At 46.1% G+C, this 115343-nt stretch carries 114 protein-coding genes and 5 riboswitches (2 of these 119 only partly in view); of the genes, 90 read left to right on the plus strand and 24 right to left on the minus strand.

Translation table 11 applies throughout. The features are described from left to right. On the minus strand, positions 1 to 331 hold the 5' portion of the coding sequence (locus tag M662_RS03570) for a DUF4247 domain-containing protein (protein ID WP_026578693.1). It extends 218 nt beyond the left edge of the window; only the first 331 of its 549 coding nucleotides appear in the window; its start codon is at positions 329 to 331; the stop codon falls past the left edge of the window. 17 nt (positions 332 to 348) lie between these two features. Beyond that, entirely contained in the window at positions 349 to 984 is a 636-nt protein-coding gene (locus M662_RS03575; protein WP_008633925.1) for a hypothetical protein, read from the minus strand. Between the two features lie 202 nt (positions 985 to 1186). Then, a riboswitch (SAM riboswitch) is annotated at positions 1187 to 1296 on the plus strand. Between the two features lie 89 nt (positions 1297 to 1385). On the opposite strand from M662_RS03575, the gene mmuP reads away from it, so the two are divergent. The 10 genes from mmuP to M662_RS03625 all read left to right on the plus strand — a co-directional run bounded on the left by mmuP (position 1386) and on the right by M662_RS03625 (position 13462). Then, a complete protein-coding gene (gene mmuP, locus M662_RS03580; protein ID WP_008633923.1) occupies positions 1386 to 2792 on the plus strand; it encodes an S-methylmethionine permease in 1407 nt (468 codons plus the stop codon). Continuing rightward, the gene (gene mmuM / locus M662_RS03585; RefSeq protein ID WP_035388635.1) at positions 2758 to 3708 is read left to right on the plus strand and encodes a homocysteine S-methyltransferase; all 951 of its coding nucleotides are present in this window, start codon (positions 2758 to 2760) and stop codon (positions 3706 to 3708) included. Before mmuP ends, mmuM begins: the two co-directional genes overlap by 35 nt. Before the next feature lie 186 nt (positions 3709 to 3894). Beyond that, on the plus strand, positions 3895 to 4545 hold the full coding sequence (locus tag M662_RS03590; protein ID WP_026578691.1) for a GntR family transcriptional regulator: 651 nt from the start codon (positions 3895 to 3897) through the stop codon (positions 4543 to 4545). A 19-nt stretch (positions 4546 to 4564) separates the two neighbouring features. Continuing rightward, entirely contained in the window at positions 4565 to 5923 is a 1359-nt protein-coding gene (gene gabT / locus M662_RS03595; protein ID WP_008633920.1) for a 4-aminobutyrate--2-oxoglutarate transaminase, read from the plus strand. 18 nt (positions 5924 to 5941) lie between these two features. Further along, positions 5942 to 7333 (plus strand): APC family permease, encoded by a 1392-nt coding sequence (locus M662_RS03600; protein ID WP_026578690.1) that lies wholly within the window; start codon positions 5942 to 5944, stop codon positions 7331 to 7333. 57 nt (positions 7334 to 7390) lie between these two features. Beyond that, positions 7391 to 8761 (plus strand): NAD-dependent succinate-semialdehyde dehydrogenase, encoded by a 1371-nt coding sequence (locus tag M662_RS03605; protein ID WP_051348989.1) that lies wholly within the window; start codon positions 7391 to 7393, stop codon positions 8759 to 8761. A gap of 162 nt (positions 8762 to 8923) precedes the next feature. Continuing rightward, positions 8924 to 9352, plus strand: a complete 429-nt coding sequence (locus M662_RS03610) for a MarR family winged helix-turn-helix transcriptional regulator (RefSeq protein ID WP_008633915.1) — start codon at positions 8924 to 8926, stop codon at positions 9350 to 9352. 160 nt (positions 9353 to 9512) lie between these two features. Then, positions 9513 to 9953, plus strand: coding sequence for a MarR family winged helix-turn-helix transcriptional regulator (locus tag M662_RS03615; protein ID WP_026578688.1), 441 nt, complete (start codon positions 9513 to 9515; stop codon positions 9951 to 9953). A 25-nt stretch (positions 9954 to 9978) separates the two neighbouring features. Then, positions 9979 to 12207: a YhgE/Pip domain-containing protein gene (locus tag M662_RS03620; RefSeq protein WP_026578687.1), complete on the plus strand. Its 2229-nt coding sequence runs from the start codon at positions 9979 to 9981 to the stop codon at positions 12205 to 12207. A 154-nt stretch (positions 12208 to 12361) separates the two neighbouring features. Next, complete coding sequence (locus M662_RS03625; RefSeq protein ID WP_026578686.1) at positions 12362 to 13462, plus strand: NADH:flavin oxidoreductase; 1101 nt, start codon at positions 12362 to 12364, stop codon at positions 13460 to 13462. 81 nt (positions 13463 to 13543) lie between these two features. Here M662_RS03625 and M662_RS03630 read toward each other — a convergent pair whose 3' ends face one another. Both M662_RS03630 and M662_RS03635 read right to left on the minus strand, forming a co-directional pair. Then, positions 13544 to 14017 carry a hypothetical protein gene (locus M662_RS03630; RefSeq protein ID WP_026578685.1) on the minus strand — a complete coding sequence of 158 codons (474 nt, stop codon included), beginning with the start codon at positions 14015 to 14017 and terminating at the stop codon, positions 13544 to 13546. Beyond that, positions 14017 to 14208: a helix-turn-helix transcriptional regulator gene (locus M662_RS03635; protein ID WP_008633898.1), complete on the minus strand. Its 192-nt coding sequence runs from the start codon at positions 14206 to 14208 to the stop codon at positions 14017 to 14019. Before M662_RS03635 ends, M662_RS03630 begins: the two co-directional genes overlap by 1 nt. Positions 14209 to 14326: 118 nt before the next feature. On the opposite strand from M662_RS03635, the gene M662_RS03640 reads away from it, so the two are divergent. The 16 genes from M662_RS03640 to M662_RS03715 all read left to right on the plus strand — a co-directional run bounded on the left by M662_RS03640 (position 14327) and on the right by M662_RS03715 (position 29283). Continuing rightward, positions 14327 to 15166 (plus strand): MerR family transcriptional regulator, encoded by an 840-nt coding sequence (locus M662_RS03640; protein ID WP_026578684.1) that lies wholly within the window; start codon positions 14327 to 14329, stop codon positions 15164 to 15166. Between the two features lie 56 nt (positions 15167 to 15222). Beyond that, entirely contained in the window at positions 15223 to 16566 is a 1344-nt protein-coding gene (locus tag M662_RS03645; protein WP_026578683.1) for an MATE family efflux transporter, read from the plus strand. 95 nt (positions 16567 to 16661) lie between these two features. Then, the gene (locus M662_RS03650) at positions 16662 to 16961 is read left to right on the plus strand and encodes a hypothetical protein (protein WP_026578682.1); all 300 of its coding nucleotides are present in this window, start codon (positions 16662 to 16664) and stop codon (positions 16959 to 16961) included. A gap of 96 nt (positions 16962 to 17057) precedes the next feature. Then, positions 17058 to 17591 (plus strand): GNAT family N-acetyltransferase, encoded by a 534-nt coding sequence (locus tag M662_RS03655; protein ID WP_026578681.1) that lies wholly within the window; start codon positions 17058 to 17060, stop codon positions 17589 to 17591. A 186-nt stretch (positions 17592 to 17777) separates the two neighbouring features. After that, a complete protein-coding gene (locus tag M662_RS03660; RefSeq protein WP_008633884.1) occupies positions 17778 to 18323 on the plus strand; it encodes a cob(I)yrinic acid a,c-diamide adenosyltransferase in 546 nt (181 codons plus the stop codon). After that, the gene (locus M662_RS03665) at positions 18323 to 19678 is read left to right on the plus strand and encodes a cobyrinic acid a,c-diamide synthase CobB (RefSeq protein WP_035388632.1); all 1356 of its coding nucleotides are present in this window, start codon (positions 18323 to 18325) and stop codon (positions 19676 to 19678) included. Before M662_RS03660 ends, M662_RS03665 begins: the two co-directional genes overlap by 1 nt. Then, positions 19675 to 21150: a cobyric acid synthase gene (locus M662_RS03670; protein WP_026578679.1), complete on the plus strand. Its 1476-nt coding sequence runs from the start codon at positions 19675 to 19677 to the stop codon at positions 21148 to 21150. Before M662_RS03665 ends, M662_RS03670 begins: the two co-directional genes overlap by 4 nt. Positions 21151 to 21233: 83 nt before the next feature. Then, positions 21234 to 21407: riboswitch (cobalamin riboswitch) on the plus strand. 144 nt (positions 21408 to 21551) lie between these two features. Beyond that, positions 21552 to 22535, plus strand: coding sequence for an ABC transporter substrate-binding protein (locus tag M662_RS03675; protein ID WP_026578678.1), 984 nt, complete (start codon positions 21552 to 21554; stop codon positions 22533 to 22535). Next, positions 22498 to 23568, plus strand: a complete 1071-nt coding sequence (locus M662_RS03680) for a FecCD family ABC transporter permease (protein WP_008633876.1) — start codon at positions 22498 to 22500, stop codon at positions 23566 to 23568. The genes M662_RS03675 and M662_RS03680 overlap by 38 nt, the downstream gene beginning before the upstream one ends. Further along, positions 23565 to 25016, plus strand: a complete 1452-nt coding sequence (locus tag M662_RS03685) for an adenosylcobinamide amidohydrolase (protein WP_026578677.1) — start codon at positions 23565 to 23567, stop codon at positions 25014 to 25016. The genes M662_RS03680 and M662_RS03685 overlap by 4 nt, the downstream gene beginning before the upstream one ends. After that, positions 25016 to 25975, plus strand: coding sequence for an adenosylcobinamide-phosphate synthase CbiB (cbiB, locus tag M662_RS03690; protein ID WP_026578676.1), 960 nt, complete (start codon positions 25016 to 25018; stop codon positions 25973 to 25975). The genes M662_RS03685 and cbiB overlap by 1 nt, the downstream gene beginning before the upstream one ends. Before the next feature lie 18 nt (positions 25976 to 25993). Then, a complete protein-coding gene (gene cobD / locus M662_RS03695) occupies positions 25994 to 27061 on the plus strand; it encodes a threonine-phosphate decarboxylase CobD (RefSeq protein WP_026578675.1) in 1068 nt (355 codons plus the stop codon). Then, positions 27046 to 27585 (plus strand): bifunctional adenosylcobinamide kinase/adenosylcobinamide-phosphate guanylyltransferase, encoded by a 540-nt coding sequence (locus tag M662_RS03700; RefSeq protein ID WP_026578674.1) that lies wholly within the window; start codon positions 27046 to 27048, stop codon positions 27583 to 27585. Before cobD ends, M662_RS03700 begins: the two co-directional genes overlap by 16 nt. Then, positions 27582 to 28349: an adenosylcobinamide-GDP ribazoletransferase gene (locus M662_RS03705; RefSeq protein WP_008633860.1), complete on the plus strand. Its 768-nt coding sequence runs from the start codon at positions 27582 to 27584 to the stop codon at positions 28347 to 28349. Before M662_RS03700 ends, M662_RS03705 begins: the two co-directional genes overlap by 4 nt. Continuing rightward, positions 28301 to 28939: a histidine phosphatase family protein gene (locus M662_RS03710; RefSeq protein ID WP_008633858.1), complete on the plus strand. Its 639-nt coding sequence runs from the start codon at positions 28301 to 28303 to the stop codon at positions 28937 to 28939. Before M662_RS03705 ends, M662_RS03710 begins: the two co-directional genes overlap by 49 nt. Next, positions 28870 to 29283 carry a bifunctional adenosylcobinamide kinase/adenosylcobinamide-phosphate guanylyltransferase gene (locus tag M662_RS03715; RefSeq protein WP_026578673.1) on the plus strand — a complete coding sequence of 138 codons (414 nt, stop codon included), beginning with the start codon at positions 28870 to 28872 and terminating at the stop codon, positions 29281 to 29283. The genes M662_RS03710 and M662_RS03715 overlap by 70 nt, the downstream gene beginning before the upstream one ends. Before the next feature lie 161 nt (positions 29284 to 29444). Here the strand turns inward: M662_RS03715 and brnQ are convergent, their stop codons facing one another. After that, positions 29445 to 30809, minus strand: coding sequence for a branched-chain amino acid transport system II carrier protein (brnQ, locus tag M662_RS03720; protein WP_035388630.1), 1365 nt, complete (start codon positions 30807 to 30809; stop codon positions 29445 to 29447). A gap of 331 nt (positions 30810 to 31140) precedes the next feature. Here brnQ and M662_RS03725 point away from each other — a divergent pair, with 331 nt between their 5' ends. From M662_RS03725 to M662_RS03795, 15 genes are all read left to right on the plus strand, one after another. Next, positions 31141 to 31338 carry a cold-shock protein gene (locus M662_RS03725; protein WP_008633850.1) on the plus strand — a complete coding sequence of 66 codons (198 nt, stop codon included), beginning with the start codon at positions 31141 to 31143 and terminating at the stop codon, positions 31336 to 31338. A 238-nt stretch (positions 31339 to 31576) separates the two neighbouring features. Then, positions 31577 to 32626: a LacI family DNA-binding transcriptional regulator gene (locus M662_RS03730; RefSeq protein WP_026578672.1), complete on the plus strand. Its 1050-nt coding sequence runs from the start codon at positions 31577 to 31579 to the stop codon at positions 32624 to 32626. Between the two features lie 219 nt (positions 32627 to 32845). Then, positions 32846 to 34099, plus strand: a complete 1254-nt coding sequence (locus M662_RS03735; RefSeq protein ID WP_026578671.1) for an ABC transporter substrate-binding protein — start codon at positions 32846 to 32848, stop codon at positions 34097 to 34099. 56 nt (positions 34100 to 34155) lie between these two features. Next, positions 34156 to 35100 (plus strand): carbohydrate ABC transporter permease, encoded by a 945-nt coding sequence (locus M662_RS03740; protein WP_026578670.1) that lies wholly within the window; start codon positions 34156 to 34158, stop codon positions 35098 to 35100. Continuing rightward, positions 35097 to 35927, plus strand: a complete 831-nt coding sequence (locus M662_RS03745; protein WP_026578669.1) for a carbohydrate ABC transporter permease — start codon at positions 35097 to 35099, stop codon at positions 35925 to 35927. The genes M662_RS03740 and M662_RS03745 overlap by 4 nt, the downstream gene beginning before the upstream one ends. 26 nt (positions 35928 to 35953) lie before the next feature. Continuing rightward, positions 35954 to 37273 carry an alpha-glucosidase/alpha-galactosidase gene (locus M662_RS03750; RefSeq protein ID WP_026578668.1) on the plus strand — a complete coding sequence of 440 codons (1320 nt, stop codon included), beginning with the start codon at positions 35954 to 35956 and terminating at the stop codon, positions 37271 to 37273. A 110-nt stretch (positions 37274 to 37383) separates the two neighbouring features. Then, positions 37384 to 37818: a YkvA family protein gene (locus tag M662_RS03755; RefSeq protein WP_008633841.1), complete on the plus strand. Its 435-nt coding sequence runs from the start codon at positions 37384 to 37386 to the stop codon at positions 37816 to 37818. Between the two features lie 68 nt (positions 37819 to 37886). After that, positions 37887 to 40079 carry a Z1 domain-containing protein gene (locus tag M662_RS03760; RefSeq protein WP_035388628.1) on the plus strand — a complete coding sequence of 731 codons (2193 nt, stop codon included), beginning with the start codon at positions 37887 to 37889 and terminating at the stop codon, positions 40077 to 40079. 163 nt (positions 40080 to 40242) lie between these two features. Next, complete coding sequence (locus tag M662_RS03765; RefSeq protein WP_026578666.1) at positions 40243 to 42666, plus strand: bifunctional diguanylate cyclase/phosphodiesterase; 2424 nt, start codon at positions 40243 to 40245, stop codon at positions 42664 to 42666. A gap of 288 nt (positions 42667 to 42954) precedes the next feature. Further along, positions 42955 to 43605, plus strand: coding sequence for a response regulator (locus tag M662_RS03770; RefSeq protein WP_008633834.1), 651 nt, complete (start codon positions 42955 to 42957; stop codon positions 43603 to 43605). Positions 43606 to 43769: 164 nt separating this feature from the next. After that, on the plus strand, positions 43770 to 44522 hold the full coding sequence (locus M662_RS03775) for a hypothetical protein (RefSeq protein WP_026578665.1): 753 nt from the start codon (positions 43770 to 43772) through the stop codon (positions 44520 to 44522). After that, positions 44519 to 45085: a signal peptidase I SipW gene (gene sipW / locus M662_RS03780; protein ID WP_008633823.1), complete on the plus strand. Its 567-nt coding sequence runs from the start codon at positions 44519 to 44521 to the stop codon at positions 45083 to 45085. Before M662_RS03775 ends, sipW begins: the two co-directional genes overlap by 4 nt. 54 nt (positions 45086 to 45139) lie before the next feature. Further along, a complete protein-coding gene (locus M662_RS03785) occupies positions 45140 to 45736 on the plus strand; it encodes a CalY family protein (protein ID WP_008633821.1) in 597 nt (198 codons plus the stop codon). A gap of 43 nt (positions 45737 to 45779) precedes the next feature. After that, entirely contained in the window at positions 45780 to 47438 is a 1659-nt protein-coding gene (locus M662_RS03790) for a M4 family metallopeptidase (protein WP_008633819.1), read from the plus strand. Between the two features lie 233 nt (positions 47439 to 47671). Then, positions 47672 to 48424, plus strand: a complete 753-nt coding sequence (locus M662_RS03795) for a SurA N-terminal domain-containing protein (RefSeq protein WP_008633817.1) — start codon at positions 47672 to 47674, stop codon at positions 48422 to 48424. A gap of 51 nt (positions 48425 to 48475) precedes the next feature. Here M662_RS03795 and M662_RS03800 read toward each other — a convergent pair whose 3' ends face one another. After that, on the minus strand, positions 48476 to 50185 hold the full coding sequence (locus M662_RS03800) for an ABC transporter ATP-binding protein (RefSeq protein ID WP_026578663.1): 1710 nt from the start codon (positions 50183 to 50185) through the stop codon (positions 48476 to 48478). A gap of 184 nt (positions 50186 to 50369) precedes the next feature. Between M662_RS03800 and M662_RS03805 the strand changes: the two genes are divergently transcribed. The 11 genes from M662_RS03805 to M662_RS19730 all read left to right on the plus strand — a co-directional run bounded on the left by M662_RS03805 (position 50370) and on the right by M662_RS19730 (position 60652). After that, complete coding sequence (locus M662_RS03805; protein WP_026578662.1) at positions 50370 to 51260, plus strand: helix-turn-helix transcriptional regulator; 891 nt, start codon at positions 50370 to 50372, stop codon at positions 51258 to 51260. A 325-nt stretch (positions 51261 to 51585) separates the two neighbouring features. Next, positions 51586 to 52467, plus strand: coding sequence for a PhzF family phenazine biosynthesis protein (locus M662_RS03810; RefSeq protein ID WP_051348983.1), 882 nt, complete (start codon positions 51586 to 51588; stop codon positions 52465 to 52467). A 160-nt stretch (positions 52468 to 52627) separates the two neighbouring features. After that, a complete protein-coding gene (locus M662_RS03815) occupies positions 52628 to 53335 on the plus strand; it encodes a MerR family transcriptional regulator (protein ID WP_026578661.1) in 708 nt (235 codons plus the stop codon). A gap of 23 nt (positions 53336 to 53358) precedes the next feature. After that, positions 53359 to 53465: riboswitch (guanidine-I (ykkC/yxkD leader) on the plus strand. A 64-nt stretch (positions 53466 to 53529) separates the two neighbouring features. Beyond that, on the plus strand, positions 53530 to 53859 hold the full coding sequence (locus M662_RS03820; RefSeq protein ID WP_008638140.1) for a DMT family transporter: 330 nt from the start codon (positions 53530 to 53532) through the stop codon (positions 53857 to 53859). Continuing rightward, on the plus strand, positions 53859 to 54173 hold the full coding sequence (locus tag M662_RS03825) for a DMT family transporter (RefSeq protein ID WP_008638139.1): 315 nt from the start codon (positions 53859 to 53861) through the stop codon (positions 54171 to 54173). Before M662_RS03820 ends, M662_RS03825 begins: the two co-directional genes overlap by 1 nt. Positions 54174 to 54301: 128 nt before the next feature. Next, positions 54302 to 55417: an endonuclease gene (locus M662_RS03830; protein ID WP_008638138.1), complete on the plus strand. Its 1116-nt coding sequence runs from the start codon at positions 54302 to 54304 to the stop codon at positions 55415 to 55417. Between the two features lie 128 nt (positions 55418 to 55545). After that, positions 55546 to 56757: a Bcr/CflA family efflux MFS transporter gene (locus M662_RS03835; protein ID WP_008638137.1), complete on the plus strand. Its 1212-nt coding sequence runs from the start codon at positions 55546 to 55548 to the stop codon at positions 56755 to 56757. A 56-nt stretch (positions 56758 to 56813) separates the two neighbouring features. After that, positions 56814 to 57551, plus strand: coding sequence for a DUF3784 domain-containing protein (locus M662_RS03840; protein ID WP_008638136.1), 738 nt, complete (start codon positions 56814 to 56816; stop codon positions 57549 to 57551). A 102-nt stretch (positions 57552 to 57653) separates the two neighbouring features. After that, positions 57654 to 58874 carry a hemolysin family protein gene (locus M662_RS03845; protein WP_008638135.1) on the plus strand — a complete coding sequence of 407 codons (1221 nt, stop codon included), beginning with the start codon at positions 57654 to 57656 and terminating at the stop codon, positions 58872 to 58874. Positions 58875 to 59015: 141 nt separating this feature from the next. Then, positions 59016 to 59174, plus strand: coding sequence for a hypothetical protein (locus tag M662_RS03850; RefSeq protein WP_162129275.1), 159 nt, complete (start codon positions 59016 to 59018; stop codon positions 59172 to 59174). 875 nt (positions 59175 to 60049) lie between these two features. Next, positions 60050 to 60652, plus strand: a complete 603-nt coding sequence (locus M662_RS19730; RefSeq protein ID WP_442858829.1) for a methyl-accepting chemotaxis protein — start codon at positions 60050 to 60052, stop codon at positions 60650 to 60652. Positions 60653 to 60702: 50 nt separating this feature from the next. Here the strand turns inward: M662_RS19730 and M662_RS03860 are convergent, their stop codons facing one another. The 3 genes from M662_RS03860 to M662_RS03870 form a co-directional block, all read right to left on the minus strand. Then, positions 60703 to 62334, minus strand: coding sequence for a DUF2207 domain-containing protein (locus M662_RS03860; RefSeq protein ID WP_026578660.1), 1632 nt, complete (start codon positions 62332 to 62334; stop codon positions 60703 to 60705). Between the two features lie 115 nt (positions 62335 to 62449). Then, a complete protein-coding gene (locus M662_RS03865) occupies positions 62450 to 62713 on the minus strand; it encodes a hypothetical protein (protein ID WP_026578659.1) in 264 nt (87 codons plus the stop codon). A gap of 164 nt (positions 62714 to 62877) precedes the next feature. Then, entirely contained in the window at positions 62878 to 63723 is an 846-nt protein-coding gene (locus M662_RS03870; RefSeq protein WP_026578658.1) for a CAP domain-containing protein, read from the minus strand. Between the two features lie 511 nt (positions 63724 to 64234). Here M662_RS03870 and M662_RS03875 point away from each other — a divergent pair. From M662_RS03875 to M662_RS03935, 13 genes are all read left to right on the plus strand, one after another. Beyond that, entirely contained in the window at positions 64235 to 64612 is a 378-nt protein-coding gene (locus M662_RS03875) for a GntR family transcriptional regulator (protein ID WP_008639824.1), read from the plus strand. Further along, positions 64609 to 65526 (plus strand): ATP-binding cassette domain-containing protein, encoded by a 918-nt coding sequence (locus M662_RS03880; protein ID WP_026578657.1) that lies wholly within the window; start codon positions 64609 to 64611, stop codon positions 65524 to 65526. Before M662_RS03875 ends, M662_RS03880 begins: the two co-directional genes overlap by 4 nt. Continuing rightward, a complete protein-coding gene (locus tag M662_RS03885; RefSeq protein ID WP_026578656.1) occupies positions 65498 to 66250 on the plus strand; it encodes a hypothetical protein in 753 nt (250 codons plus the stop codon). The genes M662_RS03880 and M662_RS03885 overlap by 29 nt, the downstream gene beginning before the upstream one ends. Next, a complete protein-coding gene (locus M662_RS03890; RefSeq protein ID WP_026578655.1) occupies positions 66247 to 66921 on the plus strand; it encodes a hypothetical protein in 675 nt (224 codons plus the stop codon). The genes M662_RS03885 and M662_RS03890 overlap by 4 nt, the downstream gene beginning before the upstream one ends. Positions 66922 to 67105: 184 nt before the next feature. Next, positions 67106 to 67927, plus strand: a complete 822-nt coding sequence (locus M662_RS03895; protein WP_008639828.1) for an ABC transporter permease — start codon at positions 67106 to 67108, stop codon at positions 67925 to 67927. 23 nt (positions 67928 to 67950) lie between these two features. Continuing rightward, positions 67951 to 68724, plus strand: a complete 774-nt coding sequence (locus M662_RS03900) for an ABC transporter ATP-binding protein (protein WP_035388660.1) — start codon at positions 67951 to 67953, stop codon at positions 68722 to 68724. 17 nt (positions 68725 to 68741) lie between these two features. After that, the gene (locus M662_RS03905; RefSeq protein ID WP_026578653.1) at positions 68742 to 69818 is read left to right on the plus strand and encodes an ABC transporter substrate-binding protein; all 1077 of its coding nucleotides are present in this window, start codon (positions 68742 to 68744) and stop codon (positions 69816 to 69818) included. 68 nt (positions 69819 to 69886) lie between these two features. Continuing rightward, a riboswitch (SAM riboswitch) is annotated at positions 69887 to 69991 on the plus strand. A 117-nt stretch (positions 69992 to 70108) separates the two neighbouring features. Continuing rightward, complete coding sequence (locus M662_RS03910) at positions 70109 to 71428, plus strand: Na+/H+ antiporter NhaC family protein (protein ID WP_008639831.1); 1320 nt, start codon at positions 70109 to 70111, stop codon at positions 71426 to 71428. A gap of 462 nt (positions 71429 to 71890) precedes the next feature. Next, positions 71891 to 73993: a glycoside hydrolase family 3 protein gene (locus tag M662_RS03915; protein WP_026578652.1), complete on the plus strand. Its 2103-nt coding sequence runs from the start codon at positions 71891 to 71893 to the stop codon at positions 73991 to 73993. 21 nt (positions 73994 to 74014) lie between these two features. After that, a complete protein-coding gene (locus M662_RS03920; RefSeq protein ID WP_026578651.1) occupies positions 74015 to 75292 on the plus strand; it encodes an exo-beta-N-acetylmuramidase NamZ family protein in 1278 nt (425 codons plus the stop codon). A 139-nt stretch (positions 75293 to 75431) separates the two neighbouring features. Beyond that, positions 75432 to 77069 carry an SLC13 family permease gene (locus tag M662_RS03925; protein ID WP_026578650.1) on the plus strand — a complete coding sequence of 546 codons (1638 nt, stop codon included), beginning with the start codon at positions 75432 to 75434 and terminating at the stop codon, positions 77067 to 77069. 16 nt (positions 77070 to 77085) lie between these two features. Next, entirely contained in the window at positions 77086 to 78291 is a 1206-nt protein-coding gene (locus M662_RS03930; RefSeq protein WP_026578649.1) for an MFS transporter, read from the plus strand. 31 nt (positions 78292 to 78322) lie between these two features. Continuing rightward, positions 78323 to 78646, plus strand: a complete 324-nt coding sequence (locus tag M662_RS03935) for a CHY zinc finger protein (RefSeq protein WP_008636710.1) — start codon at positions 78323 to 78325, stop codon at positions 78644 to 78646. 22 nt (positions 78647 to 78668) lie between these two features. Here M662_RS03935 and M662_RS03940 read toward each other — a convergent pair whose 3' ends face one another. The 3 genes from M662_RS03940 to M662_RS03950 form a co-directional block, all read right to left on the minus strand. After that, positions 78669 to 79199 (minus strand): YceI family protein, encoded by a 531-nt coding sequence (locus M662_RS03940; protein ID WP_008636706.1) that lies wholly within the window; start codon positions 79197 to 79199, stop codon positions 78669 to 78671. A gap of 150 nt (positions 79200 to 79349) precedes the next feature. Beyond that, a complete protein-coding gene (locus M662_RS03945; protein ID WP_008636705.1) occupies positions 79350 to 79652 on the minus strand; it encodes a MerR family transcriptional regulator in 303 nt (100 codons plus the stop codon). A gap of 28 nt (positions 79653 to 79680) precedes the next feature. Further along, positions 79681 to 79836 (minus strand): Fur-regulated basic protein FbpA, encoded by a 156-nt coding sequence (locus M662_RS03950; protein WP_008636704.1) that lies wholly within the window; start codon positions 79834 to 79836, stop codon positions 79681 to 79683. A 333-nt stretch (positions 79837 to 80169) separates the two neighbouring features. Here M662_RS03950 and M662_RS03955 point away from each other — a divergent pair, with 333 nt between their 5' ends. From M662_RS03955 to M662_RS03965, 3 genes are all read left to right on the plus strand, one after another. Continuing rightward, positions 80170 to 81234, plus strand: coding sequence for an AI-2E family transporter (locus tag M662_RS03955; protein ID WP_026578648.1), 1065 nt, complete (start codon positions 80170 to 80172; stop codon positions 81232 to 81234). A 175-nt stretch (positions 81235 to 81409) separates the two neighbouring features. Beyond that, entirely contained in the window at positions 81410 to 82798 is a 1389-nt protein-coding gene (locus M662_RS03960) for a YjiH family protein (protein WP_026578647.1), read from the plus strand. A 376-nt stretch (positions 82799 to 83174) separates the two neighbouring features. Beyond that, positions 83175 to 83609, plus strand: a complete 435-nt coding sequence (locus M662_RS03965) for a GNAT family N-acetyltransferase (RefSeq protein ID WP_008636701.1) — start codon at positions 83175 to 83177, stop codon at positions 83607 to 83609. A gap of 45 nt (positions 83610 to 83654) precedes the next feature. Here M662_RS03965 and M662_RS03970 read toward each other — a convergent pair whose 3' ends face one another. The 4 genes from M662_RS03970 to M662_RS03985 all read right to left on the minus strand — a co-directional run bounded on the left by M662_RS03970 (position 83655) and on the right by M662_RS03985 (position 86943). Continuing rightward, complete coding sequence (locus M662_RS03970; protein ID WP_008636700.1) at positions 83655 to 84473, minus strand: STAS domain-containing protein; 819 nt, start codon at positions 84471 to 84473, stop codon at positions 83655 to 83657. A gap of 109 nt (positions 84474 to 84582) precedes the next feature. Beyond that, on the minus strand, positions 84583 to 85323 hold the full coding sequence (locus M662_RS03975) for a spore coat protein (RefSeq protein ID WP_081694944.1): 741 nt from the start codon (positions 85321 to 85323) through the stop codon (positions 84583 to 84585). A gap of 106 nt (positions 85324 to 85429) precedes the next feature. Further along, on the minus strand, positions 85430 to 85885 hold the full coding sequence (locus M662_RS03980) for a hypothetical protein (protein ID WP_008636694.1): 456 nt from the start codon (positions 85883 to 85885) through the stop codon (positions 85430 to 85432). 212 nt (positions 85886 to 86097) lie between these two features. Then, a complete protein-coding gene (locus tag M662_RS03985; protein WP_008636693.1) occupies positions 86098 to 86943 on the minus strand; it encodes a DUF1206 domain-containing protein in 846 nt (281 codons plus the stop codon). Positions 86944 to 87070: 127 nt separating this feature from the next. On the opposite strand from M662_RS03985, the gene M662_RS03990 reads away from it, so the two are divergent. Continuing rightward, positions 87071 to 87301, plus strand: a complete 231-nt coding sequence (locus M662_RS03990) for an excisionase family DNA-binding protein (protein WP_008636692.1) — start codon at positions 87071 to 87073, stop codon at positions 87299 to 87301. A gap of 103 nt (positions 87302 to 87404) precedes the next feature. On the opposite strand, the gene M662_RS03995 is transcribed toward M662_RS03990, so the two are convergent. Continuing rightward, a complete protein-coding gene (locus tag M662_RS03995; RefSeq protein WP_026578646.1) occupies positions 87405 to 87785 on the minus strand; it encodes a RidA family protein in 381 nt (126 codons plus the stop codon). A gap of 190 nt (positions 87786 to 87975) precedes the next feature. Between M662_RS03995 and M662_RS04000 the strand changes: the two genes are divergently transcribed. The 3 genes from M662_RS04000 (at position 87976) to M662_RS04010 (ending at position 91104) form a co-directional block, all read left to right on the plus strand. Then, on the plus strand, positions 87976 to 88149 hold the full coding sequence (locus M662_RS04000; RefSeq protein ID WP_008636690.1) for an aspartyl-phosphate phosphatase Spo0E family protein: 174 nt from the start codon (positions 87976 to 87978) through the stop codon (positions 88147 to 88149). Positions 88150 to 88509: 360 nt separating this feature from the next. Next, positions 88510 to 89955 carry a carbon starvation CstA family protein gene (locus M662_RS04005; RefSeq protein WP_008636688.1) on the plus strand — a complete coding sequence of 482 codons (1446 nt, stop codon included), beginning with the start codon at positions 88510 to 88512 and terminating at the stop codon, positions 89953 to 89955. 210 nt (positions 89956 to 90165) lie between these two features. Continuing rightward, entirely contained in the window at positions 90166 to 91104 is a 939-nt protein-coding gene (locus tag M662_RS04010; RefSeq protein WP_008636686.1) for an ATP-grasp domain-containing protein, read from the plus strand. Between the two features lie 46 nt (positions 91105 to 91150). Here M662_RS04010 and M662_RS04015 read toward each other — a convergent pair whose 3' ends face one another. Continuing rightward, positions 91151 to 92206, minus strand: coding sequence for an NAD(P)/FAD-dependent oxidoreductase (locus M662_RS04015; protein WP_026578645.1), 1056 nt, complete (start codon positions 92204 to 92206; stop codon positions 91151 to 91153). A 247-nt stretch (positions 92207 to 92453) separates the two neighbouring features. Between M662_RS04015 and M662_RS04020 the strand changes: the two genes are divergently transcribed. The 3 genes from M662_RS04020 (at position 92454) to M662_RS04030 (ending at position 95883) form a co-directional block, all read left to right on the plus strand. Continuing rightward, positions 92454 to 93521: a C45 family autoproteolytic acyltransferase/hydrolase gene (locus M662_RS04020; protein WP_026578644.1), complete on the plus strand. Its 1068-nt coding sequence runs from the start codon at positions 92454 to 92456 to the stop codon at positions 93519 to 93521. A 53-nt stretch (positions 93522 to 93574) separates the two neighbouring features. Further along, the gene (gene fabI / locus M662_RS04025) at positions 93575 to 94354 is read left to right on the plus strand and encodes an enoyl-ACP reductase FabI (protein WP_008636680.1); all 780 of its coding nucleotides are present in this window, start codon (positions 93575 to 93577) and stop codon (positions 94352 to 94354) included. Positions 94355 to 94506: 152 nt separating this feature from the next. Then, a complete protein-coding gene (locus tag M662_RS04030) occupies positions 94507 to 95883 on the plus strand; it encodes a Glu/Leu/Phe/Val family dehydrogenase (protein WP_008636677.1) in 1377 nt (458 codons plus the stop codon). An 83-nt stretch (positions 95884 to 95966) separates the two neighbouring features. Here the strand turns inward: M662_RS04030 and ppc are convergent, their stop codons facing one another. Next, a complete protein-coding gene (gene ppc / locus M662_RS04035; RefSeq protein WP_442858830.1) occupies positions 95967 to 98657 on the minus strand; it encodes a phosphoenolpyruvate carboxylase in 2691 nt (896 codons plus the stop codon). Positions 98658 to 99075: 418 nt separating this feature from the next. On the opposite strand from ppc, the gene M662_RS04040 reads away from it, so the two are divergent. Continuing rightward, on the plus strand, positions 99076 to 100566 hold the full coding sequence (locus tag M662_RS04040; RefSeq protein ID WP_008636660.1) for a Na+/H+ antiporter NhaC family protein: 1491 nt from the start codon (positions 99076 to 99078) through the stop codon (positions 100564 to 100566). Between the two features lie 35 nt (positions 100567 to 100601). On the opposite strand, the gene M662_RS04045 is transcribed toward M662_RS04040, so the two are convergent. Further along, the gene (locus M662_RS04045; protein ID WP_008636659.1) at positions 100602 to 101090 is read right to left on the minus strand and encodes a DinB family protein; all 489 of its coding nucleotides are present in this window, start codon (positions 101088 to 101090) and stop codon (positions 100602 to 100604) included. 164 nt (positions 101091 to 101254) lie between these two features. Here M662_RS04045 and M662_RS04050 point away from each other — a divergent pair, with 164 nt between their 5' ends. The 3 genes from M662_RS04050 (at position 101255) to eutH (ending at position 103998) form a co-directional block, all read left to right on the plus strand. Beyond that, on the plus strand, positions 101255 to 101950 hold the full coding sequence (locus M662_RS04050) for an AIM24 family protein (protein WP_008636658.1): 696 nt from the start codon (positions 101255 to 101257) through the stop codon (positions 101948 to 101950). 134 nt (positions 101951 to 102084) lie between these two features. Next, a riboswitch (SAM riboswitch) is annotated at positions 102085 to 102205 on the plus strand. Positions 102206 to 102322: 117 nt separating this feature from the next. Further along, the gene (msrA, locus tag M662_RS04055; protein ID WP_008636656.1) at positions 102323 to 102796 is read left to right on the plus strand and encodes a peptide-methionine (S)-S-oxide reductase MsrA; all 474 of its coding nucleotides are present in this window, start codon (positions 102323 to 102325) and stop codon (positions 102794 to 102796) included. A gap of 62 nt (positions 102797 to 102858) precedes the next feature. After that, positions 102859 to 103998 (plus strand): ethanolamine utilization protein EutH, encoded by a 1140-nt coding sequence (gene eutH, locus M662_RS04060; RefSeq protein WP_008636653.1) that lies wholly within the window; start codon positions 102859 to 102861, stop codon positions 103996 to 103998. Between the two features lie 39 nt (positions 103999 to 104037). Here the strand turns inward: eutH and M662_RS04065 are convergent, their stop codons facing one another. Both M662_RS04065 and M662_RS04070 read right to left on the minus strand, forming a co-directional pair. Further along, positions 104038 to 104298 (minus strand): DUF4190 domain-containing protein, encoded by a 261-nt coding sequence (locus M662_RS04065; RefSeq protein WP_162129276.1) that lies wholly within the window; start codon positions 104296 to 104298, stop codon positions 104038 to 104040. 66 nt (positions 104299 to 104364) lie between these two features. After that, positions 104365 to 104889: a ribonuclease H-like YkuK family protein gene (locus tag M662_RS04070; RefSeq protein WP_008636648.1), complete on the minus strand. Its 525-nt coding sequence runs from the start codon at positions 104887 to 104889 to the stop codon at positions 104365 to 104367. Positions 104890 to 105081: 192 nt separating this feature from the next. Here M662_RS04070 and M662_RS04075 point away from each other — a divergent pair, with 192 nt between their 5' ends. From M662_RS04075 to M662_RS04100, 6 genes are all read left to right on the plus strand, one after another. Beyond that, positions 105082 to 105741, plus strand: coding sequence for a kinase (locus M662_RS04075; protein WP_064503513.1), 660 nt, complete (start codon positions 105082 to 105084; stop codon positions 105739 to 105741). 413 nt (positions 105742 to 106154) lie between these two features. Then, complete coding sequence (locus tag M662_RS04080; RefSeq protein WP_008636631.1) at positions 106155 to 106763, plus strand: DUF421 domain-containing protein; 609 nt, start codon at positions 106155 to 106157, stop codon at positions 106761 to 106763. A 54-nt stretch (positions 106764 to 106817) separates the two neighbouring features. After that, positions 106818 to 107156 (plus strand): thioredoxin family protein, encoded by a 339-nt coding sequence (locus M662_RS04085; RefSeq protein WP_328700172.1) that lies wholly within the window; start codon positions 106818 to 106820, stop codon positions 107154 to 107156. Between the two features lie 315 nt (positions 107157 to 107471). Beyond that, positions 107472 to 108314, plus strand: a complete 843-nt coding sequence (gene proC / locus M662_RS04090; protein WP_008636626.1) for a pyrroline-5-carboxylate reductase — start codon at positions 107472 to 107474, stop codon at positions 108312 to 108314. Between the two features lie 42 nt (positions 108315 to 108356). Further along, positions 108357 to 109484 carry a glutamate 5-kinase gene (gene proB / locus M662_RS04095; RefSeq protein ID WP_026578642.1) on the plus strand — a complete coding sequence of 376 codons (1128 nt, stop codon included), beginning with the start codon at positions 108357 to 108359 and terminating at the stop codon, positions 109482 to 109484. A 20-nt stretch (positions 109485 to 109504) separates the two neighbouring features. After that, positions 109505 to 110767, plus strand: coding sequence for a glutamate-5-semialdehyde dehydrogenase (locus M662_RS04100; RefSeq protein WP_026578641.1), 1263 nt, complete (start codon positions 109505 to 109507; stop codon positions 110765 to 110767). 54 nt (positions 110768 to 110821) lie between these two features. Here M662_RS04100 and M662_RS04105 read toward each other — a convergent pair whose 3' ends face one another. After that, positions 110822 to 111655, minus strand: a complete 834-nt coding sequence (locus M662_RS04105; protein ID WP_008632892.1) for an STAS domain-containing protein — start codon at positions 111653 to 111655, stop codon at positions 110822 to 110824. 164 nt (positions 111656 to 111819) lie between these two features. On the opposite strand from M662_RS04105, the gene M662_RS04110 reads away from it, so the two are divergent. Next, positions 111820 to 112278, plus strand: coding sequence for a DinB family protein (locus M662_RS04110; protein ID WP_026578640.1), 459 nt, complete (start codon positions 111820 to 111822; stop codon positions 112276 to 112278). A 47-nt stretch (positions 112279 to 112325) separates the two neighbouring features. Here M662_RS04110 and M662_RS04115 read toward each other — a convergent pair whose 3' ends face one another. Next, positions 112326 to 112847, minus strand: a complete 522-nt coding sequence (locus tag M662_RS04115) for a CotY/CotZ family spore coat protein (RefSeq protein WP_008632890.1) — start codon at positions 112845 to 112847, stop codon at positions 112326 to 112328. Between the two features lie 388 nt (positions 112848 to 113235). Here M662_RS04115 and M662_RS04120 point away from each other — a divergent pair, with 388 nt between their 5' ends. The 4 genes in view from M662_RS04120 to M662_RS04135 are tightly spaced (at most 22 nt apart) and all read left to right on the plus strand, a layout consistent with a single transcriptional unit that may run on beyond the window. After that, positions 113236 to 114015: an SDR family oxidoreductase gene (locus tag M662_RS04120; RefSeq protein WP_008632887.1), complete on the plus strand. Its 780-nt coding sequence runs from the start codon at positions 113236 to 113238 to the stop codon at positions 114013 to 114015. Positions 114016 to 114037: 22 nt separating this feature from the next. Continuing rightward, positions 114038 to 114904: a 3-hydroxyacyl-CoA dehydrogenase family protein gene (locus M662_RS04125; RefSeq protein WP_026578639.1), complete on the plus strand. Its 867-nt coding sequence runs from the start codon at positions 114038 to 114040 to the stop codon at positions 114902 to 114904. A gap of 11 nt (positions 114905 to 114915) precedes the next feature. Then, positions 114916 to 115317, plus strand: coding sequence for an acyl-CoA thioesterase (locus M662_RS04130; RefSeq protein WP_008632883.1), 402 nt, complete (start codon positions 114916 to 114918; stop codon positions 115315 to 115317). Positions 115318 to 115332: 15 nt separating this feature from the next. Then, positions 115333 to 115343, plus strand: the beginning of a protein-coding gene (locus tag M662_RS04135) for a phosphotransferase family protein (RefSeq protein WP_026578638.1). Its footprint extends 1045 nt past the window's final position; the window shows 11 of its 1056 coding nt (coding positions 1–11); it begins with the start codon at positions 115333 to 115335; its stop codon lies off the right edge, out of view.

A 115343-nucleotide genomic window follows, 5' to 3' on the forward strand; every position in this document is an offset into this window, starting at 1 on the left:
TGTTCCGGACGAATTCTTTATCCGATACTTCGATGATGGTATCTTCTTCTTTCTGGGTGTCCTGATAGACCTGCACGAGGTAATCGTCGTAGAGCATTAAATCACGACCGTCTTTGGAGGCTTTATGTACGGCCTCTTCAGAGTCGGTGATGCCGGCCGCCACTTTCTCCGGCTTCTGATCATAAGCGCGGAAGATTTCCGATTTGTTGCCCACATCATCGTATACGATATCCTCCATTGGGTATTGATCCCCGACTGCATCCACTACGTTGGAGCATGCCGTCAAACACAGCAGGCCGAGCAGAATAACCGGGATGGATTTGAGTTTCATACTCTTCATCTCCTGTTTTATTCATTTTCTAGAGGGCGTAGCATTAAGGAATTCAAGCGCCAGTGTGTTTCCTTCATACTGGACTGCCAATGTGGAGGGTAGTCTCCCTGCACCTCGAAGCGATCGGTATATGTCCGGTCTTCATCATCCGTGATGACCCGTTCCAATTCGAAGGAGAAGGTTACCCACACATCATATTGGAAGGTCGCCCATTCCACCCCGTGATCGGTTTCGGTGCTGAGCGGGCTCACCGGCTGTTCATCCAAATAAGATTGAAATTGCTTGTTCCGTACGGTGTAATGGACATCTGTGATGTGCTCCGGATCGACTTCTTTGTTCATATAAACGTCACGAAGAGCGGTTTCATAAACCCGTTCATACAAAAAATAGGCATCCAAAGCACCCCAATTTTGATTGTCGATCTCGTTTAACGCAGCTATCGTATGAGTGAGAAAAGCAACTTCAGTAGGCTCATAGTCTTCATCTGTGATGTAGGTATCCATTGATACAGTCAGGTTGTCGGGTTTCTCTGAATCTCCTTCTCCATAGACATCAATTTCTCCCGGCATGAACATACCAATGAGCACGAGCAGTGCGAATATGGAGCCGATGACGATTCCTGATATTTTTAGTATTTTTATGAAGGTTTTCATTGTCTATCACCTCCTCAGAAAGGGAACGGAACGTGAGTGTTAAGGCAATTTCATCCATTTTAACCACTCTCATTATACGTTCCTATGAATCTAGAAACAACAAAATTCGAGGATATTCGGAACATTCAAGTTGCAGCGTAAGAATAAAATTCAGCGTTGACATTTTTTATTTGCGTTGTTAGAGTATTTAAAAAATACATATTTCTTATCCAGAGAGGTGGAGGGACTGGCCCTTTGAAGCCTCAGCAACAGGTCTGAATGCAGACACTGTGCTAATTCCAGCGGGTGTTGAATAACCCTGATAGATAGGAGCTTCCTTTTATTTGTCGGTAAACGCACCCGCTCCAGGGTGCGTTTTTTTATGTATTTTTAGATGAAGAGAAAGTGGAGGGGAAGAGAAAATGGAACAGAACTTCAAAAGAGAAATGAAAACACGCCACCTTGTGATGCTGTCACTCGGTGGAGTCATCGGAACCGGGCTGTTCCTCAGTTCCGGATACACCATCCAGCAGGCAGGACCATTCGGGACGGTGCTTGCCTATTTGATTGGTGCGTTGGTCGTTTACTTAGTGATGCTCTGTCTTGGTGAGTTGTCTGTACATATGCCGGAGACTGGTGCGTTTCACAGTTATGCCGCGAAGTATATCGGTCCGGGAACGGGGTTTACGGTTGCCTGGCTTTACTGGCTCACCTGGACAGTGGCGCTGGGATCGGAATTCACAGCTGCCGGACTGATGATGCAGCGGTGGTTCCCGGATATAAGTGTATGGATATGGAGCGCTTTATTCGCGATTTTGATCTTCGGATTGAATGCATTCACCGTGAAGTTTTTTGCAGAATCAGAGTTTTGGTTTTCTTCTGTCAAAGTCATCGCTATTTTTCTATTTATTCTACTTGGTCTGGCTGGAATTTTCGGTATTGTGCCGCTTGCAGATTCTGAACCAGCTCCGTTCTTTTCTAATTTCACAGAAGCCGGTTTGTTTCCGAATGGGGCTTTCGCCATCTTAATGACGATGCTGGCGGTCAACTTCGCATTCTCCGGTACAGAGTTGATCGGTATTGCGGCGGGAGAAACGGTCGATCCCGCGAAAACAATCCCGAAAGCCATCCGGACGACGCTCGTACGGCTCATTCTTTTCTTTGTAGGAACAATTATTGTGCTTTCCGCGCTGCTTCCGAGTTCGGAAGCCGGAGTCATTGAGAGTCCTTTCGTTGCCGTTTTGGAAAGAGTCGGTGTTCCATTTGCCGCAGATATCATGAACTTTGTCATCATCACGGCTATTTTGTCTGCAGCGAATTCAGGGTTATATGCCTCCTCCCGTATGCTGTGGTCTCTCGCGGATCGGAAGACGATCTCTCCGAAATTCGCGAAAATGACGAAGAAAGGCATTCCGCTGAACGCCATCTTATTCAGCATGCTTGGTGGGGGACTGGCTCTGTTGTCCAGCATCATTGCGCCCGATACCGTCTATATCGTGCTGGTATCGATTTCAGGACTTGCAGTCGTTATCGTATGGATGAGCATCAGTCTTGCTCAATTTAATTTCCGGCGGGCTTATGTGAAAGCTGGGAACAAGGTGGAGGACCTGGGATACCGGGCGCCGCTTTATCCATTGGTGCCGATCGCATCGTTCCTGCTCTGTCTTGCCGCCTGCATCGGAATCGCCTTTGATCCGACACAGCGGATCGCCCTGTATTGTGGAATTCCATTCATCATCCTTTGTTATGCAGGGTATTATCTGTCACAATCCAAGAAGAAACGGAGAGTAGAACATGTCGAACAAAATCAACAAGCGCAATCCTATTAAACAACTATTGGAAACAAAAAAAACGATTATTCTCGATGGGGCGTTGGCGACAGAATTGGAGACATACGGCTTCGACCTTGATGATCCACTTTGGTCCGCCCGTGTGCTGCTTGAGAATCCGGATGCTATCCGTAAGGTTCATGCCGATTATTTCCGTAATGGTGCGGATATTGCCATCACCGCTAGTTATCAAGCAACCATTGATGGGTTTAAGCAGCGGGGGATCGACGAAGATAAGGCGCGCACATTAATTAAAGATACCGTTCGCCTGGCACAGGAAGCACGCTCGGATGTCTGGAGGGAAGCGGATGACAGAGCTTATCCTGTCGTTGCAGGTTCGGTTGGCCCTTATGGCGCCTACCTTGCTGACGGCTCAGAATATATCGGGAACTATGGTGTCACGGATGAGCAGCTGAAAGAATTTCACCGTCCCAGAATAGAAGCGCTCATCGAAGCGGGTGCCGACGTGCTTGCCTTTGAAACGATTCCTTCCCTCCAGGAGGCGAAAGTACTGACGGAATTATTGGGCGAGTATCCGGGCGCCAGTGCGTGGCTTTCCTTTTCCTTGAAGAATGGCAGCCAAATCAGCGATGGAACGGAATGGAGACGTTGTATAGATGTGATCGAAGGGAGGGAGCAGGTGGTAGCAGTCGGAGTGAACTGTGCTCCGATTCCTGATGCGACAGAGGCAGTCGGCCATATCCGCGCTCTTACAGATAAGCCGATTATTTTATACCCGAATTCGGGAGAAACATACGATCCCGACACGAATGACTGGTACGGAGAACGTTCCTGTCAACGTTTCGATGAGCAGTCCGATCGGTGGGTGGAAGCCGGGGCAACGATCATAGGAGGCTGTTGTCGTACGACTCCTGATCATATTCAATCGCTGGCAAGGCGCTGGCAGAATAGGTAAAAAGAGAAAGGCCTTTCTGATTGGGAAGGTCTTTTTTTATGTGTAAAAAGCCCTAGACAAGCAGATGAATTTTTATGCAATAATCACTAAATTCAGAAAATTATGTGGAAACTTTGTGAATTTTAAGATAACATGTTGTTAGAAGTAAATTGTATACAATCTTCGAATACAATGGTGGGATGCAAAATGAGTAGTAGTGAAGAGAGAGCATATGAAAAGGTGAAACGTGCCATTATGCTGAAACGGCTTGTTCCGGGACAGCGAATTACGGAAGATTGGGTAAGTAAAGAGTTAAATATGAGCAGAACTCCGATAAGAGCTGCTTTCAAGCGATTGGAAAGTGAGAAATTGATAGAACTGGTTCCCAATAAGGGGGCGATTGTTTACAAACCGTCCAACAAAGAGCTTCGGGACGTTTTTGAACTGAGAATTGTTTTAGAAACTTATGCAGCGAGACTTGCGGTTCCTAAGCTGGATGATGCTCATCTGGAACAGCTTGAAATTCTACTTTCCGATGAACTGGAAACCTACAAGTCCAAGAATTTCGAGGAATTCCTTCGGGTCAATGGTTTGATCCATACGTTCTTATCCGAGGTATCCGGCAATGAATTCCTTCTACAGGAAGTCGACAAGTTGAATCAGTGGTCGGACTGTTATTTAATCCTCCGAGATGAATTTTACTCGACACCAATGAATGAGGTTAAATCGATTCCCGAACATCGGGTGATATTCGAACATTTGCAGGAGAGGGATTCTGAAGCAGCGGAGACAGCAATTCGTAACCATTTGCTCTCGACACTGAGTGATTTGTCTGAACGAACATCGGTTTTCTATTAATTAAAAGGAGTGGTTAAACATGTCTAAGCACGTATCTATCCAAACAAACATCCCAGGTCCAAAAGCGAGCGAGCTGCTGGAACGCCGTCATCAAGTAATTCCTGATTCAGTAAGCTACGGCATTCCAACATTTGCACAGAAAGCGGAAGGAGCCAAAATCACGGATGTGGACGGTAATACATTCATCGACTTTGCAGGTGCGATCGGTACGATCAACGTCGGCCACTGTCACCCGAAAGTAAAAGAGGCACTCCATGATCAAATTGAAAAATTCATTCATACCGGATTCAATGTAATGATGTATGAACCGTACGTCGCTCTTGCTGAAAAATTGACACAGCTTGCTCCTGGATCTCATAAGAAGAAGGTGCTTTTGCAGAACAGTGGTGCAGAAGCTGTAGAAAATGCCGTTAAGATTGCTCGGAAATATACTGGCAGACAAGCCATCGTCACATTTGCCAATGCGTTCCACGGGCGTACGCTGATGACGATGTCCATGACGAGCAAAGTAAAGCCGTATAAATATGAATTCGGTCCATTCGCACCGGAAGTGTACAAGGCTCCTTTCCCGTACAGTTACCGCCGTCCTGAGGGAATGTCAGAAGAGGCTTATATCGATTTCATGATCGAACAGTTCCATGATTTCTTCCTGAAAGAAGTCGCACCGGAAACAATCGCTGCTGTATTTATGGAACCTGTCCAGGGAGAAGGCGGCTTTATCGTACCGGCGAAGCGTTTCGTCCATGCGGTCAAGCAGCTTTGTGAGGAGCACGGTATTTTGTTCGTAGCAGATGAGATCCAGACGGGATTCGGAAGAACGGGCAGTTATTTTGCTTCTGAGCATTTTGGTATTACTCCGGACTTGATCACGGTTTCGAAATCATTGGGTGCCGGTATGCCGATCAGTGGAGTCATTGGACGTCAGGAAGTCATGGATGCTGCCGGTCCGGGAGAACTTGGAGGTACGTACAGTGGTAACCCGGTTGCCTGTCAAGCAGCCCTTGCGGCGATTGATGTCATTGAAGAAGAGGGCTTGAACGAGCGTGCTGTCGAAATTGGTGCAACGGTTAAAGACAGGTTCACCAAGCTTGCAGAAGAATTTGACTGCATCGGTGATATCCGCGGTCTTGGAGCTATGGTGGCTGTAGAGATTGTCAAAGACCGTACGTCGAAAACACCGGATAAAGCACTTGCGTCTGAAATTATTTCAAAAGCTCAACACAGCGGTTTGCTGGTACTTGGTGCAGGAGTCTATGGAAATGTCGTCCGCTTCCTGATGCCGCTCGTCATTACGAATGAAGAATTGAACGAAGGGTTGGATATCCTGCGTGACGCAATGGAGTCCGTGTTGGAAAAGAAGACGGAATTTTCGGTATAAAAAAAGGGGGGATGCTTAATGGAAGATAAGAAATTAAAGAAGGTATTATCGTCCTTTGATCTGTTGTTTCTGGCTCTCGGTGCGATGCTCGGCTGGGGATGGGTCGTTCTTTCAGGTACGTGGATCACGTCGGCAGGTTCGGTAGGGGCGGTCATTGCCTTTATCATTGGTGGATTCCTGGTCATCTGTGTCGGCTTGAATTATGCGGAATTAGCTTCGGCGATGCCTAAAGTAGGCGGCGAGCACGAATACGTCCACAGGGCACTTGGCAAGAAAGCATCGTTCGTTGCTTCGTGGGCAATTACGCTCGGATATATTTCGGTAGCGACTTTTGAAGCAGTTGCACTACCGACCGTTATCGACTACCTGCTTCCTGACTACCAGGCCGGCTATCTATGGACGATTGCCGGTTGGGACGTGCACCTGAACTGGGTACTCATCGGTTCACTAGGAGCCGTCATTATCACAGCAATCAACTTTATAGGTCTAAAGCAGGCAGCGGTTCTGCAGACGGTGTTTACCTTAATGATTGTTGCTGTCGGACTTGTGCTGATTTTCGGATCCGCTGCCTACGGAGAACCTTCCAACCTTTCGCCTTTATTTGAAGGTGGAGCGGGTGGCATTATGACTGTGCTCGTCATGGTTCCTTTCTTATTTGTCGGTTTTGATGTCATTCCTCAAGTAGCAGAAGAAGCGAACCTCCCCAGACGGAAAATCGGTTCCTTCCTTATTATATCTGTCATTGCAGCCATTGTATTTTATTTGGCGATCGCACTCGGTGTAGGCCTTGCGCTGAGTCCGGAAGAACTTGCCGTTTCAGAACTTGCTTCTGCCGATTCTATGGCAGCTTTGTTCGGATCTGAACGTTTCGCCCAAATCTTGATTCTCGGTGGTGTAGCAGGTATTGTCACGAGCTGGAACTCCTTTGTCATCGGCGGCAGCCGGGTTCTTTATGCGATGGCTGAATCAGGAATGATACCACAATGGTTCGGCAAACTGCACCCTAAATATAAAACACCTTCCAACGCCGTTCTGTTCATCGGTATTCTATCTGCGCTTGCTCCACTCCTTGGGCGATCTGCCCTGGTCTGGATTGTCGATGCCGGTGGCCTTGGCATTGTTGTCGCCTACTTCCTTGTCGCTATGTCCTTTATTCTATTAAGGAAGAAAGAACCGAAAATGGAGCGTCCGTTCCGCGCTGGTAAATCTCCGGTGTTCGGGTATTTAGCTTTAATACTTAGTCTTGGTTTCATCGTCTTGTACCTGCCTGGAATGCCTGCTGCTCTTATCTGGCCGTATGAGTGGATCATGGTCGGCGGCTGGGCGCTTATCGGTGCGTACTTCTTCATTCAGATGAATCGTGGGACTTACGAAAAGAAAAATGCTACTATTCAGAAGAAAGCACTTTAGAAAGGGGTATTCCAGTTGAATCTTATTGTGAACGGGAAAGAATGGACCTCAGAGAAGATGATAGAAGTAACGAATCCTTACACACTGGAAGTGATCGATCACGTTCCGGATGCGGGAGAGAAAGAAGCGCAGGAGGCGGTGGATGCCGCCCATGCTGCTTTTCTTAAATGGAAGAAGACGACCGCCTATGAGCGTGCTGAATTTTTGATGCGCTGGCATCAACTGATAGAAGCTCATAAAGAAGAGTTAGCGGAAATCATGACGAAAGAGCAGGGAAAGCCGCTGAAGGAAGCAGCCGGTGAAATCGGTTATGCGAACAGCTTCCTTGCCTGGTATGCAGAAGAAGGGAAGCGTATCTACGGTGAAACGATTCCCGCTTCGAGCAGGGACAAGCGCATTCTTGTCCAAAAACAGCCTGTCGGAGTCATGGCAGCCATTACACCATGGAACTTCCCGGCAGCTATGATTACAAGAAAAGTGGCGCCGGCAATCGCTGCAGGCTGTACCGTCCTGATCAAACCGGCAGAGCAGACGCCTCTGACTGCGATTCGTCTGGTGGAGCTGGCTCAGGAAGCGGGAGCGCCGGAAGGAATTATTAATATCCTTACAGGAGATGCTGCAACCATCAGCGATGTATGGTTATCTGATTCCCGCGTACGTAAACTTTCTTTCACAGGCTCGACAGAGGTTGGAAAGCTCTTGATGCGTAAGTCGGCGGATACGATGAAGCGTATCTCACTGGAGCTCGGCGGTCAGGCTCCATTCGTCGTTCTTGCGGATGCGGATCTGGATAAGGCAGTGGAAGGCGCAGTGGCATCAAAATTCAGAAATGCTGGACAAACTTGTGTCTGTTCCAACCGTTTCTATGTGCATGAATCTGTATTGGATGAATTTACAGAGAAATTGAAAACCGCTGTTGAGCAGCTGAATGTGGGAGATGGCCTCGACCCTGATACGGACATCGGTCCGCTTATTGATAAAGACGGTTTTGATAAGGTCAATAAGCACATCCAGAATGCTCTGGATAATGGAGCAACGCTTGTAACAGGCGGATCTTCGCAATCGGATAAGGGGTATTTCGTTGAACCGACCGTGCTTGTTCATACGACGGATGACATGATCTGTATGAAGGAGGAAACGTTCGGGCCTGTGCTTCCGATCGCTTCTTTCTCTGATGAAGAAGATGCGATTCGCCGTGCAAACGAGTCTCCATTCGGTTTGGCCGGATATCTGTACACAGAGAATTTCTCCAAAGCGATGCGTCTTTCTGAGGAATTGGACTATGGTATTGTCGGGTTAAATGATGGACTTCCATCTACGGCTCAAGCACCGTTCGGCGGATTTAAGGAAAGCGGACTCGGTCGAGAAGGCGGTCACTTCGGTATTGAAGAATACTTAGAAACGAAATATATCTCTATCGGACTATGATAAAAAGCCGTCCCTGCTAAGGGGCGGTTTTATCATTTGCGGGTTTTATTTTTTTCTTCGGCTGTTATCCAATTAATACCTTTGACAATGGAATTCTTTCTGCCTATAATTATGTTTTTGAAAAATAACGTCCACCGTACGTGAGAAAGGTAAAAAGCCCCCATGAAACGTAGCTTTCAGAACCACATCAGTATAAAACTCCATCAAACCGATTTAAAATTGACAAGCTTCATAAAAGCGAAGCTCGCCCCTTACAACCTGGCGCCGGAGCAGAATTTGATCATGATGCTTCTTTGGGAGGAAGACGGGTTGACCCAGAATCAGATCGCCAATTACTTAGGTAAGGATAAGGCTAACATTGCCAGAATGGCCTCCAGTCTGGAGAAGAAAGGCTATATTGAACGATGCTTTCGGATTGACGACATGCGTTCTCTGGAGCTGCACTTGACGGAAAGCGGGCGGATGCTTGAAGCGAAAGTCACAGCAGTTACCGATGAAATTAACGAGGTTGTCAATCAGACGATGACAGAAGCAGAGATGAATGAACTGGACAGGCTCCTCCTCAAGATGCAGCAGAGCATAGACGAGTGAGGAAGCAGCTTCTTTTCGAAGGAACGGCCATCCGGTCGTTTTTTTTTGCATAAAAATAGTTGGATCAGTGGACGATAAAATCATTGACGTAAATAGTTCATGGGTGTAAACTATTTTTTTAGTTTATAGGTGTGAACTATTTTATGGAGGGAGTACACACATGCCTGATTCGAGGAAAGTCATCGACTTATTCATAGAAGTGTATTTCGGTGCGAGTGAACATTTGAGAAAGCTGGAGGAGAGCGGACCTTTGAAGAATGTATCCTCCCAACAACTGCAAACGTTAAAAATCATCAAAGTGGAAGCGGCTCTTACGCCAGGGAGGCTGAGCAACATACAAGGTGTCCATAAAAGTGCGATCTCGAACCGGATAAAGAAGTTGATGGAGAAGGAACTGATTCAATGGAGTGAAACGAAGGAAGATAAGCGCTCCAAACTCGTACAACTTACGAAAAAAGGGGAAGAGATTGTAGACCGTGCAGATGAACTGATTTATGACAGCTTTTCGTTTCTTTTTGAGGGGGTGAAGGATGAAGACGTCACCACTTTCATCCATTTGTTCGAGCATGTCAAAAAGAAGTTAAAAGAGCGGGAAGAATAACGGAAATGAGAATAGGAGCATCCTTATGAAGAACATATGGCGCATTTTCAGCCGAGATTGGAAAAATATATCGAAGAACTGGGTCGCGATGATCCTGATCGGCGGCTTAATCGTTCTACCGTCTTTATATGCCTGGTTTAACATTAAAGCATCCTGGGACCCATACAGCCAGACGGACCAGCTGCCTGTCGGAATCGTCAATGAGGATACCGGAGCTACTGTCCGGGATACCGATATTGACGTTGGTCAGGAAGTAGTGGATAACCTGAAGGATAACGACAGCATGGACTGGCATTTTGATGACAGAGAAGAGGCGATGGACAGTCTGGAGTACGGCGATTATTATGCGGTTATCGTCATCCCCGAGAATTTCTCTGAGAAGCTTGGAACGGTTATCAGTGACAGCCCTGAGAAATCGGAAGTCGAATATTACGTCAATGAGAAAGTAAACGCCATCGCACCGAAAATTACGGAAAAAGGTGCCAGCGTCATCGTCGAAGAAGTGAAAAGTAATTTTATATCGGAAGTGAACGGCACGATTGCAGAGCTGTTCAACGATTTAGGAGTAGAGCTTGAGAAGGACCTTCCGGATATTGAACGCTTTGAAGAATATGTGTTTAAACTGGAAGAGAATTTACCGGAAATCCATGATATGATCAGCAGTTCCTATGAAGATTCGAAGAGTGCGGTGGACGTCATTAATGACGTGCAGGCTCTGCTTCCGGAAGCCACGAAAGTGACGAAAGACGGTATTTCCACCATTGATGAAACGACAGGATTCATAGATGATGCAGAGGCACGACTAAATGAACTGGCACCACAAGTACAAGAGGATCTCGAAGCTGCCCAGCAGACAGCAGAGGATGTAAATGCGTTTCTTACTGATGTGCGCTCCATTGATTTTGATTTGGATACGGTCAACGCCATCAAGGATCGAATCGGTGAACAGACGGATGCATCCGTGGAACGTCTGAATGAGGTAGAGCAGCTTCTGAAGCAAGTGAAAGCTCAGCAGGAGGAGCAGCAGCAAAATGCCGAGGCGGACTCCGGGGACAATTCAGAAGATGGAGAAGAACAGCCTCCTGCTCCACAGGTTTCCACAGAAACAATCGATCAGGCGCTTGCCACAATAGAAACGATTCGTGGAGACTTGGAGACGGTCCAGGCGGACAGCGGCAAGATCGAACAGCAGCTGGGTGAGAAGCAGGAAGAAATCGATGCTGTGCTTGCCGACCTGCAGGAGAAATCCCAAAATACCGCGGACCGGATTGATGCTTTTGTGAAAGAATATAATGATTCGATTGAACCGAAAGTATTGTCGGAAATAGATAAGGCGAAGAATACGCTTGCTAATGCGAGAAGTATTCTGGCTGACGCCCAATCGACTATTCCGGAGATTGAAAAAATACTGAACAGTACCGAAGGAAACATTGCCGAAGGTCAGGATATCCTTGAATATATGCTGAATGAGTATCCTTACGTCAACGACAAAGTGAATGAAATGGCGGATCGAATCCGTGATATTCAAGGGGAAACGGACATTAATGAGATCATCGAGCTTCTGAAAAATGATCCGGAGGCCGAACAGAGCTTTTTCGAGGAGCCGGTCGTATTGAGTAAGAACGCCTTGTTCCCGATTGCCAACTACGGTACGGGGATGACGCCTTTCTATACCGTGTTGTCCTTGTGGGTCGGAGCATTGCTGTTGGTATCCTTGTTATCGACGGATCCTCATCACGGCGAAGAATACCGAAAGTACCAGCAGTACTTTGGGAAGCTTGCTACCTTTGTGAGCATCGGATTTCTGCAGACGCTTGTCGTAACGCTTGGTAACATTTACATCCTGAATGTAGATATAGCTGCAGAGCTTCCGTTCATCTTGTTTGGATTCGCAACGAGTTTTGTCTTTATGACCATTGTGTTTACACTGGTATCCGTTCTTGGGGACGTTGGGAAAGCAGCAGCGATCGTATGTCTCGTTCTGCAGATTGCAGGTTCAGGCGGGACGTATCCAGTCGCCTTACTTCCGGAATTCTTCCAGAATATCCATCCGTTTCTTCCGTTTTCCTACGCGATCGACCTGATGAGGGAAGCGGTAGGCGGTATCGTACCAGCCCGGGTGAAGACAGACTTTATCTTTCTGTCTATCTTCGGCGCAGCATTCCTGCTTATCGGTACGTTCCTGAAAGGGCCGCTCCATAAGCGTACGCGGAGTCTGATGAAGAAATCACGGGAATCAGGATTGTTCCATTAAAGAGATAACCACAATAGGAAGAAAAAGACGGATGATCTGAAACGGGTCTTCCGTCTTTTTTGATGCATGGGGGGTGGAAGGCAAACAGATGATTTTTCATTTCCATCCGCATTTGCGAGAATAGAAGATGCAACAGGAAAAGGAGGAAACGACATTGAGTAATACGAATGTATCTGTTAAACCTTTATTCGAAACTTTCCATAGTGACAAAATACAATTAAAAAACCGCACGGTGATGGCGCCGATGACGCGCGGCTTCTCCCCGGGAGGCATTCCTGGCGAAGACGTGGCTGCCTATTACCGCCGCCGCGCTGAAGGGGATGTTGGTCTTATCATCACCGAAGGAGTCGGAATCAATCATCCGTCTTCTGTTTCCGGTGACAGCATCCCGCTCTTCCACGGAGACGCGTTGGACGGCTGGGCTAAAGTCGTAAAAGAAGTGCATGAAGCGGGAGGGAAAATTGCTCCACAGCTGTGGCACGTCGGAATGACACGAAAACCTGGAGAACTGCCGAACAAAGAAGCCGCACCAATCGGACCGTCTGGTTTGACCCTTGATGGGGTGCAAGTATCCGAACCGCTTACGGTCGAAGAAATCGAGGGGCTGGTTCAGTCATACGCGCAGGCTGCTGCCGATGCGAAGCGTATCGGTTTTGATGCCATCGAGCTTCACGGAGCACATGGATACTTGATCGACCAATTCTTCTATGAGCATACGAACAAGCGCACCGACCGTTACGGTGGTGATTTGGTCGGCCGTACGCAATTTGCAGTCGAAGTCATTGAGGCATGCCGTAAAGCCGTCGGCCCGGATTTCCCTATTATCTTCCGTTTCAGTCAGTGGAAAATGAATGACTATCAAGCAAAACTTGCAGCAACGTCAGAGGAATTAAATCAATTCCTTCAGCCGCTTTCTGACGCTGGAGTCGACATCTTCCACTGCTCTACCCGTCGATTCTGGGAACCGGAATTTGAAGGCTCTGAAATGAACCTTGCCGGATGGACGAAGAAACTGACCGGAAAACCTGCTATTTCTGTCGGTTCTGTCGGATTGGACGGAACATTTACAAGTTTTCAGGCGGCAAATACGACGAGTCTGGACGGTCTCATTGAAAAACTGGACCAGGACGAATTCGATTTGATTGCCATCGGTCGTTCTCTGCTTCAAGATCCGGAATGGGTTAAGAAAGTAGAGGAAGGCAGAGTAAATGATCTGCTTCCATTTGATAAAGACGCGTTAACGAAGTTATATTAATAGCGGAAAGAGGACTCCTGCAAAAGGAGTCCTCTTTTTTTGTTTTTGGGAGAGGGGCTTTGGAGTTGCTGTGAACCTGATTCAGTCATCAAGCAGGTCTTTATTTTTATTATAGGACCGTTTAAGAGAGATGTAGTCAAAGAGCAGATAGAACAGGAAGCCGAGGAAGACGGGACCGGCTATGTCGAGAATTTCCATGCCCGTAGACGGTATTCCATTGTTGATCAAAAGCACGATCATGAATATGGCCGCGAAGAAAAGGGCTCTTTTCCTATTCAGGCGGCGTTGTGCACGATAGGTTTTCTCTTCAGAGATGTCGGTATGCTCTATCCCTTTAAATACATAACGAAAATAGGTGTATGCCATCACGAATACAGGAGTAAGCAGGACGGAAATTTCATTAAAAGATTGGGAATTCCACCATATGTTGTTCATAAGTGTAAGTGGCAGAAGGAGAAGTACAGTCAAAAAAGCCGCTTCTGCCATAAAGTAAACGATTTGTGAACGTTTGTATTCATCCTTCGGTAAGAAATAGTTGAGAAATGACTGGACCATTATGATTCCTCCCAGAATAAATCATCTAATGTTTTATCAAGTTCTTTGGCAATCGCGATACAGAGCTGAAGGCTGGGGTTATAGGTGCCTTTCTCAATCAGGCCGATTGTCTGTCTTGTCGCTTGGACACGTTTGGCAAGCTGGGCTTGAGTCAAATCCTTTTCTAGACGTGCCAGTTTGATTTTGTTCACTTTCGTATCACCCAATCATGTTAAATATATATTGCTTATGTAAATTATATATTACATTCAGCAATTGATTTCTGCAAGGGTATAAGGAATAATAAAAGAAAAAATGGATGGGATGTTTATGAGAAGAAAGTTCCGTATAGGAGAGATTGCCGGCCTCTTCCAGTTACCTGCATCAACGCTGCGTTATTACGATGAAATCGGCATTTTCAAGCCGAAATACACGGATGACTCAAGCAGATATCGTTATTATACCGTCGATCAGTTTCCGGTATTGGATACCATCATCTTTATGAAAAAGAATGGATTTACTATGAAGGATATTCAGGAGCAGCTGAAAGAGAGGACTCCTGAAAATACGAAAGAACGGTTGGAGCGGAAGCTGGATGAAGTGAGAATGGAAAAGCTGCGGCTATCGATAGTAGAAGAAAAGATTAAGAATAAAATTTCGACCATAGAACAGGGCCTTACATTAATGTCGCAGCCCTCTATGACCTATCAATGGTTTCCTGAACGGCCCGTTTCCTATATATATAATGATGAGCCGATTGATTTGAAGGAGGCTTCCGACGACATCTACGTGAAAGATTTGGAATATCATTCCTTGTCAGGGATCATGTATGACGGATTCTTCACGGGGGACTTCGGCACGATTGCAGATATGGATAGTCTGGATGGTGAGGGACCGGTAAAGTATCGCTCAGTCTTTGAACTCCTGCACAAGGATAAGGAAAAACCGGAGTCATCCTTTTTAGCAGAAGGGATGTATGCGTGTTATCCCCATAAAGGGAAGTATGAAGCAATAAAGCAAAGTTATCGGTTTATGTTGGAGCAGCTGAAAATAGAAGGCTGTGAAATAATAGGAAACGCTGTGGAAATCAGCCTGCTTGATGAATCGGTGATCCGCAATGAGAAGGATTATATGACATGGATCCAAATACCTGTCCGTAAAAATGATTGACCTTGAAGTAACTTGAAGGTTTATACTTTCTCTTGTAAACAGATACGGGAGGAACCATGATGACAAATACACACAGCATTTTGCAGCATCAACCAGTAAAAAAAGTATTCTTCCAGTATTTCTTTCCCTCTTTGTTCGGAATGATGCTGATGTCCATCAATATCCTGATCGACGGAATTTTCGTCGGTAACGGGGTCGGTGCGGAAGGTCTTGCCGGCGTCAATTTAGCCATGCCGGTTTTCTCGCTTATTTTTTCCATTGCTTTATGGATCGGTATCGGTGGCGGAACGCTGTATTCCATCCGGATCGGGGAACGTCAGATGGAACAGGCGCGGAGTGTTTTTTCCCTGTCTCTTATAACGACGATCCTCATCCTTGCTCTCATCGGTACGGTCGGATATTTTCAAGTGGAAGCGGCAGCCCGAATGTTAGGGGCGAACGCAGAGACGCTCTCACATACAGTGGAGTACTTACAGGTCCTTTTCTCCCTTGGGTGGCTTATTGCCCTGCAGCAGCTGCTTAGTATATTCGTTAGAAACGATGGAGGCCCTGTGCTTTCGATGGTTGCACTTGGGATAACAGCAGTCACCAATATCGGTTTGAATTATTATATGATTTTCATATTGGGTCTGGGCGTGTTTGGTGCTGCCTTGGCCACCATTCTTGCGAGTGTTCTCGGTATTTTTGTTTTACTCATCCATTTCTTTCGCAGTGACACAAAACTCCGACCTTTTGCTTTCCAGTGGAGCTGGTCTGGTCTGGGTGCGATTTTCTCGATCGGATTTCCAAGCTTCCTTGCAGAGGCGGGGGCGCTTGTCTTTGTTGCAGCGTATAACCTGGCAATCGTAAGCATGCTCGGAACGGATGGAGTCGCCGCTTTCTCCGTTATCAATTATTTGCACGGCTTCATGTTCCTGTCGTTCTTCGGAATCGAATCGGCGCTTCAACCGATGATCAGTTATTATCACGGCGCTAAAGAGAGAGGCCGGATTCGGGAGAGTGTGAAGATTGGGGAGGTTACTGCTTTGGTAATGGGCGTCGTACTGCTTGTTGTCGGACTTCTCGCAGCGCCGCTTCTCGTATCGTTGTTCGGTCTTGAGTCTCAACACGTCCGCTCGCTCGCCGTAGACGGGATTCGATTGTTCTTTATTGCTTATTTATTCCTTGGCTTCAACTTTGTTTATATGACCTATTTTCAATCGATCGGACAGATCCGCTCTTCCACCATCATCATTCTGCTCAGAAGCTTTGTACTTCTGCTTCTGTTCTTATGGATTCTGCCGCTGTTCCTCGGGCCAGCCGGCGTTTGGCTGTCTTTGCCGATGGCGGAGATGGTTGTTGCATTCTTGTTGGTTATTTATGTGAGAAGACGCGTAGTAAATCACATAGGCGGTGCTTAAACAGGTTGATCGTCTTGGGTAATATTTACAAATTTAATTCTAGGATATATGATGAAACTCGGAATCTATCGATAAGAGAATAGAGGAGAGTGACTATGAGAAAGCGTATAGTGATTCTGACTGTTTTCGCTGCTTTATTGGTATTCGCCGGATGTAATGTTTTCGGGCCTTACAATCTTTACTATGAATGGAATGAAGAAGGGGTTCTGGCGGATTACTTGGAAGAAAGCGATCAGTTTCAATCAGAAGACATTGATTCTATTAACTACTTAGGATCGGACACGTTCGAGATTACGACCGGAGACGAAGGTTATATCGTGAAACGGGTTTACACCTCCATGATGAATGGACATTGGGACGTGTTTCAAGCGTCCGGATCTGAAGCCGATTTCTAATACGAACGTAGAACAAGAGTTAGGGAAGGGGGAAACGATGCGCAGAGAACCGACGTTTCTAAAGGAGTAGAACAGAAGCGAAGGGAGAGAAAGAGATTGATAGAAGAATGGTACACCGAACGATTACATCTGCGTCCATGTAAAGAAGCAGATGCGCCGTACCTATTCGCTGTATGGTCCGATCCGGAGGTTGCGGAATTTATGAATATCGAACCATTCTCCAGCCGGGATCAAGCCGTCCGTATGATCGCTTTTATGAATGCACTGGCTGAAAAGGGAGAAGCCATTCGTTATTCCCTCGAGACTAAAAACGCAGGACGTATCATCGGGTCCTGTGGTTATAATGCGGTGAACGATAGTGCCGGAACAGTAGAAATCGGGTATGAGATCGCCAAGGCTTACTGGCGGCAGGGCTATGGTACAGAAGTAGTTTCCACTCTTGTAGATCATGCGTTTCATCGCTGGGGGATGGAGCAGGTGGAAGCCAAAGTACATCCTCAGAATGAACCATCGACCCGCTTGTTGGAGAAGCTTGGCTTTATCTTTTCAGGCACATTATGGGAGGAAGATGAAGCCACTGGCGGGAAGGAAGAAATGCTTCGTTACGTTAAAAGGAAGTTCCATGACTGAGCAGAAATAAAAAGCAGGCCGGCGGCCTGCTTTTTTGTTGAAAAAAATTGTTCAGCCTTGAATCCCGCTCTGTCCATCATTTTCGTGTGAAAGAAAAGGGCGCCTGCTTTTTTTAATGTCGTTCCTTTGCTATGATCATAGAGATTCTGTGTGATTATTCAGAAAAAATAAAAAGGAGTGAATGACATGGCAAGAGCAAAACGGAAAGGATTGACTCTGGTTTACACCGGAGATGGAAAAGGAAAGACAACAGCTGCCGTCGGACTGACGGTGAGAGCGGTCGGGCAGGGAATGAACGTAAAAATCCTCCAATTCATCAAATCGAAGAAACGGAGCTATGGAGAAATGAAGGCGCTTGAGAAGCTGGGTGTGGAAATGGTGCAGCTCGGAGAGGGGTTCACCTGGCTGAAAACTCCGGATGTACATAGGGAAGCGTTGAAGTCCGGGTGGGCGGAAGCGAAACAAACTGTCATGTCCGGCGAGTATGACGTGGTCGTCCTTGATGAAATAAACAATGCCCTGGCGATCGACACATTCCCGGTCGATGATGTACTGCCATTGGAGGAAGTGCAGGAGCTGATCCGCCATAAACCGGAGCACGTTCATCTTGTCCTTACAGGGAGAAGTGCCAAGGAGGAAATTAAGGAGCTGGCCGATCTTGTTTCCAATGTGCACGTCGAGAAGCATTACTACGATGAAGGAGTGCCGGCGGTGCGCGGCATTGAATATTGATGAGAAAACGCTTGGTGATAGCCGGCGCAGCCAGCGGTGCCGGTAAAACGACGATTACACTCGGGTTAATGGCGGCATGGAAGCAGCAGGGATGGAACGTACAGGGATTCAAGTGCGGACCGGATTATATCGATCCCAGTCTTCATAAAGCGGTAACGGGGCGGCCGGCGCGGAACCTGGATAGTTGGATGCTTCCGGATGACGTGTTGGCGGAAGTGTTTCAAAAAGGAAGTGACACGGCAGATATCTCGATTGTCGAAGGAGTCATGGGACTGTACGACGGTAAGTACGCGACATCCAATCAAGGGTCGACCGCGGAAATCAGTCAGAAAATTGATGCACCTATCATTCTTGTCGTTGACTGCAGTAAGATGGCAAGAAGCGCCGCAGCCATCGTGAAAGGATACCAGTTATTTGATGACACGACGGACATTGCCGGTGTCATTGCAAGCAAAGTCGGAAGCGAAGGGCACTATCGGATTATCAAAGAAGCGGTAGAGCAGGCGTGTGGCATCCCGGTGTGCGGGTATCTGCCTCGAATGGAAGATTTAGAGATGCCGGAACGACACCTTGGGTTGATCCCAGCCATTGAAAGGGGAGAGCTTGATGACCTTTTTAACAAGATGGGAAGAGCCGTCATGGAAACCGTAGATATGGAGCGACTGCTGCAGATAAGTGAGAGTAAGCCTTGGATGGAGGTTCCCCCTTCGCCGTTATTTCAACAGCAGGCTTCTTCTTCTCTTAAGATAGCGATTGCGGAGGATAAGGCGTTCAACTTCTATTACCCGGAAAATCTCGAACTTTTGGAGGCGCGCGGTGTAGAAGTGCTTCGTTTTTCTCCGTTAGCTGGAGAGAAAATTCCTAAAGTGGCGGACGGCGTTTATCTGGGCGGCGGCTTTCCTGAACTTTATGCCGAACGACTCTCGGAACAGAAAGACATGAGAAAAGCGTTCCTGGCTCGCGTCGAAGAAGGGCTTCCTGTCCTAGCGGAATGTGGGGGATTCATGTTTTTAACAAAGGCCATCGACGGACATGCCATGGTTGGGGCTATTTCCGGGGACATGCATATGCAGGAAAAGCTGGCTGCTGTCGGATACAGGGAAATCCATGGAGGACCCGGGAATTTTCTTCTTCCTGAAGGGGAAACTGCAAGAGGTCACGAGTTCCACTATTCTGTATATCGCCCGGATGAGGAGCATACGCCGGCCTACTTCGTTAAAGGAACATTCGGAGAAGGGACAGAAGGAGTCATTCATAAGAATATTGTCGCCGGGTACACGCATATACACTTTGCATCGAACCCATCCGTTGTGGATGCTTTCCTGAATAAATGCAGGGAGGTTCGCAATTCATGAAGGCCGTACCAATTATGATCCAGGGCACACACTCAGATGCGGGGAAAAGTATGATGGTTACGGCTTTGTGCAGGATTTTTGCACGAAAAGGATATGCTGTCGCCCCGTTCAAGTCGCAGAATATGGCGCTCAACTCCTATATCACTATAGATGGCAGAGAAATCGGACGCGCGCAGGGGGTGCAGGCGGAAGCAGCCGGTGTCGAGGCAGAGACGATGATGAACCCTGTATTGATCAAGCCGACGAAGGATGATGAATCCCAAATTGTCGTCCATGGGAAGCCGCTCCGGAATATGAAAGCATCCGAGTACCGGAAGGAATATTACGAGACTGCCAAACAGGTAATACGAGAAGCTTATCAATCTTTAGCCGGTCGTTTTGAAAGAATCGTAATCGAAGGTGCCGGAAGCCCGGCAGAAGTGAATTTAAACGACCGTGAACTTGTCAATATGAGTATCGCAAGAATGGCGGATGCTCCGGTCATCCTTGTAGGGGATATCGACAGAGGAGGCGTATTTGCAAGCCTTGTCGGAACCCTGCAGCTGCTTGATCCGGTTGATAGAAAGAGAGTGTGCGGTGTAATCATCAATAAATTCCGCGGAGATGTGTCTCTGCTTCAGCCCGGTTTGGATTGGTTTGAAGCGTATGCAGGTATCCCGGTTCTGGGTGTCGTTCCGTTCATGGAAGATGCTGCGATGGATGCGGAAGATTCCTTAAGTCTCAATCAATACAGCCGTTTCCCCGACGATGCCAAGGATTTGGATATCGCTGTCATTCATCTTCCGCGCATTTCTAATTTTACAGACATCGATCCGTTTCGGTTTGAAACGGACTGCCACGTACGGCTTGTTCAGAAGCCGGAAGAATTGGGAAAACCCGATTTGATCATTCTTCCCGGAACGAAAAATACGCTGGAAGACTGTCAGTTCATGAAGGAGCTGGGGTTGGACCACGCTGTCAGAAGGCTTCACCTTCAAGGAACCATCATCTTCGGGATTTGCGGCGGCTATCAAATGATGGGGGAGAAGATCCATGATCCTCAAAAAGTAGAATCTGAAGCCATCGAAGTGGAAGGGATCGGGATTTTTCCACTAAAGACGACAATGCTTACAGAGAAACGGACGGTTCGCTCAAGCATGAAGGTTCATTTCTCGGGAGAAGAGCTGGATATTCAAGGCTATGAAGTCCATATGGGCCGGACGGAGCGGACGGGGGATGTCGATTCCTTCCTTGATGGTTCCGTAAGCGACGGAGCATATGGGACGTATTTTCACGGTGTGTTCCATAACGACAAGTTCCGCCATCTGTTTCTCAACCAGCTCAGGAAACGAAAAGGATTGCAGGAGGCGGAAGCGCACGTGTTGTATGAACAACTCCGGTTGGAAGCTTATGATCGTTTAGCAGCGCACGTCACAGGTTTTTTAGACGTAGATAGACTGGAAGACATAATGGAGCAGTACCAGCGTAGATAGGAGCAGAAGCAGGGCCCCTATGAAGGTTATGACAAGATTTACTTTTTTCCGACGGGATTCTATAATAGAATCATCACAAAAATTCGAATATTCCGCGATCAGGTCCTACATGCTGTAGGTGAAAAGGGAAATCGGTGTAAATCCGATGCGGTCCCGCCACTGTAACGTTGAGGAAAGCTGCGTGCCACTGTTTGTACGGGAAGGGCAGCTTGACGATGAAACGGAGCCAGGAGACCTGCCTGACGTGTTCGAGAAGAGACTTTCGGGTTAAAGGTCTGCTTCGAACGAGCGTGATGTGTGCGTTTATTTATCAGCGTGTATCATTCCGCCTCCTTCGACGACCGCCTTTTTCTTAGAGAATGGCGTTTTTTTGTGAGCAAAAATAGGGAGGGGAAAGATACATGAAAAGAACACACTGGTTCATGCCGTTTGTTATGGGTATGCTTCTGATGTTTGCTGTCGGTTGCAGTGATGATTCCAATGAAACGGAGCAGGGCGCAGATGCTGGTGCGGAGGAAACGACTGATCAGCAGGGAAATTCTGCCGAATTCCCGGTCACGGTCACAGACGGAAGTGGAGAGGAAGTTACCATCGAAGAGGAGCCGGAGACGATCGTATCCTTAATACCGAGCAACACAGAAATTACATTTGCGCTCGGTCAGGGCGATAAGTTGATTGGTGTCGATACATACAGCAACTATCCGGAGGAAGCAAATGATATAGAAAAAATTGGAGCTCAGGAAATGGATGTGGAGAAGATTTTATCTTTAGATCCGGATCTTGCGCTGGTGACAGATTTCCACCAGGAGAATAATCGCGATATTCTAGATAAATTCGAAGAATCCGGTATCGACGTTGTTGTTGTCGACAGTGCGGAGTCTTTTGATGCTGTATATGACCATATCGAACTGCTTGGTGATGTGGAAGGGGCATCCGAAGAAGCGGATGAGCTTGTAGGCGACATGCAGTCCAGCTTGGAAAAGATCAAAGAGAAGGCAGAAGCTGTCGAGGAAAAGAAACGGGTTTGGGTGGAGGTCGCTCCTAGTCCTGATATTTATACAACCGGTACAGGAACCTTCATGAATGAGATGCTGGAGGCGATCCATGCCGAAAATACGGCTGCCGACCAGGAAGGTTGGGTGAAGATGACGGAAGAGGAAGCCGTCCAGAAGAATCCTGATGTCATCATCACCACTTACGGCTACTATGTCGATAATCCTGAGGAGCAGGTGCTTGACCGAGCGGGATGGGCGGAAGTTCCTGCCGTGAAGCAGGAACAGGTCTTCGATGTGAATAACGATACGGTGACGCGTCCGGGACCGCGTTTGATCGATGGAGTAGAGACGCTTGGAAAGCTCATTTATCCAGAAGTATTTACTGAATAAGATCGGGTGGATGTACATCTTGTTGGGAGGGTTCGTACTTGGTGCGACCCTTCTTGGCGTTTTAAACAGCAGTGTCGATTTCCCGATCCCGGTTGTCCTCGATCTTCTGCTTAATAAAACGCTCGGGATTACTTTGCGGGAAGAGACAGTCGAGAAATCCACCGAACTGATCATTTGGGAAATACGGTTTCCACGGGTACTGCTGGCGCTTCTCGTAGGTGCTTCCCTTTCCATTGCAGGTGCTGCTTTCCAAGGATTGTTGAGGAACCCGCTGGCTGATCCGTACACAATCGGCGTTTCGTCCGGTTCCGCCCTCGGTGCTGTATGCGTGCTGTATTTCCAAATTACGATTTCGTTTCTAGGCGAATTCACGCTGCCGGTTGTAGCGATTATCTCCGGATTCATCACGATGCTTATCGTCTTCGGGGTGACCCACCTGGCCAATCGAACGCTTGCGATCGAGACGATCATTCTGGCTGGTATTATCGTTAGTTCTTTCATCAGTGCGGTCATTTCCTTAATCATTGCCTTGAGTTCAAGAGAAGATATGCGGCAGATTCTTTATTGGCTGATGGGGAATGTCGGGATGCGGGGATGGAGTCATGTCCAATTGCTTCTTCCGTTTTTCGTCGTTGGGGTCCTGCTTCTCCTGTTCAAAACGCGCGAATTAAATGCGATGGCGCTTGGTGAGGAGTCTGCCGAACACTTGGGAGTGCACGTGAATCGAGGGAAAGTGATGGTCATCGTCGGCGCATCGCTGTTGACAGGGGCTGCCGTCGCCGTATCCGGACAAATAGGATTCGTCGGACTGGTCATCCCTCATTTCATCCGAATGCTTGTTGGGCCCAACCACCGCCATGTCCTGCCGTTATCCACGCTTGCCGGCGGTGGTTACCTGATTCTCGCCGACTTATTTGCACGGACGATTGTGGCACCGGAAGAATTGCCGATTGGTGTCATCACCGCCCTGATCGGCGCACCGATCTTTGCTTTACTTATGATCAGAGAGCGATTCAGGAGGAACGAATCATGATAATGATGAAAGGTGTATCAGGAGGATATCAAAGCAAACGGATTGTCCATGATATTGATTTGTCGATTGAAACCGGCCGGTTCTTTACATTGCTTGGTCCGAATGGAAGCGGAAAGACGACCCTGTTTAAATTAATTACAGGGATACTGCCGGCAGCGACGGGAACTATTCAACTGTTCGGCAGGTCTCTGCATACGTTTTCTCCCCGGGAAAAGGCAAGAATGATGGCTGTGCTCTCCCAGGAATCGTATGTAGAATTCGACTTTACGGTCAGAGAAATCGTTACGCTTGGAAGATATCCTCATCAACGAGGGTGGTTAAAGCACACGACGAAAGAAGATCTTCGTATCGTGGATGCAGTAATGGAAGAGACGGATGTCCGCCGCTATGAGAATCAACCGTTCCGTACCTTGAGCGGTGGAGAAAAACAGCGGGTTCTGCTCGCAAAGGCATTGGCGCAGCAGCCGAAGATCCTTTTCCTGGATGAGCCGACAAACCATTTAGATATCAAGCATACAGTCGTCATGCTGGAACATTTGAAGAAGCATCAACGGGATCATGATCTGACGATTGTGGCGATCCTCCACGACCTGAATACGGCCGCGTTGTTCGCAGATGATGTCGGGTTACTGCAGCAAGGGAAACTTGTCGCAACAGGGGATCTGTCCTTGCTGCAGCAGGAGGATTTATTGCAGGAAGTGTACGATGTTCCTGTCCATCATCATTATCACCCGGAAATACCGAAGTCACAAATCGTGGTAACACCCAATCAGGAGACGGGTACGATCCCGGATTATCAAATCATTCAAAATGCAGAATGGATACATCTCCAATTTACCCGGCCGCTTCGGACGATGGCAAACAGCGTCATTGGCGGTGGTATCGGCTGGTCTACGGACTTTTGTAATTTTTATGTAGATTTATCCTACGACTGCCGGGAACCGGAAACGGATGTCATCAGCTGGATGAAAACAAGAGGCGTCGATCCCGCTCAAACAATTGGAATGATGACCGCTGTCCATCTGCAGGACTATGTCATCTGTAAAGAAAACGTTCAGGGTATCGGTGTAATGGCTGTAGTGACGGCAGGAGTCGGTAATGCGGTCGATATTTCTAGAAGAAGAGAACTGGGTGCAATCCAGCCGGGGACGATCAACATTATGGTTTTTGTTGATGCTCATTTGACAGACGGTGCCCTCGTCAATGCCGTTCAATCCGTGACAGAAGCTAAGGTGAAAGCGTTGGCAGACCGGTCTGTCCTGGATCCAGTGACGGGATCGACAGCGACCGGTACATCCACAGATAGTACCGTCGTCGCCTCCACACAGGTAGGGGCACTGACTCCCTATGCCGGCTCAGGGACGGCCGTCGGGCAGGCAATCGGTACAATTGTCTACCGCGGTGTAAGGGAGTCCCTCGATAAATATGAGAAAAGGGGATCCCGTTGATGGACTGGCTTTATCACTACTATATTCTGCTTTTTGCAATAGGACTGGATTTATGGATTGGTGACCCTAAGTGGATTCCCCATCCGGTAATCGGAATCGGAAAGCTTATCGGTCGGCTTGAAGGTAAGTGGAACAATGGTGAACGTCTTAGGGAGAAGGGTGTAATGCTAGTTATCGTCATCGTAGGAGGGGCTGCAAGTATCAGCTTTGTGTTGATTACTCTGGCGGAAGCGGTCCATCCGGTTCTGGCTTTTCTGGTGGAAGGGTATATTGTATCTTCCACTATTGCCATCAAAGGGCTTCAGAAGGCCGCTTATGAGGTGCTGGTGCCTTTAAGCGCCGGGAATATCGAAGCCGCCAGGGAAAAGCTCAGCTGGATCGTAGGCAGGGATACGGAAGCTCTGAATGAAAACGAAGTGACGCGTGGTACCGTGGAAACTGTTGCCGAAAATACGGTCGATGCAGTCATTGCCCCAGTTCTTTGGGCACTGATCGGCGGCGGACCGCTTGCGTTCGCCTATCGTGCAGCAAATACATTGGACTCGATGGTCGGCTATAAGAATGATCGCTACCTTAATTTCGGCTGGGCATCCGCCAGGTTTGATGACATCGTCAATTGGCTGCCTGCACGGGTGACAGCGGCAGCCATGTGGATTGGTTCTTTTCATGTCAGAGATTCAAGGCGTAAAAATGGTCTTGTCATCGTACGGCGGGATGCGGCAAAGCATCCGAGCCCGAATGCCGGATTTCCGGAAGCTATGTGTGCCGGGCTTCTCGGTGTCCGTCTCGGAGGTGTGAATTTCTATGAAGGGATTCCTTCTTACCGTGCAGAGCTTGGAACAGCAGGAAGGAAGCTGAAGGCGGCGGACATATTAATAACCGTTCGGTATATGCACGGTACATGGGTGGTGGTGTTGGCACTTGTTGGTATAGTCATTGGTATCACTCACTATTTCTGATAGAGGGAGAGGAAAAGGATGAAAGAATGGCCGGAACACGGCGGGAATCCGTTAAAAATAATGCAACGATATGATATGGGGGAAAAGAAGGTGATGGACTTCAGTGCAAATCTAAATCCGCTGGGACCACCGCCCGATCTTTCTCTGGCTGCCGCATTCCGTACCTTGGATGTCTATCCCGATCCTGATTACCGCAGCGAAGTGCAGGAGCTTGCCGATGCGCTCTTGGTCGAACCGGACATGATTCGCCTTACTAACGGAGGAGCAGAAGCGATTTTCCTCGTGGCACATCTGTTTGCGGGTAAATCCGCGCTGATCATCGAGCCGGCATTCTCCGAGTATGCACGAGCATGTGAAGCATATCAAATAGATGTGACGCGTCTTAATTTAAAAGAGGATTTTGGTTTTCCCGTGCAGGAAGTGCTGACAGCGATCCCACAAACAGACCTGCTTTTTCTTTGTCGACCTAATAATCCTACGGGTACAATAATCCCGATTGATCCGCTCATACAAATGCTTGAAGAAGCGGAAAAGTCCGAGGTGACAGTGGTGGTCGATGAGGCCTTTGTTCACTTCCTTCCGCTGGAGGAACAAAATATCCTCCCGTTAATGGAGCGTTTTCCAAACTTGATTATCCTGCGTTCCTTGACGAAAATCTATGCGGTTCCGGGTCTTCGCCTTGGGTACATAGTGGCCCAACCCGAACAAATCAAGCGGGTTGCCGGGGTGCAGATCCCATGGAGTGTAAACGGAGTGGTTGCTTCTTTACTGCCCGATCTGCTCGCTCGAACCGACTATATACATAAAACCCGCCGTTTCGTACAGGAAGAGCGGGAGCGATTAGTGATTTCTTTGCATGAACTTGGATTTACGGTTTCACCATCTGTTTCTAATTTCTATCTGTTGAAGGATGCATCCGCGGCAAATTCCGACCCTTTGTTCGTTTATCTGGTTAAGAATGGAATCATTCCGCGTCACACCCATACGTTTTCCGGACTGGAAGGAATGTATATAAGGCTGGCTGTAAGAAAGAAGGAAGAAAACGATCGACTGTTGGAGGTGCTGGCAGCTTGGAAGGGACAGTGACGTTCGTTTCTGGAGGCGCCCGTTCCGGCAAGAGCGCTTTTGCTGAGAGCAGGGCGAAGGTTAAATCCAGCACAGGAAAGCTTATTTATGTTGCGACAGCTGAAGTAGTGGATGAAGAAATGGAAGACCGGATTATACGGCACCGCAAAGATCGTGGGATAGAGTGGCGCACTATGGAAGCGCCGGTTCATATAGCAGGGGACTTAATGAATGTGGAAGAGGGTTCTGCTGTGCTGATTGATTGTGTCACCATATGGGTCAGTCATTTAATGTATGACGAAAAGGAGGACCTGGGCATGATTCTGGAAAAGGTTAAGGAACTGCTGCGAATCGGTCGTGAGAAGCGGCTGCAGCTTATCTTCGTATCCAACGATGTCAATGAGGGAACTCCGGTGCAGGAATCTTCTGTCATGGAATACATAAGAACCCTTCAGGACGTGCACCAGCTCCTGGCAGCTAAAGCCGATGAAGCGTTTCAGGTCATTTCCGGCATCCCTCTTTCCTGGAAAGAAGGAATAGGTTGAAGACGGGCGTTTACGGTTTGATTCTCGCCATTCAGTTTTTGACGCGTATTCCGCTTACCATCGAATGTCCATGGGAACAAAGGACAATCAAAAGCGCTCTTCGATCTTATGGAATCGCAGGTTTCATCATTGGTATGCTGCTCGCAGCCCTATGGTGGGGGACGGTGCTCTACTTTCCTATATGGTTTGGCGGGCTGGCGGTCATTTCCCTGTGGGTATATGTATCCGGCGGCCTTCATCTCGACGGGCTGATGGATGCAGCAGATGCGAAAGGATCCAACAAGCCACTGGAAGGTAAATGGGAGATCATGAAAGATCCCCACGTTGGGAGTTTCGGGATATTAGCGCTCGTTTTCCATCTGGCATGGAAAACAAGCTTCATCTTCGGCCTGTTCGTTTATGGACTTGATAAGAATCTGCTCTTTTCTATCTTCTTCATCCCTGCGTTAAGCAGAGCAGCGGCATTGATCGTTCTGTATCAGCTTCCATTGATGCGGGAGAAGGGTCTCGCTTTCGAGTGGAAGAAACATATGGACCGAAGGGATGTCATCATAGGTGTAGGTGTCGTTGTATGTGTGGGAGCGTTATCCATTTGGACGATCGTTCTCATGGCAGCTTATGCCGTCTACTACTTTATCTTACGTTGGTGGATTGTCAGGAACTTCCGTGGCGTAAATGGAGATTTAATCGGATTAACGATAGAGGGGGGAGAATTATGGGGGCTGTTCGTACTTTGGATTTGTATGTGGTTCGTCATGGGCTGACGAAGGCAAATATAGAGAAGCGCTATATCGGCCATTTGGACGAACCGGTAATGGAAGAGCGGATGGAAGAGATGTTTGAGTTGAAAAAAAGCTTATCCACGGTCGCTTTTGATGCCTGCTTCACAAGTGACAGGAGGCGCTGCCTGCAGACCCTCCACTATTTAAGGCCGGATCTGCAAGGGTGGAAGGACGTCCGTCTTCGTGAGATATCATTCGGAAAATGGGAGGGGAAAAGACACGAAGACCTTGTCCAGGATCCTTCTTATCAGAGGTGGTTAAAAGATTGGCAGAATACCGGTCCTGACGGAGGAGAACGATTTCCTGAGTTCCACGATCGGGTGGGTGTTTTTTTAAAGGAAATGGTTTCATCTTCTTATGATCAGATTCTTCTCGTTACGCATGGGGGAGTTATTCGTTCTTTATATCAACACCTTCATCCGGAAGCATCCTTCTGGGATATAAGTCCGCCACACGGAAAAGGCTGCTATTTTAGAGTTAGTAAATCAGAGGAGGGATGGTCATGCACGTCGTGGTCGGAGGTGCCTGTTCAGGAAAACGAAAATACGTCCGAGAACACTTCCCTTCTTTAAATTGGGTGAGTGCTTATGAATCCCGGCAATGGTGTGAATGGAAGACTGTGCATGACGGGACGCTTGTTCTCGAAGGGTTCGAGGTATGGATCAGAGAAGCCCTTCAGCAAGGAATGACGCTGGAGGAGGTAAAGAAACTTTTTTTCACCTTCGTCGAGGACGTCAGGCATGCCGGACGTTCGGTCGTATTTATCCTTTTGGAGACAGGTCGGGGGATTGTCCCAATGGAGAAACTGGACAGAGATGGAAGGGATTTGTTAGGCTGGCTGACTCAGAAGTTGACAGGAAACGCGGATGAAGTGACCTATTGCTGGCACGGTTTGTGGACGACGCTCAAAGCATGACACCCATGACGGTGTCATTGGAAAGCTTATGCGTCTTGCAGGAGTCGATGCTCCATCATGGAAACAAAAGGGAACAGGAATAGAAAAACGCACCAAAAGCGCGGGCTTTTGGTGCGTTTTGTTTCTTTAAGATAAACCTTTTCTTCCGTAAAGTTGGATGGTCATGCATCAACGGGAACGGTATGCCCTCTATCATTGTGCCCGGGCCAAAGTAAACCGATGGCAGCACCGATGACTGCCGGAACGATCCATCCAAGGCCGATATCATAAAACGGAAGGTAGGCCGCATAGGCGCTGTCCACGACATCAAGAAACGAAACAGCGGCATTCGGCAGGCTGTCTTTCAAAGCATTGTAGCCGTCGATGACGCTGACGAAGAATGTGAAAGCAACGGAAACGGTATAGACTTTTTGTTTATTACCGAAGAACGAAGAAGCGAGTCCGAGTAAAATCAGGACAATGGCGATAGGGTATAAGAACATCAGTACAGGAACTGCGAATTGGATAATTTTTGTCAATCCCAGGTTTGCAATTAAAAAAGATACGAAAGAAAGCAGAAACACAAATGTTTTATAGCTGACTTTCGGTACAATTTCGTGGAAGAACTCGCTGCACGCAGCAATTAAGCCGATGCTTGTCTTAAGACATGCAAGAACGATGATGATACCGAGAAGAACAGCTCCGAACGATCCAAAGTAATGCTTAGCCACTTCAGCGAATATGACGCCTCCATTGTCGAACAAGCCGATGGACATAACGCTTGAAGCGCCCATGTAGGTGATTAAACCATAAATAAGCATCATCAATCCCATGGCGAAAATTCCTGACTTCCAAGTCGCTTTGGCGACAGCTTTCTTATCCGTGATGCCTTTGCTCTTAATAGCATTGATGACAACAATACCGAAGGCGAGGGAAGCAAGAGCATCCATTGTATTGTATCCTTCCGTGAATCCGGTCATAAAGGCAAGATCAGTGTAGTCTCCGGATGGTGGCTGGAAACTGCCCATCGGTCTGACAAGTGCTACGATAATTAATAGGAATAAGAACACTAAAAAGGCCGGTGTCAGATATTTTCCGATGTAATCCATCACTTTTGCGGGATTCAGGCAGAAATAATAGACGATTGCGAAAAACACAAAGCTGAAAACAGCAAGCCAAAGGGTGGTTTGGCCTTCCGGAATAAAGGACTCGAAACCGACGACGAAAGGTACGGTCGCTGTCCGTGGAATAGCGAAGAATGGTCCGATCGTCAAATAAAGGACTGCTGCGAATCCGAGACCGAAGATGGGATGAACCCTTCCGGCAAGATCACGCAGACCACTGCTTCCGGATAACCCGATGGCCAATATTCCCATGAAAGGAAGGCCGATCGCCGTCACCAGAAAACCGATTAAAGCCGGCCAGAAGTTTGTACCCGCCAGCTGTCCGAGCTGGATGGGGAAGATGAGGTTCCCTGCTCCAAAAAACATTCCGAACAGCATCGTGCCGATGACGGCATAGGTTGAAAAAGGGATCTTTTTTTCCATAAGTATAGCTCCTTCTTGGTGTAATAATTGTTGAAGTTTTTTGATAATAGAGACTATAATAACAAGAATTCTTTCCGGATACAATGCCATTTTTCTTATTGATATTATTGGAAGTAAACGTCTTAGGTTATGGTTTAAAAGAATGGATATTAAAAAGAAAATCCACAGGCGCTTGACAGATGACCTAAGATCCTATATAGTTAAAGTTAATTATTCTTGTTCGTTTACGAATGAAAGCTTAAGTAACTGTTAAGTCACTTTCGTCTTGAATGAATTTGCAGAGCAATAATAGTAATACAATGTGGATTTATTCCACGCAGGAGGTAACAATATGTTACAAGGTACAGTTAAATGGTTCAACGCAGAAAAAGGTTTCGGTTTTATTGAAGTAGAAGGTCAAGATGATGTATTCGTACACTTCTCTGCAATCCAAGGCGAAGGTTTCAAAACTCTTGAAGAGAACGAAACAGTTTCTTTCGAAATCGTTGAAGGCGACCGTGGCCCACAAGCGGCTAACGTTCAAAAATAAGTCCTAAAGAAAAGCTTCCGGCTAACCCCGGAAGCTTTTTTTTATGCGTAAATTTACTAAAGTTTATTAGAGGTAATTATCGGGTGGATATAGATCAGGGAGAGAAAGGAGACAAAACCAGGCAATAATCGTTTAATTTTTCTGAAAATAATATTGAAAGCGCTTAATTGTTCTGGTATTATTCATGTAACGATAATATTTACTAAAGTTTTACTAATGTTTGGAGAGGGAGTAATTCATGACTACGATCAAGGAAATAGCTTTGCGTGCCAATTACTCAAGCAGCACCGTTTCAAGAGTGTTAAATCATGATACGACGCTTTCCGTTTCACCGGAGGCGAGATCAAAAATATTGAGTATAGCGAAAGAATTAGGTTATAAGACTGTGCAGGAACGAAAAGGTACGAATACTTCGAAGACAATTCCCGGGAAAGTAGGTGTTCTCATCTGCCATTCCCTTGAAGAGGAATTGAATGACGCGTACTTTATCCATATAAGACAGGGGGTGGAAAGTGAGTGTGAAAAGAGAGGGCTGGATCTGGCAGAGGTTCTTCGATTGAGTCAACTGAAGGCTGGAAAAATAAGTGATGAAATCAAAAATTTGATCGTTGTCGGGAGAATAAGTGAAGAGCTTCTGAGGGCGCTTACGGATCATTTGGAGAATGTCGTTTATATAAACCATTCGACGAACGATGATGTGTACGATGCGGTAGTAATTGATTTTGAACATGCAACCAGACAGGCGGTTGAACACCTGCTTGAACTTGGCTATAAGGATATTGGTTTCATAGGTGGACAGGAAGTAGAGCATTTCGTGGACAGGACGGAAGATTTGGAAGAAGGAAGAAAAGCCACGTTTCGAAAGATTATGGAGGAAAAGGGGCTATTCGCTGAAGAAAAATGTTTGGTTGGGCAGTTCCGTATTTCGGAGGGGTATCGGCTGATGAAAGAGATGATTGAGAGCAGCAGAGTCCCGGAAGCAGTGTTTGCATCCAGTGATGAGATGGCGGTCGGCGCGCTGCGGGCACTTCAAGAAAACAATTATCAAGTGCCTGATGATGTAGCGATCATAGGGTTCAACGATATCGAGTTGGCTAGCTATGCGAGCACACCACTTACTACAGTTCGAGTGCATACAGAAGAAATGGGGAAGACCGGGGTGAAGCTTATGATCGACCGCTTGGAAGGCCGCAACATCCCAATGAAGGTGGTTCTTCCTACCGAATTAATTATTCGTGAAAGCTGTGGGAGCAGGAAAAGGGATTTGCAAAAAAAGGGGATATCCTAATACCTTTACAGCTTTAAGGAGGTGAGGCCTTGGGGGAAAAGAAATGATTCGTACATCCACCTGTTTTGGGAAGGACAGGCAGATGCACAGTGGTAAACAGCTGAAGACTGTCTTGCTTAGGGATCAGCTTCAGCGCTTAAAGTATATCGGATTACTTATAAGGGAATCAAATGTTTCGCTCGTATGGGTAAAGAATGACTACATTTAGGAGGAACAACGATGAACAATAGATGGTACAGCCTTATTGTCATAGCCATTATAGGTGTTTTCCTTGTCGGCTGCTCAGACAGCTCTGCCAGCGGAGATGGGGATAAAACGGTACTTACTTTTTATTCGACGGCGACTACGGAAGAAGATAAGCAGGTATTACAGGAAACAATCAAAGAATTTGAAGAAGAGTATCCGGACATCGACATTGAAGACAATTATCCGGGGAGCGGATATGAAGATATGATCCGTGTAAAAATGGCTGCAAACGATATGCCGGATCTGTTTGATACCCATGGTTGGTCACAGCAAAGGTATGGGGAATATGTGGCTGATTTAAGTGATATGGAGTGGGTGGAACGACTGGATCCTGCTCTTGATACCATTCTTAAGGATGAGGATGGAATGGTATATGCGTATCCATTAAATCAGGCGAAAGATGGAATAAATTATAACGAGAACTTACTGGAGGAGTATGGAATCGAACCTCCTGCGACATTTGATGAGTTCATGGCAGCTTTAGAAACTATTAAAAAGAAAAGCGGTGGAGAAGTGACGCCGCTCTGGATTAATGGTTCGGACAAATCTGCTTTCGGACAATATTTCGATCAATTTGCAACACCGTTACTGGTTACAGACGAAGAGAATAATTACGAAGAAGAACTATTGGATGGCACGTTTGACTGGTCCAACTATACGTATCTTCCGGAAAAATTGAAGGAAATGCAAGATGAAGAGTTATTGAATAAAGATGTATTGACAGCTCAAATACAACAGCGTACACAATTGATGGCGCAAGGAAAGATTGGCTTTGTGTTTGGCGGAGGCTCCATCGGGACAGCTGTAGAAGAGCTTAATCCTGATGTTAAGGTCGGAGTTATTCCTATGCCGATCATTCATGATGGAGATGAACCAAGCTGGATCGGCGGCGAGCGTCATACTGTCGCTGTCTCAAAAAATACGGAACACATGGAAGAAGCGGAGACATTCATTGAATACCTGGCGCGTCCGGAAGTTGCCAAGAAAGTAGCGGAAGGAACCTCTCTGCCTGCTGGATTGACCGGCATCGATGCAGACAACTATTTCAAAGCATACTATGACAAATATGAAGGTGTGATGGTCGAGCCTTATTTTGACCGTATCTATCTACCGAGCGGCATGTGGGATGTTATGGGGGCTACAGGCCAGGAGTTGTTGTCCGATTCCATGAGTCCGAAGGAAGTTTCAGAGAAAATGTCCGAAGAATATACAAGATTGAGAGAATAGAAGGAGGGTGACAACCCTCCTTGAAAATCCAGCATCTATTATAGGAGATGGATATCATGAGTGAAATGGTTCGAAAAACAGAAAGGACGCTCGTTAAGGAGCAAGATCGTTCAGAGAGAAAACGACAGAAGAAAAGCAAATCCGGGTCCCTTTGGTGGATGTACTTACCGGCCCTTCTCGTCGTATCTGTGTTTATCCTTTATCCGTTCCTGAACGGGATTCGTGTATCCTTTACAGATTGGAACGGGTTCTCACAGACGAAAAACTGGGTGGGGTTCGAGCAATATACAAGAATGTTTCAAGACCCGGATACGTGGCTCGTTGTAAAGAATACGCTGCTATATGGTATCGGAAGTACAATCTTTCAAAATGTGATCGGTCTGCTTTATGCACTTCTGCTTAATCAAAGCATCCGTTTTAAAGCGGTGACGAGAACGATTGTATATTTACCTGTCATCATCAGCCCCCTTGTCATGGGTTACATTTGGTATTTCTTCTTCGCATATCAGAATGGGGCGTTGAATGATGTATTGATGCTCTTTGGAATGGAGAGTGTCAATGCGCTCGGTAATCCTGACTTGAACCCGTGGATCATTGTCTTCGTGAATACTTATCAGTTCGTTGGAATTGCGATGATCATATACTTAGCCGGCCTTCAAGGGATCTCTAAAGATTACTACGAAGCGGCGAATATCGATGGAGCATCCGCTCTTCAGAAATTCAAGAGCATTACCCTGCCGTTGTTGATGCCCGCCATCACTATCAATATGGTTTTAAATATCATTGGCGGACTAAAGTTGTTCGATGTGATCGTGGCACTGACGAACGGTGGCCCGGGAAACGCCTCGCAATCGATGTCGACATTCATGTACTCGCTTTACTTCAACAGACAGGATGCCGGTTATGCAGCGACCCAGGGTGTGCTGATGGCATTTATTATCCTGATATTGAGTCTGCTCGCTCTTGTCTACTTCAAGCGTAAGGAGGTCGATGCATCGTGAATGATTCCGGGAAGAAATCTAAGAAACTATGGACGATCGTGGCCATCGTCATCTCGATCGTTCACCTTATTCCTTTCTACATTCTCATAACGACAGCTTTTAAAGCGAATAACGATTTCAGTTCGCGTTGGGTTTTACCGGAATCGTGGAGTTTCCAGAACTTTACCCAAGCATGGGAAACAGCGAGTCTTGGTACAGCCTTCTTTAATACGATGGTGATTACTGCATGTGCAGCCGTCCTGTTGATTATCTTTGGCTCGCTTGCAGCGTATCCTTTGGCGCGTTTGAATACGAGATTGAATAAGTTCGTTTATTTTCTTTTTATCGCTATCATGATTATTCCACCATTGACTGCACTTGTTCCGTTGTACCAGCTGGTCGTGGATATCGGGTTGATGAACACGAGGACGGTTGCCATTCTGAATAACTTGGCTGCGTTTCTTCCTTTGACGATTTTCTTATATGCGGGCTTCATCCGGTCGACTGTACCGAAGGAGCTGGAAGAGGCAGCAAAAATGGATGGGGCCAACACGTTGATGATTTTCTTCCGTGTTGTATTTCCACTTCTCAAGCCGATTACCGCGACGGTATTAATCATCTCCTGTGTATTTATCTGGAATGATTATCAATTTGCAATCTTCTTCCTTCAGGATAAAGAAGTACAGACACTGACGGTAGCCTTGGCCGGCTTCTTCGGGCAGAATCAAAACAACTTGAATCTGGTCGCCTCTGCTGCTCTTATGTCCATGCTTCCAATGACGATTCTATTTCTATTTCTACAGAAGTATTTTGTTGCTGGTCTATCTTCAGGATCTATTAAAGGCTAATCTATTAAGAGTTAGGAGAATATATCATGTCCAAAATTACATTCTTAGGTGCAGGAAGCACGATTTTCGCTAAAAACGTACTTGGTGACTGTATGCTCACTCCGAGTATTCAAGGATTTGAATTTGCCCTGTTCGATATCGACCAGCAGCGGTTGAGTGAGTCGGATCGAATGTTGAAAAACTTGAAAGAGAGTACGGGGAGTACCGTGACCGTGAAAGCTTATACGGATCGTAAAGAAGCTCTTCGTGGCGCCAAATATGTCATCAATGCGATTCAAGTTGGAGGGTATAAGCCAAGTACCGTAATCGACTTCGACATTCCGAAGAAATACGGCCTGCGTCAAACGATTGCAGACACGGTGGGGATTGGCGGGATATTCCGTGCTTTGCGCACGATTCCGGTAATGATGGATTTTGCTCAGGATATTGAGGAAGTTTGTCCAGACGCTCTCTTCCTTAATTATACGAACCCGATGGCCGCGCTTACAGGGGCAATGCTCCACCACACTTCCGTCCAAACGGTCGGCCTCTGCCACAGCGTTCAAGCAGCAGTACCCGAATTGTTTCGATCGTTAAATATGGATGATACGGACATCCAGTGGAAAATTGCCGGCATCAATCATATGGCATGGCTTCTTGAAGTGAAGAAGGACGGCAAAGATCTTTATCCGGAAATCAAAAGGCGTGCACAGGAAAAGCAGAAAGAGAAACATGATGATATGGTGCGTTTTGAATTGATGAACCGCTTCGGATACTATGTGACGGAATCGTCGGAACATAATGCGGAGTATCATCCGTACTTTATCAAAGGTCGTTATCCGGAATTGATTGAGCGGTTCCATATACCTCTCGATGAATATCCTCGCCGCTGTGTGAAGCAGATCAGCGATTGGGAGAAGATGAGGGAGGAAGTCGTGCATAATTCGAATTTGACCCATGAGCGGACACATGAATATGCTTCCTATATCATCGATGCGATGGAAACAGATCGTCCGTTCCGCCTTCATGGTAATGTATTAAATACAGGAGGACTTATTTCAAATCTTCCGAACAAGGCGGTCGTAGAGGTCCCCTGTCTTGTCGATAGAAATGGTGTCACTCCATGCCGTATCGGTGACTTGCCGGAGCAGTTGGCAGCCTTGAACCGCACGAATATAAATACCCAGCTGTTGACGATCGAAGCAGCTATCACCGGCAAGCGTGATCATATCTATCACGCCGCGATGCTCGATCCTCATACGGCTGCAGAGCTGTCGCTCGATGATATCGTCTCTCTTTGCGATGAGCTCATAGATGCGCACGGGGCTTGGATTCCAAAATTTGAAAAAAGTAATGTTCTTGTATAATTAAAGGAAGAACCGCAGGGGAAAATTCCTCTGCGGTTTTATCTATTAATGAATGGAAAGGTTTAAGAAGGATGGGTTTCGTCAAAAGTACACCAAGAGGAGGAAAACCTATGAAATCCACGAAAAGTTACAAAGAAAGGCTTAAGCAGTTAAATCCGAAGCAGGCAATAGAGAAAGGGCGCGCTCATTTCTCAGAAAAAGAGTATGGGGAGAAACTGCGCCGGTACAGTGGACGCCTCGGCGCGAAGGTCGTCTACTACAGCCTGCTCCTCTATTATGCCTTCCGAAAACCGGAAACGCCCAAGAAAGCGAAGCTCACGATTATGGGTGCCCTCGGTTATTTGATTCTTCCGGTAGACCTCATTCCGGACTTCATACCCGGTGTAGGTTTAGCGGATGACAGTGCCGTGATTGCCTATGCCATCTCCCAGATTATTTCCCATATTGATGAAGAGGTCGAGAGGAAAGCAGAACAGCGGGTCAGCAGGCTTTTCGGAAGGGACTTGGATGAAGAGGAGCGGACGCTTCCTCGGGCTGAGCGGTAGACTTTGTGCTTTAGCGATGCAGGAAAGTACGATATAATAGGCGTGTTTTGAGAAAAAGGAGAATGAACATGCCTTTGCAGACGAAGCCCTTGATAACCGATGGGGATTTTTTTCAACATTTAAATATAAAAAATAAATATAAACAGCCGTTCCGAGAATGTATGGTTCGTACAGCTGCGAAGCTGCTGGACACAACGACGAGTGAAAGCCGTCCGGGTATGCTTCTCGGTAAGGTACAGTCCGGGAAGACGAGGACGTTCCTTGGGGTGATGGGACTGATGTATGATAACGGATTCGATGTCGTCATCCTGTTGACGAAAGGAACGAATGCGCTCGTCAGACAGACATGCAGCCGGTTAGAGGAGGAGTTCGAAGCTCCGCTGAAGGCGGACGCCATGCGGGTGTATGACATTATGAAAATGCCGGATCGACTTTCTAAATATGAATGGTCTCAGAAGCTGGCATTTGTCGTAAAAAAGGAAACCCGCAATCTCGATCGATTGAAGGAAACCATGATTGAGAAGTATCCGGAGCTAGCCGGAAAACGCGTACTGTTCATCGATGATGAAGCGGATTTCGCAAGTGTTGCCTATGAACATAAGCGGGATCAGAACATTACCGAGCTGCGAGTCATCGCAACAAAAATCAATGAACTGCGGCAGTTGCTTGCCCAACCGGCATTTCTTCAGGTAACGGCGACACCGTATTCTCTCTATCTGCAGCCGGAAGACTTAACGTTCCATAAAGGGAAGGTGTTCGAACCGGTCCGGCCTGCGTTCACGGAATTAGTCCCTGTTCACGACCGGTATATCGGAGGGGAAGTCTACTTCGAAATGAGTGAGCAGGAAGGTCATCTTGCTTCCTATCTTTTTCATCCGGTCGAGGAGAAAGAGCTGGAAGTAATGAAGAAAATGGACGGACGCCGTGTGAAGATGGACCGTCTGCTCACCCAGAAGTCTATTGCGAATATCCGTCATGCCGTCATGAACTTCCTTGTAGGCGCAAGCATTCGCCGCTGGCAGCAGCGGGCGATGGGGCAGAAGCGGAAGAAGTATGCCTTTATCATCCACACGGAACGAGGGAAAAGCGCCCACAGCTGGCAGGCGGAATTGATGGAAGGGTTCCGGACGCTTCTGACCGCGGAAGCGGAAAAGCAGTCCGAATTGTTCCGGGAATTGATCCGCACCTCTTTTGTGGGAATCATTCGTTCCGTAAGTAAGTTGAAGAAGCATCCGGTCCCTGAGTTTCCTGATATTTATGAAGAGGTACGCCATTCCCTGCTTGAGGAGCATCTGGTCAGCAGTGTCGTCAACTCGGAAAGGGATATCCGTGATTTGCTTGATGATCAGGGAGAATTGCAGCTGCGCGCCCCGATGAACATTTTTATTGGTGGACAGATTCTGGACCGTGGAGTGACCGTTCATCATTTGATCGGCTTCTTCTATGGAAGGAACCCGAAATCTTTTCAACAGGATACAGTTCTCCAACATTCAAGAATGTACGGAGCCCGTCCTGTCGCAGATCTTGCTGTTACCCGTTTCTATACGACGGTAAAGATTTATGATGTGATGAAGAGGATTCATGAATTTGACGCAGAGCTGCGCCGTGTCTTTGAGAAAGGCGGACATCAGCAGGGCGTTGTCTTCATACAAAGGGATGGAAAGGAAGAGATCCTGCCTTGCAGCCCTAATAAGATCATGCTCTCCAGTCTGACAATGATCAAACCGCATAAAAGGATCCTTCCGATAGGCTTCCAGACGGGATACAAAACGAATATTCAAAAGCATATTCATACTTTGGACAAGCTGATAGATAAGGCGAAGGTGTCTGCTGTCCGGGAAGAAAACGGAGCCTTCCTCATCCGTAAATCCGAAGCTAAAGAGATGCTTCGGATTGTGTATGAAACGCTGGAAATGGAAGAAGGGTACACGTTCCACCTGGATGAGTATGAAGCGTTGATTGATTACCTTTGTGCAGAATCCGATAACGGTGACTATGTATGGTTGTTATCCCGCACTCATCGACAGGTGAAGCGGTTCAAGAAGGATGGGAAGTTCGAAAACTCTCCGGATACTCCAGGTAAAGGCAGCGGAGAGCTTGCATTGGCAAGAAAAGTGGCGGAAAGCTCCCCCGCACTCCTGATGTTGAGACAGGAAGGAAAGAAAGAGAACGGGTGGCGGGGAAGTCCGTTCTGGTGGCCTGTCCTCATTGCCCAGGCCCGAATCGCCCCAACGGTCTATGCGGATAAAATCATAAAATAACAGCGTATGAAAAACTCCGAACGGTCACTCCGTTCGGGGTTTGTTTTTTTCTCATAAGGTGGGAAGAGAAGAAGGAGGAACTTTGGCCGATTTCTCGGATGCTGATGTATAATAGGAATATATACCTGGTATGCAGGATCGGGAAGCAAAGGGGAGAAAGTTCATGCATGAAGAAATACTGGGACAGTATAATTGGTGGCTGGTGGTCTTATCCATCGCCGTCTCCATTCTGTCTTCATATACAGCACTGCTCCTCGTAAGGAGGATGATGCAGACGGAAGGAGCTGTCCGCTGGAAGTGGCTGCTTATCGGAAGTTTGACCTTCGGAGTGGGTATTTGGTCGATGCATTTCGTCGCCATGCTCGCGTACAAAATGGATATGGTCGTTACCTATAAAGCATGGGGAGTAACGCTTAGTGTTATAGCAGCAATATTCTCCAGTTTTCTCGCCTTCTATCTTATCAGCAGGAAAGAGAGAAGATGGTTTCATCATATCTTGGGGAGTGTCCTGATCGGACTGAGTATCGTCTCCATGCATTATATAGGGATGGACGCGATGGAAATGGGGATGCGTATTGAGTATGACCCCCTTTGGGTCGCCCTATCCATTGGTATCGCATTGGCTGCCTCTTTTGCTGCACTCCAATTATTTACGATCTCTGCGAACGTAAAGAGAGAAGAAGCCGACTATACCAATTTAAAATGGTGGGGAAGTTCTTTAGGCATGGGAGCAGCCATTTCCGGCATGCATTATACAGGAATGTATTCGGCCTCTTTCCATCCAATGGAGGAAGAAAAAATTTCCTCCGCAGTACCGGTGATCGATCCGACTCTTCTCGGTTTGTGTATCGCTTTTGGTGTCATGGCGACCATCGGTTTTCTCATTAAGTTGATTGCATTTGATACGAAGATGGAGTCCACGACCGACCGTCTTCATTTGGCGAATCAGATGTACAAGTCCATCGTGGAGTCAGCGAACGATGCGGTGATCACTTCGGATGCGTCGGGTCGTGTCCTCTCTTGGAACAGGGCTGCGGAACGGATTTTCGGTCACAGAAAAGAAGATATGTACGGAAAAAGTCTTCGGAAGCTCACTCCGGGTCCCTACGAAGAAGGTGACCTTTCTAAAATGGTTCAAGTAATCGGAAGGACAGTAGAGCTGGAGGGGCTGCATAAAGCCGGCCATACGTTTCCTGTCGAATTGTCACTGGCTAAGATCGATGACCATGGAAAGGTCTTTTACATAGGCATCATTCGCGATATAACCGAAAGAAAGGAAGCTCATGCAAGGATACAAGAGCTCGTTTTCAAGGATGATTTGACTCAGCTGCCAAACCGTCGTGCGTTGTATGAATATTTGTTTGAATCCATGCAGAAGGAAAAGAGCGATGCTTCGTCGGCTGTCATGTTCCTTGACTTGGATCGCTTCAAACATGTGAACGATGTGTATGGTCATAGGATCGGTGATTTACTTCTGAGCGAAACGGCCGAAAGGATGAGAGGCTGTCTCGACGAGGAGGATTTACTTGTCAGGCAGAGTGGAGATGAATTCGTCGTTGTTCTACCGGAGCCTTCTGAGGGAGAAGCCCGCAGGAAGGCTGAAAGCATCATGAAAGCAATGGCTTTGCCATTTCTTATTGATGACCGGGAAATCTACATGTCTGTATCTATTGGAATCTCGCTCTTTCCGAAAGATGGACATGATTCGGAGCTTATATTGAAGCATGCCGATACTGCGATGTATCAGGCGAAGCAAAGCGGTGGAAATCAATATGTCTTCTTCACGAATCAAATCAGTGCCATGATTTCAAGGAAAGTACAGCTGGAAGCAGGTCTTAGAAAAGCAGTGGAGAGAGGCGAAATAGAGGTTCATTATCAGCCTCAGATTAAAGTCAGTACGGGGGATGTGATTGGATTTGAAGCATTAGTAAGATGGCGTCACCCGCATCTGGGTATGATATCCCCGGCTGAATTCATCCCTATTGCAGAAGAAACGAAGCTCATCATTCCTTTGGGGGAACTGGTATTGCGGGAGGCCTGTGTTCAATTTCAGAAATGGGTGGACGCAGGGTATAAAGTAGAACGGATTGCAGTCAATCTTTCTTCGGTTCAGTTTCGCCAGCCCTCCTTCTTAAAGGTTGTAGAAAGAGTGATGGAAGAAACGGGAATGGCTCCCCGACACTTGGAGTTTGAGTTAACGGAATCTATTGTACAGGATTCTGAAACCGCGATTCCCGTCATGCATGAACTTAAACGACGGGGGTTCACTCTTTCTTTGGATGATTTCGGTACCGGATATTCTTCTCTCAGCTATCTTAAAGACTTCCCGCTCGACACCCTGAAAATCGACAAATCGTTTATACAGACGATAAATGAAAACTATAAGGAACGTGCGGTCGTTGATGCTATTATCAGTATCGCTGCCAAGCTTGATCTCTCTGTCATTGCAGAGGGGGTAGAAACACTCGAGCAGCTCGAATATTTACAAGGAGTCGGATGTGAAGAGTACCAGGGATATTATTTCAGCCCTCCGCTTTCCAGTGAAAAAGTGTGGACTCTACTGAAAAAGTGTGCGCTTAGTCAATAATAGGAACTCCTGTATAAGCTGGAGTTCCTAGATGAACGCGATTGAGAACGAAATATTACACAGGCAGTAGAAAAAATGTATACCTGATGGTAAAATATGTATCATACATAGAGGTTAGGGTAGGTGCATGATACGTCTAAACCCTCCTAAAACGTTGTGCAGGTGCTCTTCTGTCTTAGGGTAACTTGCTCTGTTTTAAGAGGGAAGTGGATGAATGATTGTTCGTTATGTCGAATGATGGAAAGAGAAGGATCTGATTTTGTCTAACTATGGGAGGTTTTACGAAAGATGATTCGAGTAATGATTGTAGACGATCATGCTGTGCTGCGTGATGGAATCGCCCTTGTCTTCCAGTTGGAGAAGGATATGGAAGTCGTTGCTCAGGCAGGTACTGCGGAGGAAGTAAGAAGGAAGGTGCCGATTGTCCAACCGGATATTCTATTGATGGACATCCATCTTCAGGAGGAGTCGGGGATTGAGCTTACCAGGTTTATAAGGGATGAATACCCTGATATGAAAGTGTTGATGCTAACGATTGAGGATGAAGAAATGTATTTGAAGCAAGCACTGCAAGCGGGGGCCTCCGGTTATTTATTGAAGGAAACATCAAGTGAAGAGCTGATCCACGGAGTCCGAAACGTGTACAAAGGCTACTGCGTGATCCCTCCTTCCATGACGGCCCATTTGTTAACAGATAAAACGGGCGGCCGTCATACAAAGAAGCCCTCTACGCTTACACAGCGGGAACAGGAAGTACTTCAGGAACTTGTCAAAGGCTTTACGAACAAAGAAATAGCACACTCCTTGTTTATCAGCGATAAAACAGTGAAAATTCATATCAGTAATATCTATCGGAAGCTTCAGGTGAAAAGTCGTTCTCAGGCGATCCTCTATGCAGTCAGAAATCAGTTGCTGCTGCCGATAGAATCTTTTGAGTGACCCTCCATTTTTGGAGGGTTTTTTCTTTTTTGGAGCAGGCTACTACTTTTGGTATAGATCCGTCTTACAACCTATGTCGTATGCAAATATACCGGATGGAGAATGGTAACGTCGAGGAATGTAGAGGATGATAGATATAAGACATTAGAGTTTGGGAGGTTCTTATGAAACGGAAACAAAGAAGCAAGATCGTTCCTCTGATCCTCCCTGTTTTATACATACCCATGTTCTTCTCCTTGTCAGCTCATTTGGTATCCGGTACAGAAGCTTCGTTCCATGATTATGAGAAGCGATCTATAACGATCGAAACGGCTTCGGTTTTTCCGGAAGCTGCTCAGGAGACGGTGGAGGACATCAGGGAAGCATACGAGCAAGCTGCGTCTCTATACGATGATATACAGGCCGCAGACCATTCTTTGGCAGAATTGAAGGAAAGTGTGCAGGAGTTTGAACGGGCAGCCGATGTTTACGAGAGTTTGTATGAGAAGGCTCTCCATGCTTGGGCAGGGCAGGATGATATCGACTATGTGTCGGAAGCATTTATGGACTTAGACACCCTCCATATGGAGTACGCCAAAATGGACAGCCGTTCCTTACAAGCGCTGGTAGAGGAGAAAGGAAAGGCGGAGGAAGAAGAGAAGCGACAGAAGGAAGTAGAGAAAAAGAAAGCAGAACAGGAAAAGGCAAAAGAACAACAGGAAGTTCAGGGCCGGAAAGAAACGGAAGTGGAAAAAGAAAAGGAAAAATCACCATCACAGCCTTCGGTTGAGACAGAGCAAACGGAAGCAGAGGAGAATGCAGAGGCGGAGCCATCCCATACAGAAAACATGGAGACAGAAGAAACAGACAGCCCTGCAGATACGGAAATGACGGAAGGTGAATTACAGGAAGAGAAGGAAAAGGAGGATGCTTCATGAAAACGGCATTACGCATGATTTATAAGACGTTATCCGTGACTGCTGTTGGTTTGATTGTTGCTTTGGCAATCGTCGTCATTGCGGTCAAGGCGAGCGGCGGCGAGCCTACACTATTCGGCTATCAAATGAAGACGGTGCTGTCAGGATCGATGGAACCTACGTTTCAGACCGGGTCTGTGATCGCGATTGAAATGACGGAAGATCCGTCTGTTTATAAGGAAGGGGACGTCCTTACTTTCATTGATAAAAAGGAGCAGGTCGTCACACACCGGGTGATAGACGTACAGGAGGCCGGCGGGGATGTTTTGTACACGACGCAGGGAGACAATAACGACGGCGCGGATCTCGATCCAGTCCTTTCCGGGAATGTCCTTGGCTCCTATACCGGTTTCACAATTCCTTACCTCGGCTTCGTCCTTAATTATGCCGGGTCCAAAATGGGATCGGCTTTGCTGCTATTCGTCCCAGGTATCCTATTGTTCTTATACGGCGGTTTGACTTTTAGAAAAGCCGTAGTTGATTTCAAGAAACAGCATGAACAGACAGAACCTGCACAAAGGTGATCCATTTCTTATGTTTTTCTACATAAGAGTCTAATCATATAAGGAGGAGATGTCATGAGTTTTTTCAAGAAGGTTAGTGCTGGTGTGGTGACTGCATCTTTAGGTCTATCTTTGATGGGAGGAGGGACATATGCGTATTTCAGTGATACGGAAGAGACGAGTAACACATTCGGGTTAGGGACACTGGATGTTTCCGTGGATCCGGAGGTTATCGTTGATATCGATAATTTGAAGCCCGGCGATACGGTGCTTCGTGAATTTAAACTGGGTAACGAAGGAACGCTTGATATCAAGTCTATCAATCTACTGACAGACTACAGTGTGACGGATGCTGCCGGTGATAATGCCGGAGAAGATATGGGAGATCATATCCGGGTGAACTTCCTCTGGAACTGGGACAAGGAGAGCGAGCCTGTATTTCAGACGACTTTAAGCGAGCTCCAAGCGATGGATCCAGATACAGTAGCTAAAGACGTATTTGATCCTCTATGGAAGCAGCGCGGGGGACTTGATGTCGGTGCAGAAGACACACTTTGGGTGCAATTTGAATTCGTCGATAATGGAGAGGACCAGAATGTGTTCCAGGGTGACAGCATGAATCTCACATGGAAATTCCAGGCGAATCAGGAAGACGGCGTCGATCACGAATAAATGAATACCAGCCATTCTTTTAAAAAAATCGAGGAGTGATGGAATGAAGAAACGAGTCGTTACGTCGACACTGGCCTTGACACTGGCTTTAAGTGGTTTCGGTTTCGGAGCAGGGAGCGTCTCTGCAGAAGAGGCAGCGAAGGTGAAGAACAATGATACCTACGGCACACCATCGTATATCATAGAAAAGTGGGAAATGCCGAAGATGAAGGCGGCTTCCAGTGAGAAAGCAACAGTCGAAAGCATCGCTCTTTCTTATCTGAACTATAAGAATGATTTGTTTAAGCTGAAAGGGAACAGCAAGGACAACTTCCAAGTGCTTGATACTTTAAAGGATGAAGAGAACGGGACATCCCATGTAAGGTTGATCGAACAATATGACGGCGTACCTGTATATGGGGCACATCAGACGGTGGCGTTGAACGATAAGAAAGAAGTGCAGGCTTTCTTTGGTCAAGTCGTTCCCAATCTGGAAGCGAAAGAGCTGGATTCCAAACCGGAACTGACGGATAAGGAAGCAGTAGAGATTGCCAAGGCTTCCATTGAGGACGAAATCGGAAAAGTAGAAGCATATGATGCGGAGCCGTCCAGTGATTTGTATTTCTATGAATATGAAGGTGATTTCCACCTTGCGTTCTTAGTGAAAGCCTCCACTTCTGAGCCGGCACCGGGATACTTCCATTATTTCGTTGACGCTAAAACAGGTGACATTGTGAACCATTATAATGCCATCGACCATGTCAAAGCGTTCGGTGAAGAAGTAAATGGAGACAAGGCAATGTTCGAAGCCGTTTACGAAGAGGGAAGCTATTACTTGTTCGATGAAACGAGGGGCGATGGCATCCACACATTTGACGCTTTAAATATGGATCCGTTCCTCTTCAATCTATTCTCCCAGCTGTTGGGCTATCATGGAGATGAAGTGACAAGCGACCATAAGTTCTTCAGCGATCCGGCTGCGGTCAGTGCCCATAAGAATGCCGGCATTGTCTATGACTACTTCAAAGATACCTTCGACCGCGATTCCTTTGATGACGAAGGTGCGCGGATGATTTCTTCTGTCCATGTCGGAGATAAGTGGAATAATGCCGCATGGAACGGCGTGCAGATGATGTACGGCGACGGTGACGGGGAAACATACCTTCCATTCTCCGGAGCAGTCGATGTCATTGCCCATGAATTGGCGCATGCTGTCACAGACCGGTCTGCGGATCTTGTTTATCAGGATGAACCAGGGGCACTCAATGAATCGATGTCGGACATTTTCGGAGCGATGGTCGACCGGGACGACTGGTTGATGGGGGAAGAAGTAGGCGTCGACGGTGAGCCGCTTCGTTCTATGGAAGACCCGTCCTCTATTCCACATCCATTCTATCCGGATCGAGGATATCCGGATCACTACAGCGAATTATACACAGGCGATCTGGATAACGGAGGCGTTCACATCAATTCGAGTATCAATAACAAAGCGGCGTATCTCCTTGCAGAAGGCGGTACGCACTATGATATCGAGGTTGAAGGAGTAGGGCGCGACGCCACGGAGCAGATCTACTACCGTGCCTTAACGAAATATTTAACAGCGACTTCCGATTTCAGCATGATGAGACAAGCAGCCATTCAATCGGCGATCGATCTTTACGGAGAGGGCTCCCAGGAGGTCACGTCCGTTAACCAGGCGTACGACGCAGTCGGCATCCAATAAAAAGAAAGGAGCTTTTCCAAATGGAAAGGCTCCTTTTGGTATATAATAGGAAAAGGCGCGTCCCACATTTTTTACATATTTACAACAATATGCGTAATCATCCTGCTTTGAAACCCGGTATGACAAGGTTCGTGATAGTTACAAAAATGTCACGCTGAAGCAGGAGCGGTTCGAATATGTTTACAATGGAACGGGACATGTTACAATGACTAGCAGAATGATGCAAAGGAGACATGACATTGAATAAGAAATGGTTATTGGCATTAGTACTTGCTGCATTCGTCGGATTGCTCGCGGCATGTGGCGACAATAGTGAATCATCTGATGATAAAGATAAAGAGAAACAATCTTCGGAACAAGCGGAAGCACCGGAGCCGGATTTGAAGAATATCCCTGACGTTGTGGCAGAAGTGAACGGTGAGAAGATCGAGAAGAAAGAATTTGAAAACACGTATAAGAGTCAGTTCCAAATGGCAGCCATGCAGGCACAAATGTCAGGACAGGAGCTGGATCAGGACCAACTGAAGAAGAGTCTTGCAGAAAGCATGGTTGGTCAGGAGCTGCTGATTCAAGAAGCGGATAATCGTGAACTGACAGCGTCCGAAGAAGAGATTAACAAGAGAATTGATGAAATCGTCGAACAGCAGCCTCAAGTGAAAGATAAAGAAGACTTCATGAAGCAGCTGAAAGACAACGGCGGCATGGATGAAAAAGAAGTCATGTCCCAATTGGAAACTCAGGTGAAAGTCGATAAGCTGATTGCAGAAGAAGCTGGAGATACAGAGCCTTCGGAAGAAGAAGTGAAGAAAGCTTACGACGACATGAAGAAAAGTCAAGAGGACGCAGAAACCAAGCAGGAAGTGCCTGCTTATGAAGACGTGAAACCTCAAATTCAGCAGTCTCTCAAACAGCAGAAAGAAAGCGAAGCGACTCAGAAAATTGTAGACGATCTTCGTGAAAAAGCAGAAGTCAAAGTGAATATCTAATAAAAAATGCCGGGCCCTGTTGGTCCGGCATTTTTTGTGCAGCTAAAGCCTTCAGCCGAACTGTGCTTCATGAAGGCGGCTGTATATACCTTCTGTTGCAAGCAGCTCTTTGTGGCTTCCTTGCTCTGCAATACCATCTTTCGTTACGACCATGATACGGTCGGCATTCTTAATAGTCGCCAACCTGTGGGCGATGACGAGTGTCGTTCTGCCTTCCGTCAATTCATCCAATGACTTTTGGATGGCTACTTCCGTTTCCGTATCCAACGCTGATGTGGCTTCATCGAGAATAAGGATCGGTGGGTTTTTCAAGAACATCCTGGCGATGGCGAGACGCTGTTTTTGGCCGCCGGAAAGCTTAACGCCTCGTTCACCGATCACAGTATCGAGTCCATGAGGCTGCTGTTGAATGAAGTCGTCCAGCCTTGCTCGTAGGGATGCTTCCATAATCTCTTCATCCGTTGCATCCAGATTTCCGTAGGCGATGTTTTCGCGGATCGTCCCGGAGAACAGGAAAACATCCTGCTGCACGATTCCAATTTGACTGCGTAGTGATGTCAGCTGAATGTCACGGATGTCGGTTCCGTCTACGGTGATCCCTCCATCCAAAATTTCGTAAAACCTCGGAAGCAGGCTGCATAACGTCGTCTTACCGGCACCGGACGGCCCGACAAAAGCGACAGTTTCTCCGGAATCAATCGTTAAGTTGATTCCGTTTAATACCGGGTCCAACCCCTCATAACCGAAGGTGACATCTTCATATCGTATGGTCCCTTTTAGATCTTTAGCGGCTGCGCCCGGACGGTCTGCGATATCCGGTGCGGTGTCGATCACTTCTGTGTACCGCTTAAATCCGGCAATTCCCTTTGGATAGCTTTCGATAACGGCATTGATTTTTTGAATCGGACCGATCAAAATGTTCGCCAAGAGGATGAAGGCTACAAATTCACCATACGTCAACTCTCCGGATATGACGAAGTATGTCCCGAATAATAAAGTGAACAAGGTGACAAGGCGCATCAAGACATAGTTGGCGGTAATGTTTTGCGCCATAATCTTGTAAGACTGCAGTTTCGTCGTCCGATACTGCTCGTTGTTCTGTTTGAATTTGCTCTGCTCGTGACTTTCATTAGCAAAGGCCTGGACGACTCTGATGCCCCCGATGCTGTCTTCGACACGAGAATTGATTTCCGCCACGTTATGGAACATACGCCGGAAGGTAACCGTCATTTTTTTATTAAAATAGATGGCAAGGATGATCAACAGCGGGATGACAATGAATGATAGAATGGCCAATTTCCAATTAATCGTAAGCATGAGAATGAAGGAACCCAGCAGGGTCATGAAGGCGACGAAGATATCCTCAGGACCATGGTGGGCAACTTCTCCTATTTCCTCGAGATCCTTCGTCAGCCGGGAAATGCTGTGTCCCGTCTTGTTGTTATCGTAATAGCCGAAGGATAATTTCTGCATATGGGAAAACAATTTCTGACGCATATCTGTTTCAATATTTATCCCAAGCTTATGTCCCCAGTACGTGACAATGTAATGAAGGCCGGTATTAATCAAATAAATCAGTAATAATCCAAGACAGGCTAAAAGGATGATCGTCCAGTTCTCCTGAGGAAGGAGGCGGTCGATGACCTGATTAACAGCCAGCGGAAAAGCAAGTTCGAGAATACCGACAAGAACAGCACAGCTGAAGTCGAGGATGAACAGCCATTTATATGGCTTATAGTAGGAAAAAAATCGTGAAAGCACAGCAAAAACTCCTCTGTTGTAATTGAGATTTATTATCAATTATATCCAACAGTCGTATGCTAATCAATGGAACTTTTGCTGTTACCCAACAAAACAAGCAGCTGCGTCTCTCAAAAGACAGCAGGAAATGTCAAAAAAAACAGTTTTTTAAGCGATAAAATAGAAGTAGAAAGGGGGAGGAGCAGTGCCGGAGCCGTCAATCATTCAGAAGAGTATCGCCTTTATGGAAGAAAGGCTGAAAGAAGGTGTATCCATGGAAGAGGTAGCTGCGTATGCGGGATATTCACCTTATCACTTTCACAGAAAGTTCCTAAAAGAGGTGGGTGTCAGTATATCCGAGTATATGAGGAAACGAAGACTTACTGAGGCCTCGCGCTGTCTGCTTCATACGAATGCTCCGATTATCGATATCGCTTTTTCCTGTCATTTCGAGAGTCAGGAAGCATTCACCAGAGCGTTTAAGCAGCTTTATGGATTGCCTCCCGGACGCTTTCGTAAATTATTCGCCACATATTTCGAACAAAAAGGAGAAGATGCAGTGGAAATGATTTCGCCGATTAATGGTTGGTTTTTAAGTGGGGGTCAACCTGCTAATTATGAAGTAGGGCGGGACGACAAAGAGATCCATGAAGGTAATCGTTCGGCCTATCTTACATCTATTTCCGGAACCTCTTATCCATCGGAGGGGGATTTCGCTACATTAATGCAGCAGTTCAAGGCAGTAAACTACTTGGATAAACGTGTTCGACTAAGTGGTTTTATAAAAACGGAGCATGTTGAATCTTACGCTGGAATGTGGATGAGGGTGGACAATGCTCAGGGGGAAGTGCTGCAGTTCGATAACATGTCCGACCGCAAAATTACTGGAACGCAGAACTGGAACCATTATTCAATCGTTCTCGATGTCCCCGACACCGCTTCCGTCATATCTATAGGAACCATCCTCTCTGGTGTTGGCAAGGTATGGATAGATGCCTTTCAATTCGATATCGTGGACGAGCATGTCCCGACGACGAATATGAACTTACACATAGAGGTGCAGGAAGAGCCGATGAATCTTTCCTTTGACGAGTGATCGAATCCCGTCTTTGAAAAAAGACGGGGTTTTTTACTAGTTGAAGAAGGGATAGGTAAGCGGGGAGACGGGCACCGGGGAAGCGTCTCATTTCCCATTAGAATACGTAAAGAAAGATCGATCTTGCTCCTCAAAGAAATGATTTTCTCGTTCTTTTCTTTTTCATATATGGAGTGCTTTTATTTCCCTTTATTTAAGCGTATAAGTTTTCAACGGTCTTCTTCCTGCGACTTTGAAAACAGACTGTTTTTATATCGATCGGAAGCATATGCGTTCCTTCCATTGGCCTGTCATAGTAAACTGGAGAAAAAGGTGAGGTGATAGAATGACGGCGGAAGTTATACATACGACAGTATTTCATGACGGCGAACGGGGAGGGAACCCTTGCCCGGTGGTTTTGGATGCCCATCATCTAACAGAGGAGGAGATGATGGATTTTTCCGCTCACTTCGGTCAGGAGACAGCATTTGTCCTTCCTGCTGAGCATGGAGACCATGATTGGCGGTTCCGGTTTTTCATGCCCTCTAAGGAAGTTGGGATGTGTATCCATGGAACGATCGGTGCCTTGACGGTCCTTTTGAATCGTGAGGATACGGTTGCTCCATCCGTGAAGATTGAGACGGGGGTCGGGGTCGTTGATGTGGATTGGACGAAAAAGGAAGACGGCTATACGGTGCGAGTGGAGCAGTACAAGCCGGTAATTGCTGATACGAATCCCTCCTATGAAGAAGTGTGTAGGGCGCTGCAAATCAACAAGAGTGATCTGGCAGCTGATCTCCCTTTGCAATCGGTGTCTACATCCAGGCAGAAACTCTTAGTTCCCTTGAAGAGAGAAGGTATATTAGAAAGTCTCCAGCCGGATTTCAAATACATGTGGGAGCTGTGCGACCGTTATCAAACGTCTGGATTCTATCCGTTCACCTTCAGGGCGGACGGGGAAGTCCAGGCCAGACAGTTCCCAAACAGAGCCGGGTATTTGGAAGACCCTGCAACCGGTGTCGCTGCCTGCGCCCTGGGAGCGTATTTATCTATGCAGGATGGAAGAGATACGGAAGCCCCTGAATGGAAAACCTGTCTTATCCATCAAGGGAGAGAGATGGGAAGGCCGAGTGTCATGCAGGCGGAAGTCTACCGATCCAGTAAAGGAGTTCTGCGGACTTTTGTCCGTGGTAAGGCGAAGCTGGAGACGGAATGGAAGGCATTGTGAAGAACGGGAATGATACCTTCGTCCAATATCGTATCGCTTATAGCGCTAAGCGATACACGTGATATAATAATAGAAAGTGTAACTAGAGTGGTCAGGGAGAGCATAGCGCTTGCCGATATGGCCATCCTGACCATTTGTACAAGGACGAAGGGGGCCCGAAATGCGACATGACATAAAGCCGAACGAACGAGCTTACTCCACGAAAGAAGTGGCAGAAGAAGTCGGAATCGCGACGACGACTGTACGGAAATACGGACAAATATTGGAACGGAATGGATATGAGTTTTTCAAAGATGGAGACAGACGAATTTTCGTACGGTCTGATATTGAGGCACTCATGGACATCCGTGATACGGATCTGCCGAAGGATGAGAAAGCGAAAGAGCTTGTCAAAAAGCTGGAGGAACGCCTGTCCGGTTATGATGAAACACAAATTGCAGTGGCGGATACGGACAGCCGTTCCCTGCAGGATCCTGCCCAGTTGAAAGAACTGCTGACGCTTGTGGCGAAAGAGCTTGCTGCGACCCGTGAAGTGAATATGCAGTTGAAGGAAGATATGGAACAGTTGAAAACAACGGTCTCCCGTCTTCAGCAGGATCATCATGTCATCAGCTCCGGTGTTGGGAATTTCTCACAGAAAACCCATGCCAAGTTAGAGAAGTTGACGAATGAACAAAAACGCCAATATGAAACATTATTGGAACAGGAAAAGGAAAAGAGTGAACATTTACAACGGGAGCTGCGCGAGATGCGGACGGAACAAAAACGGGAATGGCAGTCTCAAAATGACTTCAACCGAAGATTGGAAGTATCCGTCGGCAAGCCGCAGGGGACGCTTGGTAAATTGTTGTCTTTATTCCGTAAATGATGATAAACTGTGGACGGAATAGCAAATAGGCTTTCTAGGGTTCCGTAACAGTATTCTGTTAGACTGGTCCGAGAGAAAGCTCACAGCTTTCAAAGAAGCTGTGCCACGGAAGGATAAAAGCCTGGGAGATGACTGCTGTGCAGTGTCTCCCGGGCTTTTATAGTTTGAATGATTAATTGGAGGTTTTTGGAACAATGAATAAGTATTGGATTCAAGTGATTATTGGTGCCGTGTTTGAGGTGCTGTGGGTGGCAGGGCTCAAACACGCAGAAGGGTTATGGGAATGGAGTGGTACGATTGCCGCCATCGTAATCAGTTTTTATTTAATGATATCTGCCGGAAGCAAGCTCCCCGTCGGCACCGTATATGCAGTGTTCGTCGGTTTAGGAACAGTTGGTACCGTCGCAACAGGAGTCATCTTTTTCGGTGAGAGTTTCGATGCTGCCAAGCTTATTCTGATTCTTATCTTATTGGTTGGGGTGGTCGGCTTGAAAGCAGTGACACCAGAGGAGGAGGAAGCCTGATGGCATGGATCTTTTTGCTGGCGGCAGGTTTGTTTGAAATGACCGGGGTCTGGATGATTAATAAACTGCATAAAGACCGTAATTGGCAATCCATCCTATTCCTTTTATTGGGCTTTGGTGGGAGCTTCTTCTTTCTTTCCCTGGCAATGGAAAGTCTGCCGATGGGAACCGCTTATGCCGTCTGGACCGGGATCGGTGCGGCCGGAGGAGCGGTGCTCGGCATGCTTCTTTATGGGGAGTCCAAGGATTGGCGGAGGGTCGTGTTCATTACTATGATCCTTGCTTCCGCCATCGGGCTGAAGCTGGTGTCTTAAACAGAAGAACTAGTTAATATTAATACCATGTTAGGATTGTACTAATTTCCTTATAAGTGGAAGGATTTCACACTCCGAAGTGGAAAAGGTCTAGAGAACGTATCTCACTTCAAGGAGTGTGTCATGGAATGAAGAAACAAATATGGATGATTGTCAGCTTTCTCTTCTTGATCGTCAGTCCGCCTGCTTTTGCAGCGACCTCTCTTACTATAAGCGAAGGAATGGAAATGACGGCCGGATCGGATGTGAAGGTGGAAGGCTATATTGTTGGCGTACCGGTTGGGGTGGATAAGGTAGAGCAGAACAGCTTCACCAGTAACTACGCTTTGGCCTTAGCGGATGAAAAAGAGGAGAATGCGACAGAACGTATGCTGTTTGTGAAGCTCGATTCGGAATATCGGGGCAGCTACGGTTTAGAGAACAATCCGGATTTAATGGGGGAGAAGGTCATTGTTGAGGGGAGCAGAGATGATTACTTTGCTCATCCCGGGGTCAAATCCGTCTCGTCCATTGCGCTTGCCGGTGAAGAAGGAGATGGGGAAACAGGAGAACAGGATTCGCAGCCTGGGTCCTATTATGATCGTGCGGATTCATTGACTGGAGATGCGTTGAAAGCGGAACTCCATGATATTATTGACGACCATACAGAAATATCCTATTCCCAAGTCTGGGATGCGCTGAGAAATACCGACGAGGACCCGGAGAACCCTGCAAACGTTCTGCTTCTCTATACAGGAGACTCTATTTCCAAGAATCGAAATGGCGGCGGGGTGGATGATTGGAACAGGGAGCATGTCTGGGCTAAATCCCACGGTGGATTCGGTACAGCCATGGGAGCGGGGACGGACCTGCATCACCTTCGGCCAACGGATGTCTCTGTCAACTCCAGCCGTAGTAATTTAGACTTTGATAATGGCGGATCTCCTTATTCTGACGCTCCGGACACTTATTATGACGGGGACTCATGGGAGCCTCGTGACGAAGTAAAAGGAGATGTAGCAAGAATGATTTTCTATATGGCCGTCCGTTATGAAGGAGATCAGGGGGAGCTGGATTTAGAAGTCGCTGATTCCACGGGTACGAGCGGCCCTTATCTCGGAAAGCTTTCCACACTGAAGGAGTGGCATGAGAGCGATCCGGTCGATGACTTCGAACGGAACAGGAATGAAGTCATTTATGAAGACTATCAGCATAACCGTAATCCTTTCATCGACCATCCGGAATATGTAGAAGAAATATGGTGAAACAAAACCTCTGCTCTGCAGAGGTTTTGTTATGCAGAGGGATAGACTTCCTGCTTATTTAAAGATAGAATCATAGATTAACGGCTTGAAAAAACTTCAAGTGCAGACAGAAGAGGAAGGTGTTTGATATGCTTCATAATCCAACAGGAAAAGAACGTATTGGTCTTGCGTTTCTACTTGGAATGCTCGGTGTGCTTGGTCCATTAAATATAGATATGTACCTGCCGAGTTTCCCGGGAATCGCCTCTGATTTAGACACGAGTGCGTCTCTTGTGCAACTCAGTTTAACGGCTTGTTTAATAGGACTTGCGGTAGGACAAATAGTAGTAGGACCGATCAGTGACTCTCAAGGAAGAAAAAAACCACTGATCATTTTTCTTTCGTTATTTGCTTTAGCTTCTCTGCTTTGTGCACTTGCGCCTAACATAACTGTTCTTGTAGCGGCACGCTTTCTCCAGGGTTTCACCGCCTCTGCGGGGGTTGTTCTATCCCGTGCCGTAGTTCGTGACGTCTTTACCGGACGGCAGTTAACGAAGTTCTTCGCTTTATTGATGGTCATCAATGCAACCGCTCCTATGATTGCCCCGATGACGGGCGGAGCGATTCTTTTACTCCCTTTTGCAACATGGGAAACCATTTTCTTTTTCCTCAGCTTTGTCGGTGTTTTAATCGTTTTGACGGTAACGAAGAAGCTCCCGGAAACACTTCCCGAAGAAAGAAGAATTCCGAGCTCTTTAAAGGAATCCATTCTGACAATCGGACGACTGTTGAAAGATCGTTCCTTCATCGGTTACGCCTTGACTATCGGATTCGTCCATGGGGGGAGTTTCGCCTATGTTTCGGGAACCCCTTTTGTATATCAGGGAATTTACGGCGTATCCCCACAGGTTTTCAGCGTTCTTTTCGGTATTAACGGCCTTGCCATCATAACGGGAAGTTTTCTGATCGGCCGCCTTGGAGGCATTATTCATGAAAGAAGTCTGCTTCGGACAGCAGTGATCATTGCCGTCACCGCGACCGCGTTTCTTCTGGTGATGACTGTAATGGAAGGCCCGCTCTATTCCATCGTAATTCCTATCTTTATTTATATGACTGCAATGGGAATGGTGCTGACAAGTACGTTCACTTTGGCGATGGAACATCAGGGACACCGGGCCGGTAGTGCCAGTGCCGTATTGGGGATGCTTCCTCTATTGTTCGGAGCCATTGTATCCCCCCTCGTCGGATTGAATGAAACAACGGCCGTGCCGATGGGGACGATTCTATTTACGACATCTTCTATAGGTGCTGTCCTATTCTTTACATTGACGAAGAAGGACGGGCAGCCGGAAACAGCTTAATAAATCCGGATAACATTTCCTGCTGTGTATTATAATGATAAAACAGGAGGTGCAGGATGAATACTGGTTTTATCGTCTATAGCATCATCATGGTATGGGTATTGGTTATTTACGGCGGATTAACGTATCTGGTGGTTAAAAAGAGAGAGTACGGATTAATTTCCGGGTTCGGAAACCGGTCGGAAGAGGAGCAGCAGTATCTGTTGGAGAACGGCTATGTAGACGCAACAGGCCGTCTGCTGAAATGGACGTTCTCAATGCTTCTGCTCACTTTTCTTGCCGGCCTGCTTCCGGTTGATCTGGCATTTGAGGTCGGGCTTGGTTTGTTTTTCATCGTTTTATTGACCGGTATTGTTTGGATACAGCGATACGAGGTTCCTCGTAAAAGGAAGCGGAATGTATGGATGACAAGCATCTTTTCCGTCGCCATCTTCGGGGGAGTAGTTGCACTGACCATTACTGGATTGATCGACAATACCGTAACGGTTGAAGATTCAAAGGTGAAGATTTCGGGAATGTATGGCGGTGAATGGTCACTTGCTGACATAGAGAAGGTGGAGATCTTGGATGACGTGCCGGATGTGATTGTGAAGTCCAATGGTTTCGCATCGGGAGGTCATTTGAAAGGGCGCTTCCGTCTCGAGGACCCATATGAAGGAGCACTGCTATTCATTCAAGCGGATATGAAGCCCTCCGTGTACATAAAGACGAAAGAGGACGATTTGTTCATTAATAAAGAAGATGAGGAAGAAACCAGACGCTTGTATGAAACGCTGAAAGAGTCGGTTCGTTGATGACGACGATTCCTGTGCATCGCGAATACGTACGGTTGTTATCCTGACTACGGAACGTGTTATAATAAACCGGCATGTACAATTTCAAGGAGGAGTTTTCTTGTGATCATCGCGATCATTGTTCTACTGTTCGTTTCTTTATTTTTCTCGGGAAGCGAAACAGCATTGACTGCTGCAAACAAAATGAAGCTGCAGGCTCGAGTGAATAAAAATGATAAAAAAGCGGAAAAGTTGTTGAATCTTGTTTCCCGTCCAAGTGAATTCATTACGACAATCTTGATTGGTAATAATATAGCTAACATTCTGCTTCCAACATTGGTTACGGCACTAGCTATTGAGTATGGATTCAGTGTAGGAGTGGCTTCCGCCATTTTGACTGTCACCATCATCGTCTTCTCAGAAGTCATTCCGAAATCGATTGCCGCTGCCTTCCCGGATCGAATATCCATGTTGGTTTCTCCGGTCATCCGGTTTTTCGTTATCCTTTTTAAACCAGTGACTGTGGTGTTGAACTGGTTGACAGGATCCATTACGAAGGCTTTGTCCAAAGGAGAAACGAACGATGTCTCCGTTTCAAAAGAGGAGCTTCGGACGATGGTTGACATTGCAGATTCGGAAGGGACCTTCAACGAAGCGGAATCCCACCGGATCAAAGGTGTGCTTGATTTCTATAATCTGAATGTAAAGGATGTCCTGAAAACACCCCGGGTGGATATGATTGCCATTTCGGAAGAGGCAATGTTTGAGGAAGTTCGGGATATGGTTACTCAACACCCGTTTACAAGGTACCCGGTTTATCGGGAAGACATAGATGACATTGTTGCTGTTCTTCATTCAAAGTATTTGATTTCCTGGGCAATGGAACCCGAACGCCCGCTCAAGGATTTCACGTATAAGGATCCTCTTGTCGTTTATGAATTCCATAGTATAGAATGGGTTTTCCGGAAGATGACAAAAGAGAAGAAGCATATGGCGATTGTTCTGGATGAGTATGGAGGAACCGAAGGGGTTCTTACACATGAGGATGTCATTGAAGCAATGATCGGTCTTGAAATTGAGGATGAAATGGACGTAGAAAGTGACTCCATCATTGAGAAGATATCAGAGACCGAACTGATCTGTGACGGAAAGATTACTCTCCGGCGCTTGAACTCAATTTTCGATACAGAAGTTCCGGAAGAAGAAGACGTCCTTGCAGGCTATCTTCTGAAGGAGTTCAATGACTTCCCGCAAGAAGGGGATGTGTTGGAAAGGAATAACCTGACGTTTAAAGTGCTTGAGATCGAAGGAAGAATGCTGAGAAGGATCCAAATTATAAAATAGAAAAGAAAAACCCGGCCTTTGCGCCGGGTTTTTTGTATGGGAATATTAAAAGGACCAGAGGACTATAGACCCTTTAATTTTCCATATCATGGCCGATATAAGAGGTGGTACGCTATACATATATCGGAAGGTGATGGGATTATGATGCTGGCAAATAAAACAGTCATTAAAGGTGGATCCTTGGTAATCGGACGGGAAAAAGCAGTGGAAATCGGCAGGAAGGGTACGGATGTAGTAGTGGCGGATGATGGCTTCTCTGTATTCAATTCCGATTTAAGGAAGGGGGAAGAAGGGAGATGAGCGCAATCGATCAGATGAAACAGGAGACGTTGAAAAAGAAAAACCTGCTTCTTTTTACTGCTTTCACGTTGTCCTTAGCAGCAGCATTCATGAAATCACTGATGGAAGGGGAACAGGAAGCATTCATTCTGTTCGGAATTGAAATCGCTCTATTTACCATTTCCTTCCTAGGAACGATTTGGGGGAGGAAGCCGGAACTGTTCCCTTATATAAGTGTCATCCTCGTCAATACCTTTACAGTCTCTGGTGTTTTCTACGTCGGTGGCGGATGGACAGCCGTACTTATCACGTACTTCCTTTCCGTATTTGCAGTCGTCCACTTCAAACGAACGGTATTTGCCATTGGTTACTTTATGGGTGGGCTCTCACTTATCCTCAACCAGCTTTACAGCACGGCGGATCAGGTTTCCCTTCAGGAAAATGCAGCGACTATCTACCTCGCTTATTTGCTGATCGGTGTCCTTTTCTTTGTACTCATCCATTTGAGTAAAGGCCAGGAGCGGGCAATCGAGAGCCTCGTCATGGAGGCTGATTATCGGACAGATGAACAGAAGAACCTGAAAGTGCAAATCCTGGATCATGCTACCGTGATCAAAGATGATATTACCAGCATGAACGGGCGCGTACAGGGGAACTTACAGGCCCAGGAAGAGATGCAGACAGCTATCCAGGAAGTAGCGTCCGGCAGTCAGCAGCAGGCAGGCCAAATTTCTGACATTGCGGAACGTACGACAAGATCACAGCAGGAAATGATGGAGTTAGGGAAGCGGATGGAGGCACTCCGTGAAGAAACGAATGAAGCGAACAGAATGACGGAGAGCAGCGAGGTCAAGGTGGAGACCTTTACGATGGAAATTCAGCAAATCAAAGCATTCATGAGCGATTTAAATGAAACGTTCCACCATTTAAGCAATAAAGTAAAAGAAACAGGCACGTTCTCTGATGATATCAAGAAGATATCGGAGCAGACGAATCTGCTCGCCTTGAATGCATCTATTGAAGCTGCTCGTGCGGGCGAAGCAGGAAAAGGATTTTCTGTTGTAGCTGATGAGATTAGAAAGCTATCAGAGATGACAAATGATACGGCAGAGAAAATAACGACCAATTTGATGGAAGCTCTCCGGAATAATGAATCCACATTGGAGAAGATGGATGGAAGTTCTGCGAAGATCACCTCCATTCAAGATTCTTTCGGTGAGATCCATACCTATTTCACAGACTTGAAGGAAGTACTCGTCCATATTGTTGATATTTTCAAAGAGACGGATGATGTCATGATGAGAGTAATTACGGACAATCTTCAAGTGGAACAGTGGAGTGGGGAATTAGCTGCAATCATTGAGGAATCGAGTGCAGGTATGCAGGAAATGAGTGCCACGGTGGAAGCGCTCACTTCTGACAGCGAAAACATAGCTGCTATTATGAACCATACAACTGAAAAAGCCGATCAATTATTGGCCGTGGATCAACATAAGTAAAAAAGGAAACCTCCCGATATATCCGTGTCGGGAGGTTTTTTTAAGTGTAATTAAAAGGCTCCGGAACCGCCGCCGCCACCACCGGTCCCGCCACCGCTGCTTGAGCTTCCAGATGAAGCGGAAACTGTGGTATGACGCTGTGCGTCCGAAAAGTTCGTCTCAAAGTAAGAACCAATCACCACATACGTTGCAATTTCGCTGGACTGGGTGGAAGAGGGGAACGGTTGGGAAAGGGGATCACGTTTACCTGCTCCGATTTGGAACAAAAGTGCTTTTAAGCGGTCTTCTTCTTCCCATGTTTCCCAATCGTCATCTTTTTTCAACGGCTGGAGCTGGTCGTAGAGACTACGTCCTTCCACATTCAACGGCTTGTATGCAATGCTGAACAGCAAGAAGTAGATGATCAGCAGGATGACGAAAATCATCCAAAGGAATGTACCGTTCAAAGGAAGAAGAATGGCGAAAGGAAAAAGGCCGAGTGCTGTTAAGCCTGCTGTCCATCGTGGAACAGCGGATGAAGCGTATAAGCTCTGCTCCTTCACTTCCTTTCTGACAAGCTTCTGCCAGGAATGATGTCGTTTACGATAGGTTTCACTATTTTCTTTGTTCTTTGCGTACCTTTCTATATCGTCAATATATAGGGTATCGCTTTGGGCTATATCATCATATAACCATTCGATCAATTGCTGCTCGTGCTCGTGGTCCGGATGACGGTCAAGGCGTTTATACACCTTCTTGGACTGTTCTTCAATCAGTCCTTTACGGACAAGATCAAGCATCGCAGCGGTCAGTGCTTTGTGATTCATATAGCCGCCCTTCATAAAGCTGATCATTCCCGGTATACTCATGGAGTGATCTGGAAATAAGGAGCCCCCTTTAATACGTTCGGCATCCCAACCTGTCATTTTCCTTCTTCTTAGGCCGTAACCATACAGGAGGACCGCCAAGGCAGTTGCTGAAACCGTGAGAATTGCGCCGATTTTCCCCCACTGTTCTTCTCTCTGCTTTTTCTCCGCTGCCTCGTCGTCCAGGGACTTCTTCTCAGCAAGGATGGTTCCGAGCATTTCTTTCGTGTTGCCGGCTGCATAGAAGAGGGAAGCATCATAGGCGACGCGGATGTCCCCTTTCTCGTTAGCCGGTACTTCTCCCATTTCGTATCGGACGGATCCATCGTCCAACAATTGTTCTGTTTCATAGGCAGCATCGTATCCGAAAGCCACTTTCGCTTCCGTCTGCGCTGGAGGGACGACAGTGATCGTCAAGTCCTCATAGGTAGACTCGTTTCTATCATCAAAGAAAGGCCAATAAAACTGGGACACATCAGCATAATGCTCCATGCCGTTCTCAATCGTGTAAAAAAGGTCGACCGTTATGGTTTCGTCTGAACCGCCGCGATAGACTTTATACAGATCCCCTTCTCTTTCCACCTCCAAAGCTTTTCCGTTCTCTTCGGCACGGACATCGGTGATTTCCGAGCCCTGTTGTTTCGGAATAAGTGTTCTTGTTATACCATTGAATTCTCCATCAAACGCGTACGTGTGTGATTCTTCCACCATTACTTTACCATCCGCCTGCAAAGATGCCGTGATATTCGTTTCTTCAATCGAATAATCCGCGGCATAAACAGGGAGGGGAAGGAGAAGGATGAGGAGAATAATCGATCCAGTGACCCACTTTTTCATAGATTCCACCCGCTTTCTATTCATAACTACGTATAGAAGTGGAAATAGGTTTCATTGGTAAGTCATAGAAAAAAGAGCTCCCGGATAGAAGCTCTTCTTCCATTACTATTTAGGTTCAGGCAAAGCGTTGAAGGGCTTGGAACATCTCCTGACCTTCATCATTCAGTACATTGCCGCTCCCTTTACACCTGGCACATTCCTTCTCATAGCTCGTTTCTTCGACTGCGAGTCTCCAGGCGGCATCCTCCTTGGCGTGATTGACACGTTGATAGTGGTCCATGATCATGTTGGCTTTGCTGTCATCATATTCCTTATAGGCACCGGTACCGTGACAGAGTGGGCAGACATTATAAAGATGACTCACCGTTTTTGTATTCAAAAAGAACCCTTCTTTCTTTTATTGGTATTGATAAATTATGATTGATTTTATGGAATATTCAGACTAATTGCAAGTGTTTTCAGACATATAAAAAAGAAAAAAAGTAGAATTCCTCAAAAAGCCTACAAAAAAAGCCGCCGGGAGATCCGGCGACTCGAAATCTTTTATTTTCCAATGAACATTTGTGTCCAGTAGTTTCCGTCTTCTGCATGACCTACTCCAATGTGTGTGAAGTTAGGGTTCATGATGTTTTTACGGTGACCTTCACTGTTCATCCAACCTTGGACAACCTGCTCAGGGCTTGTTTGTCCCATAGCAATGTTCTCCCCTGCTGTTTGATAGTCAATGCCATACGTCTTCATCATGTCAAATGGAGAGCCGTACGTTGGGCTGTTATGAGAGAAGTAGTTATTTTTCTGCATATCCAAAGATTTGTCCTTAGCTACGGCACTAAGCTCTGTATCAAGCTCAAGTGGTGCCAGTCCTTGTTTCTCACGTTCCTGGTTTGTCAATTCTACTACTTGTTTTTCGAAAGCGGAGACTTCAGAAGATGCTTGCTCGCTTTGCTGTTCTGCTTTTGGTTGAGCTTGCTGCTCTGACTGTTGTTGTGGAGCAGCTTCCTGCTTAGGTTGTTCCTGAGGCTGAGCTTCCTGCTTCGGAGCTTCTACTTTTTCCTGCTTCGGCTGTTCTACTTGTTGTGGAGCTTCTACTTCTTCTTGCTTCTGCTCTTGTTTTGGAGCTTCCGGCTTAGCTTCTGCTTGGACAGGTTTTTCTCCCTGCTTCCAGTCAATTTGATTCAATAGAGATTGAATATCGATCTGCTGCAGGTTATTTCCCTTCAAAGCAGCTTCGTTCTGACTGATCCACTCCATCAATTTATCAGAATCTATTTGAATGTTTTGTGTTTTTATTTGCGAATGGTGCACCTCACCTGTAGATGCGAAAGATGTTGCGGGTGCTGCTAGAAGAGATAGTGCAAGAGCTCCTGATACGACTAATGATTTCTTCATGCTGATAACTCCTCCTTGAAAAGTTGGTTTGTTTTTCGATCGACTTCATCGTACCATCGATCTCTTGTAATAAAGGAGGATATTATTGGGAGATAGGTAGAAAGGACGTTCTGCTGACATCGGAAATAGGAGAGGGAAGCAAAAAGGCGGCATCAGTCCTTGTCAGCTCTGGGGTTGTTATAATCATCCTTTAAAGGTAAGCGGCTGCTGGAGTGGTTAAAGTATGAAAACAAGATACAAATTACTAGAATGACAGGGTTGACAGACTTTTTATGCGAAGTGTTTTTTTACGAATGTAACATCAGCATTACAAATATTTCGATAGTTTGCATGTTTTTTTCTAGTATTTTCCTATATAAAACAAATCTTCTACTGTAAATATTCCTGGATGGAAAAATGTCGTTATTTAAGGCAAACTTATTTAATTTTTCCTTTTTTTGTTGTTTTTCTGATCTTGATGAAATATACTACATTACAACACTAATGCACTATGTTGGAGGAAGGTGACAAGTTGAATTTTGACGCAGGGAGTGCAAAGCCAATTTACATCCAGATCGCAGAATGGATGGAGGATGAGATTCTTCAAGGACACTTTCAAGTAGATGGAAAGGTGCATTCTCAGTATAAGCTGGCGGATATGTATAATATCAATCCGGCGACTGCGGCCAAAGGGCTGACGAAATTAGCGGAAGAGGGTGTTCTTTATGACAGGCGGGGACTCGGGAAATTCGTGGCGGAGGAAGCGAATGCGATTATAAAGGAAAAGCGGAGGAACAAGACAATGAAGCGTTTAGTTGACGATCTTGTGAAGGAAGCAGGGAAGTTGGAAATGACTGAAGAGGAAGTAATCACGCTCATTAAAGAAACATGGGGAGGAGCGAAAGAGTGAAGGCGATCAAATGTGAGAACGTAACCAAAACATATAAAAAGAAGAAAGCCCTGGACCGTTTGAACGTCTCCATTGAAGCGGGTAAAATCGTTGGTTTAGTCGGACGTAACGGTGCCGGTAAAACGACATGGATGAAGGTTGCTGCCGGAATGGTGAAAGAATCGAAAGGAAGTGTGGAAGTATTTGGAGAACATCCGTTCAATAATTTGAGGATATCGGCTAATTCTGTTTATATCGATGACCGGATGTCTTTCCCTGCAACCTTGACTTTGGAAGAAGTCCTTATGGAAGGGAAAAGGTTTTACCAGTATTGGGACCATGATCTTGCTTTACGTTTATTCGATTATTTCGGTTTTGAGCGCGGGGAAAGCCATCATACGCTCTCAAAAGGAAGAGAAAGTATTTTTCACATGATCTTCGGTCTTGCCACACGATGTTCCTTGACAATCTTCGACGAGCCCACAACAGGGATGGATGCAGCCGTTCGAAAAGATTTCTATCGTGCCTTGTTGAAAGACTATTTGTCCTCTCCGCGCACCATTGTTTTATCGACGCATCATTTGGAGGAAATGGAAGACATACTGGAGGAAGTGCTTCTTCTCCACAAGGGGAAGCTGCTTCTCCAGACCAGCATGGATGAACTGAAGGAGTATGCCGTCCGCCTCACTGCACCCCTGGAGATACTGAGGCCATGGACCCGGAACAGAGAAATTCTTTATGAACAGCATCCTGAGGAAAGAAACAGTTGTGTCATCGTAAGAAATGACTGGACGGAAACGGAACAGACGGAGATGAGGAAGGAAGGCATTCGTATCGCTCCTGTCTCTGCCAGTGATGTTTGCGTATATATGACGGAAGATAAGGTTGGCAGAGGAGGAATTGACGATGTCTTTGATCGAAGTGAAAACAGGTGATGTTATTAAAAAGCAGTTCGCGTTCAAGTGGCGGTCCCATCCGGGAGTGTTTACGTCTCTTGTAACGATACAGGTGATTGGCATCTTGTTTTCTTTAATGGGAACGGGGGCACAATTCATGGGAGGAGAGTTCTTTGAAGTCCGATCGCAGATCTTTTCCGGGGATTTAATTATTTCCTTTACGGTTTTTTGGGGATTTTTGACGGCACTGCTCCTTACGACGCGTGCTTACCGTGAAGATGATTTTCCCTTTGTATCGACCCGCCTTACGAGTCATCTGTCTACCGTCGGCTTTCTTCTCGTGGTTTGCGGGATAGCCGGGCTTACAGCTGTCCTTTCAGAAAATGTACTGCGGGCAGCGGTGTACACATTTGTAGTGCAGGACGGTCAACTGTTGCCGGCTCACGAAATGGAAGCTTCTTTATTCGGTGCTGGGATGGCTGCCGTCATCCTTATGGTTTTCCTTGCCGCCGGTGCCGGTTATTTGTTTGGTGTATTCCTGCAGTGGAACAGACTGTTTCTTCTTATCATTCCGGTTTTGATGTTCGGCATTTCGTATTTGATGCAGCGAAGTGGCGAAGACGGTTTGGCTAATTACCTCTTTGAGGTTCTGTTTGATGAAGCAAATATTGTTTTATTCGCTGTGAAAGCACTGCTCGTTTCCATTACTTGTTTCGTTGGAAGCTTCTGGATTGCTGGCCGTTTGGAGGTGAAGCGGTCATGATCATCGTGTTAGCAGTCTTTCTTTTCCTGCTTGTCACTTTGGCAGCTGTATTTAACGGGAAGTATAAGGGTGCAAGTGTCAAGATGGCTAAGACCGGCCATTTGATCTTCCTCGTATTTGGGTGCGTGTTAGTAATCTCGACAATTTTCACCTTCTTCCTGCCTGATCCCCTGCCAGGGCAAGCGGCGAGTTCGTCGGATATCGACGATGCTATGTACAGCCATTTGTTAGAGGGAAACCTTGATCAGATAGACGAGGCATACCTTTTAGATGAGCGTACCTTCTCCTTTGGAGGAAAAACGCTGAACGTGAAAGTGAGCCCTCCCGGCGGTCCTGGTACGTCCGTTATCGTAGAAAAAGTAGAGTCGAAAAAGAACATACACCTCTATCAGTATCGCTCACCTATGGTCGTAAATGGCTGGCAGATCCCTGTCAAAGAGGAGCCTGTGGTAACCTTTGAGAACCAGGGGCTGGTCGTAACCTCCGGCGAACAAGTAACGAAGACTTTCTATCAGTTCGATCCTTCCTTTCCTTTCCGACAATTCTCTGAAGGAAAGAACACAGGCGGCAGCAGTATGTCCTCCGGCATGTCGGTCCTGTATTTACAAATTCCTGAGAACATGACGGTGGAAGCGGATGACGAAGTGTATGTTACAGAAGTGGAATCTTGAATCGGTGAGTTTTACTTAACGGAGAACATATGAGTACAGGCTCAGGTATCACCTAATAAACATAGCAATTCCTACAGACGAAGAATCAAAAAAGCGCGGGTATCTGCCCGCGCTTTTTTGATTCTTTTTACTTTTTTCACACATATGGGCAGAAGTTCATAACTTAGCACAAGAGGTGGTGCACATGAAAGAATCGGAAAGGATTGCTGCACAGGATCCTTTGCTCAATGAACAGCAAGAATGGAGAAAAAGGCGTATACGTCAACGGTTCAAACAAACACTTACCATAGCTTCCCCGGTGTTTATTCTGTTGCTTTGGGAAATCTTGTCCCGTACAGGCTTGATGGATGCCCGTTTTTTCCCGCCTCCTACGCAAATCGTGGGAACCTTTTGGTTGATGGCAGGGAGCGGAGAACTGTTCAGCCATGTTGGAATCTCATTATATCGTATTTTTGCAGGATTCCTTCTCGGAGTGATCCCTGCTATTGCAATCGGACTGCTGATGGGTTTGTATGGTCCAATCCGGCATTTCCTGTCGCCTTTGATCATGGCTCTCATGCCGATTCCAACACTTGCTCTCCTGCCGATCATCATCATTCTGTTCGGAGTAGGGGAAGTTTCCAAGGTGGTGACGATCGCAGGAAGTGTCTTCTTTCCGGTAGTCATCAATACAGTTGCCGGTGTCATCAACATCGACAGAATATATTTGGACGTAGCAAAGAATTACGGAGCAGATTCGAAACAGTTTTTCTTCAAAATCGCTCTCCCGGGTTCCTTACCGGTCATGCTTGAAGGGATTCAAATGGGGCAGGCGATCGCCTTACTTACGATAGTGGCAGCGGAAATGATGGGAGCGAATTCCGGTATCGGCTACTTAATCTGGACCTCCTATAAGGCATTCATGTTGAAAGAAATGTTTGTAGGGCTCGTACTCATCTCGTTCTTCGGCTATTTATTCTCATTAATCTTGAGAGGACTGCAAAGTAAATTACTCCCTTGGCGTTGATGAAGGAGAAAGGGGAAGGTGGAATGGATGCGAAAATTTCCATCAGGGATTTGACGAAAGTATTTTATAAAAAGGAAAGCAGAGTCACAGCATTGGAAGGAATCAATCTGGATATTGCCGATGGAGAGTTCGTCTGTTTAGTCGGACCGAGCGGGTGCGGAAAAACGACACTGCTCAGAATTCTAGCCGATTTGGAAACACCGAGTTCCGGGTCATTCACCATCGCAAGAGCAAAGGAAGACCGGCCACTTCAGTCGATGGTCTTCCAGGAACGGGGGGTGATTCCGTGGCTGACCGTGGAGGGTAACGTCAGTTTTGGTTTGAAAATGCGTCGTGTACCAGCGGCGGTCATCAAGGAACGGACCGCGTATTATTTAGAAAAAGTAGGGCTGGAGCGTTTCGCCAAGCTTTACCCTAGAGAGCTTTCCGGAGGAATGAAACAACGGGTGAGCATTGCCAGAGCATTCGCAAATGACCCGGAAATATTGTTGATGGATGAACCGTTCGCAGCATTGGATGAACAGAATAAATTCATCCTGCAGGAAGAATTACTCAACATCTGGGCCGAAACGAAAAAAACGGTCCTCTTCATTACACATAGTATCGATGAAGCACTCCTGCTCAGCGACCGGATTCTCTTGATGAGTGCCCAGCCGGGGAGGATTGTAAAGGAAAAACGAATCGAGCTCCCCAGACCAAGAAATATGGAGCAGGTCAGGGCTGACCCTGTCATGGCGGAACAATTCGTGGAGGTCTGGAATCATCTTCAGGAAGAAGTGCAACGATCAAGGATTTAAGAAAGGGGAAACATCCCATGCGTAAATCATTATGGATCTTTATCTCTCTTTTTTTATTTTTGGGTATAGTAGCAGGCTGCAGTGATAAGGAGTCTGAACAAGGAAAGCGGAAAGAAACCGTATCCGGCGATCTGGCTCCGCTTGAGAAGCGTCAGAAGGTAGTTATTGCAGAGGACGGTGCGGCGTCCGGTGCAGGATTTTACATCGCGAAAGAGAAAGGATATTTCGATGACTATAACATAGACATTGAATTTACGACATTCGCCAACAGTGATGATATGCTGCCGGCGCTTGCTTCCGGTGAAGTGGACATCGCCGGCGGAGTCTCCACCGCTTCGTTCTTCAATGCGATCGCTCAGGGAATCGATGTGAAGATCATCGCTGATAAAGGGCACTATTTCGATGGCAATTCCTACTTCAGTTTTGTTATTAGAGAAGACCTTCAGGATGAAATCAAGGAGTATGCCGATTTTAAAGGAAAACGGATTGCTGTATCTTCAAAGAATGCCGTGGATGATTACATCTTCCATGAAATGCTGAAGCATGCCGGCTTGACTGAGAAGGACGTAGAGGTCGTCTTAATGTCTGATTTCGGTAATATGTTGGCCGCGATGGGGAATAAATCCATAGATGCTGCCCTGCAGATAGAGCCTTTGATAACACAGGGAGAATCGCAGGGGTTACATGTGCGGTTCGGTGATGCTACGGATTATGCTCCAGAAGCACAAATCGCGATGGTTCTAGGCTCACCGGAATTTGTTGAAGAAGAAACAGACGTATCGCTCCGCTTCATGGCTGCTTATTTGAAGGGGGTACGCGATTACAACGATGCATTTCTTCACGGCGAGGGGCTTGATGAAGTCATTGATATCATGACAAAACACACCGCTTTGAAGGATCCTGAAATATGGAAGAAAGTCGGCGTGACAGGACTGGATCCGGACGGCAGTATGTTCGTGGAGGATATTAAAGATCAGTTCGACTTTTACAACTCCAATGGTGCCATCATCGGCGATGTAGATTTCGATGAGGCTGTAGACCCTTCTCTGGCAGCCAAAGCCGTGGACATTATCGGAGAGTATGATAAAAAGTAACATTCCAAGTTTTTCTCTTGTCAGAGAGAAAAAAATGATGTAAAGTAACGAGAGACTCAATTGAATAGTTCTTATCAAGAGAAGTGGAGGAACTGGTCCTAAGAAGCTTCAGCAACCACCAACACAGTTGGCCGGTGCTAAATCCAGCAGGTTTTAGACCTGACAGATAAGAGGGGACGGAAACAAAGAAGCCTTCTTATCCTAAAGAGGGCTTCTTTTTTATTTGTTTGGCCTGGTCTTGTCTGTATCACAGAAACATTCATGAGTTCACCAAGAAGGAGGCAGAAAAGATGACAAAACCGAAAGCAAATATTTTTGCACTTATTCCATTTGTAGTATTTATTGTATTGTTCATTGGTTCAGGGATCGTGACAGGTGACTTCTACAAAATGCCTGTACTCGTCGCTCTGTTTGCAGCTATACTGGTAGCGCTGCTTATGGATCGAAAAACAGATTTTGAAACGAAAATCATGACACTCTCCAAAGGGGGAGGACACCCGAATATCATCTTGATGGTTGTGATCTTCCTGCTCGCGGGAGCATTTGCTTCCGTCGCACAGGGAATGGGGGCTGTAGATTCCACCGTCAACCTTGGCCTGAGCTACCTGCCTGGTGGATGGATGGTCGTCGGCCTGTTCGTCATTGGGTGTTTCATATCCATTTCCATGGGTACTTCCACAGGGACAGTTGTAGCTTTAGCCCCGATCGGACTTGGTGTCGCAGAACAAACAGATATTGGTGTGGCGCTGATTATGGGAGCCATTGTAAGTGGGGCTATGTTCGGGGACAACCTCTCCATCATTTCTGATACAACCATTGCAGCTGTTCGAACACAAGGCACGGAAATGAAAGAAAAGTTCAAGGCGAACTTCTTTATCGTTCTTCCGGCTGCCATAGTAACAGCGGTTATTTTTGCAGTATGGACAGCCAGTGCGAGTGCAGATCTTGGGGAAACATACTCGTATAATTTCCTTGAAGTCATTCCATATCTCGGAGTGCTCCTGTTCGCCATCCTTGGGGTAAACGTCATATTCGTTCTGATCGGCGGAACGGTAGCAGCCGGAATTGTCGGTTTGATTCTCGGTAAATTCTCGGGGATGGAACTGATTAACCTGATCGGAGACGGCTTCGCTAACATGCAGGAGTTGTCTATGATCGCTATTTTGCTCGGAGGACTTGTAGAGCTGATCCGTTACAACGGCGGAATTGAGTATCTACTGGAAGCGGTGAATAAACGTGTCCGGTCTAATCGTGGTGGAGAGTTCGGGATCGCCGGTATCGTAACCGCGATCAATTTGTCCACTGCAAACAACACGATTTCGATCATCACGGCCGGTCCATTAGCCAAACAGATCTCTGATGATTACGGCATTGAACCGAGAAGATCCGCCAGCCTGTTGGACATCTTCGCAAGCTCTGTTCAAGGAATCATTCCTTACGGAGCCCAACTCCTTGCTGTAGCCGGTGTGGCATCGATTTCACCTATTGCAATCGTACCGTTTTGTATTTATCCGATCTTAACAGCCGTGTCCGGAATTCTTGCTATTGTCTTCAAGTTTCCTAAGTTTACGGTTCAGAAAGCAGATCCTTCCGCTCAAAAAGGATCCTGATATTCTCTGACTGGAAGAGGCTCCCTGAAATAGGGAGCTTCTTTTTCGTTTGGAAAAGGTGGTATGGATGGGGGAGAGATCGGGCTCCGGGAGAAGGGACCTTTCCACTGGGCGCCCGGTGAGCGGCCATAAAGGAAGGCGGAGGTAGTTGGTCACTTAATAGATTTTTTCAAATTCGAATGAAATATTAATTCTTTAAATAGTTCATAAATTTGATATTATATTTTAAAATGAATCTATTGTAATGGGGCTATAGAATGGAAAAAACAGTCGAAAAAGAGAGAGAGGGGTCTTATGTGGTATAGACGACTATAATTATATTCGGTACGCTTTTACTACATATTGTAAACGCTTCCATAATAAAGACTCTCATCATGATCCGCCATTGTTGGGAAAGTTCGATCGTCATGCGGGATAGCGGTCTTACTTTTACAAATAAATAAAGGCAAGGAGGAATGTAGAGTGAAAGGCAGGAGAAGAGGTTGGTTTGTTGTGCTGCTTACATTCTGTCTGTTGATTCCGGGAACGATGACCGGACCGGTATCGGCGGACGGGAAAAAGTCGAACAAGGGAACAGAGTTAATTCTTTTGCAGAACGTACCGGAAGCGGACAGGACAATTAAAGGGGATACGGTTCAGATGGAGGTGCTGCGTGTTTACAAAGATGGTCACTTCAAGAAGGTCGAGGAGAATCTGAAGTGGTCGTCCAACAATAAACGGGTGGCGGAAGTGGATGAACATGGAAAAGTAACATGGCACGGAAAACCCGGGCGAGCGTGGATTACCGTCCGCAGCGGGAAGGATCAGGACCGGATCGCCGTCCATTTCAAACGAAAGAAGCATAAAGGGCAGTCCGAGGTTACTCCTGTACTGATGAAGCAGAAAGGAAAGAAGTATGACATCGTAAGGAATGCCATCGATAAAATGACAATGGAGGAGAAAGTAGGACAGATGCTGATGCCTGACTTCCGTACTTGGAAGGGGAAAAATGTCACGGAAATGAATGCTGAAATAGAGCAGATGGTAAAAAAATATCATTTGGGGGGAGTCATTCTTTTCCGTGAAAATGTCGTAACCACAGAGCAAACGACAACGCTTGTCGACGATTACCAGAGTGCGAGTGAGAAATTTGGACTGCTTATGACCATTGATCAGGAAGGTGGAATCGTCACAAGGCTGCAATCCGGGACAGATATGCCTGGAAATATGGCACTTGGGGCAGCACGTTCGGAAGAGCTAGCTCAGAATGTTGGAAATGCCATTGGAGAAGAACTTGCGGCACTTGGATTCAATGTGAATTTCGCTCCTGTGATGGATGTAAACAATAATCCAGATAATCCGGTTATCGGCGTCCGTTCCTTCGGTGGAGACCCAGGATTGGTTGGAACGATGGGAACCGCTTATATGCGGGGATTACAACAAGCTGGTGTCGCTGCTACGGCCAAGCACTTCCCTGGCCATGGAGATACCGCTGTCGATTCTCATCTAGGTCTTCCTGAAGTGCCTCACGATTTAGACCGACTCAAGGAAGTGGAACTCTATCCCTTCCAACAAGCAATGGATGCAGGTATTGACGCAATCATGACGGCACACGTCACTTTCCCGAAAATTGATGATACCGAAGTGATTTCTCAGAAGGATGGGACGCCGATTGCTCTTCCTGCCACCTTATCAGAGAAGGTGTTGACCGGCTTAATTCGTGAAGAGATGGGCTATGAAGGGATTGTCGTGACCGATGCGCTCAACATGAAAGCAATCAGTGACCACTTCGGACCGGTAGATTCCGTGATTCGGGCGATCAACGCCGGAACAGATATCGTATTGATGCCTGTAGGACTTGAAGAAGTAGCGGGAGGTATTTACGAAGCTGTGGAAACGGGGGAAATCAAGGAAGAAACCATTGAGGACTCTGTCCAACGTATCTTGACGTTGAAAGTGAAGCGGGGAATCATTCCTTCCGAAAATCCGAAGTCGGTGGAAGAGAAGGTTCAATACGCGGAAGAAATCGTAGGTTCCGAAGCGCATAAACAGGTGGAAAAAGAAGCTGCTGAGAAGTCGATCACCATGGTCAAAAATGATGGGGTATTACCTGTGACACCAGAAGAGGAGGAAGAGGTACTTGTCATTGGAAATACATTCATCGATTTGCTTGGTGATGCCGTCAGAGAACGCCACGGTGCCACTACTGTTTTATCAACGTCGAGCGCGGAATTGACAGAAGGACAGTTGGAAATGGTGAAAAAGGCGGACTATATCATCTTTGGTACTTACACGTATAATGTCGCCACACGGTCTGCCGATCACCCACAAATGAAATTGATCCATGAAGTGATGGATGCGAGCGAAGCGCCTGTCATCAGTATTGGAATTCGGAATCCATACGACATCATGAGTTATGCAGGTGTCGATGCTTACCTCGCCCAATATGGCTTTAAAGCAGCCAGTTTCAAGGCGTCCGCTGCCACCATATTTGGTGAAAATTCACCGCAAGGAAAGCTTCCTGTCACGATACCTGATGAAGATGGATCGGTGATGTACGAATATGGAACGGGGCTCACTTATTAAGAGGAAAGGGAGAGGATAGCTATGCGGAAGTGGTTTATACTAGTGGTCGTTCTGCTAACAACCTGGTCCACCTTTTCAGTCGTTTTCGCTGATCATCAAGGAAACCGTGGTAAACACAAGGGACATCATAAGAAGCAGGAGGAATTCAAACTTGGTGTAGAAGTGCTGCTCGATGATAAGAAAGAACTTTTGGAAGGAAAGCGCATTGGGTTAATCACGAATCCGACAGGAGTAGATCAGGATTTGAACAGTGTCGTCGATCTTTTCTACGAAGATGAAGATTTAGAGTTGACGGCTCTTTATGGTCCCGAACATGGAGTGCGGGGAAGCGCTCAGGCAGGCGAGTATGTGGAATTTTACGAAGATGAGAAGACTGGTCTGCCTGTGTACAGCTTATACGGTAAAACGAAAAAACCGACTCCGGATATGCTTGAAAATATTGATGTCCTCGTATTCGACATCCAGGACGTAGGAACGCGTTTCTATACGTACATCTACACGATGGCTTATGCGATGGAAGCAGCACAAGAAAACGACATTCCATTCTTCGTCCTGGACCGGCCGAACCCGATCGGTGGAGACCAGGTGGAGGGTCCGGTCCTTGATACAGACTACCAGTCTTTCGTAGGAAATTATCCAATCCCACTGAGGCATGGCATGACGGCAGGAGAATTGGCGAAGCTGTTTAACAAAGAATTCGATATCGGTGCAGATTTGACCGTCGTGAAAATGGAAGGGTGGAAGCGGGGAATGGATTATGATGATACAGACATGCCGTTCGTTGCGCCTTCGCCGAACATGCCGACGGTAGATACGGCTTACGTATATTCTGGGGCTGCATTGATTGAAGGGACAAATGTATCGGAAGGAAGAGGAACTACGAAGCCGTTCGAGTTGATCGGAGCCCCCTTCATAGACAGCGAACAATTGGCGGAAGCAATGAACGAGAAGAACCTTCCTGGTGTCAGGTTCCGGGCGGCTTCATTTACCCCGTCTTTTTCTAAGCATGCCGGGAAATTATCCCACGGCGTCCAACTTCACATACTGGACCGTGATGAGTTCCAGCCTGTTAACACAGGTCTGCACTTAGTGAAAACTATCCATGATATGTACCCTGATGATTTCGAATTTCGTGCCGAAGATGCAAATGGTATCTCGTTCTTTGATCTACTAATAGGGAACGGATGGGTAAGGGAATCAATTAATGAGGGGCATTCCGTAGAACAGATGGAGAAACGTTGGAAGGATGACCTCAAAAAGTTTAATAAGACGAGAAAACATTTTCTTCTGTATAAGTAAGAGTAATCCACATTCCTCCCGAAGGAATGTGGATTTATTTTAAGGAAGGGTTATAGAGTGATTTTATGACAATTTTATGGATTTTATGATAAAATTTGTAAATATTCTTACACTTACCACATGGGGAAGGATTGATTGTATGAGAGCGACCGTTGCTATCAAAAATAGTTGGCAAAAGCTTTGGGTGATGCATGAGGAAGCGAAGGCACTGATGCAGTTTATGGTGTCCGGGAATCATACTTCAGCTTACACCAAGGAAAATGGAGAACAAGAAGGGAAAACAGGGCCTTCCATGCAGCCGAGACAAAAGATCGGCTTGATTCTTGGACCCATGCTTTTTCTTCTTGCCTTGCTGTTTGTGGATGCGGAAGGTTTGTCAAGAGAGGCTGTAGCGATTCTTGCGAGTACACTATGGATTGCTACATGGTGGATTACAGAGGCAATTCCCATTCCAGCCACCTCGTTGCTTCCTCTCGTATTGTTTCCTGTTACCGGCGGGTTGGAAAGTGGAATGACCGCATCTTCTTACGGAGATGACACCATCTTTCTGTTTATGGGGGGCTTTTTAATTGCCCTTACTATGCAGAAATGGAACTTACATAAACGGATGGCCCTGTTTATCATAGCTTCCGTCGGCACGAGCACCGAACAAATTGTACTCGGGTTTATGGTTGCTACCGGTGTGCTGTCCATGTGGATTTCCAACACAGCGACGGCAATGATGATGGTGCCGATTGGTATGGCCGTTATATACCAAGCAGCGGAGCAGTTGAAGAAGAAGGGAGAAACGGTCGATCACGATTCTTTCCCTTTCGGTAAGGCAGTGATGCTCGGAATTGCGTATAGTGCGTCGATCGGAGGACTTGCGACACTAATCGGTACACCGCCGAATACGATCTTCAAGGCGGTTGTAGAACAGACCTATGCCATCGAGATATCTTTCGCAGGTTGGATGACGTTCGGGGTACCATTATCTTTGCTGTTGTTAGCGATTGCGTGGGTGTATTTAGTCAAGGTCGCTTATCCCATGAAAATGAAGGAGCTGCCTGGAGGGAGGAAGGTGATCAGAGAAGAACGCAGGTCGCTTGGTGTTATGTCTTTTGAAGAAAAAACGGTGCTGTTGGTTTTTACCGTGACAGCTGCAGCCTGGATATCCCGCTCCTTTCTTCTGGTACGGATTAATGAAAATATCAATGATACGATGATCGCTATGATTGCTGCAGTCATCCTGTTCATCCTTCCCTCTAAAAAACGTAAAGGAGAACATCTACTGGATTGGGATACAGCAAAAGGACTGCCATGGGGGATCTTGCTGTTATTCGGTGCCGGGCTGGCCATTGCTTCAGGATTTCAGGAAACCGGACTGGCAGAATGGATAGGTAATCAATTAACTGTACTCCAAGGGGTGCATCTGCTCTTGATTATCGTTATCGTAACGGGGATGGTTATATTCCTTACAGAAATAACATCCAATACAGCCACGGCAACTATGATGTTTCCGATTATGGCCTCCCTTGCGAGTGCTCTTTCTGTACACCCTTACAGTTTGATGATCGCTGCAGGGATTGCTGCAAGTTGTGCGTTCATGCTCCCGGTTGCGACTCCGCCGAACGCCGTCGTTTTCGGGTCTGGTTATTTGCGTATCCCGGATATGGCGAAAGCGGGGTTGTGGTTGAATATCCTTGCAGTCATCCTGGTTACTCTTGCCATCTATTTCTATCTTCCGTTCGTCTGGGGGATCGATTTGAACGAATTTCCAAGTCAATTCCAATCCTAGAAAAGAGTGATTTGAAATGGGAGTGGCGATAGAAACGACTCACCCCTATACACCGCGTGAGTCTGGATTTTGGCGGATTACAGCCGCATTAATGATTGCATCTTTATCGACCTTTTCTACATTGTATGTCTTTCAGCCACTGCTCCCGTTGCTTTCGGATAGTTATGATCGTTCTGCTACAGTATCAAGCTTCGTCATGTCCTCCTGTGTGCTCGCTATGGTTGTCGGATTGTTCGTTTTAGGCTTTCTTTCTGATCGCTATGGCAGGGTGGCAGTTATGAAGCTTTCCCTGTTCGTTACCGTGATTACACTGGGTTTGATTCCTCTTGTGGATAGTTTCGAATGGATTGTAGCTCTCCGTGTTATCCAGGGATTTTTCCTTGCAGGGATTCCTGCTGCGGCGATGGGGTATTTAGGGGAAGAAACATCACCAAAACATATAGGTCTTGCTATGACGCTGTATATTTCGAGTAACGCACTCGGAGGAATGGGCGGAAGAGTGGGAGCGGGATATCTTGCAGGGGTTTTTGATTTACGGTTGACGATTTGGGTGTTTGCATTCTTCGGAGTCCTTGCTGCTTTTCTGTTCCTTGTACTCATACCGAACGAGCGTTTCTTTGAAAAAACGGATCAGTCGATAGTCAAGGATCTTCAAGGGTTGTTTGTCCATTTGCGAAGCGGAAACATGCTTTTTCTATTCTTAATGGGCTTCCTGCTGCAGGCCGTTTTCACGGCAGTGTGGACATACCTTCCCTTTTACTTGCAAGGAGAGCCTTTTCGATGGACGCTGGAGGTCATTTCATTTACCTATTTTGCTTATTTATTCGGGATTATCGCACCGCCGCTGGCAGGGAGAATGTCTCTCTCCTTAGGGATGAAGCGGGTGATGTATTTAGCTGTCCTTGTAATGCTGGCAGGAGCAGGGGTGACCGCTGTACCGTCCGGTTCCATGATTGTATTTGGTCTCTGTCTGCTCTGTATGGGGTTCTTTGTCGCCCATGCAATGGCTTCGGCGCTTGTAAGTAAATCTGCCACGCATCATCGAAGTGGAGCATCCGGATTCTATTTGATCAGCTACTACGCCGGGGTCGCTGTGGGGAGCACGGCTGCCGGGGTTTTGTGGGAAGGTAGTGGATGGCTCGGAATATTAAGTATAGGCATAAGTTTTCTGGTACTGTTCTTCTGTATGTGGCTCTTTCGCCGCCGTGGTCTCAGCACGTGATACAATAGCGATGAGAAAGTGGGGATCAGTCATGGAGGAAGTGAAAGGGAAGCTTGTCGATACGAATACAAGGTGCGTACACTATCATAGTGAGACTGATATTATTGCGATTAAAATGCACTGCTGCCAAACGTACTATGCATGTATCTTCTGTCATGATGAATTAGAGGATCATGGGAAGTCACGCTGGCCGAGGAATCGCTGGGATGAGGCTGCTGTCCTCTGTGGAAACTGTGAGAGCGAGCTGTCCATACAGAATTATATGAAGGCTTCTGTTTGTCCGAACTGTAAGCATGCTTTTAATGCCGGCTGCCGGCTGCATTATCCGTATTATTTTGAAATGAATCAAGACTGAGCGCTGCTCAGTCTTGGTTTTTTTATTGTTCTACGACGAATTCAAAGTTCCCTTCGAATTTCACATCTCTGCCAAGCAGCATTCCGCCGGTTTCTATTGCGGCATTGTAAGTCAAGCCGTAGCTTTCTCGGTTCACTTTTCCGGTGACATCAAAGCCTGCGATCGTGCTCCCGTCCATAGGACTCTTCGATGTGCCGTTGTATTCGACTGTGAATGTCTCTTTATTAGTTGTCTCTTTAATCGTGAAGTCTCCGGTTACTTCGAATTCTCCTTCCGAGACTTCTTTGATGGAAGTACTCTTGAATGTCATTTCCGGATATTGATCTGCCTCGAAGAAGTCTCCGGACCGGAGGTGTCCATCTCTTTGCTCGTTCTTCGTGTTAATGGATTTAACGGGAATTGTTACGGCGATGCTGGCAGATGAGAGATCATTCAGGTCTCCGGAAAATTGAACATTAAATTCCTCGAATTCTCCTTTAGCCTTGGATACCATCATATGTTTAATTTGGAAATTCAAACTGCTGTGCACAGGATCTAATACTAATTTAGTCATGGAAACACTCTCCTTAAAGAATATTTTGAATTCTAACTATTATCTTATTCTCTATTTATTTCGAAGTCAAGATATTTTGATTTACACGGTTACTGTTAAGAAAGGTAAAAAAAGCCCACAGACCTAGGGGTGTCTGTGGGTTGCCTGAACCTATTTGTTAAGCTTGAAATGTGCGTTTAATTGACCACGCAGCATTCGTTCCATTACTTTTTCCTTGCTTGATTCCAGCAAATCCTGTTTTATTTCATAGGTTTGCACCCCTTCTTCTCGTTTGTCTGCTATCTGGAGCAGCATTTCCACGTCCGCAAAGGAATATTTCCTTGTTCCTCTCTTAGTCCGTTCCGGATATATTAATCCTCGCTCCTCATAGTACCGTATTTGTCGAAGCGATAATCCTGTCAGTTCATTAACGGTTCCGATTGATATGACCTTTTTATGCTTGTAGGACGACATCCCTTCTCCTCCTTGGTGATTGGCGAAGCTATGGACGGTGGATTCTGGCTGCGAGGGTTTCCAGTTCTGTCAGTGTAAGTGAATGGAGAACCTCGTCCGAAGCATGGAACTGTCCGGCTTCGATCAGCTTTTGGATATAATGTTCCCGCATAGTTTCAACAGCTGTCCTTAAATGATTCTTCATGAAGGTTCACTCCCGATCCTTTGATTTTCGTGAAAATGGGGGATCTACCTACAGGACGGCACTAATCATTCATTTCCTGTTCTGGTTGTTGTTAACAGAATAAATCATTTTTAATTTTCTGTCACCTGTTATGTTAGAAAATCTAACATAAAATTTATGCCATGTTAGAATTTCTTACGCGTGCGGCTGGGGCCTCCCTAATTTCTATTCTGGAGGAGTGGGGATATATTAATGAAGAAAGGGGGAATAAGCGCACATCTTTTCAGGTGTATTTTTGGCGGTTTATTCTTATCTGAATTAGTGAATGAATGGGATAGAGAGGAGATGTTTTTTATGTGGTGGAAGCAGCCTTATTACAAATACATAACGGCAGGGATCCTGCTGCTCATTTTTTATTTCTTTCTTGAGAAGCTGCAATTATTAGAACCATTTAAAACTATTTTTCAAACGCTATTCTATCCCATGTTGATCGCGGGGTTTTTGTTTTATGTGCTGAGGCCGGCTGTTGACCTTTTGGAACGGGTGCCCTTCCTTCCGCGTCCCGCTGCTATCCTTCTGCTTTTTGCCTGCATAGGAGGAATAGTCTACACCGGTTTTAAATTCCTGGCAGAGACGATTAAACAACAGGTAACCGACCTTTCCAGCCTTCCGTCTAAAGTGAAGGATACGGCCGAACATGCCGGCAGGAAGATAGAGGAGAATGATATGGGTATGGTATCCATGAATTCTATCACCCAGAAGGTGACGAATTATTTCGGTGGAATGACCGAGCAGATCGGCGAGCATCTCACTACCGTGTTCTCCACTATTGCGGGGGCTGCCACCGTCATGATCATCGTTCCTTTCGTGCTTTTTTTCCTATTGAAAGACGGGGAGAGGCTGGTGCCGTTTTTGTCTCGGGCCTTCCGTCCGGAGCATAAGCCGCGAGGAGAAAAGCTGTTGAAAGATTTGGATTACACGATATCATCTTATATACTCGGGCAGGTGACTATAGCCGCGGTAGACGGGGTGTTGACGTATATTGGGTATCTGCTGATCGGCCTCGATTATGCGCTCGTTCTGGGTGTTTTTCTGGCATTCACTTGTGTCATCCCGTTTGTAGGGCCTGTCATCGGTTCCATTCCTGCAGTCGTGGTCGCATTAATGCAGGAACCCCAGCTTGCCATCTATGTTATAGTGACCATCGTTGTTGTCCAGCAGTTAGAGAGTAATCTTGTGGCACCTTATGTTTTTGGGGAACGGTTGAACATTCATCCGTTGACCGTCATCCTTCTTCTTGTCGTGGCAGCTCCTTTGTATGGAATTGTCGGTATGATTATCGCCGTGCCCACCTACTCTGTAATTAAAGTGTTAATAAAGCACGGATATAGTTTTTATAAGATGTATCATCCTTCCTAGTTCAATAGAAACCGAGTATTCCTTATGAAGGAGTACTCGGTTTTTTTGTCTTTTCGTAAAATAAGAAGAAAAAAGAAGAATCTTCTAATCTACTGTTGAATCTTTATGCAATGGAATGTATAGTTATTTAATATTGATACTATATATATGTGATTGAACATAGAGGAGGACCAGTATGGCTATTGAAAATACAAAATCTACAGAAACCCTGCAACAGACTAATTCTTACACGACTAAACAATGGTTAAAGTTCCTCATTCCTTCTTTTATAGGTGTTCTTTTGTTCATGGTACCTATTTCTATTGGTGGAAAAGTAACCATTGGTCTCGGGATCATGGCGGATGCTCTACAGGGAGCCTTTTCCGAACAAATTCCTTTGTTTATGACAGTCATTATCTGTCTATCTGCTGCAGGCAGCATTCTGGTGAAACTGCTTCCTGAAGAGGGGATTCGTTCTGGAAATGTCGTTGCCCATTTATTTGATGTCGGTCCTTTCTGGGCGTCTATGCGGGTTCTTGGAGCGGTATTCGCAGTCTTGACGTTGACAAGTGCAGGACCATCTATTATTTCTTCGGAACTTACCGGAGGGGTCGTGCTTTTCGACCTTGTACCGGTGTTGATGGTCTGGTTTCTTTTTGCCAGTCTGTTTATGCCCCTGCTGTTGGAATTCGGTTTAATGGATTTGATCGGTACAGTTGTCCGGAAAGCGATGTACGGCTTATTTAAGCTTCCGGGACGTTCATCTGTGGATGCCATTGCCTCCTGGATGGGTAGTGCGCCGGTCGGGGTGTTATTGACGACCCAGCAATATGAGAAAGGGTATTATACAAAGCGCGAAGCTAGTGTAGTCGCGACTAATTTCTCGATTGCCTCCATTGCTTTCAGCCTTGTCATCGCAAAGTTCCTTTCCATTGACCATATGTTCGTACCTTTCTATTTTACAGTCGTCGTCTGTGGTTTGGTAGCGGCTGTCATCTGCCCAAGAATTCCTCCACTGTCTAAAAAGAAAGACACGTATTATGAGCCTGCTGGTAAACAGATCAGTGAAGATGTTCCAGAAGGTGTTTCGTCGTTCCGATGGGGACTGGAGAAAGCGGTAGAGAAGGCGGATGAAGTGAAGAGCGCTGGTCAAGTCGTGAAAAAGGGTGTCTATAACGTTGTCGATATTTGGTTTGGATTAATCCCCCTTGTTATGGCGCTTGGAACCGTTGCGTTAGTGGTGGCTGAGTTTACACCGGTCTTTACTATTCTTTCTTATCCATTCGTACCAATTCTTAACTGGCTGCAGATTCCAGAAGCCTACGCAGCAGCTCCTGCCATGATTGTCGGTTTTGCGGACATGTTCCTTCCATCTGTCATTGGGAGTGGAATCGAATCAGAACTGACTCGATTCGTCATTGGTGTTATGAGTCTGACGCAGTTGATCTATATGTCGGAGATAGGTATTCTGTTGATTAAATCCAAAATTCCTATACATTTCTTTGAGCTGTTTGTGATATTTTTACAGCGTACGATCATTACACTTCCGATAGCAGCTTTGTTGGCGCACATCTTATTCTTTTAAGCTAACAAAATACAGAAAAGCGCAGCTGTGCTCAGCTGCGCTTTTCTTATTTATTTATATATAGGGGAGGTCATTACATCCATAGCTTTCGATTTTCACCTATATCTTTAGGGGGTAATTGGTAGTTTTATATCCGTGCCTGTTTTGCAGGAAAGGGAACTTTTCTTTTGTTACATTTCCATTTTATTACTTATCTATGTTTACCAAGTTCAGAAGGAGAGTATATAGGTAGTAAATGATGAGCTTATTGAGAAGTATATAAAGGAGAGTTCGAGCTAGCGAAAGGATGCATCATAATTAATGAGGTGAAAGATCATTGGAAGTGAAAATTGTAGAAGTGGAGAGAAGGCATCTTAGGTCTTTACATAGGTGGGAGATGGATGAGGAGTTACAGCAAAAGACTGGGGTGGATGTCCCGAGAACCTATCAGCAGTTTCTGCAGTCATATGATTTGTACTTTAAGGGAGAAAAGCCTGATTTACTCCTTAAAGCCATCGAATGCGACGGAGAAATTATCGGTAAGGTAGAATTGTATCGCGCTAAAGACCGCGATTATATTGGTATCGTCCTCGGTGATCGGCAGCGGAGCGGGATAGGTACAAAAGCTTTGCAGCAATTTATTGAAATCATCCATTACCGATATGGTATTTCTAACATATTTGCAGAAGTATTCGAAGATAACGACCAAAGTCTGCGGTTCTTTCAGAAAAATGGCTTTGAGTTCATCGGTGAGGAGGTAGTGGAATGGTTCCGCGGGAAACCACGAACATTGATAACATTGAAGAAAAACGTAGAAGAAGCTTTCCGGTAATCTCCTAGACGGAAAGCTTCTTGCTCGTCTTTTCGATACACTGCCTCAAGCGTCATTAATGGTAACAAGCGCTTGTTTTAAGTCGTTAAACGTTTCTAGGTCTTTGAAATTCATGCCTGATTGTATCGCAGCAATGGCCATTTCTGTGCGAATGCCGGTGAGCACTGTTCTAGTTCCCAGTAATTTAATCGTCTTCGTCAAATTAAATAAATCGTTGATAAAGACGTCATCGAACGTAGCTATCCCTGAAAAATCGATAAAAAGAAGACGGAGGCTGTGCTCTTTTACTTTGTTCAACGTATGTTCCTTCACGATGTCGAATCGCTCCGGAGAGAATTCGCCCACAAGAGGAAGGACGGCCTGAAATTCATCGATGAGAACGACGGGAGTGGAAATTTCATTTAAATGGTTTTCCATTTCCGTATGTTCTTTTTCTTTCGTCCAATTATAATTCGCGGTCGTCGCACGAATTGCTGCATCAAATGCTGCGACGATTTCCTCTGTTACGAGAAAGCCTTCATCTACTTTTGCTTCATAAATAAATTCTGATTTCCTCATATGTCTGATCAAGGCTAAGCGGAAAACACTTAACACATCCACGGTTTGTTTTAGCAGGATACCTTGAGAATATAAATAGTTCTCCATATCATAACCGATTTCGGCAGCATTCGTTTCGTCTGGGTGCTGTAATAGACTTTTCGCAACGCGATCGAGTAGCAGGCGGAGCATTTCGAAGTGGTAATTCAATTCTGATTCTGTATATTTGATCTGCAGCTCGTCCAATGTTTTTGGTAACAGTTCATTTACTAATGTGGTCTGATTGTCCGCTAAGTATTGAGCAAAACGCTGATTCAGTGCCGTCATAATAGACTCCTTTCTAAAACCTCTTTTTCTTGTACCCTATTTTATACCAATATAACTTATTTGTATAATATTCATAGAAGATACGAAAAGCCCCTGCTTTTAGCAGGAGCTATTCATTGACTGCCGTTCCTAAGACGGCGGCATACTGATTGTCGAAGAAGGGGGAGAAGTGGTTGTCTTTCCAACTTAAAGGTGTCTGCATGAGACCGAGTCCATCTGCATTGTATTGCCCGATGATTCGCTGCAGAGCATATAATTCATAAATTCCATCTCCGTTGAAATCAATAGGATAGAGCTGGTTAAGTCCGGAAACAGATCCTGTAAGCGGTTGTTTCAATGCGCCGTCTTCATTATAAATGTCCGCTAAATATTGTTTGTCCCTATTGCTGAGGTCGATCATAAAGGATAAGTGGAGCGTGTTATTGATGACTTCAACCAAATAGTTATCCTTATAGGTAACGCTGTAGTCAAATGTTTGATCAAACACTTCATAATCGAAGAGAAGCCGGGGGTGATTGGCTAGGAAGGAATAGATATAAAAATACCCAAATCCTCCACTCCCTCCAGAGTCCATACTTACCAGGATGTCATCTGTACCGCTTCCTGTGAAATCTCCGAGGAAAAGACGCGGATTATAGCCTGTATTGGTCTTTAAAGGGATTGAGTGAAACTTGTTGTTTCTGCCATCCTGAATGACGAGTGTAATGTTCGTAATATAGGGGCTGTCGGGTGTTTCCTGCCCGACAAGATAAACTTGGTCTTCGAGGGAGTCCCCGTTAACCTCTCCTTGAGCATAAGAATAGATGGAAGAAGTATAGTGGTTCTGTCGGTGATATACGTATGGGTGCATGAGCATCAAACCTTCCGAAGGCACTTTCCATACCATATGCAATCATTGATTGGTATGATCATAAAAAATGTAAAAATAAAAAACCCCGGATTGGCCGGGGTTTCCATTATAATCGGTGAAATCCTTCTTGTTCCAAGAAGTTGGCTGCCTCTTTATAGGTATTGAAAGCCCCTTCCAACTGTTCATCCGCATACACGTGATACCCATCTTCTTCCCGCATCAATACAAGGGATTGGTCGTAGTCATTCAACCATTCCTCCATAACCGGGTTCTTCTCAGCAGGAGAGAGGGAGAGAGAGTCAATGGAACGGCGGATAAGAGAACGGAGTTCATCCGCACTTATATCACGTATGTTTACCATCCCTTTGTTATCAGCAGGATAGTCTTCTATTTCTCCTGCATAGATGAAGCCGTTCCCGTTTGGATGAAGGCGGTAAACGACTATTTGTTTTTCGTATAAGCTTTCCTCGTAGTGGAAATTGATTCGACCGAGTGAGATCTCCCGTTTCGACAATTCCGGAAATTCTTCAATGATTTCAAGTTTCTCTTCAAATGTAAGCATGGCTGCCTCCTGGTGTTTATACTTGTCTTCAGTATAGCACATAGCTTCTGATGCAAAAACGATTGCATTTGTGAGGGCAGAATGCTATAGTAATGAAGCGATGAGCTGTTTGTGTAAGACGAAGTACATGCTTCCGAGGAAGCTAAACGACGATGTGGCGTCGGTATATTCGCAACAAAAGTCGAAGAGCCTTCCCCTAGGGAAGGCTCTTTTTATTTTCTGCCGAAGTTCATCCGCATATATCTGCCTCTCACAATCTGGTACACACCATAAAGGATTAAACCTACCGCTATGATGCCGAGAATCCACCTACCATATGGCTGCTGGGATAATTCCGATAAAGCGCCATCCAAGCCTTTCGCTTCGTCCGGATCCGAAGTAAGTGCCGTTTGAATAAAGAAGAAACCTATAATTCCGAGTACAATACCTCTGGCGGCAAGGCCGTATTTTCCTGCTGTTTTTGCCGTGTTTACCTCTTTCTTTTCCATATCTTTCGTCCATAATTTTTTCATGAATTTACCGGTTATGCCACCAAAGAATTCATATAATCCATACCCGATGATGATAACTCCAACTGCTCCGATGATCCATTCACCAAGTGGCTGCGACATAATTTGGGCGGAAATAGTCTTTTTAGAATCACCGCCTCCGGAACCTGCATGCATCGCTATTTGGATTGCTTGATAAGCCAGAGAACCATAAACGACACCACTTACAACATAGCCGGTTCTCATAATCAGTCCTTTCGGATCTAATCCGTTGTTCTGTGGATCGAAGAACGCTTCTACTAAAACCCAGCAAATGTAGCCTATCAGTCCGATGCCGATCATCCAAAGCAGCCATTCCCCAAACTTCACCCCGGCCAAAGACTGGAACATACCGCTTGTCCCGGTCGTTTTACCCCCTATGCCGAGTACCGCCATAAACGTCAATATCCCTACAAGGAAGTACACAATTCCCTTTGCCATGTAGCCGATTCGTCCGATTCTGCGGATCCACGGCTTTACATCTTCCTTCGTTTTTCTGACGTGGCGATTGTCTTTTAATGACGTATCCATTCCATCACGGTCCTTTCTTGATACTTGTATACTTCGGTTATTTTCCCTATGGATAAATAAAGGAAACCGCATAGATAAAAGAATCCGCCAATGGTATGATTATAAATAAGAAGAAGGTGAATAAATGATGTATATGACGATTGAAGAAACGGCAGAGTACCTTGATCTGCCTGCTGACTATATAACGCATCTCGTCCATCACCATAAGATAAAAACCGTCCATGACGGGACGCAGTTTCTCATTAATAAACATCAATTCAACAATCACTTGGAACAAATGGAAAAATACAGAGATATGATCCAGGCGTATTTGAACGAACCCATTCCTGAAGATCCTGACATCAAAGACGAAGATTAAAAAAAGCAGAGCATATGCTCTGCTTTTCGAATTACACATAAAGCTATTTTTTAATGTAATGGGACAAAAAAACTTCTCTTACTTCGAATATTGTGAGTAAATGCTAAGATTTTACAGCTATCGCTTCGATTTCGACTTTTGCACCTTTTGGAAGCTTGCTGACTTCCACAGCTGCCCTCGCGGGATAAGGCTCTTCTAGGAAGCCGGCATATACTTCATTTACAGTGGTGAAATCATCCATGGAATCCAGGAAGATATTCATTTTCACGACATTGCGGAAGCTTAGTCCGGCTTCTGTCAATATAGCCTCGATGTTTTTCATTACTTGTGCCGTCTGTTCTTTCACCTCGTCCGAAACGAACTCCATCGTTTTTGGATCAAGAGGAATCTGTCCAGAAATGAAAACCAAATTTCCGAGATCGGCAGCCTGGGAGTATGGCCCGATGGCACTTGGTGCGTTTTCAGTCGAAATTGCTTTAAACATGAAACATTCCTCCATATGTATGTTTTCATATATCCTAACATGAAGTCAGAAATAACAGAACGTTTTTTTATTTCCCGGGCAATTCTCGACACTGTTCATAAACGGAAATTCATTGAATAGTAAAAGTTTGCTTAAAATAATGTTTAGATAGGAAATAAAAGGGTAATCTACATGAGAAGGAGCTGAGTATATGAATTACAAAGAAAAACTTGAAAGACAAATTGAAGAATTGAGAGTCCGAATGTATGATATATATAATCAGAATCCCAACGATGAAGAATTGCTTCGAGTATCTCAGGAGCTGGATGATCTTTTGAATAGATTCCGTGGCCAATCACTGGAATTAAAAGAACAACTCACTTAATTGCATGTTAATATACATAGGTGCTGCTTGCTTACGGAGCTGGATGTGTGATAATTTAAAAGCAATGCCACCCTGCAATCGATACGACTGCGGGAACTTAACCAATTCTCTGGGTGGCAGGTTATTATAAAAGTAAAAGACAGATTAGCTCTGTCTTATAATATTAGTTTTAAAATAGAAAAGGCCGCCGAAACCCAGTTTCCGGCGGCCTTTTCTATGGAATTTTTCATTTGGTTCCATTGTATCCGCTACCAAATAAGAAAAAAAAGATAAAAAAATAAATATTCTGAAAATGGGTTGTTTTTCGACATCTGCACAGATAAAATACTCCTTACATTCCATTTGAGAGGGGGCTCAGCGATGATTACATTTGTCGCATCCATCGTATTACTATTATTAGGTTATCTCATATATGCAAAGGTGGTAGAACGAATTTTCGGGATTGATGACCAAAAGGCGACACCGGCCTATGAAAAGAACGACGGTTTTGATTACATGCCGATGAGTTGGTGGAAAGCGAGTCTCATACAGCTTTTGAATATCGCTGGGTTAGGCCCTATATTCGGTGCCGTCATGGGGGCGTTATATGGACCGATCGCCTTCTTGTGGATCGTAGTCGGTTCCATATTCGCAGGCGCGGTTCACGACTATTTCTCCGGGATGCTGTCCCTACGTCATAATGGAGCACAATTCCCGGCCCTTGTCGGAAAATATTTGGGTAAATACCCGAAAACGGTCATCAATGTTCTTTCCATCGCTCTGATGGTTCTCGTTACTGCTGCCTTTACTGCAGGTCCGGCACAGCTGATGGCTGAGGTTACACCTCTTGGATTCTTAACGTGTATCTTTATCATATTTGCTTATTTTCTGGCAGCAACCATCCTGCCTGTCAATAAAATCATCGGCAGGATCTATCCAGTGTTCGGGGCTATTCTTATCTTTATGGCGGCTGCTATAGGAATCGGCTTGTTTTTCTTCGACTATTCTGTGCCGAACTTGACGATGCAGAATCTCCATCCAGATGAACTGCCAATCTGGCCGTTGCTGATGGTAACTGTTTCGTGCGGAGCGATTTCAGGATTCCACAGCACCCAGAGTCCGATACTCGCCAGAACATTGAAGAAAGAAAGTGAAGGAAGAAAGGTATTCTATGGAGCTATGATTGCTGAGGGGGTCATTGCTTTGATCTGGGCGGCAGCCGGTATGACCTTCTTCGGCAGTACGGAGTCCCTGCAGGCAGCACTTGCCTCCGGAGGGCCAGCGGGCGTCGTAAACGAAATCAGTACGACAACCCTTGGTACATTAGGAGGAATACTGGCAGTCCTTGGTGTCATCCTGCTCCCGATCACAACAGGAGATACCGCACTGCGCTCTTCGCGGATGATGTTGATGGACTTTGTTAAGGAAGTTACCAGTAAGAAACTGGACGGAAGATGGACAGCAGCTTTGTTTGCAATCCCTGTAGCAATTCCAGCATTCTTATTGACACAGATGAATTATAATTTCCTGTGGCGTTACGTCGGATGGTCCAATCAGGTTGTGGCTACCGTTATGTTATGGACAGCAGCTATGTACTTGCTGAAAAATCAAAAGTTTCATTGGATTTGCAGCGTTCCCGCTTTGTTCATGACAGCTGTTGTAAGTTCTTATATCTTTTATGCTCCGGAAGGTTTCAGCATGTCCTACTCCACTTCCATGGTCATCGGCTCAATCATCTGGGTTGCAGTCGCTTCGTGGTTCGTATGGCAGCTCATCCGTCATAAATCAGAAGGTAAGAGTAATGCACTGCCAGCAAAGGCAAGTTAATCTATCGGAGGAGAGATTAACCGGCGATATGTGGAAAGCACCCACTTTCCTGTGAGAAAATATTTCTTTCATAATCAGCAGAAACCATCCTTGAAGGGTGGTTTCTTTTTGTTTTTTAAGAAAAGAGTAGTCAAAAAATGTCTATAACCAAGTAAATTTATCGGTTTATTGTGTTAATATAGAAGAAAAGATTGGGGAGGAGTCAGTTCAATGAGCAAAATTTATGTACTTCACGAGAACGATGAGTGGACCGACCATTTAACCAAACGTCTGCAGGAGTTGAACCTACCGTATGAACTATGGCATTTGGACGAAGGAATGCTTGATTTGACAAGCGAACCGCCGGAAGGGATCTTTTATAATCGGATCAGCGCATCTTCCCATACGAGAAATCATCGATATGCTCCGGAATTTACAGAAGCTGTACTTGCCTGGCTGGAACGTCACGGGAGGACGGTGGTGAACGGAAGCAGGGCCCTCCGTCTGGAAGTCAGTAAAGTCAATCAGTATATGGCATTGAATCAGGCTGGTATCGAAGCACCTGCCACTATATCGGCTGTGGGGAAGGATAATATTATCAAAGCAGCGGAACGCCTCGGATCCGAATCGTTCATCACGAAGCACAACCGTGCAGGAAAAGGGCAGGGGGTTCAACTCTTCCATTCGGTGGGAGCGCTGAAGGAATACCTCGACAGTGCGGCCTTTGAAGAACCAGTTGATGGTATAACATTAATTCAGCAATATATCGAAGCACCTGAACCATATATCGTTCGTCATGAATTCGTCGGCGGCAAGTTTCTGTACGGCGTAAGAGTGGATACGTCTGACGGCTTCGAGCTTTGTCCTGCGGACGCATGTTCGATCGAGGATGCCTATTGTCCGGCGGATGCTCCACAAGCGGCAAAGTTTGAAGTGTTGGAGAACTATCAACCCGACATCATCGACCGTTACGAAAGATTTTTAAGGGAGAATGACATTCAGGTTGCCGGTATTGAAGCAATTCAGGACAGGCATGGATGGTTGTACACCTATGATGTAAATACGAATACGAATTACAATTCGGAGGCGGAAGAGAAAGCGGGAAGATATGGCATGCTCGAACTGGCTGAATACCTTGGCAGGCTGCTCCACAGAGTCCCCGTCCGATGAATAATGAAAAAAAGATCACATCCTTCAGGGTGTGATCTTTCCTATTTTAGTGACGTTTGCTTAACCACAGCACTCCGGATTTCGCCAGACGCGGAAGCACTCCCGTCATAGGCTTTTGAAGCATATTTCCGAATCCATCATTTTTACCAAGAGAACCAAGGGCTCCTTTGAGTTTGACGATGGAAGGTCTGTCCGGTTCTTTTCCTTGAAGAATCGCTGTTAAGACGACTGCGACACGCTCCCCCTGCTGTCCTGCCAACTGGGCACTCGGAGAATGTTCCGATGATGCGCAGTCTCCTACGACATACACGTTGGGACGGGAAGGTACCTGGTAATAGTCATTGACGATGACTTTCTCCTGTTCGTCTTTATCAAAAGGCAGTTCCCTGACAAGGTAACTCGGGCGTACGCCTGCCGTCCATACGGTTACATCATTGATATAACAAACGCCGTTGTTACAGACGCCGTCTTTCTCTACATATTCCACATTGGCATTATGAATCACTTCTACATCGTTCTCTTTAAACCATTTCTCTACATAGTTTTGAATCTTGGAATCAAAAGCTTTTAAGACGGTTTCCCCACGATCCAGCAGGCGGATGTTTAAGTCTGAGCGGCTTTCACGAACTTCTGAAGCGACTTCGATCCCGCTCAACCCTGCTCCTACCACGGTTACGCTGCCATAAGCATCTAAATTATTAATCGCATATCCTGCGCTTCGGGCTTTTGAGAACGTCTGGACACTTTCTGTGAATTCCTGTGCTCCTACGATGCCGTGATAATTGTCTTCACAGCCGAGCCCTATAAGTAAATAATCGTAGGGAACATTTTCGCTCCCTTTTAATAAGATCTGCTCATTCGTAACATCAATCTTTTCAATTTCATCAAACACGTAGCGAACTTGTTCATGTTTCGGGAAATCCACACGAGCATGTCGGTCCGATTCGGTTCCGGCGGCAATCGTATAGAATTCCGTTTTTAAAGAATGATAAGGGTTTCTGTCCACGACGGTGATGCGCACATCATCTCCTATGTTATCCAGCAGACCGTGCAGTGTGTGCATACCCCCGTAGCCGCCCCCCAAAATAACGACTTCTTTCATCTTAGTTCCACCACCCTTTGCAGTATGAATTTCTTATGAAACGACACGTTCCATTCAGAAATATCCGGAAAAGCTTACTGAATTCCTCCAGTTTTAAGACTACCAAAGATGACGTCGAAAAACTAGAAGAAGTAATCATTTATTGTCGCATCTTCGGAGGGAAACTGGGAGGAAAGAGGCTTTGTCGGGGAGGTGGAAAAATGATACATTGGATGATAGGCACGTAATAGAGAAAGGAAAATTTACGATGAAGAAGATATATAGTGATATTCTTTCGTTCAGGGGCTCGCATTATGACTTCGGGTTATATCAGGGTCAACAGCTCGCCGGGAGCTGGACAGTGAAGAATAGGGAGAAACAATGGAAAGTACGTAAGCCCAGATTTGTCGTGGAGACAGAGGAAGTGAAAGCAGCTATTGTCCGATTTGCTCCAGGCTTATGGGAGGAACTGCTCGGCTTAAGAGATGGATTGGGATGGCCCATGGAACAGGTGCTGATGGAATTTGGAGGATATAGAATTGATTACAAACGTTCCGGGTGCTCCATCATGACAGGCGATGGTTATATGATCCGCAACTATGATTATATGCCGAAGACTTACGAAGGAAGGTACAGCCTTTTCCAACCGACCGATCAGGGGTACGCCATCATAGGTCCAACTCAGCGAATTACCGGCAGAATGGATGGAATGAATGAAAAAGGGTTGGTGATGGGGTATAATTTCATGCATCGCAAACGTCCGGGCGATGGTTTCATCTGCTGTATGATTGGACGCATGATCTTGGAATCCTGTGCTGATGTACAGGAAGCAGTGGACATGCTGAAGGAGATACCCCATCGCCATTCGTTTAGTTATACGGTTTTTGATAGAAGCAATCAAACCTACATTGTCGAAGCCTCTCCAAGGGGAGTGGAGGTCCGGCAGTCCGATGTGTGCACGAATCACTTTGAAATCATGACGAAAGAGAACCGGAATCACCTTGTGGATTCGATGAAGCGGATGGACGCCATCCAGTCGAATCGGCCAGAAGTAAAGAGTGCCATGGACGCCTTTCGTTTAATGAATGATACCGATCGAGGGGTTTTCTCTAAACAGTATAGGAATTGGGCGGGAACCATCCACACATCCGGTTATCTTCCCCAGGAACAAAAAGCGTGGATGGCGCTCGGTGGAGATAGAGAACCAGTAGAAATTGATTTCGGGAAATGGTTGACCGGTGCCGAGTTGGGATTCGAGAGGATAGAAGGTGAGGTCGACACGGATATTCCGTTTGCCCATATGGAAGACGGCGCTTATTGGAGTGGAAAAAAATAGGGTTGCTCTGTATGATAAGATAGAAGAAAACAGTAGAGTACTTGGAGGTCACTATGGAAGATATATTACAGATGAAAGATAAAAATATTGTAGTTATGGGAGTTGCCAACAATCGCAGCCTTGCTTGGGGCGTAGCAAGATCCCTATATAAAGCAGGGGCGAACGTCATTTTTACTTATCGTAAAGAACGTTCCCAGGCGAAATTGGAGAAGCTTCTGAAAGAAAGCGACTTCGAGGCGAAAGCTATTGTACAATGTGATGTTAACAGCGATGAAAGTATCCAGGAAGCCTTCAAAACGATTGGCGATCGCGTAGGTGTCATACACGGCATCTGTCATTCCATCGCTTTCGCGCATGCAGAAGACTTGAAAGGCGGGTTCCTTGATACTTCCAGAGAAGGTTATGCTTTCGCACAGGACACAAGTGCCTATTCTTTGATTGCAGTAGCGAAAGCGGGTAAGCCTTATATGACGGAAGGTGGATCATTGATCGCTATGAGTTACCTTGGAGCAGAGCGGGTAGTAGAAGGCTACAACGTAATGGGAGTGGCCAAGGCCGCTCTGGAATCCACTGTTAAATACCTGGCTGCAGACATGGGACGTGACAATATTCGTGTAAACGCGATTTCAGCCGGTGCTGTCCGTACGCTGGCGGCAAAAGGTGTCCCTTCGTTCAATGAAATCCTTCACAAGATTGAAGAAACGTCTCCGTTGAAGAAGAATGTGACTCAGGAAGAAGTAGGGGATATGTCTCTTGCAATGATGAGCCACCTTTCCCGTGGGGTAACGGGAGAAATTGTATATGTCGATTCCGGATACAACATCCTGGGATAAATCTTAACCCCCTCCGATCTTCGGAGGGGGCCTTTCTATACTCTTCGCTATAATCCTTACCATTTAATTACTTGAAAACGTTTCACTGCAAATTGTGGGGGTACATGGAACTAAAGGATAAATAGTAGGAATAGAAGGGTGGATATTGATACATGCATAAACAACAATCAATCATTGAAGAATCGTTGAAAGCAATTATGGAAGATGAAGAGTTTCTTCCGGATTTAAAAGCACAGACGAGGGAACAGGCCTATCACTCTTTGTCTGCTCTATTGTCTACCCCGAACCATGTCCATAAATCATTTCTCCGAATTACCCTTGAAAACGGGACGATCGTCCGGATACCGGCGTTCCGGGTACAACATAGTGACACCGTCGGCCCTTATAAAGGAGGGATTCGTTTTCATGAGTCCGTGAATGAAGAAGAGGTGGCCAATCTTGCCAAGCTGATGACGCTTAAGAACACGCTTCATGAGCTGCCTTTCGGGGGTGGCAAAGGTGGTGTTGTCATCAATCCGAAAGATTATTCTGTGAAAGAACTCAATCTCATTTGTAGGAAATACGTCCAGTACTTTAACGATATCATCGGCCCTGATAAGGATATACCGGCTCCTGATGTTGGAACTGGAGAAAGAGAGATGGACTGGATGATGGGCGAGTTCAAGAGTACCCATCCCGGAGAGCCGTACCGGAACAGTTTTACGGGGAAAAGCATTGTCAACGGTGGTTCTCTGGGAAGACGGGAGGCGACAGGGAAAGGCGTTTACTTCACGTTTCGTTACATGATGCATGACTTCGTGAAGGAAAACAAGAAGTGGCTGTCTGATACGGATAATATTTTTGCGAAAACCGCTTTGGAACATGCAGATAAGAAATTGAAGATAGCAGTTCAAGGCTTTGGAAACTTAGGGTCGGTTGCTGCTTTGGAAGCGTACCAGTGCAATTATCTTCAGAATAAAATCGTTGCAGTCAGCGATGCCCACATTCTGCTTTACAATGAGGATGGATTGGACGTTCCGGCCCTTGTACACTTTGCTAAAGAAAACAACGGAGAGCTTCCTGCAACAGAGGAGGAACTGCGTGCTCACGAGATTAAAGCAGAACTTGGAGAACGGGACGATTTGCTTTCAGCCGATGTCGATGTATTGATTCTCGCTGCACTCGAAGATCAAATTCGTGAAGACAATATAGACTCCATCCAAGCACGAATCATAGTGGAAGGTGCCAATGGTCCGATAACAGAGGAGGCAGACAAATATTTAGCGGATAAAGGGGTACTGATTGTTCCGGACATTCTCGCAAACGCTGGAGGTGTCATCGTTTCTTACTATGAATGGGTACAAGGGAAAGAAGCGCAGTTTATGGAAGAGGACGAAATTTTCCGGCGGTTGTTTCAGAAAATGAAAGGAACGATGGATACGATTCTCCCACAATTTTTTGGTGATCCGTTTCCACTGCGCCAAAATTGTTATATACACTCTGTCATGAAGTTATCCACTATTATGTATCGTCAAGGGAAGTTATATTAACGATCACGTTTTTTTAACCGCTTAAAACAAGAAAACCCGGCCGTAACGGCCGGGTTTTTAGATAGTATAAAATTGTGCTGAAATCAACCCGTGTTTCGAAGCCCGGCTGCGATTCCACTGATCGTCAGCAGCACTTCTGTCAGAGTCTCTTCATCGTCCCCATCGACATCCCGAAGCTTCTTGATCAAATCTACCTGCAGGAAGTTAAGAGGATCCACGTAAGGATTTCTTAGTCGGACGGATTCTTTGATTGTCGGCTGATGATCAAGCAGTTCTTGATCACCGGAAATCTTCAGTAATACTTCCTTCGTTCGCTCATATTCCTCCACGATATTCTTGAAGATACGTTCGCCGAGTTTCTGGTCATTTACGAGGGCTGTATATTCTTTTGCTGTCTGAATATCCGCTTTCGTTAACGCCATCTGCAAGTTGTTGATGGTGGAATGGAAGAACGGCCAGTTTTCGTACATTTGCTTTAATGTAGCGAGATTGTTTTCATTTTTCTCCACATAAGAAGCCAATCCTGTACCGGAAGCGTACCAGGCAGGAAGCAGCTGGCGGTTCTGCGTCCAAGCGAATACCCATGGAATAGCCCGCAGATTTTCGAACTTGGAGCTGTCTTTCCGTTTGCTTGGCCGGGAGCCGATATTCAGTTGGCTTACTTCCTGAAGTGGTGTCGCTTCGTTGAAGTAGGTTAAGAAGTCGGAGTCACCGAAAACAAGCGATTGGTATTTCTCAAGCGATACATCCGAGATGTCATCAAGCGCCTGTTCCCAGACTTCTTCCCGGTGATGGCCTTGTTCTGATTCTTTCGAAACGTTCGCAGCTCCCTCGAGCAGAGTAGATGCTGCCTGCTCCAAGCTTCGATAAGCAATATCACGAAGCAGATAGCGGGAGGATAACACTTCTCCTTGTTCGGTAATCTTCACGCTTTCTCCAAGCGTTTCCACAGGCTGGGAAAGCAGGCTTCGGTTAAGTGGCCCGCCGCCCCGGCCGAGGGAGCCGCCGCGTCCGTGGAAGAATTTAAGGCTGACGTCATAGGCATGAGCCATATCATGGATTTCCTGTTGCGCTTTATATAGCTTCCAGTTGGCCGTCAGTGTCCCACCGTCCTTACTGCCATCCGAGTATCCAAGCATGATTTCCTGTTTGTTGCCGCGGATGTTTAAATGCTTACTGTACAGGTCCATTTCAAACAGTGTTTTTAGAATATCTGGTCCCGCGACCAAATCATCCACTGTCTCCAATAATGGGGCAATATTCAAGTTGCTTTCGACGGATCCATCAGCATGAAGGCGGTAAATGCCCGCTTCCTTGGCCAGAACGAGCACCTCCAGGAGATCGCTTGCGGATTCGCTCATACTTATTAGATAAACTTCAATGGATCGCTTTCCGAATTCAAGGTGTGCTTTTCTGATCATATGAAAGACGTTGAGCATTTCCTGGGTCGATTCGGTATAATCCTCGTTCAGAAGCGATATCGGACGCGGATCCTTTAAAACATCCTGTAATGTATTCAGCTTCTCCTGCTCGGAAAGGGCAGCGTAATCGTCAACGATGCCGACTTTACGTAACAGTTCGCTGACAGCCGATTCGTGCTCACCGCTGTGATTCCGGATATCCAAAGTTGCCAGGTGGAAGCCGAACAACTCGACTTGGCGGATAAGCTTTTTCAACTTCTTCAATTCAATGCTTCCAGGTTGGTGTGCCTGAGCGCTTCTCTGAATTTGGTGGAGGTCGTCCAACAGCTCTTCCGCATGCGTATATCCGGTATCAGATTGACCCACCTGCTCCAGCCTTTCCAAAATGATGGCGAACTTTCTTCGATAAATCTCTTTGTCTACCCGCCACTTTTTGCCGGATGGAAGCAGTGCTTCTTCTTTTTCGATCGCCTGTTTAAGCTCGTTGGAAACGTTCACCAGAGCGGAAGACTGACTGAACCGTTTCATCAATTCTATGAGAACGTTTCTGTATTTTTTGAGTACAAGGGTACGCTGCTTCTGTAATGTTTCCCAAGTAATGTCCGGGGTGACGTTCGGATTTCCGTCACGGTCTCCGCCAATCCAGGATCCGAAACGGAGAAAATTTGGTACAGACCATTCTTCGTCCGGGTACTGTTCTTCGAGCCTCGCTTCCAGTTCCTGATGAATTTCCGGAAGGACATCAAACAGCGTCTCGTCAAAATAATAAAGGCCGTTTCTTACTTCATCCATTACTGTTGGTTTTCTTTCTCTGAGCTCGTCCGTCTGCCAAAGGACAGTTACTTCATTCTGAAGACTTTCCTGAAGGCTTTCCCGTTCTCTTTGCGTCAACTGTGGATGGTCAAGTTTCTGAAGGATTGTTGCGATCCGCTTCTGTATCTCAAGAACGGTTCGTTTCGTCGCTTCCGTCGGGTGGGCAGTGATGATCAATTCCAAGGAGAGATGGTGGAGCACATCCTGGATGACATCTTTGGAGAAATTATTGTTCTTCAGGTTAAGTACGGCGCTTTCTAGAGAGAAGGGCTGGACACCATGATCCTCTCTTATCTGATATTCTCGTCTGCGGCGGATCCGGTGATTTTGTTCAGCGATGTTGACGAGGTGGAAATAGATTGAGAATGCGCGGATGACCTGGGCCCGCATCGGTGGTTCGAGGTTTTGAATTTCCTGTTTCAATTGCTGATAAGTGGCAGGGTCCGGGTTACTTCTCAAGTCTTTCGTCCATTGTCGAATCGTTTCCACTTTATTCAATAATTCTTCTCCTCCATGATGGACGAGGACATGCCCGAGCATTTTGCCGAGGGATCTGATGTCACGTCTTAGAGGGGTTGTATGATCGTTGCTTTTTCTTTTCGTAGTCACATTTTCACCTTCCTGTTGGAAATAATATGGAGTAATGGCTGTGTTTCATAATGTTATCAGAATAATTTGTATAGTCAAACACTTATGCTCGTTACGGACCGTGAGAAAGTTGTCATTTACAGTAGGATAAGACGGAAAATTCCCGGTTTGTTTGTGTTATTTTAGCTTCTCGTTCATCCAGCGTAAAGAGGGATAATTTCCAGAGTTGGAAGCTGGAAGGAGATTCGTTTACACATATAACCAAACGCTTTAAAGTGTTAAAAATTCGCTGTTTATATGTCTATACACTTGGTGGTAAACTGTAGTAGTGCATCACTAGACAGAACAAGAGATAGAAGGAGGACATCTGATGTCAGACAGACAAAAGGATCAAGTGGTTGACGAGGCATTAGGGGAAAAATCAGTAGATCGATTAGAGTTCCGCGGGGGAGTCTTTGCTGCGACGATTCCTTTGGTGTTCTTCATCATTTGGGCAATAGTACTAAGCGTTACAGAATTAGTAACGGAGCAGGGATTAGTGCTTGGTATGGTGATCGGGATCGCACTTGGTTTGTTTTTCTGCCGATCGAAATGGGCGGACTATGCTCAAGCATTAATTACAGGTATGGCCCAGCCTGTCGGTATAGTTGCCATCATTGCATGGTTTTGGGCGGGTATGTTTGCAAATATGCTTTCTGCGGGTGGTCTGGTGGATGGCCTTATCTGGTTCGGGTTTCAGACCGGCCTTGAGGGGGGCATGTTCGTCGGAATCACCTTCCTGCTTGCCGGATTATTTGCTACAGCCGTAGGTACAGGTTACGGTACAGTAGCAACGTTTGGTGTGTTGATGTATCCGGCTGGTGTCATTCTGGGAGCAGATCCTGTGCTGCTTCTGGCTGCAATATTGAGTGGAGCGGTATTTGGAGATAACCTGGCTCCGGTTTCTGATACGACGATCGTGTCAGCTACGACACAGGAAGCGGACGTCCCCGGTGTTGTACGGTCAAGATTTAAGTATTCCATAGCAGCTGCAATACCTGCACTTATTTTATTCGTTACATTCGGAGGCGGTGGGGAGACCGGCAGCGAAGCCATCATCTCACAGCTTCAGAATGAAGTATCGCCGAACGGTCTTGTCATGCTGATTCCTTTTGCGCTCGTACTTTACCTGGCGTTGAGCGGTCAGCATTTATTGACTTCTTTATCATGGGGAATTCTAGCATCCGTCGTATTCATCTTTCTATCAGGGACTTCTTTGACAGAAGTGCTTCATATTTATAAAAATGAAGCTGGAGAAGCGGTGGTAGAAGGAGCATTGATCGATGGAATCGGCGGCTACTTCAACATGGCTGTCCTCATCCTGTTCATTTTGGCGGCTGCCTACCTTCTGGAAGTAGCTGGAACGATGGATGTTATCAAGAATTTCTTCCTTCGACTTATCAATAACGTGGTACGCAGAGCAGAGCTGTCGATTTTTGGTATTGTGGCGTTTCTCAATATGTTCATCACCATTAATACAGCGGCAGAAATTGCGGCTGCACCGTTTGTGAGGAAGCTAGGAAAAGAGTTGAACATTCATCCTTACAGACGTGCCAATTTTCTTGATACTGTCACTTCTTCACTCGGGTATATCTTCCCTTGGAGCGGCGGTGTCCTGCTTGCCTGGACGACTGTAAGAGGAGCGGCTGAGCAGTATGACTTCCTTCCTGTTATCGGACCCGGAGAAGTATTCCCGTTCGTATTCCAGGGCTGGGGACTGTTGATTGTCATGCTGATTGCTGCCTGGACAGGCTGGGGTCTTCGCTATACCGGCAAGAACGGAGAAGAAATTAAGCCTGAAGATTACAAAGGTCAAGCATAATACAACCCCCCGGAGTAAAGCTCCGGGGGGTTTAATCATGTATTTAAAGATTGGTTAATTTCTTTGATCTGATCGAGGTGGCGAAGTTCGTGCCAGCCGATAAATTCGACCCATTGTTCCAGGTTCATGTCACCAAGAGCAGGATGTGGAAATGCTCGGTTCTGCAACGTTTCTTTTTCTTTATTATGAATGAGGAATAATGTAGCTTCCCTTGATTTTTTGAGTCCGTCTTCCGCTTCCTTCAGGTTATGAAAAATACCCTTTGGACGAACAGACTCTGGAGCTTCCAATGTGTAAGAGCGGTTGGTTACCTTATGGACTGGTTTTTCCGTCACCTGCTGCTGATCTCCTTGCTTAAGTGATCTGTTCACCTGATGGATGACGAACTGTTCGATTAAGTACAAATGCTCCAATACTTCCATAATAGACCAGCGATTTTCTGCCGGTTTCACCGTATGTTTGGAGGCGGGAATCTCCCTCACATATTCGAGCAGCTGCTCTCTTTTCTCATCTAAACCATACATATATAGCTCTCCTTTTGTGTAATGACATGGTAACCCGAGTCTACCATAACAGTAGTGCTGATACGTAAAGAAAAGGACTTGAGTAAGTTGAAACATTAGCGGGTATGGAAACGTATGACAATCATGAGCTTCTACATTGGCCAATCATTGAGGGAGGAATCAGGATGGGAAATTATTCAATACAGGAATTTATCAGGCAGACGAAGCAGGACGATTCGGAAAACGATTACTTTGAATTGGAAACCCCGAGGATATTGGAAGTTAATTTGATGGACCAGGTGTGGGCGAAAGCCGGGTCTATGATTTCTTATAACGGAGATATTAAATTTGAAAGGGAAGGAATATTGGAGCATGGAGTGGGCCGCTTGTTCAAGAAGGCGATGACTGGAGAGGGAAGCTCTCTTATGAAAGCAACAGGGAGGGGGGCATTATACCTCGCTGATCAAGGTAAGAAGATTACAATCTTTGACTTGGACAATGAGACGCTGACGGTGAACGGCAATGACCTTTTGGCCTTTGAACCGAGCATAAACTGGGACATCAAATTGATGAAAAAAGTAGCCGGTATGGTATCCGGCGGATTGTTTAACGTTACTCTCTCCGGAAGTGGTCGTGTAGCTATTACCTCTCATTATGAACCGCTGACTTTATTAGTGAAGCCCGGTCAGCCTGTTTTGACCGATCCTCATGCAACAGTTGCCTGGTCCGGGCATTTGGAGCCTGCTTTCAAGACAGATGTCAGTTTCAAGACTTTCATCGGCAGAGGGAGCGGGGAATCCATTCAGATGAAATTCGAAGGGGATGGATTTGTCATCGTCCAGCCGTTTGAAGAAGTTTACACAACGAATAGTCAAGGCTGATTATCGTCATTCCCGTTGTTGTTCCTGCATAGAATGAAGGGAGAGTCCTTACAAAAAAATTGAGCTTCCCCCTTTACTTCATTGGAAAAACGTTGTAGTATGTAAATTAACTTAAATTAAATAATAACGGAAACTTCTTATCCAGAGAGGCGGAGGGACTGGCCCTTTGATGCCCGGCAACCATCGAATCAATTGTACAATTGACGAGAACGGTGCCAATTCCTGTAGAGTATTTATTGCTCTAAGAGATGAGAGGATCGTACGGATATTTACGACCCCCTTTTCTTACTGGATAAGAAAAGGGGTCTTTTTGTTTACTATACCGTAAAGGCTCTCGATAGAAGTTGCGTTAAGGGAAGGGAAAGATGTCAAATGGCAACAGCTATTTTCGGTGCAGGATGTTTTTGGGGAGTAGAGGCGTTTTTTGAGAAATTTGAAGGCGTAACAGCTACAAAGGTCGGCTATATCGGCGGGAAACTGGAGAATCCAACCTACGAACAAGTCAAAACAGGTAAAACGGGGCACGCGGAAGCCGTCAGAATCGAATATGACCCGACAAGAATTACGTATTCCGAATTAATTAACATTTTCTTTGAAGCACATGATCCTACTTCTAAGAACAAGCAGGGAATTGATGTAGGACATCAGTACCGCTCAGCGATTTTCTATTCCGACGCGAGTCAGAAATATATTGCGGAAGAGAAGATTAAAGAGTGGGAGGAGAAGGGGACGTTCAAGCGGGCGATCGTCACGGAAGTGGAAGAAGCGACCTCCTTCTTTGAAGCGGAAGAATACCATCAGAAATATTTGCAGAAAAACGGTTCTGCTGCATGCAGCATCGGATAATAAATGGATCAAGACTCCTGGGGCCCGGGAGTCTTTTTTAGAGGGAAGAGAGGGATGGGGTTTTGTGGTTCAATGACGGCGTACTCATTCTGCTGTGCCTGTTTATGGTTGCCGGAGCATTTGATTATTATTTTCTAAATAACCGCCTTAAAATCGGGGCACGTTTCTATGAAGCGTTTACGATGATGGGTTCGCTCGCCTTATCCATGATTGGGATCATTTCTCTTGCTCCCGTTTTGTCCGAATGGCTGGCGCCCGTAATTTCTCCGGCATTTCAGTGGTTCGGAGCAGATCCTTCCATCTTTGCTTCCATGGTGCTTGCCATAGATATGGGGGCGTACCCTTTGTCGGAGGCGCTGGCGGTCGATGGCAGGGCCGCCCTGTTTTCCTGGACGCTCCTCGGAACGATGATGGGACCGACACTCGTGTTTACGATTCCGGTCGCGCTTACGATCATCAAAAAGGAGGACAGTCCTTACTTTGCGAAAGGAGTCCTTGCTGGTATAGCGACCATTCCGCTCGGCTGCCTTGTTGGAGGAGCGTCCGCCGGATTTGAATGGGGGTGGATGTTCAAACAGTTACTCCCTGCCATCTTATTAGCAGTACTTGTCAGCGCAGGTTTATTTCTTTTTCGTAGGCTTACGATTAGAGTGTTCGCTTATTTAGGCAAGGGTATGGAAGCGATCCTGTTGATCGGATTGTTGCTGATTGCCATTGAAACATTGACGGGGCTTGTCCTGATCCCTGGTATGGCTCCTTTTTCTGAAGGGATCATTATCGTAGGTAAGATTACCATTACGCTTGCTGGGGCCTATCCGTTTGTAACCATTCTGAATCACTACTGCCGAAAGTATTTCTCTGCTTGGAGCCGTGTACTGGGCGTGAACGAAACGGCGCTTACCGGACTGCTTGCTTCCTTAGCGCATCATCTGCCCATGTTTGCAATGATGAAGGAGATGAACCCGCGCGGTAAGGTGATCAATTCCGCCTTTGCGGTGAGTGGGGCTTTCGTCATCGGCAGCCATCTCGGTTTCGTTGCCGGGGTTGAACCGGAGATGATCCTGCCGGTTATCATCGGCAAACTTACTGCCGGCATGCTGGCCGTTCTGCTTGCCCTGTTTATAACCAGAAAAGATGCTGTCGAAGAGAAAACGACACCTTCTGCAGTACATCTCTCATCTAATAAAAATTATGTTTTGTGAAACTGAAAAGAGGCGCATACATTTGATGTATGCGCCTCTTTAGTTGTATCCAAAAATCAATCGTGTGAAGAATAGATACCCAAGAATAACGGTTATGATAACAAGGATTTGCAGACATAAACCAATAATACTGCACACCTTACCGCTGATGGCTAAATTCCTTCCCTCCGCTTCCTCTCCCGTGCTGAGTACGGTGTTGGCATAAATGATCCCCATGATTCCTGTAATAAGTCCGAGGAAAGGTAAAAAGATCGACAAAATGCCTAAAACGAGTGACGTCATTGCTTTTTCGTTCATCATCAACATCCTCTGCCTGTGTTTCTCTATAATAGAAGTATAACAAAAAGAAGAGAGGGAGGAGTCCATTCATTTTGTATATCGGTTCGCATAACTGCTGGCCACAATGGAGTCCGGTTTGATTTTCGGTTCCATTCCCAGGGATTCAATCCTTGCGACCATTTCGTTCACATACACCCTGGTCCTGTTACGCTCGCCGGAACCGATGTCCAGATGCCCTTCCATTGTAAATGTGGCCCCTTTATAAATGTGGGGGAGAACGATTTCTATCAGCTCGTTCTTCCGTTCTTCTGTGAACAGCGATGCTACCTGTTCTGTAAGGGAAGTTTCATAGGAAATGCGCTCATGGAGCGTGGTCATTTTCCTGGGAACAGATTCTTTGCGGAAACAAGCCCAAGCTCCTTTGCCTACCCTTTGAATGACAATTCCGGTAATGAACAACGTGTGGGAAGGGTGTACTTGAGAATCGGTACCAAGCATCAGGCGGTAATTGGCAAGGGGGTCGCTCAACATGAACGTCTTAATATGCGAGAATGCTTCGGCAAAGCTCATTTTCTTATGGGTAAGGTTTTGAAACATATCGAATGGATTCATATCAAACAGCTCCTTTGTTTTCTATAAAGAAAATATCGGACTACATAGTTTTGTCTCATTACTGTTTAATAGAAGTATGTACAGAAATAACTGGGAATATATGTTTTGAGTGGATTGCTGACAATGGTTGTACATTCTATGCTCTGTGAGGGGCCGGTATACCTCGGGCAGTGGAAAGGGGAGGGGAACAGCATGTACGAGGCAGAGGAGAAGAAGCGAAGCTTAAAAGGCAGAGTGATTGTCGGAATTGATGGATGGAGCCGATCGGGAAAAACGACATTCGTGCATCACCTGTGTCAAAGATTTGAAGAAGAAGGAATCCATACGGTAGTCTTTCATTTGGATGATCACATCGTAAACTGGAAAGACCGGTATCAAACGGGATACCCTTCCTGGCAGGAATACTACTATTTTCAATGGAAAGTGAAATGGCTGCAGGAGCATTTGTTCCGCTTTGTGCGCGAGAAGGATAAGGTCTGTCTTCCTTACTATGCCCCTGATGCAGATGACCATCAATGGAAGGAAACGCGACTTCCGGAAGCCTGTGTTATTTTCATAGAAGGTGTCTTCCTGCAGCGCGAAGAATGGCGTACCTTTCTTGATTATGTTGTATTTCTAGATTGCGACAGGGATGTGCGCTTTCAGCGGGAATCATCAGAAACACAAAAGGATATTCATAAGTTCAGAGAACGGTATTGGCCGGCGGAAGACCATTATCTGCTTCAGGTTGATCCGACCGGCCTCGCGGATCATGTAATAGATACAACCCGAAAAGACGGCTGCTCAAAAGATGAAAATCCATACGAGCACAATAGTAACAGCGAAAGTAATGGCATATATCGTCGACAGTAGTGGAATGCTGCTGGAATTCCTCCGGTCGTCCTTCAGATTGTTTACATCATTTTCGTACGAGGGATTTTCCTCCTCTTTTGACACAGATCGGGCAATCCAAACCGTCCCGATGAGGGCTGTGACAGATACGGCAAGAATGATTCCAAAATAAAAAGCGTACACGGCATTCTCTCCTATCCTTGGCTTACTTCCATTATAAGGGTTATCACGTATCGGGCGATACCGGTTTTTTCAATTATTCTGGAGCTTGAAAAAGATCCGCGTTAATCCCACCTTCTGCAAAGCATCTCCTGCGAATCACAACAGACGCATACTGTTGCTTATCAGTATAATTGAGGAAATTGGATAATAATGATTCATCTTGCAGGATAAACCAATTTATTTTGGAAAGCATACATAGGGAGGTGAGAGCGATGGATTGGATATGGAAAGCGATTTTGATCATATTTGTCGGCACCATTATTCTAAGAATAGCCGGCAGAAAGTCGATTTCACAAATGACCTTGTCCCAAACAGTAATTATGATTGCCATTGGATCCTTGTTGATACAGCCGGTAGCCGGCAAAAATATCTGGGTCACCTTCGGGGTAGGCGGTGTCCTGGTATTGACGCTGATGCTCATGGAATACGCTCAGGTAAAATTTGATTTTATGGAGAGATTTCTTACAGGACGATCCGTCTCTATCATAGAAAATGGTCGTATGAATGAGAAAAACATGAAGAAGTTACGCTTCACTGTGGATCAATTGGAGATGAAGCTGAGGCAATTGAACGTTACCTCCATCCAAGATGTGAAAACGGCTACCCTGGAACCGAATGGACAGATCGGTTATGAATGGAAAGACTTGAAGCAACCTGCGACGAAACAAGATGTTCAGATGATCCACACAGAGTTGAATCGTATTCTGCAGGCGTTGCAGTTGAATGGTACACAGGATAGGAATGGAAAGGGTAATCCAGATATATTCCAAGAAGTCGAACAGAAGAAGCATATCCAGCCACCTCCGGATCGACTACAGTGATTCAAGTTTTACAAGAAGTAAAACATTCCGAATCCTGATATAATGAAAAGGGAGGTGAGCATATTGAAATCATTACACTCTATAGAGGAAGTGGATGAGTTTGTCGCAGGGAAAGGCTTGTCCGTCCTTTACGTTTCCCGACAAGGCTGTTCCGTTTGTCATGGTCTGTATCCTCAAGTAGAGGAATTACTGGAGGATTATCCAGAGATTGAGGCGAGACATGTCGATACCGATCAACTTCCTGAAGTAGCCGGACAGTATTCAGTCATGACCGTCCCGGCGGTCCTTGTTTATTCAGAAGGGAAAGAATGGTTTCGAAAGGCACGTTTTGTACCTATAGGAGAACTGAACGCGCAGCTGGCAAAGCTGAATCACTTTATTAACGAAGAATAAGGGCATCTGTTGAGGTAGGATCAACAGATGTCTTTTTTATTTGGACTCACTTTAATTTATCAGTTAATTCAGTTAATTTGCGCTTATCGGGATTTTCTAGAAAATTCAACCCGCATATACAATCATGAGCCGAGATTATTCACGATGAGACGGTGTGAAGTGGATATATCTCTCCTTGAAACCGTTTACACTCACTAATTGGCTCTTAGAGAGGTGACTTGCCGAAAAACCCTTGAATAACTATCTGCCAGTGTTATTATGAAAAACGTCTTGAAGAAAGCGAACAAAAAACGCGAACGGGAGAGATTAACCCAAATGATTAAACAAACGATTGCTTTTCTAGGTGCAGGCTCAATGGCTGAAGCGATGATATCCGGAATGGTGGAATCCGGCAATATTCCAGCGGACAACATCGTTGTAACCAATCGAAGTAATCAACAACGTTTAAATACAATTTATAATAAATACGGCGTGCGTACAGTATTGAAAGATGATCTGGATTATTCGGAAATCGACCAGTTCATTCTTGCAATGAAGCCAAAAGATATTGATGGAGTCTTAGCGGACTTGAAAGATAAATTAACTGCTGATCAAGTGCTCGTATCTGTTCTTGCAGGTATATCCACATCTTATATGGAGGAGCGCTTAAACGAAGGACAGAAAGTGATCCGTGTCATGCCGAACACATCGAGCATGCTTCGGGAATCCGCTACGGCGATTTGTCCGGGAGCATTCGTAGACATGGAGAATGTCACAGTGGCTAAGGACCTGCTTCGTTCCATCGGAGAAGTTTTCATTATTGATGAAGACAAAATGGATGTATTTACTGGAATTGCGGGTAGCGGACCGGCTTACTTCTATTATCTAATGGAGCATATTGAAGAAACGGGACGTGCGGAAGGCATGGACCGCGAAACCTTACGCGAGATCGGAGCACAGACATTACTTGGAGCAGCCAAGATGATGTTGGAAAGAGAAGAAAGCCCGACGGAGCTGCGTGAAAATGTGACATCCCCGAACGGTACGACTGCAGCAGGTTTAGAAGCTTTGGATGCCAATGGTGGAGGTCATGCCATTTCCCAGGCAATCTTGGGTGCAGCAGGACGTTCCAAGGAACTAAGTAAAGAATTAGAAGGACTACTTGTAGGAAGTAAATAAGCGGAATCAATAGATGCGAAAATGTTAAATAGGAGTGATAGGTTGACTCAACAGAAAAAAAGGGTAGTAATTAAAATAGGCAGCAGTTCTCTTACCAGTATGCATGGTGAAATCAGCAGACGTAAATTAGAAAAATTAGTAGATGAAGTCGTCCGTTTGAAGGACGACGGCCACGAAGTTTTACTCGTATCCTCAGGTGCCGTAGCGGCAGGCTATCGCAAACTCGGTTGTCTGGAACGCCCAAGTTCCCTTCCGGAAAAACAAGCCGCAGCATCCATTGGCCAAGGATTATTGATGGAATCTTATTCCGATCTTTTCCTGTCCCACGGCTATATGGGCTCACAAATTCTCATCACTAGAAGCGACTTCTCAGACGAAAATCGTTATACCAATGCACGTAACACAATCAATGTCCTCTTAGAACGCGGTATCATCCCGATTGTAAACGAGAACGATACCATTACCATCGATCGACTGCGGTTCGGAGACAACGATACGCTTTCTGCTAAAGTAGCTGGACTCGTCGATGCAGATCAACTAATCATTCTATCTGACATTGATGGACTTTTCGATGACGATCCACGTAAAAATGAAAATGCTGAACTACTCGATAAAGTCCACGAAATTACACCGGAAATCGAAGCTGCAGCCGGTGATCCGGGAAGTGCAGTAGGCACCGGTGGAATGAAGTCCAAGATTGATGCCTTTAAGATATCCATGGCATCCGGAATTTCTTCCTTCCTGGGTAAAGCAACGACGCCCGGAATCGTCTATGATGCCGTTTATCAAAAGGCGAAGGGAACTTACTTCGTAACCGACAAAGAAGCAGAAAACTTGGATCATAAGAAACAGTGGATTGCTTTCAATTCCGGTCCTGAAGGGGAAGTAATCATTGACCACCGTGCACAGGAAACATTCATCGACAATAAGCAGAGCTTGATGCCGACGAACATCCATCATGTCCAAGGACGCTTTGACAAAGGGGCTGTTGTCCGTATCCATGACCTGAATGGTGAAGAAATGGGTCTTGGTGTCGTCAATTATTCTTCGGAAGAAATGGAAGAAATGATCGGTCTTACAGAACCGGAACTGGAGTCTTATGAACAAGCAGCAATTGAACGGAAAGACTTTGTCTGCCACTTGGAAGTTGCCCTGCCCGTAGGTGTGTAAAATAAACAAGGAGGTCTTTGATGACTCAAACGAAAAAGAATGTGAATGTAGAGCAGCAAGCAATCGAAGCCAAAAAAGCATCCAAGAAGTTGATGGTTTTATCAGAAAAAGAAAAGGATGAAGCATTAAACCATCTTGCTGATGTGCTGGAGCGCGACTATGAAACCATTCTTGCCGCTAACGAGAAGGATTTGCAAAACGGCCGGGAGCAAGGTTTCACAGAAGCCTTCATGGACCGATTGGCATTGTCTAAAGAAAGAATTGCGGATTTTGCACAGGGACTTAGAGATGTGGCTAAACTGGAAGATCCTACACGCCGCGTCCTATCCGACTGGACGCTTGAGAACGGGTTGAAAGTGGAAAAGGTAACCGTTCCATTGGGCGTTATCGGCATGATTTATGAAGCTCGGCCTAATGTAACAGTAGATGCTACCGGTCTTGCGCTTAAATCAGGTAACGCTATCGTACTGAAGGGTGGTTCTTCTGCCATCCATTCCAATGAAGCGATCGTTCAAGTCATGCACAAAGGCTTAGCAGAAACGAAAATACCAAAGGAAGCTGTCCAGTTCATTGCTTCCACTGATCGAGCGGCGACCAACGAGCTGTTTACGATGAAAGAGCACATTGATGTGCTGATTCCGCGCGGAGGCGGCAAGCTTATCCAAGCTGTGGTTGAGAATGCAACGGTCCCTGTTCTTGAAACAGGGGTAGGTAACTGTCACGTTTATATTGATCAGACGGCCGATGTAGAAAAAGCGATCCAAATTCTCGTCAATGCAAAAACAGATCGTCCGGCTGTTTGTAATGCCGCGGAAACGCTGGTCGTTCACAAAGAGTGGTTGGAACAGCATACCGAAGCATTGATTGCTGCTTTCGAACAGAACGGCATTACCGTTCATGGTGACGAATATATTCAAAAAACGATTCCAGGAACGATTCCTGCAGGGGAAGAAGACTGGGCAAACGAATATTTGAGCACAGATATTGCAGTAAAAGCTGTCGATGATCTCACGGAAGCAATCGCTCATATTGAAGCATATGGTACGAAGCATTCGGAAGCAATCATTTCCGAAGATCAGGAGTCCGTCGATACCTTCTTCGCATTGGTGGACGCGGCAGCACTTTATCATAATGCTTCCACGCGTTTTACGGACGGAGGAGCGTTAGGTTTTGGTGCGGAAATCGGTATCTCCACACAAAAATTGCATGCGCGTGGTCCAATGGGATTGCCTGCATTGACGACAGTGAAGTTTCTTATGAAGGGAACCGGCCAAATCAGATAAGAACAGAATGAAAAAAGGAAGCCGTCTACTCTACGGCTTCCTTTTTCTATGAAATTAAAACGATTCACCGACCATCGCCTGTGCGAGAGTGGCCGTCGTAGTGACGTTGCTGAAATCTACTCCGAGCTGGACCGCTGTCTGAGCAATCTCAGGGCGGATGCCGACGACGGTCGTTCTCACACCAATCAGACGCAGCCCATCAATCAATTGGAAAATCTGGTGGGCAACCATCGTGTCTACTAGATACACACCGGAGAGGTCTATGTATAAATCAGCGACACTCTGACTGGTGCATTTCTGTAAAGTATTATCCAAAATGGCGCTAGCTCTCGCTGTATCGATGTTGCCTACAAGAGGCAGTAAGGCCCTACCATTGGATAATTGAATCAAAGGAGAACTTAATTCATTAATCGTGTGTTTCTGCTTCTGAATCTGTGTGTTCAACTGATTGGACTTTTCTTCTGCAACTTTGTACATAATCTGATCGAACGCTTCTATCAACTTACGTGTCCAAAGCGCCTCACGATCTCTCGTAATTTGAATACCGTCTCTCGCTTTGAACTCTTGCAGGAAATCAAGGTACTGCAGCCGGACCCGCATGAATTCACGCATGATCTCATGGGTAGGTGTTTCCAGATGGTGAGGGTCGCTGCCTATTTTTACAATCCATTCATGGATGTGGAGATAAAAGCTTTCCATATCCATCATAAACAGCTGAGACAGGTATGTGTGGAATTCGTTGTTCTGTGCTTTCAGATTGGTAATCGTATCGATATCTGTCGAGCCGTAGACGCCGGTTCCTGATTTATCAAGAGACTCGTACCATTCTTCCGTAAGTATAGAGGATTTGGATAACAAAAAATCACGAAACGCCTGGTTGACCTGCATCTTCCTTCTCCTCTCTTTTGTTTCTACCGTCGGGAAAACTATAATTATATAACATTCATTATATAGAGGTTTTACTAAATTTCCAACAATAATCGTCTGTAATAACTATGGAGCGGAATATGCCTGACAGGATGGGGGAATAGAAGAGATTAGGAGGTGACACCATGACAATCAGAAGTATTTTGTTGGAACAGTTGGAGGCGGTGTATGACAGGAATCACTGGTTCGTTTGTTTTGAGATGGCGGTCAAAGATTTGACGGAAGCAGAGGTGCATTGCAAAGGAGAGGACGGTCATTCCATCTTTGAGCTTGTCCATCATCTTTACTTTTATAATGAAAGGTACCTCTGCAAGTTTCTCGGTGAAGAAGTGCAGGAACTGCCCAGAAACTATAATACATTTCAAGCCCGTGATGCCATGGACTGGAGTGAGTGTATCGCCGACTTCCGCAAAGTCATGTTGAAGTTTCGAAAAGAAATAACCGCGTGCAGTGAAGAGAAATTGACGAAGTGGGGTGGGACACTAACACATTTATTTATCCACAACGCCTATCATATCGGTCAGATCGTCAGTATCCGCAAGCAGAAGAAGTGGTGGAGTACTCACCCTGTTGTTAAAGGCTAAGACGCGTGTGTGGAATGCCCACGCACGCGTCTTGCTTAAACAAATAATTAATCTTCGAAAAGTGGAGTAGTAGCTTCCAGACAGGTGATGCTGCAGACACAATCCAAATCTACAGTAATGCACACCCCTGTAGCCAATAGGTTACGGACACTGGTCGTAGGGAAGTAGTCACAAACAGTATCTCCACCGAGATCTAATGGGTTACCACTAGCATCTGCAGGAAGCAGCAATTCAAGCTTCACACAGTTCTTTTTACCATCAACGAATTTCTTCGCTTTGAAGATCGGGCTTTGAACGCAGTCAAGGTACGTTCCGCCCCCTCCAGGAAGGCGGCGTCTGACAACGCTGCTTCCGATGAACGGTTTACAATCTTTACAGTAAAGAATAAACGGAACAGTCGTAGGTCCATTACCGTTTGATTCCGGAGACAACAGGTCTCTGATGGAACGCTCACAGCTTACATCGCAGCAGCGATCCCTGCCGGCAACCTCCTCCTGTGCAGCGATGATTTTCTTGATGACATCACGTACACATCCGCTATCTTTACCACTAGAATGACAAGAGCTCATTCAATTTCTCTCCTTTATAAGTTATTCCTTAACAGTCTATGGAAATTACTAGATTGCGCTTGTACAAACGTCTATTTCTATGAAAAAATCTTTCATGTCGGATAGAATAGGTGGAAGCCGTCTCTAGCATCGCTCGAACAACATATATTATTTTATCTACTTGCTTCTGCAGGTAGAAGAATGGTTCACCACGCCATTGTATTTCCCTGCGTGTGGACACCTGCATGGGGCAGGTGTCTTTTTTTTGGGTTTATAGCAGTTCAATTGGATAGTAATGAATGTCCACTCATTTTTATTGAATTTTCTAAAAAATAGGTATAAAATGGTTACATACTGAACGGTTAGTATGTTATTCAGAAATGTAAGCGGTTTAAAAGGAGGTTGAACGATGCACGTTATGGAATTATTTGATTTAAGCGGGAAGACCGCCATCGTTACAGGAGGCGGGCGCGGGCTTGGGGAGCAGATTGCTGCAGGCCTGGCGGAAGCAGGAGCGAACATCGTCGTATGTTCGAGAAAGCAGGACGCCTGCGAGACGGTTGCTTCTTCTTTGAAAGAAAAAACTGGTGTAAAGACGCTGGGAATGGCTTGTGATGTCACGGACCCTTCCCAGGTGGAGGAAGTCATTGCTGCAGTAAAAGAGCAATTTGGAACGATTGATATACTCGTTAACAACAGTGGAGCAACGTGGGGGGCGCCTACACTGGAAATGCCGGTGGAAGCTTTTCAGAAAGTGATGAACGTCAATGTCACAGGGACGTTTCTAATGTCACAAAAGGCCGGGGAAGTAATGATGGAGCAAGGGTACGGGAAGATCATCAATATTGCCTCCGTGGCCGGACTCGGCGGTGCGGACCCGCGCTTCATGGAAACGGTAGGGTACAACGCAAGTAAAGGTGCCGTCATCACTTTCACAAAAGATTTGGCTGTTAAATGGGGTTCGTCCAATATTCAGGTGAATGCACTGGCCCCGGGGTTCTTCCCGACTAAGATGTCCAAGGGAGTATTGGATCAGGGAGGGGAGTTCATTTTAGACCGGACCCCACTCGGGCGCTTCGGTTCAGAATCCGACCTTAAAGGGGCGGCACTGTTCCTCGCATCCAAAGCATCTGATTACGTCACCGGTGACGTGCTTGTCGTAGATGGCGGGATGCACGCATCCTGTTAATTAATGAAGGAGGATGATAGAGATGGAACGATTGACGGTCGTAGGAGCAGGGAGTATGGGACATCAGATCGCCATGCTTGGAGCTCTGGCAGGGTATGAAACGAACCTTCATGATAAAGAGGAATCATCGCTTCATAAAGCCGAAGAGAAGTTAAAAGGAATTATGGATAAGTGGATCGATAAAGGGAAAATTTCACCGGAAGACTCCCGGGAAGCATTCGGACGTCTTCATTACACGACGGACTTAAGAGAAGCGGCCGGCCAGGCGGATATCGTCATAGAAGCCGTCGTTGAAAAGCTGGAAGTGAAGCGGGAAGTGTTCGGACAGCTGGACTCGATCGTACCCTCCCATACGATTCTTGCTACGAATTCTTCTACTATTGTCAGCTCGCTGATTGCAGATGTGACGACGCGCCCGGATAAGGTTTGCAATATGCACTTCTTCTTTCCGCCGCTGGTTATGGACTGTGTGGAAGTGGTGAAAGGGGAACACACCTCTGATTCCACAGTGGAAACAGCCATGGAGGTCTGCAAACGCATGAACAGAACAGGTGTGTTGCTGGAGAAGGAAATATCCGGATTCATTGCAAATCGTATCTTGTTCGCTGTTCAAAGAGAAGCGATGCACCTTTACGAAGAAGGCTATGCCGACTTTAAGGATATTGATAAAATCGTCAAAAAAGCGTTGAGTCATCCACTAGGTCCGTTTGAACTGATGGACTTGTCCGGAATTGATGTCGGTTATTATGTCATGCAGCAGCATTACGAAGAAACCGGAGATCCGGCGGTCAAACCTTCTAAGACGTTGGAGGAGAAACTGAAGGCGGGAGAGTTGGGAAGAAAGACCGGTAAAGGATTCTACCAGTATGATTCCACCGTAAAGAGTTGAGGAGGGAGGAGATGCATGAGTGGGAAGTGACCATCCGATTTTGTGAAACCGATTTGCTTGGACATGTGAACAACAGCAACTACTTCATCTATATGGAAGATGCAAGGGTCCAGTTTTTTTCAGACTGTGATCTCGTCGGGGAGCGCTGGAATTTCGTATTAGCATCAGCGACGTGCGATTTTCTCAAGCAGGTACACTTCGGCCAAACGCTCCTTCTTCGCAGCCGTATCGTAAAAATAGGGAGCTCAAGCTTTCATTTGGAACAGGAAATGGTAGATAAGGATACGGAAGAGACGGCAGCAAAAGGGCTTTCGATTGTTGTCCAATACGATTTCGACAATGGAAAAAGTCTACCGCTGTCGGAAGCTCAGCGCAGCAATTTGGAAAAATATCGATACGTAATGAGTGAATAGAGTGGGGGCGTGGATATGAAAAGAGA

The sequence above is a fragment of the Bacillus sp. SB49 genome (assembly GCF_000469135.2).
Lineage (GTDB): Bacteria > Bacillota > Bacilli > Bacillales > Halobacillaceae > Halobacillus.

Coding starts and splice junctions, on each gene's coding strand:
- M662_RS03575 (WP_008633925.1), bottom strand. CDS start 984: ATGAAAACCTTCATAAAAATACTAAAAATATCAGGAATCGTCATCGGC.
- mmuP (WP_008633923.1), top strand. CDS start 1,386: ATGGAACAGAACTTCAAAAGAGAAATGAAAACACGCCACCTTGTGATG.
- mmuM (WP_035388635.1), top strand. CDS start 2,758: ATGTCGAACAAAATCAACAAGCGCAATCCTATTAAACAACTATTGGAA.
- M662_RS03590 (WP_026578691.1), top strand. CDS start 3,895: ATGAGTAGTAGTGAAGAGAGAGCATATGAAAAGGTGAAACGTGCCATT.
- gabT (WP_008633920.1), top strand. CDS start 4,565: ATGTCTAAGCACGTATCTATCCAAACAAACATCCCAGGTCCAAAAGCG.
- M662_RS03600 (WP_026578690.1), top strand. CDS start 5,942: ATGGAAGATAAGAAATTAAAGAAGGTATTATCGTCCTTTGATCTGTTG.
- M662_RS03605 (WP_051348989.1), top strand. CDS start 7,391: ATGATAGAAGTAACGAATCCTTACACACTGGAAGTGATCGATCACGTT.
- M662_RS03610 (WP_008633915.1), top strand. CDS start 8,924: ATGAAACGTAGCTTTCAGAACCACATCAGTATAAAACTCCATCAAACC.
- M662_RS03615 (WP_026578688.1), top strand. CDS start 9,513: ATGCCTGATTCGAGGAAAGTCATCGACTTATTCATAGAAGTGTATTTC.
- M662_RS03620 (WP_026578687.1), top strand. CDS start 9,979: ATGAAGAACATATGGCGCATTTTCAGCCGAGATTGGAAAAATATATCG.
- M662_RS03630 (WP_026578685.1), bottom strand. CDS start 14,017: ATGGTCCAGTCATTTCTCAACTATTTCTTACCGAAGGATGAATACAAA.
- M662_RS03640 (WP_026578684.1), top strand. CDS start 14,327: ATGAGAAGAAAGTTCCGTATAGGAGAGATTGCCGGCCTCTTCCAGTTA.
- M662_RS03645 (WP_026578683.1), top strand. CDS start 15,223: ATGATGACAAATACACACAGCATTTTGCAGCATCAACCAGTAAAAAAA.
- M662_RS03650 (WP_026578682.1), top strand. CDS start 16,662: ATGAGAAAGCGTATAGTGATTCTGACTGTTTTCGCTGCTTTATTGGTA.
- M662_RS03660 (WP_008633884.1), top strand. CDS start 17,778: ATGGCAAGAGCAAAACGGAAAGGATTGACTCTGGTTTACACCGGAGAT.
- M662_RS03665 (WP_035388632.1), top strand. CDS start 18,323: ATGAGAAAACGCTTGGTGATAGCCGGCGCAGCCAGCGGTGCCGGTAAA.
- M662_RS03670 (WP_026578679.1), top strand. CDS start 19,675: ATGAAGGCCGTACCAATTATGATCCAGGGCACACACTCAGATGCGGGG.
- M662_RS03675 (WP_026578678.1), top strand. CDS start 21,552: ATGAAAAGAACACACTGGTTCATGCCGTTTGTTATGGGTATGCTTCTG.
- M662_RS03685 (WP_026578677.1), top strand. CDS start 23,565: ATGATAATGATGAAAGGTGTATCAGGAGGATATCAAAGCAAACGGATT.
- cbiB (WP_026578676.1), top strand. CDS start 25,016: ATGGACTGGCTTTATCACTACTATATTCTGCTTTTTGCAATAGGACTG.
- cobD (WP_026578675.1), top strand. CDS start 25,994: ATGAAAGAATGGCCGGAACACGGCGGGAATCCGTTAAAAATAATGCAA.
- M662_RS03710 (WP_008633858.1), top strand. CDS start 28,301: ATGGGGGCTGTTCGTACTTTGGATTTGTATGTGGTTCGTCATGGGCTG.
- M662_RS03715 (WP_026578673.1), top strand. CDS start 28,870: ATGCACGTCGTGGTCGGAGGTGCCTGTTCAGGAAAACGAAAATACGTC.
- brnQ (WP_035388630.1), bottom strand. CDS start 30,809: ATGGAAAAAAAGATCCCTTTTTCAACCTATGCCGTCATCGGCACGATG.
- M662_RS03725 (WP_008633850.1), top strand. CDS start 31,141: ATGTTACAAGGTACAGTTAAATGGTTCAACGCAGAAAAAGGTTTCGGT.
- M662_RS03730 (WP_026578672.1), top strand. CDS start 31,577: ATGACTACGATCAAGGAAATAGCTTTGCGTGCCAATTACTCAAGCAGC.
- M662_RS03735 (WP_026578671.1), top strand. CDS start 32,846: ATGAACAATAGATGGTACAGCCTTATTGTCATAGCCATTATAGGTGTT.
- M662_RS03740 (WP_026578670.1), top strand. CDS start 34,156: ATGAGTGAAATGGTTCGAAAAACAGAAAGGACGCTCGTTAAGGAGCAA.
- M662_RS03750 (WP_026578668.1), top strand. CDS start 35,954: ATGTCCAAAATTACATTCTTAGGTGCAGGAAGCACGATTTTCGCTAAA.
- M662_RS03755 (WP_008633841.1), top strand. CDS start 37,384: ATGAAATCCACGAAAAGTTACAAAGAAAGGCTTAAGCAGTTAAATCCG.
- M662_RS03760 (WP_035388628.1), top strand. CDS start 37,887: ATGCCTTTGCAGACGAAGCCCTTGATAACCGATGGGGATTTTTTTCAA.
- M662_RS03765 (WP_026578666.1), top strand. CDS start 40,243: ATGCATGAAGAAATACTGGGACAGTATAATTGGTGGCTGGTGGTCTTA.
- M662_RS03770 (WP_008633834.1), top strand. CDS start 42,955: ATGATTCGAGTAATGATTGTAGACGATCATGCTGTGCTGCGTGATGGA.
- M662_RS03775 (WP_026578665.1), top strand. CDS start 43,770: ATGAAACGGAAACAAAGAAGCAAGATCGTTCCTCTGATCCTCCCTGTT.
- sipW (WP_008633823.1), top strand. CDS start 44,519: ATGAAAACGGCATTACGCATGATTTATAAGACGTTATCCGTGACTGCT.
- M662_RS03785 (WP_008633821.1), top strand. CDS start 45,140: ATGAGTTTTTTCAAGAAGGTTAGTGCTGGTGTGGTGACTGCATCTTTA.
- M662_RS03790 (WP_008633819.1), top strand. CDS start 45,780: ATGAAGAAACGAGTCGTTACGTCGACACTGGCCTTGACACTGGCTTTA.
- M662_RS03795 (WP_008633817.1), top strand. CDS start 47,672: ATGACATTGAATAAGAAATGGTTATTGGCATTAGTACTTGCTGCATTC.
- M662_RS03810 (WP_051348983.1), top strand. CDS start 51,586: ATGACGGCGGAAGTTATACATACGACAGTATTTCATGACGGCGAACGG.
- M662_RS03815 (WP_026578661.1), top strand. CDS start 52,628: ATGCGACATGACATAAAGCCGAACGAACGAGCTTACTCCACGAAAGAA.
- M662_RS03820 (WP_008638140.1), top strand. CDS start 53,530: ATGAATAAGTATTGGATTCAAGTGATTATTGGTGCCGTGTTTGAGGTG.
- M662_RS03825 (WP_008638139.1), top strand. CDS start 53,859: ATGGCATGGATCTTTTTGCTGGCGGCAGGTTTGTTTGAAATGACCGGG.
- M662_RS03830 (WP_008638138.1), top strand. CDS start 54,302: ATGAAGAAACAAATATGGATGATTGTCAGCTTTCTCTTCTTGATCGTC.
- M662_RS03835 (WP_008638137.1), top strand. CDS start 55,546: ATGCTTCATAATCCAACAGGAAAAGAACGTATTGGTCTTGCGTTTCTA.
- M662_RS03840 (WP_008638136.1), top strand. CDS start 56,814: ATGAATACTGGTTTTATCGTCTATAGCATCATCATGGTATGGGTATTG.
- M662_RS03850 (WP_162129275.1), top strand. CDS start 59,016: ATGATGCTGGCAAATAAAACAGTCATTAAAGGTGGATCCTTGGTAATC.
- M662_RS19730 (WP_442858829.1), top strand. CDS start 60,050: ATGAGCGATTTAAATGAAACGTTCCACCATTTAAGCAATAAAGTAAAA.
- M662_RS03860 (WP_026578660.1), bottom strand. CDS start 62,334: ATGAAAAAGTGGGTCACTGGATCGATTATTCTCCTCATCCTTCTCCTT.
- M662_RS03870 (WP_026578658.1), bottom strand. CDS start 63,723: ATGAAGAAATCATTAGTCGTATCAGGAGCTCTTGCACTATCTCTTCTA.
- M662_RS03885 (WP_026578656.1), top strand. CDS start 65,498: ATGTCTTTGATCGAAGTGAAAACAGGTGATGTTATTAAAAAGCAGTTC.
- M662_RS03890 (WP_026578655.1), top strand. CDS start 66,247: ATGATCATCGTGTTAGCAGTCTTTCTTTTCCTGCTTGTCACTTTGGCA.
- M662_RS03895 (WP_008639828.1), top strand. CDS start 67,106: ATGAAAGAATCGGAAAGGATTGCTGCACAGGATCCTTTGCTCAATGAA.
- M662_RS03900 (WP_035388660.1), top strand. CDS start 67,951: ATGGATGCGAAAATTTCCATCAGGGATTTGACGAAAGTATTTTATAAA.
- M662_RS03905 (WP_026578653.1), top strand. CDS start 68,742: ATGCGTAAATCATTATGGATCTTTATCTCTCTTTTTTTATTTTTGGGT.
- M662_RS03910 (WP_008639831.1), top strand. CDS start 70,109: ATGACAAAACCGAAAGCAAATATTTTTGCACTTATTCCATTTGTAGTA.
- M662_RS03920 (WP_026578651.1), top strand. CDS start 74,015: ATGCGGAAGTGGTTTATACTAGTGGTCGTTCTGCTAACAACCTGGTCC.
- M662_RS03925 (WP_026578650.1), top strand. CDS start 75,432: ATGAGAGCGACCGTTGCTATCAAAAATAGTTGGCAAAAGCTTTGGGTG.
- M662_RS03930 (WP_026578649.1), top strand. CDS start 77,086: ATGGGAGTGGCGATAGAAACGACTCACCCCTATACACCGCGTGAGTCT.
- M662_RS03935 (WP_008636710.1), top strand. CDS start 78,323: ATGGAGGAAGTGAAAGGGAAGCTTGTCGATACGAATACAAGGTGCGTA.
- M662_RS03940 (WP_008636706.1), bottom strand. CDS start 79,199: ATGACTAAATTAGTATTAGATCCTGTGCACAGCAGTTTGAATTTCCAA.
- M662_RS03945 (WP_008636705.1), bottom strand. CDS start 79,652: ATGTCGTCCTACAAGCATAAAAAGGTCATATCAATCGGAACCGTTAAT.
- M662_RS03950 (WP_008636704.1), bottom strand. CDS start 79,836: ATGAAGAATCATTTAAGGACAGCTGTTGAAACTATGCGGGAACATTAT.
- M662_RS03955 (WP_026578648.1), top strand. CDS start 80,170: ATGTGGTGGAAGCAGCCTTATTACAAATACATAACGGCAGGGATCCTG.
- M662_RS03960 (WP_026578647.1), top strand. CDS start 81,410: ATGGCTATTGAAAATACAAAATCTACAGAAACCCTGCAACAGACTAAT.
- M662_RS03965 (WP_008636701.1), top strand. CDS start 83,175: ATGGATGAGGAGTTACAGCAAAAGACTGGGGTGGATGTCCCGAGAACC.
- M662_RS03970 (WP_008636700.1), bottom strand. CDS start 84,473: ATGACGGCACTGAATCAGCGTTTTGCTCAATACTTAGCGGACAATCAG.
- M662_RS03975 (WP_081694944.1), bottom strand. CDS start 85,323: ATGCACCCATACGTATATCACCGACAGAACCACTATACTTCTTCCATC.
- M662_RS03980 (WP_008636694.1), bottom strand. CDS start 85,885: ATGCTTACATTTGAAGAGAAACTTGAAATCATTGAAGAATTTCCGGAA.
- M662_RS03985 (WP_008636693.1), bottom strand. CDS start 86,943: ATGGATACGTCATTAAAAGACAATCGCCACGTCAGAAAAACGAAGGAA.
- M662_RS03990 (WP_008636692.1), top strand. CDS start 87,071: ATGTATATGACGATTGAAGAAACGGCAGAGTACCTTGATCTGCCTGCT.
- M662_RS03995 (WP_026578646.1), bottom strand. CDS start 87,785: ATGTTTAAAGCAATTTCGACTGAAAACGCACCAAGTGCCATCGGGCCA.
- M662_RS04000 (WP_008636690.1), top strand. CDS start 87,976: ATGAATTACAAAGAAAAACTTGAAAGACAAATTGAAGAATTGAGAGTC.
- M662_RS04005 (WP_008636688.1), top strand. CDS start 88,510: ATGATTACATTTGTCGCATCCATCGTATTACTATTATTAGGTTATCTC.
- M662_RS04010 (WP_008636686.1), top strand. CDS start 90,166: ATGAGCAAAATTTATGTACTTCACGAGAACGATGAGTGGACCGACCAT.
- M662_RS04015 (WP_026578645.1), bottom strand. CDS start 92,206: ATGAAAGAAGTCGTTATTTTGGGGGGCGGCTACGGGGGTATGCACACA.
- M662_RS04020 (WP_026578644.1), top strand. CDS start 92,454: ATGAAGAAGATATATAGTGATATTCTTTCGTTCAGGGGCTCGCATTAT.
- fabI (WP_008636680.1), top strand. CDS start 93,575: ATGGAAGATATATTACAGATGAAAGATAAAAATATTGTAGTTATGGGA.
- M662_RS04030 (WP_008636677.1), top strand. CDS start 94,507: ATGCATAAACAACAATCAATCATTGAAGAATCGTTGAAAGCAATTATG.
- ppc (WP_442858830.1), bottom strand. CDS start 98,657: ATGCTCGGGCATGTCCTCGTCCATCATGGAGGAGAAGAATTATTGAAT.
- M662_RS04040 (WP_008636660.1), top strand. CDS start 99,076: ATGTCAGACAGACAAAAGGATCAAGTGGTTGACGAGGCATTAGGGGAA.
- M662_RS04045 (WP_008636659.1), bottom strand. CDS start 101,090: ATGTATGGTTTAGATGAGAAAAGAGAGCAGCTGCTCGAATATGTGAGG.
- M662_RS04050 (WP_008636658.1), top strand. CDS start 101,255: ATGGGAAATTATTCAATACAGGAATTTATCAGGCAGACGAAGCAGGAC.
- msrA (WP_008636656.1), top strand. CDS start 102,323: ATGGCAACAGCTATTTTCGGTGCAGGATGTTTTTGGGGAGTAGAGGCG.
- M662_RS04065 (WP_162129276.1), bottom strand. CDS start 104,298: ATGATGAACGAAAAAGCAATGACGTCACTCGTTTTAGGCATTTTGTCG.
- M662_RS04070 (WP_008636648.1), bottom strand. CDS start 104,889: ATGAATCCATTCGATATGTTTCAAAACCTTACCCATAAGAAAATGAGC.
- M662_RS04075 (WP_064503513.1), top strand. CDS start 105,082: ATGTACGAGGCAGAGGAGAAGAAGCGAAGCTTAAAAGGCAGAGTGATT.
- M662_RS04080 (WP_008636631.1), top strand. CDS start 106,155: ATGGATTGGATATGGAAAGCGATTTTGATCATATTTGTCGGCACCATT.
- proC (WP_008636626.1), top strand. CDS start 107,472: ATGATTAAACAAACGATTGCTTTTCTAGGTGCAGGCTCAATGGCTGAA.
- M662_RS04100 (WP_026578641.1), top strand. CDS start 109,505: ATGACTCAAACGAAAAAGAATGTGAATGTAGAGCAGCAAGCAATCGAA.
- M662_RS04105 (WP_008632892.1), bottom strand. CDS start 111,655: ATGCAGGTCAACCAGGCGTTTCGTGATTTTTTGTTATCCAAATCCTCT.
- M662_RS04110 (WP_026578640.1), top strand. CDS start 111,820: ATGACAATCAGAAGTATTTTGTTGGAACAGTTGGAGGCGGTGTATGAC.
- M662_RS04115 (WP_008632890.1), bottom strand. CDS start 112,847: ATGAGCTCTTGTCATTCTAGTGGTAAAGATAGCGGATGTGTACGTGAT.
- M662_RS04120 (WP_008632887.1), top strand. CDS start 113,236: ATGCACGTTATGGAATTATTTGATTTAAGCGGGAAGACCGCCATCGTT.
- M662_RS04125 (WP_026578639.1), top strand. CDS start 114,038: ATGGAACGATTGACGGTCGTAGGAGCAGGGAGTATGGGACATCAGATC.
- M662_RS04130 (WP_008632883.1), top strand. CDS start 114,916: ATGCATGAGTGGGAAGTGACCATCCGATTTTGTGAAACCGATTTGCTT.